This window comes from Bartonella sp. M0192, from assembly GCF_016102305.1.
GTDB classification, from domain to species: domain Bacteria; phylum Pseudomonadota; class Alphaproteobacteria; order Rhizobiales; family Rhizobiaceae; genus Bartonella; species Bartonella apihabitans.
The window spans coordinates 175515-290857 of sequence record NZ_JACFOU010000001.1; the positions used below are offsets into that span (position 1 = coordinate 175515).

The 115343-nt window shown below is 45.6% G+C and carries 106 protein-coding genes, 1 tRNA gene and 1 pseudogene (2 of these 108 cut by a window edge); 44 read left to right on the plus strand and 64 right to left on the minus strand.

Features of this window, described 5'->3' with window-relative positions; translation table 11 throughout:
• Nucleotides 1–643, minus strand: partial view of a tRNA (guanosine(37)-N1)-methyltransferase TrmD gene (trmD, locus tag H3S82_RS00820; RefSeq protein WP_077973171.1) — the 5' portion only. Its footprint begins 56 nt before the window's first position; the window shows 643 of its 699 coding nt (coding positions 1–643); the start codon lies at nt 641–643; its stop codon lies beyond the left edge, outside the window.
• On the minus strand, nt 640–1191 hold the full coding sequence (rimM, locus tag H3S82_RS00825; RefSeq protein WP_198233455.1) for a ribosome maturation factor RimM: 552 nt from the start codon (nt 1189–1191) through the stop codon (nt 640–642). The genes trmD and rimM overlap by 4 nt, the downstream gene beginning before the upstream one ends.
• Nucleotides 1192–1448: 257 nt before the next feature.
• On the opposite strand from rimM, the gene H3S82_RS00830 reads away from it, so the two are divergent.
• Nucleotides 1449–2279, plus strand: coding sequence for a SapC family protein (locus H3S82_RS00830; protein ID WP_198225616.1), 831 nt, complete (start codon nt 1449–1451; stop codon nt 2277–2279).
• 54 nt (nt 2280–2333) lie between these two features.
• Entirely contained in the window at nt 2334–3287 is a 954-nt protein-coding gene (locus H3S82_RS00835; protein WP_198237081.1) for a tyrosine recombinase XerC, read from the plus strand.
• Nucleotides 3288–3481: 194 nt separating this feature from the next.
• Here the strand turns inward: H3S82_RS00835 and H3S82_RS00840 are convergent, their stop codons facing one another.
• Nucleotides 3482–3763, minus strand: coding sequence for a BolA family transcriptional regulator (locus H3S82_RS00840; protein ID WP_077973179.1), 282 nt, complete (start codon nt 3761–3763; stop codon nt 3482–3484).
• 140 nt (nt 3764–3903) lie between these two features.
• On the opposite strand from H3S82_RS00840, the gene H3S82_RS00845 reads away from it, so the two are divergent.
• From H3S82_RS00845 to H3S82_RS00865, 5 genes are all read left to right on the plus strand, one after another.
• Nucleotides 3904–4521, plus strand: coding sequence for a J domain-containing protein (locus H3S82_RS00845; RefSeq protein WP_077973180.1), 618 nt, complete (start codon nt 3904–3906; stop codon nt 4519–4521).
• A 169-nt stretch (nt 4522–4690) separates the two neighbouring features.
• On the plus strand, nt 4691–5677 hold the full coding sequence (cobS, locus tag H3S82_RS00850) for a cobaltochelatase subunit CobS (RefSeq protein ID WP_077973181.1): 987 nt from the start codon (nt 4691–4693) through the stop codon (nt 5675–5677).
• A 98-nt stretch (nt 5678–5775) separates the two neighbouring features.
• Entirely contained in the window at nt 5776–7557 is a 1782-nt protein-coding gene (gene cobT / locus H3S82_RS00855; RefSeq protein ID WP_370541269.1) for a cobaltochelatase subunit CobT, read from the plus strand.
• Between the two features lie 433 nt (nt 7558–7990).
• Nucleotides 7991–9286, plus strand: coding sequence for an MFS transporter (locus H3S82_RS00860; RefSeq protein WP_078040202.1), 1296 nt, complete (start codon nt 7991–7993; stop codon nt 9284–9286).
• A gap of 207 nt (nt 9287–9493) precedes the next feature.
• Complete coding sequence (locus tag H3S82_RS00865; protein WP_198233451.1) at nt 9494–10258, plus strand: HpcH/HpaI aldolase/citrate lyase family protein; 765 nt, start codon at nt 9494–9496, stop codon at nt 10256–10258.
• On the opposite strand, the gene H3S82_RS00870 is transcribed toward H3S82_RS00865, so the two are convergent.
• Both H3S82_RS00870 and rpmB read right to left on the minus strand, forming a co-directional pair.
• On the minus strand, nt 10246–10896 hold the full coding sequence (locus H3S82_RS00870) for a queuosine precursor transporter (protein WP_078040203.1): 651 nt from the start codon (nt 10894–10896) through the stop codon (nt 10246–10248). The genes H3S82_RS00865 and H3S82_RS00870 overlap by 13 nt on opposite strands.
• Nucleotides 10897–10971: 75 nt before the next feature.
• Entirely contained in the window at nt 10972–11265 is a 294-nt protein-coding gene (gene rpmB / locus H3S82_RS00875) for a 50S ribosomal protein L28 (RefSeq protein ID WP_077973192.1), read from the minus strand.
• Between the two features lie 209 nt (nt 11266–11474).
• Between rpmB and H3S82_RS00880 the strand changes: the two genes are divergently transcribed.
• The 3 genes from H3S82_RS00880 (at nt 11475) to H3S82_RS00890 (ending at nt 14509) form a co-directional block, all read left to right on the plus strand.
• Nucleotides 11475–12245, plus strand: a complete 771-nt coding sequence (locus H3S82_RS00880) for an SURF1 family protein (protein ID WP_246785277.1) — start codon at nt 11475–11477, stop codon at nt 12243–12245.
• Nucleotides 12238–13125: a DMT family transporter gene (locus tag H3S82_RS00885; RefSeq protein WP_198233096.1), complete on the plus strand. Its 888-nt coding sequence runs from the start codon at nt 12238–12240 to the stop codon at nt 13123–13125. The genes H3S82_RS00880 and H3S82_RS00885 overlap by 8 nt, the downstream gene beginning before the upstream one ends.
• A gap of 505 nt (nt 13126–13630) precedes the next feature.
• The gene (locus H3S82_RS00890) at nt 13631–14509 is read left to right on the plus strand and encodes a DMT family transporter (protein WP_198233095.1); all 879 of its coding nucleotides are present in this window, start codon (nt 13631–13633) and stop codon (nt 14507–14509) included.
• A gap of 493 nt (nt 14510–15002) precedes the next feature.
• Here the strand turns inward: H3S82_RS00890 and H3S82_RS00895 are convergent, their stop codons facing one another.
• The 5 genes from H3S82_RS00895 to htpX all read right to left on the minus strand — a co-directional run bounded on the left by H3S82_RS00895 (nt 15003) and on the right by htpX (nt 22091).
• A complete protein-coding gene (locus H3S82_RS00895) occupies nt 15003–15146 on the minus strand; it encodes a DUF1127 domain-containing protein (RefSeq protein ID WP_077973196.1) in 144 nt (47 codons plus the stop codon).
• Between the two features lie 822 nt (nt 15147–15968).
• Nucleotides 15969–17585 (minus strand): bifunctional phosphoribosylaminoimidazolecarboxamide formyltransferase/IMP cyclohydrolase, encoded by a 1617-nt coding sequence (purH, locus tag H3S82_RS00900; protein WP_077973197.1) that lies wholly within the window; start codon nt 17583–17585, stop codon nt 15969–15971.
• A 155-nt stretch (nt 17586–17740) separates the two neighbouring features.
• Nucleotides 17741–19378 carry a heparinase II/III family protein gene (locus H3S82_RS00905; protein WP_198233101.1) on the minus strand — a complete coding sequence of 546 codons (1638 nt, stop codon included), beginning with the start codon at nt 19376–19378 and terminating at the stop codon, nt 17741–17743.
• A gap of 375 nt (nt 19379–19753) precedes the next feature.
• Nucleotides 19754–21124 carry an RsmB/NOP family class I SAM-dependent RNA methyltransferase gene (locus tag H3S82_RS00910; protein WP_210326721.1) on the minus strand — a complete coding sequence of 457 codons (1371 nt, stop codon included), beginning with the start codon at nt 21122–21124 and terminating at the stop codon, nt 19754–19756.
• A 10-nt stretch (nt 21125–21134) separates the two neighbouring features.
• Entirely contained in the window at nt 21135–22091 is a 957-nt protein-coding gene (gene htpX, locus H3S82_RS00915) for a zinc metalloprotease HtpX (protein WP_198233094.1), read from the minus strand.
• A gap of 83 nt (nt 22092–22174) precedes the next feature.
• Between htpX and H3S82_RS00920 the strand changes: the two genes are divergently transcribed.
• Nucleotides 22175–22387 (plus strand): DUF1674 domain-containing protein, encoded by a 213-nt coding sequence (locus tag H3S82_RS00920; RefSeq protein WP_077973200.1) that lies wholly within the window; start codon nt 22175–22177, stop codon nt 22385–22387.
• A 570-nt stretch (nt 22388–22957) separates the two neighbouring features.
• Here H3S82_RS00920 and rpsP read toward each other — a convergent pair.
• The 3 genes from rpsP to ffh form a co-directional block, all read right to left on the minus strand.
• Nucleotides 22958–23347: a 30S ribosomal protein S16 gene (rpsP, locus tag H3S82_RS00925; RefSeq protein WP_077973205.1), complete on the minus strand. Its 390-nt coding sequence runs from the start codon at nt 23345–23347 to the stop codon at nt 22958–22960.
• Between the two features lie 81 nt (nt 23348–23428).
• A complete protein-coding gene (locus tag H3S82_RS00930) occupies nt 23429–23734 on the minus strand; it encodes a chorismate mutase (protein WP_198225607.1) in 306 nt (101 codons plus the stop codon).
• Between the two features lie 23 nt (nt 23735–23757).
• Entirely contained in the window at nt 23758–25302 is a 1545-nt protein-coding gene (ffh, locus tag H3S82_RS00935) for a signal recognition particle protein (protein ID WP_077973207.1), read from the minus strand.
• Between the two features lie 334 nt (nt 25303–25636).
• Between ffh and H3S82_RS00940 the strand changes: the two genes are divergently transcribed.
• Entirely contained in the window at nt 25637–26455 is an 819-nt protein-coding gene (locus H3S82_RS00940; protein ID WP_198233093.1) for a lytic transglycosylase domain-containing protein, read from the plus strand.
• A gap of 168 nt (nt 26456–26623) precedes the next feature.
• Here H3S82_RS00940 and H3S82_RS00945 read toward each other — a convergent pair whose 3' ends face one another.
• The 3 genes from H3S82_RS00945 to H3S82_RS00955 form a co-directional block, all read right to left on the minus strand.
• Nucleotides 26624–27265 (minus strand): carbonic anhydrase, encoded by a 642-nt coding sequence (locus tag H3S82_RS00945; RefSeq protein ID WP_077973215.1) that lies wholly within the window; start codon nt 27263–27265, stop codon nt 26624–26626.
• A 51-nt stretch (nt 27266–27316) separates the two neighbouring features.
• Nucleotides 27317–28192 carry a pyridoxal kinase gene (gene pdxY, locus H3S82_RS00950; protein WP_198233092.1) on the minus strand — a complete coding sequence of 292 codons (876 nt, stop codon included), beginning with the start codon at nt 28190–28192 and terminating at the stop codon, nt 27317–27319.
• Nucleotides 28193–28542: 350 nt separating this feature from the next.
• Nucleotides 28543–29574 (minus strand): DUF2125 domain-containing protein, encoded by a 1032-nt coding sequence (locus H3S82_RS00955; protein ID WP_198237082.1) that lies wholly within the window; start codon nt 29572–29574, stop codon nt 28543–28545.
• A gap of 142 nt (nt 29575–29716) precedes the next feature.
• On the opposite strand from H3S82_RS00955, the gene H3S82_RS00960 reads away from it, so the two are divergent.
• Nucleotides 29717–30235, plus strand: coding sequence for a gamma-glutamylcyclotransferase (locus H3S82_RS00960; protein ID WP_078040212.1), 519 nt, complete (start codon nt 29717–29719; stop codon nt 30233–30235).
• Between the two features lie 48 nt (nt 30236–30283).
• On the opposite strand, the gene H3S82_RS00965 is transcribed toward H3S82_RS00960, so the two are convergent.
• From H3S82_RS00965 to H3S82_RS00985, 5 genes are all read right to left on the minus strand, one after another.
• A complete protein-coding gene (locus H3S82_RS00965) occupies nt 30284–31030 on the minus strand; it encodes a glutamine amidotransferase (RefSeq protein WP_198233090.1) in 747 nt (248 codons plus the stop codon).
• A 14-nt stretch (nt 31031–31044) separates the two neighbouring features.
• On the minus strand, nt 31045–31533 hold the full coding sequence (locus H3S82_RS00970) for a TerB family tellurite resistance protein (protein WP_077973225.1): 489 nt from the start codon (nt 31531–31533) through the stop codon (nt 31045–31047).
• 193 nt (nt 31534–31726) lie between these two features.
• Nucleotides 31727–33292 (minus strand): heme biosynthesis protein HemY, encoded by a 1566-nt coding sequence (locus tag H3S82_RS00975; RefSeq protein ID WP_198237083.1) that lies wholly within the window; start codon nt 33290–33292, stop codon nt 31727–31729.
• 16 nt (nt 33293–33308) lie between these two features.
• Nucleotides 33309–34802: a COG4223 family protein gene (locus tag H3S82_RS00980; RefSeq protein ID WP_198233087.1), complete on the minus strand. Its 1494-nt coding sequence runs from the start codon at nt 34800–34802 to the stop codon at nt 33309–33311.
• A gap of 91 nt (nt 34803–34893) precedes the next feature.
• Entirely contained in the window at nt 34894–35580 is a 687-nt protein-coding gene (locus H3S82_RS00985) for a uroporphyrinogen-III synthase (protein WP_198233086.1), read from the minus strand.
• A 249-nt stretch (nt 35581–35829) separates the two neighbouring features.
• Between H3S82_RS00985 and tsaD the strand changes: the two genes are divergently transcribed.
• The 7 genes from tsaD to H3S82_RS01020 all read left to right on the plus strand — a co-directional run bounded on the left by tsaD (nt 35830) and on the right by H3S82_RS01020 (nt 41499).
• Nucleotides 35830–36906, plus strand: coding sequence for a tRNA (adenosine(37)-N6)-threonylcarbamoyltransferase complex transferase subunit TsaD (tsaD, locus tag H3S82_RS00990; protein ID WP_198233085.1), 1077 nt, complete (start codon nt 35830–35832; stop codon nt 36904–36906).
• On the plus strand, nt 36903–37892 hold the full coding sequence (locus H3S82_RS00995) for an NAD(P)H-dependent glycerol-3-phosphate dehydrogenase (protein WP_255519353.1): 990 nt from the start codon (nt 36903–36905) through the stop codon (nt 37890–37892). Before tsaD ends, H3S82_RS00995 begins: the two co-directional genes overlap by 4 nt.
• Before the next feature lie 3 nt (nt 37893–37895).
• Entirely contained in the window at nt 37896–38186 is a 291-nt protein-coding gene (locus tag H3S82_RS01000) for a YciI-like protein (RefSeq protein ID WP_198233084.1), read from the plus strand.
• 1 nt (nt 38187) lies between these two features.
• Nucleotides 38188–38613, plus strand: a complete 426-nt coding sequence (locus H3S82_RS01005; RefSeq protein ID WP_077973236.1) for an EVE domain-containing protein — start codon at nt 38188–38190, stop codon at nt 38611–38613.
• A 52-nt stretch (nt 38614–38665) separates the two neighbouring features.
• Nucleotides 38666–39334, plus strand: coding sequence for a methyltransferase (locus H3S82_RS01010; RefSeq protein WP_078040220.1), 669 nt, complete (start codon nt 38666–38668; stop codon nt 39332–39334).
• Nucleotides 39335–40076: 742 nt separating this feature from the next.
• A complete protein-coding gene (locus H3S82_RS01015; RefSeq protein WP_198233083.1) occupies nt 40077–41270 on the plus strand; it encodes a murein L,D-transpeptidase family protein in 1194 nt (397 codons plus the stop codon).
• Entirely contained in the window at nt 41263–41499 is a 237-nt protein-coding gene (locus H3S82_RS01020; RefSeq protein WP_369459076.1) for a sulfurtransferase TusA family protein, read from the plus strand. Before H3S82_RS01015 ends, H3S82_RS01020 begins: the two co-directional genes overlap by 8 nt.
• A 482-nt stretch (nt 41500–41981) precedes the next feature.
• Here the strand turns inward: H3S82_RS01020 and H3S82_RS01025 are convergent, their stop codons facing one another.
• Nucleotides 41982–43076, minus strand: coding sequence for a GTP-binding protein (locus H3S82_RS01025; protein WP_246785219.1), 1095 nt, complete (start codon nt 43074–43076; stop codon nt 41982–41984).
• Complete coding sequence (locus tag H3S82_RS01030; protein WP_198233081.1) at nt 43073–44158, minus strand: D-alanyl-D-alanine carboxypeptidase family protein; 1086 nt, start codon at nt 44156–44158, stop codon at nt 43073–43075. The genes H3S82_RS01025 and H3S82_RS01030 overlap by 4 nt, the downstream gene beginning before the upstream one ends.
• A 345-nt stretch (nt 44159–44503) precedes the next feature.
• Here H3S82_RS01030 and H3S82_RS01035 point away from each other — a divergent pair, with 345 nt between their 5' ends.
• A complete protein-coding gene (locus H3S82_RS01035) occupies nt 44504–44953 on the plus strand; it encodes a universal stress protein (protein ID WP_077973253.1) in 450 nt (149 codons plus the stop codon).
• A gap of 98 nt (nt 44954–45051) precedes the next feature.
• On the opposite strand, the gene H3S82_RS01040 is transcribed toward H3S82_RS01035, so the two are convergent.
• The 7 genes from H3S82_RS01040 to H3S82_RS01070 all read right to left on the minus strand — a co-directional run bounded on the left by H3S82_RS01040 (nt 45052) and on the right by H3S82_RS01070 (nt 51705).
• Nucleotides 45052–45603: a biotin transporter BioY gene (locus tag H3S82_RS01040; protein ID WP_198225590.1), complete on the minus strand. Its 552-nt coding sequence runs from the start codon at nt 45601–45603 to the stop codon at nt 45052–45054.
• Between the two features lie 12 nt (nt 45604–45615).
• Nucleotides 45616–46236 (minus strand): energy-coupling factor transporter transmembrane protein EcfT, encoded by a 621-nt coding sequence (locus tag H3S82_RS01045; protein WP_198233080.1) that lies wholly within the window; start codon nt 46234–46236, stop codon nt 45616–45618.
• Nucleotides 46233–46907: an energy-coupling factor ABC transporter ATP-binding protein gene (locus H3S82_RS01050; RefSeq protein WP_198233079.1), complete on the minus strand. Its 675-nt coding sequence runs from the start codon at nt 46905–46907 to the stop codon at nt 46233–46235. Before H3S82_RS01050 ends, H3S82_RS01045 begins: the two co-directional genes overlap by 4 nt.
• Nucleotides 46908–46977: 70 nt before the next feature.
• On the minus strand, nt 46978–47784 hold the full coding sequence (locus tag H3S82_RS01055; protein ID WP_198233078.1) for a 1-acyl-sn-glycerol-3-phosphate acyltransferase: 807 nt from the start codon (nt 47782–47784) through the stop codon (nt 46978–46980).
• Nucleotides 47785–47907: 123 nt separating this feature from the next.
• Nucleotides 47908–49203, minus strand: coding sequence for a cytochrome c (locus tag H3S82_RS01060; RefSeq protein WP_198233077.1), 1296 nt, complete (start codon nt 49201–49203; stop codon nt 47908–47910).
• A gap of 12 nt (nt 49204–49215) precedes the next feature.
• The gene (locus H3S82_RS01065) at nt 49216–50985 is read right to left on the minus strand and encodes a GMC family oxidoreductase (protein ID WP_198237085.1); all 1770 of its coding nucleotides are present in this window, start codon (nt 50983–50985) and stop codon (nt 49216–49218) included.
• Nucleotides 50986–50988: 3 nt separating this feature from the next.
• Nucleotides 50989–51705: a gluconate 2-dehydrogenase subunit 3 family protein gene (locus H3S82_RS01070; RefSeq protein ID WP_077973268.1), complete on the minus strand. Its 717-nt coding sequence runs from the start codon at nt 51703–51705 to the stop codon at nt 50989–50991.
• Nucleotides 51706–51905: 200 nt separating this feature from the next.
• Between H3S82_RS01070 and H3S82_RS01075 the strand changes: the two genes are divergently transcribed.
• On the plus strand, nt 51906–52322 hold the full coding sequence (locus tag H3S82_RS01075) for a hypothetical protein (protein ID WP_198233074.1): 417 nt from the start codon (nt 51906–51908) through the stop codon (nt 52320–52322).
• Nucleotides 52306–53151: a bifunctional hydroxymethylpyrimidine kinase/phosphomethylpyrimidine kinase gene (gene thiD, locus H3S82_RS01080; protein WP_210326720.1), complete on the plus strand. Its 846-nt coding sequence runs from the start codon at nt 52306–52308 to the stop codon at nt 53149–53151. The genes H3S82_RS01075 and thiD overlap by 17 nt, the downstream gene beginning before the upstream one ends.
• Before the next feature lie 4 nt (nt 53152–53155).
• On the opposite strand, the gene H3S82_RS01085 is transcribed toward thiD, so the two are convergent.
• Nucleotides 53156–54217 carry a GlxA family transcriptional regulator gene (locus H3S82_RS01085; RefSeq protein ID WP_198233073.1) on the minus strand — a complete coding sequence of 354 codons (1062 nt, stop codon included), beginning with the start codon at nt 54215–54217 and terminating at the stop codon, nt 53156–53158.
• Between the two features lie 60 nt (nt 54218–54277).
• Between H3S82_RS01085 and H3S82_RS01090 the strand changes: the two genes are divergently transcribed.
• The gene (locus H3S82_RS01090) at nt 54278–54955 is read left to right on the plus strand and encodes a DJ-1/PfpI family protein (protein ID WP_198233072.1); all 678 of its coding nucleotides are present in this window, start codon (nt 54278–54280) and stop codon (nt 54953–54955) included.
• Nucleotides 54956–55104: 149 nt separating this feature from the next.
• Here H3S82_RS01090 and H3S82_RS01095 read toward each other — a convergent pair whose 3' ends face one another.
• The 8 genes from H3S82_RS01095 to H3S82_RS01130 all read right to left on the minus strand — a co-directional run bounded on the left by H3S82_RS01095 (nt 55105) and on the right by H3S82_RS01130 (nt 67748).
• On the minus strand, nt 55105–56607 hold the full coding sequence (locus H3S82_RS01095) for a DASS family sodium-coupled anion symporter (protein ID WP_077973278.1): 1503 nt from the start codon (nt 56605–56607) through the stop codon (nt 55105–55107).
• Between the two features lie 460 nt (nt 56608–57067).
• Nucleotides 57068–60202: a type I restriction endonuclease subunit R gene (locus H3S82_RS01100; protein ID WP_198237086.1), complete on the minus strand. Its 3135-nt coding sequence runs from the start codon at nt 60200–60202 to the stop codon at nt 57068–57070.
• Nucleotides 60192–61343, minus strand: a complete 1152-nt coding sequence (locus H3S82_RS01105; RefSeq protein WP_198233491.1) for an anticodon nuclease — start codon at nt 61341–61343, stop codon at nt 60192–60194. The genes H3S82_RS01100 and H3S82_RS01105 overlap by 11 nt, the downstream gene beginning before the upstream one ends.
• A gap of 1 nt (nt 61344) precedes the next feature.
• A complete protein-coding gene (locus H3S82_RS01110; RefSeq protein ID WP_198233490.1) occupies nt 61345–62472 on the minus strand; it encodes a restriction endonuclease subunit S in 1128 nt (375 codons plus the stop codon).
• A complete protein-coding gene (locus tag H3S82_RS01115) occupies nt 62469–64013 on the minus strand; it encodes a type I restriction-modification system subunit M (RefSeq protein WP_198233489.1) in 1545 nt (514 codons plus the stop codon). The genes H3S82_RS01110 and H3S82_RS01115 overlap by 4 nt, the downstream gene beginning before the upstream one ends.
• Nucleotides 64014–64086: 73 nt before the next feature.
• Nucleotides 64087–66168, minus strand: coding sequence for a DUF262 and DUF1524 domain-containing protein (locus H3S82_RS01120; RefSeq protein WP_198233488.1), 2082 nt, complete (start codon nt 66166–66168; stop codon nt 64087–64089).
• Between the two features lie 369 nt (nt 66169–66537).
• Entirely contained in the window at nt 66538–67242 is a 705-nt protein-coding gene (locus H3S82_RS01125; RefSeq protein WP_198233487.1) for an acetolactate decarboxylase, read from the minus strand.
• Nucleotides 67243–67673: 431 nt separating this feature from the next.
• Nucleotides 67674–67748 (minus strand) — tRNA-Gly (locus H3S82_RS01130).
• Between the two features lie 181 nt (nt 67749–67929).
• On the opposite strand from H3S82_RS01130, the gene H3S82_RS01135 reads away from it, so the two are divergent.
• The 4 genes from H3S82_RS01135 to holA are packed head-to-tail and all read left to right on the plus strand — an operon-like array spanning nt 67930 to nt 71671.
• Nucleotides 67930–68889 (plus strand): ABC transporter substrate-binding protein, encoded by a 960-nt coding sequence (locus H3S82_RS01135; protein WP_198233486.1) that lies wholly within the window; start codon nt 67930–67932, stop codon nt 68887–68889.
• Between the two features lie 59 nt (nt 68890–68948).
• A complete protein-coding gene (locus H3S82_RS01140; protein WP_198225577.1) occupies nt 68949–69845 on the plus strand; it encodes an ABC transporter permease in 897 nt (298 codons plus the stop codon).
• On the plus strand, nt 69838–70632 hold the full coding sequence (locus tag H3S82_RS01145; protein WP_075869455.1) for an ABC transporter ATP-binding protein: 795 nt from the start codon (nt 69838–69840) through the stop codon (nt 70630–70632). Before H3S82_RS01140 ends, H3S82_RS01145 begins: the two co-directional genes overlap by 8 nt.
• A gap of 1 nt (nt 70633) precedes the next feature.
• A complete protein-coding gene (holA, locus tag H3S82_RS01150) occupies nt 70634–71671 on the plus strand; it encodes a DNA polymerase III subunit delta (protein ID WP_198233485.1) in 1038 nt (345 codons plus the stop codon).
• Between the two features lie 22 nt (nt 71672–71693).
• Here holA and H3S82_RS01155 read toward each other — a convergent pair whose 3' ends face one another.
• Entirely contained in the window at nt 71694–72542 is an 849-nt protein-coding gene (locus H3S82_RS01155; RefSeq protein ID WP_198237087.1) for an aminotransferase class IV, read from the minus strand.
• 236 nt (nt 72543–72778) lie between these two features.
• On the opposite strand from H3S82_RS01155, the gene H3S82_RS01160 reads away from it, so the two are divergent.
• The 5 genes from H3S82_RS01160 to modC all read left to right on the plus strand — a co-directional run bounded on the left by H3S82_RS01160 (nt 72779) and on the right by modC (nt 77176).
• A complete protein-coding gene (locus tag H3S82_RS01160; RefSeq protein WP_198233545.1) occupies nt 72779–73723 on the plus strand; it encodes a glyoxylate/hydroxypyruvate reductase A in 945 nt (314 codons plus the stop codon).
• 122 nt (nt 73724–73845) lie between these two features.
• Complete coding sequence (locus tag H3S82_RS01165; protein ID WP_198233544.1) at nt 73846–74637, plus strand: TOBE domain-containing protein; 792 nt, start codon at nt 73846–73848, stop codon at nt 74635–74637.
• Nucleotides 74638–74646: 9 nt separating this feature from the next.
• Nucleotides 74647–75396, plus strand: coding sequence for a molybdate ABC transporter substrate-binding protein (gene modA / locus H3S82_RS01170; protein WP_198233543.1), 750 nt, complete (start codon nt 74647–74649; stop codon nt 75394–75396).
• 5 nt (nt 75397–75401) lie between these two features.
• On the plus strand, nt 75402–76088 hold the full coding sequence (modB, locus tag H3S82_RS01175; RefSeq protein ID WP_077973323.1) for a molybdate ABC transporter permease subunit: 687 nt from the start codon (nt 75402–75404) through the stop codon (nt 76086–76088).
• Nucleotides 76085–77176 carry a molybdenum ABC transporter ATP-binding protein gene (gene modC / locus H3S82_RS01180; protein ID WP_198233281.1) on the plus strand — a complete coding sequence of 364 codons (1092 nt, stop codon included), beginning with the start codon at nt 76085–76087 and terminating at the stop codon, nt 77174–77176. Before modB ends, modC begins: the two co-directional genes overlap by 4 nt.
• Here modC and H3S82_RS01185 read toward each other — a convergent pair.
• The 3 genes from H3S82_RS01185 to H3S82_RS01195 are packed head-to-tail and all read right to left on the minus strand — an operon-like array spanning nt 77139 to nt 79944.
• Entirely contained in the window at nt 77139–78134 is a 996-nt protein-coding gene (locus H3S82_RS01185; RefSeq protein ID WP_198233280.1) for a phosphotransferase enzyme family protein, read from the minus strand. The two genes, modC and H3S82_RS01185, sit on opposite strands and share 38 nt — an antisense overlap.
• Nucleotides 78131–78763, minus strand: coding sequence for a methionine biosynthesis protein MetW (gene metW, locus H3S82_RS01190; RefSeq protein ID WP_078040249.1), 633 nt, complete (start codon nt 78761–78763; stop codon nt 78131–78133). The genes H3S82_RS01185 and metW overlap by 4 nt, the downstream gene beginning before the upstream one ends.
• A complete protein-coding gene (locus tag H3S82_RS01195) occupies nt 78760–79944 on the minus strand; it encodes a homoserine O-acetyltransferase (protein WP_198233279.1) in 1185 nt (394 codons plus the stop codon). The genes metW and H3S82_RS01195 overlap by 4 nt, the downstream gene beginning before the upstream one ends.
• Before the next feature lie 133 nt (nt 79945–80077).
• Here H3S82_RS01195 and hisC point away from each other — a divergent pair, with 133 nt between their 5' ends.
• Together hisC and H3S82_RS01205 are read left to right on the plus strand one after the other, a co-directional pair.
• Nucleotides 80078–81184 carry a histidinol-phosphate transaminase gene (hisC, locus tag H3S82_RS01200; RefSeq protein WP_198233278.1) on the plus strand — a complete coding sequence of 369 codons (1107 nt, stop codon included), beginning with the start codon at nt 80078–80080 and terminating at the stop codon, nt 81182–81184.
• A gap of 4 nt (nt 81185–81188) precedes the next feature.
• On the plus strand, nt 81189–82133 hold the full coding sequence (locus H3S82_RS01205) for a prephenate/arogenate dehydrogenase family protein (RefSeq protein WP_198225567.1): 945 nt from the start codon (nt 81189–81191) through the stop codon (nt 82131–82133).
• A gap of 286 nt (nt 82134–82419) precedes the next feature.
• Here the strand turns inward: H3S82_RS01205 and mnhG are convergent, their stop codons facing one another.
• From mnhG to H3S82_RS01240, 7 genes are all read right to left on the minus strand, one after another.
• A complete protein-coding gene (gene mnhG, locus H3S82_RS01210; RefSeq protein WP_198225566.1) occupies nt 82420–82836 on the minus strand; it encodes a monovalent cation/H(+) antiporter subunit G in 417 nt (138 codons plus the stop codon).
• Nucleotides 82833–83114 (minus strand): K+/H+ antiporter subunit F, encoded by a 282-nt coding sequence (locus H3S82_RS01215; RefSeq protein ID WP_198233277.1) that lies wholly within the window; start codon nt 83112–83114, stop codon nt 82833–82835. Before H3S82_RS01215 ends, mnhG begins: the two co-directional genes overlap by 4 nt.
• On the minus strand, nt 83111–83602 hold the full coding sequence (locus tag H3S82_RS01220; RefSeq protein ID WP_198233276.1) for a Na+/H+ antiporter subunit E: 492 nt from the start codon (nt 83600–83602) through the stop codon (nt 83111–83113). Before H3S82_RS01220 ends, H3S82_RS01215 begins: the two co-directional genes overlap by 4 nt.
• A complete protein-coding gene (locus H3S82_RS01225; protein WP_198233275.1) occupies nt 83599–85278 on the minus strand; it encodes a monovalent cation/H+ antiporter subunit D in 1680 nt (559 codons plus the stop codon). The genes H3S82_RS01220 and H3S82_RS01225 overlap by 4 nt, the downstream gene beginning before the upstream one ends.
• Nucleotides 85275–85616, minus strand: a complete 342-nt coding sequence (locus H3S82_RS01230; RefSeq protein ID WP_075869471.1) for a Na+/H+ antiporter subunit C — start codon at nt 85614–85616, stop codon at nt 85275–85277. Before H3S82_RS01230 ends, H3S82_RS01225 begins: the two co-directional genes overlap by 4 nt.
• Entirely contained in the window at nt 85616–88537 is a 2922-nt protein-coding gene (locus H3S82_RS01235) for a monovalent cation/H+ antiporter subunit A (RefSeq protein WP_198237088.1), read from the minus strand. Before H3S82_RS01235 ends, H3S82_RS01230 begins: the two co-directional genes overlap by 1 nt.
• A 216-nt stretch (nt 88538–88753) precedes the next feature.
• On the minus strand, nt 88754–89212 hold the full coding sequence (locus H3S82_RS01240) for a BA14K family protein (RefSeq protein WP_198233273.1): 459 nt from the start codon (nt 89210–89212) through the stop codon (nt 88754–88756).
• A gap of 177 nt (nt 89213–89389) precedes the next feature.
• Between H3S82_RS01240 and H3S82_RS01245 the strand changes: the two genes are divergently transcribed.
• Genes H3S82_RS01245 through H3S82_RS01255 form a run of 3 tightly spaced genes read left to right on the plus strand, consistent with a single transcriptional unit; the run spans nt 89390 to nt 92948 of the window.
• Complete coding sequence (locus H3S82_RS01245; protein WP_198233272.1) at nt 89390–90487, plus strand: carboxynorspermidine decarboxylase; 1098 nt, start codon at nt 89390–89392, stop codon at nt 90485–90487.
• 57 nt (nt 90488–90544) lie between these two features.
• Complete coding sequence (locus H3S82_RS01250) at nt 90545–91783, plus strand: saccharopine dehydrogenase family protein (protein WP_198233271.1); 1239 nt, start codon at nt 90545–90547, stop codon at nt 91781–91783.
• A 37-nt stretch (nt 91784–91820) separates the two neighbouring features.
• Entirely contained in the window at nt 91821–92948 is a 1128-nt protein-coding gene (locus tag H3S82_RS01255) for a TraB/GumN family protein (protein WP_198233270.1), read from the plus strand.
• Nucleotides 92949–93330: 382 nt separating this feature from the next.
• Here H3S82_RS01255 and lpdA read toward each other — a convergent pair whose 3' ends face one another.
• The 10 genes from lpdA to H3S82_RS01305 all read right to left on the minus strand — a co-directional run bounded on the left by lpdA (nt 93331) and on the right by H3S82_RS01305 (nt 105466).
• Nucleotides 93331–94737, minus strand: coding sequence for a dihydrolipoyl dehydrogenase (gene lpdA / locus H3S82_RS01260; RefSeq protein WP_078040258.1), 1407 nt, complete (start codon nt 94735–94737; stop codon nt 93331–93333).
• 46 nt (nt 94738–94783) lie between these two features.
• Complete coding sequence (locus H3S82_RS01265; RefSeq protein ID WP_077973354.1) at nt 94784–95422, minus strand: LysE family transporter; 639 nt, start codon at nt 95420–95422, stop codon at nt 94784–94786.
• A 3-nt stretch (nt 95423–95425) separates the two neighbouring features.
• Nucleotides 95426–95821, minus strand: coding sequence for an MAPEG family protein (locus tag H3S82_RS01270; protein ID WP_198233269.1), 396 nt, complete (start codon nt 95819–95821; stop codon nt 95426–95428).
• 16 nt (nt 95822–95837) lie between these two features.
• Complete coding sequence (gene odhB, locus H3S82_RS01275; RefSeq protein WP_198233268.1) at nt 95838–97055, minus strand: 2-oxoglutarate dehydrogenase complex dihydrolipoyllysine-residue succinyltransferase; 1218 nt, start codon at nt 97053–97055, stop codon at nt 95838–95840.
• 33 nt (nt 97056–97088) lie between these two features.
• A complete protein-coding gene (locus H3S82_RS01280) occupies nt 97089–100085 on the minus strand; it encodes a 2-oxoglutarate dehydrogenase E1 component (RefSeq protein WP_198233267.1) in 2997 nt (998 codons plus the stop codon).
• A gap of 131 nt (nt 100086–100216) precedes the next feature.
• The gene (gene sucD, locus H3S82_RS01285; RefSeq protein WP_077973359.1) at nt 100217–101119 is read right to left on the minus strand and encodes a succinate--CoA ligase subunit alpha; all 903 of its coding nucleotides are present in this window, start codon (nt 101117–101119) and stop codon (nt 100217–100219) included.
• 4 nt (nt 101120–101123) lie between these two features.
• Nucleotides 101124–102320: an ADP-forming succinate--CoA ligase subunit beta gene (gene sucC, locus H3S82_RS01290; RefSeq protein WP_198225553.1), complete on the minus strand. Its 1197-nt coding sequence runs from the start codon at nt 102318–102320 to the stop codon at nt 101124–101126.
• A gap of 92 nt (nt 102321–102412) precedes the next feature.
• Complete coding sequence (gene mdh / locus H3S82_RS01295) at nt 102413–103375, minus strand: malate dehydrogenase (RefSeq protein WP_077973362.1); 963 nt, start codon at nt 103373–103375, stop codon at nt 102413–102415.
• A gap of 337 nt (nt 103376–103712) precedes the next feature.
• Nucleotides 103713–104855: a cell division protein ZapE gene (zapE, locus tag H3S82_RS01300; RefSeq protein WP_198233266.1), complete on the minus strand. Its 1143-nt coding sequence runs from the start codon at nt 104853–104855 to the stop codon at nt 103713–103715.
• Nucleotides 104856–104923: 68 nt separating this feature from the next.
• Complete coding sequence (locus tag H3S82_RS01305; protein WP_198233265.1) at nt 104924–105466, minus strand: AprI/Inh family metalloprotease inhibitor; 543 nt, start codon at nt 105464–105466, stop codon at nt 104924–104926.
• Between the two features lie 486 nt (nt 105467–105952).
• Between H3S82_RS01305 and dapF the strand changes: the two genes are divergently transcribed.
• The 6 genes and pseudogenes from dapF (at nt 105953) to H3S82_RS01335 (ending at nt 111389) form a co-directional block, all read left to right on the plus strand.
• Nucleotides 105953–106798, plus strand: a complete 846-nt coding sequence (dapF, locus tag H3S82_RS01310) for a diaminopimelate epimerase (RefSeq protein WP_198233264.1) — start codon at nt 105953–105955, stop codon at nt 106796–106798.
• Nucleotides 106798–108081 (plus strand): tRNA (N(6)-L-threonylcarbamoyladenosine(37)-C(2))-methylthiotransferase MtaB, encoded by a 1284-nt coding sequence (gene mtaB, locus H3S82_RS01315; RefSeq protein WP_198233263.1) that lies wholly within the window; start codon nt 106798–106800, stop codon nt 108079–108081. The genes dapF and mtaB overlap by 1 nt, the downstream gene beginning before the upstream one ends.
• 435 nt (nt 108082–108516) lie before the next feature.
• Nucleotides 108517–109437: pseudogene (gene ftsY, locus H3S82_RS01320) on the plus strand (signal recognition particle-docking protein FtsY); the annotation flags it as partial.
• A complete protein-coding gene (locus H3S82_RS01325) occupies nt 109434–110108 on the plus strand; it encodes a septation protein A (RefSeq protein ID WP_075869488.1) in 675 nt (224 codons plus the stop codon). The pseudogene ftsY and the gene H3S82_RS01325, both read left to right, overlap by 4 nt.
• Before the next feature lie 33 nt (nt 110109–110141).
• A complete protein-coding gene (gloB, locus tag H3S82_RS01330) occupies nt 110142–110903 on the plus strand; it encodes a hydroxyacylglutathione hydrolase (RefSeq protein ID WP_198233261.1) in 762 nt (253 codons plus the stop codon).
• Entirely contained in the window at nt 110904–111389 is a 486-nt protein-coding gene (locus H3S82_RS01335; protein WP_198233260.1) for a hypothetical protein, read from the plus strand.
• Nucleotides 111390–111860: 471 nt separating this feature from the next.
• Here the strand turns inward: H3S82_RS01335 and H3S82_RS01340 are convergent, their stop codons facing one another.
• The 4 genes in view from H3S82_RS01340 to mnmG are tightly spaced (at most 32 nt apart) and all read right to left on the minus strand, a layout consistent with a single transcriptional unit that may run on beyond the window.
• Nucleotides 111861–112736 (minus strand): ParB/RepB/Spo0J family partition protein, encoded by an 876-nt coding sequence (locus H3S82_RS01340; RefSeq protein WP_198237089.1) that lies wholly within the window; start codon nt 112734–112736, stop codon nt 111861–111863.
• A gap of 32 nt (nt 112737–112768) precedes the next feature.
• A complete protein-coding gene (locus H3S82_RS01345) occupies nt 112769–113563 on the minus strand; it encodes a ParA family protein (RefSeq protein ID WP_077973379.1) in 795 nt (264 codons plus the stop codon).
• 5 nt (nt 113564–113568) lie between these two features.
• Nucleotides 113569–114216 carry a 16S rRNA (guanine(527)-N(7))-methyltransferase RsmG gene (rsmG, locus tag H3S82_RS01350; protein ID WP_198233412.1) on the minus strand — a complete coding sequence of 216 codons (648 nt, stop codon included), beginning with the start codon at nt 114214–114216 and terminating at the stop codon, nt 113569–113571.
• On the minus strand, nt 114216–115343 hold the 3' portion of the coding sequence (mnmG, locus tag H3S82_RS01355) for a tRNA uridine-5-carboxymethylaminomethyl(34) synthesis enzyme MnmG (RefSeq protein WP_198233413.1). It continues 744 nt past the right edge of the window; the window shows 1128 of its 1872 coding nt (coding positions 745–1872); its start codon lies off the right edge, out of view — the gene reads right to left on this strand; it ends in the stop codon at nt 114216–114218. The genes rsmG and mnmG overlap by 1 nt, the downstream gene beginning before the upstream one ends.

The window sequence follows — 115343 nt, forward strand, 5'->3', positions numbered from 1 at the left end:
TGGTTATTTCTTCCGACCGGTTTTTGCGCCATTTTTCAATTTCCTGATGGTTTCCCGAGGTCAAAACTTCGGGAATTGATCTGCCTTCAAATATTTGTGGCCTTGTATATTGCGGATATTCAAGAAGTCCGGCCTCAAAACTTTCCTGTTCGCCCGATTGATTGTTCCCCATCACACCGGGCAAAAGCCGCACAATCGAATCAAGTATAATGAGGGCTGCCCCCTCGCCACCGGAAAGAACATAATCACCGATCGAAACCTCGATAAGATTTCTGGCTTCGATCACCCTTTCGTCCACACCTTCGAAACGCCCGCAGACGAGCGTTACGCCGCCGCCATCTTTCAATTCATGAGCCATTTTCTGGTTGAAACTGCGCCCGCGCGGGCTCATCAACAAACGGGGATAATGATTGTCAACACTGTCAATGGCTTTTGCGAGCACATCGGGCTTCATGACCATTCCGGCACCACCGCCGGAGGGTGTGTCATCCACACTATGATGACGATCAGATGCGAAATCTCTTATCTGGACTTTATCAAGCGACCAGATGCCGTTTTCCAATGCACGCCCCGCCATTGAATGCCCGAGGAACCCCGGAAACATTTCCGGATAAAGAGTAAGTACTTGAGCCTTGAAACTCATTGTTCCTCCTCGTGACCCGAATCCAGATCATCGTCAACAAGACCTGCTGCAACCCGATCAATGGAGATATATCCCTCACCGATATCGATTTCAGGGACGGCAGCTTTTGAAAAGGGAATGAGCTTGAGCCCCTCGCCTTCAATCTTCAATTCAAGAATATCACCACCACCGAAATCAAAGACGGCGTTGACCTTGCCGATCACTTGACCATTTTCGTCTCTGACACGCAAACCGATAAGATCGGTCTGATAAAACTCGTCTTCTTCGAGATCATCCGGCAATTGTTGGCGATCGACATAAAGCGCTATTCCATTGAGTGCCTCGGCGTGACTGCGATCATCAATACCTGAAAAATGCGCAATGACAGCGTTGCCCGTTTTTCTGATATGGTCAATCTTGAAAGATCGGCCATTTTCGTCGAATAGCTTACCATAAGACGAAATTCCGAGAGGATCGGCGGTAAATACTACAAGTTTTACATCGCCTTTAATACCGTGGGCTGCCGCGATGGTTGCAAGGCGCACAAAATTATCTTTGCTTTTTCCCATATGGTTCTACTTTTGCTCCAATTTGCGGCTTTCGGCTCTTAAAAATCGGCTTTTGTTAAAAATTTACTTCAAGCTTGAGACTTTTTTAATAATACCCGCTCAAAATTCAAGCCGTTCGCTTTAATATGGTTCATTTACTATATTCAATAGGGATCGAGAGAAAACCGTTCTATCCCGATTGAAAAGCAACAATGGCGGCTTTGGGGTCAAAACATTGCAAAACGTAGCCATTTTAAAAACACTTCAGGAGAGTTTCTATGCCAACAGTTATGCTTTTTTATAAAAACATCGTCCCCATTTCACGCGAAACACACAAAAAACTGAAATTCAGTGCTCCGAAAAATCTCGACTTTGCAGCAAATACCCACTGGGTTCCATTGGCAGGTGAAGAATTCTATCAGGCCGCTTTGAACTACCCGATTTTGTTTATGGGGGCCGAAGATAAAGAAGGTAAAATTACCTATACTGCCGTTGCCATGCTCGGTTTGGCAAATGATGAAAACGATTATCTTGACAAGGATAAAAAGTGGCGCCCCGACACATATATTCCGGCGTTCGTCCGCCGTTATCCATTTGTGTTGGCAGGTGCACCTGACCAGAAAGAATTGACTGTCTGTTTCGATTCCGAATCAGGCATGTTCAACGAAGTTGAAGGAATTGATCTCTTTAACAGCGATGGCAGTGTTTCACCTTTTATGGAAGATCGTATCAATTTCCTGAACGCTTTCAAAAACAGCATGGAACAGACAAACAAATTTCTGGAAACGATTGCCAAAATGGGCCTGTTCAAAAAACAGTCGATCGACATACGCTCGCAAAGCGGACAGACGGCAAGGCTCGAAAATTTCTGGATTATCGACACCGAGAAATTCAACAAGCTTTCCGGCGACCAACTGGCAAAACTCCACAAACAAGGCTTTCTTGGCTGGATCTTTGCCCAATTAATGTCGATGAACAACTTGCCTGGCTTAATGAATCTCCACATTGCCCATATGAAAAATGCAATAGCTGCACCGAAAGCGGCCATATCCGATAAAACCGGCGAAGCCACTAAAAAAAATAAACCTGTCTCGACAAAAATCAATTAAGGTCGCTCGAACAGAGAAACCCGATGTTAAACTCTGTCATGGTAAATTGATGCCATGACAGAGATCTCCACCTCCGATCTTCCATTATTGGAAGCAACGCCAAAGCTTTTGTCCGCGCGCAAAGACTGGCTCGAGCAGCTTGAAAAAACGCGCCGTGTTGCTAAACTCACCGTTGAAGCTTATGAACGGGACAGCCGACAATTTCTAAGTTTTCTTTGTGAGCATCTTGGACATCCTCCCGACATTTCCGATCTTTCCGAACTTCGCGTTGCCGATATAAGATCATTTCTTGCCTATCGGCGCAATGAAGGCGTTGGCTCGCGTTCACTCGGGCGCGGTCTTGCCGGTATACGCTCGTTTTTCAACTTTTTAACACGTGCCGGACTTGCCGATGTGCCGGCAGCGCGTGTTGTGCGCACACCGAAACAACCGAAATCTTTGCCAAAACCGCTCAATATCGCTGATGCATTGCATATTGTTGACAAGAAAACCCAGCTTGATGACGAACCTTGGGTTGCTTCCAGAAACGCTGCCATTCTCACTCTCTGTTATGGATGTGGCCTGAGAATATCGGAAGCTTTATCACTAACGCCTGCAGATTTCGGCGACAAAAACACCACCAGCATTTATGTAACCGGCAAAGGAGGAAAAACCCGTCTCGTTCCGGTTATTCCGGCTGTCCATGAGGCAATAGATGATTATCTTTCCTGTTGCCCATTCATTCTACCACCCGATCAACCTTTATTCCGTGGTGTGCGTGGTGGAAAATTGCAAAGGGCAATTGTCGAACGCGCTGTTCAACAATTGCGCTCAAGCCTCGGCCTTCCCGATAGTGTTACACCGCATGCCCTCAGGCATTCTTTTGCAACACATTTATTGTCGCGCGGGGGAGATCTTCGCACTATTCAGGAATTGCTCGGTCACGCAAGTCTTTCGACCACACAAATCTACACCGGTGTTGATACCGACCGCCTCATGGAAGTTTATAAAAAAGCCCATCCACGTTGAGGATTGCCTCTAGATTAAAAACATACTTGCAGAATTACCGTTGATAAACGGTCATTGACTTTAACATTTAAAATTGTGGAATATTTGAAATCCGGAATTTTGTTCAACAATCGGCCTGAAGCACAAGATTGATCCGGTATGATTTAAAAGGCTTTATTGTTTTGTAAAATGAAACCGGATGATCTTACATCCGGTTACTCGGCCTTGGCTTCAATCGCCAAAGCATGGATACCGCTTTCAAGTTCATGCTTGAGAACATGATTGATTGCACGATGGATATCCACCCGTTTCATACCTTTAAAAGCCTTTGCAGTAATTTTGACCCGAAAATGCGTTTCGCCTTTACCATCGAAGCTACGGCCATCATCGTGTTGGTGACCGGCGTGAAGATGACTTTCATCGATAATTTCAATAACAGATGGAGAAAAGGCAGCTTGAAGCTTTTTCTTGATAGTTTCTGCAACTGTGCTGGACATTTTCTTCTTTTAACCCCATATGTGAGCGGTAAGTTTCACCCGATTCTTGATATTCAGGAAATCGGCAACTCACATGTGGGAACAAAAATCCCGAAAGTCAATTCTTGCCAAACATGTATATTGTGTTTTAAGTCGGAAACATGACGACCACATCGAAATTATTTGACTCAATCCGCATCAGTTCCAACAGAAAAAAGAAGGTGGAACCTCAGGTTCCCCAATGTCAATGGGAAGGATGCACAAAACCCGGCACTCATCGGGCTCCAGCAGGGCGCGATCATGAGGGAGAATATCTTCATTTCTGCCTCGAACATGTGCGCGAATATAACAAGAATTTCAATTATTTCACCGGTTTGAAAGATGAAGAAATCGCGAAATTCCAGAAAGATGCACTGACCGGCCATCGCCCGACCTGGAAATCGGGTGTCAATGCCGCTGCTGCCAAGCCTGCAGCCGATTTTTCGAGAATCCGTTCCGGTTCAGCCGCTTATCAGAACCGGGTAAACGATCCGCTTCATATGTTCAATCAACAAAGCCGGGCAACCAACGCACCACGAAAATTGAAAACACTGGAAGCGCGGGCTTTCATGACATTGGGCCTTGACGCCAATGCAACCAGCCGTGACATAAAGGCGAAATACAAGGCTCTGGTAAAACTTCATCACCCTGATGCAAATGGGGGTGACCGGTCTTCCGAAGATCGCTTGCGCGAAGTATTACAGGCATATAACCTGCTGAAAAATGCCGGCTTTTGCTAACGTCAAATTGAAGACCAAAAGGCAATTCTTTTCAATGGAACATTGAAATTCTTGTCTGACTGTCTGATAACAGATCGAGAGCTTGTAGCTCTTCAATTTAAAACACATTATAGCTATAAGGTGTGTTCATATTTAATTCGGACAGCGGTTTTATCCGTATGGAGGCATGATGACAAAGGACGATCTGGGTATTGATAATGTGCCGGATATAACGGTTTCGGCACGCGAACTTTTCGGTATTGATACCGATATGCAGGTTCCAGCGTTCAGCGAAACAGATCCTAATGTGCCCGAGCTTGATCCGGATTATCTATTCGATCGGGAAACAACTTTAGCCATCCTTGCCGGTTTTGCCTTCAATCGTCGTGTGATGGTTTCAGGCTATCACGGTACCGGTAAATCTACCCATATCGAGCAGATTGCCGCGCGTTTGAACTGGCCTTGTATCCGCGTCAATCTTGATAGCCACGTCAGTCGTATCGACCTTGTCGGAAAGGATGCGATTGTTATCAAAAACGGTATGCAGGTGACAGAATTTCAGGATGGTATTCTGCCATGGGCCTATCAAAGAAATGTTGCACTGGTTTTTGATGAATATGATGCCGGTCGTCCTGATGTTATGTTTGTTATCCAGCGTGTATTGGAATCGTCCGGACGTTTGACCTTGCTTGATCAGAGTCGCGTTATTTCACCGCATCCTGCTTTTCGTCTGTTTGCTACAGCAAACACAATCGGTCTGGGTGACACAACCGGCCTTTACCATGGCACACAGCAAATCAACCAGGCGCAAATGGACCGCTGGTCGATTGTGACAACTTTGAACTATTTGCCGCATGACAATGAAGTCAATATTGTTCTGGCAAAGGCAAAATCCTTCCGCACCAAAGAAGGCCGCGAGACGGTTTCACAAATGGTTCATGTTGCCGATATGACGAGACAAGCCTTCATCAATGGCGATCTTTCGACAGTCATGAGCCCGCGTACCGTGATTACCTGGGCTGAAAACACCGAAATTTTCAAGGATCTGGGATTTGCATTCCGCCTTACATTTTTAAACAAGTGCGACGAATTGGAACGCCCGATCGTTGCCGAATTCTATCAGCGGGCTTTTGGCAAGGAATTGCCTGAATCCCTTGCCAACTCGGTTTTGTCATAAGGAAAGCAGCTTTGGCAGCACAATCAGGAGACAATACACGCGAACGTCCTTCGGGACTAATTGACAGTGAGCCGTTCAAACGGGCGACAACTGTATGCATGCGTGCAGTCTCGGGTGATCATGAGCTGGATGTGGTCTTCGGTGAAGACCGCCCCTCAATAGTGGGAGGACATGCAAGACTTCCCGAAATACCGCGCCACCCGACATATAATGATTTTGCTGTTACCCGTGGACTTGCCGATTCCATGGCTTTGCGTCAGGCCTGGCATGATAGTGAAATCCATTCCAATCTTGCTCCGCAAGTGCCCGAAGCACGTGCCGTCTATGATGCGGTCGAACAGGCCCGTGTTGAAGCAATCGGCACACTTGCCATGGAAGGCATGGCAGAAAACCTTGATGCGATGCTTGCCGATAAATACAAGCGGGCAAATTATCAGGCTATCACCACAAAGGAAGAAGCTCCCCTTGAAGAAGCCTTGGCACTAATGGTGCGCGAGAAGATTACCGGCCGTAAACCACCTGAAGAAGCTGGTCCCGTCGTTGATTTATGGCGTGACTGGATTGAGGAAAAAGCCGGAACAGACCTCGATCATCTGGCAAAAAATGTCAATGATCAGGACAAATTTGCCCGCATCGTGCGTAATATGTTGGCATCCATGCAACTTGCTGACAGTCTTGAAGATAACGAGACTGATAGCGAGGGTGAGAACGAGGATGAAAACAACGAGCCTCAGGAAAACGAGGACGGCGATTCGAAAGAACAAGAAGGCTCCGATAAAACCGAAAGCGAGCCATCTGATGATGTTGATGAAAATGCCGAAGACGGAGACATGGAAGCATCCGATTCGGCCGATGATGATGGCAGCGATTCCGAAGAGATAGACACCGAACAGACCCCTGGTCAAACCAAACGCCCGCAACCGCCATTTTCCGATATGGACGAGCTTGGCGATTACAAAGTCTATACGCGCGAATTTGACGAGGAAGTCGAAGCATCCGAACTTTGTGACATTGAAGAACTCACAAAATTACGTGCGTTTCTTGATAAGCAGCTAACCAATTTGCAAGGTGCTGTCGGCAAGCTCGCCAACCGCTTGCAACGGCGCTTGATGGCGCAACAGAACAGGTCATGGAATTTCGACCTTGAAGAAGGCTATCTCGATTCGGCACGGCTGCCGCGTGTCGTTATCGACCCGACACAACCGCTTTCTTTCAAACAGGAGCGCGATACCGATTTTCGCGATACCGTTGTTTCGCTGGTCATCGATAATTCCGGCTCCATGAGAGGGCGCCCCATTACTGTTGCTGCAACCTGTGTTGATATTCTGGCAAGAACACTTGAACGCTGCGGCGTGAAGGTTGAAATTCTGGGCTTTACGACAAAAGCATGGAAAGGTGGCCAATCCCGCGAAAAATGGCTCGCCAACGGGAAGCCTGCCAATCCGGGTCGCCTGAACGATCTCCGCCACATTATTTATAAAAGTGCCGACACACCTTGGCGGCGCGCGAAGCGCAATCTCGGCCTGATGATGCGCGAAGGGCTGCTTAAAGAAAATATCGATGGCGAAGCTTTGATATGGGCGCACCAACGGTTACTTGGCCGGCGCGAATACCGGCGCATTCTGATGATGATTTCCGACGGCGCTCCGGTTGATGATTCCACACTTTCCGTCAATCCGGGTAATTATCTGGAAAAGCATTTGCGCGCTGTTATTGAAGAAATAGAGGCTCACTCGCCGGTCGAATTGATTGCAATCGGTATCGGTCATGATGTCACCCGCTATTATCAGCGTGCTGTGACAATTGTCGATGCGGAAGAACTTGCCGGCGCCATGACAGAACAACTTGCAAGCCTGTTTGACGAAGAAAAATCCCGTTAGTTCTGCATGTGCTTTTGCGGTCAAACAGGTTGATCGCACCTCAATCCGGATAAGTTGAATAACAATCAAATCATTACCGGAACAAATAGCCTTTTGTCAAAAAATCCTGCTCATGAAGTGATCTTCGCTATCCCGAATTTCATTCTATATTGCGATATATTTCTTTATAGAAAGACGTTCGTCAAAAGGCTGTCAAAACCGGTTTTCCGGCACAAATTTCGCCACCGCTCAAAAAGCCTCAACAGATAGATTTTTTACAATATAAAAACCTGTTATCTGCCCCGCTCCCGTTAAATAATTTTATTGATTTTTATATCAGATATATCAATAATCGACCAATTTCTAACTTGAATATCTGTCTTTCATTTATCAATCAATCCGTTTTTATCGGGGAAGTTTTTCGAGGGGAAGAAGAACGGGGAGGAGAACAACCATGACGGAATTACGCGCCACACCTAAAGTCCGCAGAAGACAAAATACAACGCTTCTAATGCTGGTTCTGATCGGAACCATCAACTATATCGACCGTTCGACGCTTTCAATAGGTAACACATTGATCCGTCAGGACCTTGGCTTATCCCTGACCCAAATGGGATGGCTGCTTTCCGCGTTTTTATGGGCTTATGCAATTTCACAATTACCTTGTGGACTTCTCGTCGATAGATTCGGAGCGCGCCGCGTATTAGGAATAGGCTTATTTATCTGGTCACTTGCCCAGGCATTGTGTGGTATGGTTTTCAACTTCTTCCAATTCATCATTGCCAGAGTATGTCTGGGCATGGGTGAATCACCAATGTTTGTTTCAAATGCACGCGCTGTACGTGACTGGTTCCCTCTCAGTCAGCGGGGAAAACCGACAGGTATCTATAATTGTGTTTCAACATTGGGACCGACTGTGGCACCGCCTCTATTAACAGCATTGATGTTGAATTTCGGCTGGCGTTGGATGTTCATCATCATGGGTATTGTCGGTATTATTGTTTCAATAATCTGGTTCATCATTTATCGGGATCCTCACCACACGGATCTCATAGAAGAAGAAAGAAACTACCTTGTAGCGGGCGAAGAAAATGAACCTGAAAGCACCACCGATTTTGCCGAATGGATAGGTCTATTCCGCTTTCGTGTAACATGGGGACTGATGTTGGGGTATTTCGGCACCATCTACCTCATGTGGCTATTTATGACATGGCTTCCGAGTTATCTCGAAATGGAACGCGGCATGAGCTTGCAAAAAACCGGTTGGGTCGCGGCCATTCCCTATGCTTTCGGCATAATCGGCAGCATTGGAACAGGTTATATTGTTGATTGGGCTTCCTCGAAAGGCATAACTCCGGTTGAAGCCCGCCGGTATATTGTATCATTCAGTCTTGTCATAATGTCGGTTTTCACCTTTTTATGTGCATTAACAGCGAGCAATGTTTTAGCCGTTATTTTTATTTGCATTGTTATGTTCGGTGTGGGTTCGGCTACAGCAATGGCTTGGGCTATGGTCTCTGTTTTGGCAGCCCGAAGTGTTACCGGTTCGCTGGGCGGCATAATGAGTGCCTTCGGTTATGTGGGGGGTGCACTGGCACCTACTGTGACCGGTTATATTGCACAATTTACAGGAAGTTTTATTCCGGCGCTTTTGGTTGGTTCATGCATCGGCATTCTGTCAGCCATGATCTACCTTTTCTTCCTGCCAAAAACCGCTTTGACGGAGGAAGATATCGGGCGCAAACACTGACCGGTTGATCAGATAATGCCAATTTTTCTTTTCTTTGGTTCGGAATTATTTGGTTTTGAACGATTTCGCTTATTTGAAATCGAATCTCATACAGAAATATTATTTTTCGGAAAATTGACCGGGATATTCTATTTATGAAACAATTCTACTCGTATATCACAGTAGTACAAACAGAAGCGATAGCTGATCGATGGGGAGGATAATAAGATGACAAAAAGCATTAAAACGATTGTTAAAGAAAAGGGTCATGTTTTTTCGGCATGGAGTAATTTTACCGATCCTGTTGCAATATCCGCATTGGCCGAAACAGATTTTGATGCAATCGTTTTTGATATGCAGCATGGCGCACATGATGAAACAAGCATCATTACAGCTATCGATCGCGCAAAATCCCGTGATAAAACGACAATTGTGCGCATTCCCGTCAATCGTTTCGATACAGCGAGCCGTGCCTTGGACTTCGGCGCCGATGCAATTATTGCACCAATGATAAACTCTGCCGAACAAGCGCGTAAATTGATCGAATTTGTAAAATACCCACCCCTTGGTCAACGTTCGTTCGGAGCGTTACGACCAAATACCAGTTTTGGTGCTGTTGGCAGTGGCAATTATTTCAGCGGCTGTAATCAACATGTCACAATTTTCGCCATGATCGAAACGCGTGAGGCTTTCGCAAATCTCGACGAGATCTTGACCGTTCAGGGATTGGATGGTGTTTTCGTTGGTCCTTTTGATTTTTCGGTCGGCTGGAGTGGAGGAAAAGAGGCTAACCCTTCAAGTCCTGAAATAATAGAGCCATTGACAACGATCGCAGAAAAAGCCCGTGATGCGCATCTAATTGCCGGAGTTTATTGCCCGAACAGCACATTTGCCAAACGTTATCAGTCACTCGGTTACCAGTTCATGACATTGAGTAATGACAAAGCAATGATTGGCGAAGCCGCCCGAACCATTCTTGGTCAAATGGCTTGATCGCCTTTTTCATGAACTTTTCCATGATAGATATCCGGCATGAAGATTGCCAGAATGGCACCATATGGCAAAAGCATAAACACGCCCATAAAAAGTTTCACGCAAAAATCGCCGCATGACAATGAAAGCCAGACCGGTATCTCAAGCCCCATCAGGTTTGTCATAGTCGGGATCGAGCTATCGCTGTAACCGGTCAATTTATCGATAAACGAAAAATGGCTGGAAAAAGCGACCGCGAAGAACCACACGGTATCAAGTGCCGAGCCGGTAATTGCAGCCGCAAGCGGCGCAATCCACCAGGTTTTGCGCCGCAATGGATTGAACACCAGAATATCCAGCAATTGTGCAAAAAGAAAAGCCGTTCCCGAGGCAATTGCCAATCGAGGGCTTGCAAGAATCCACGAAACAGCAAGACCGGCAATAAAACCGGCATAAACAATACGTCTTGCAGCATGGGGGCCGTAACGACGATTCGTCAGATCGTTGATGAGAAAAGCAAATGGATAGGTAAACGCGCCATAGGTCAGAAGGTGTTCTAATCCGAACCAGTGAAACGGATATTGCACCAGAACATTGGATGCCGTCACCGCGAGGCACATTGCAAAAACTGCAAAAATAAGATGCTGGGTCTGTTTCATTTTTTTACCCTGGGTGATGGAACCAGAAAAAAGGGCCGAAAATCGGCCCTCAAGACGAATCGTTTATTGAAAAAATTAAGCTGCTGTTTCAGCGAGCTTCTTTTCAATCTGACGCTTCAACAAGCGGGCCCGTTGCGACAATTCCTTGTCACCGGACTTCAAAAGAAAAGCATCAAGACCACCGCGATGTTCAACCGAACGTAAAGCATTTGCTGAAATGCGCAAACGATAACTTTGTTCGAGAGCATCCGAGATCAATGTAACATTGCAGAGATTTGGCAAAAAACGGCGACGCGATTTGTTATTTGCGTGGCTGACATTATTGCCATATTGGACTGTTTTTCCAGTCAATTCGCAGGCGCGGGACATAGGTTTCACCTTTAAATTCTAATAGAAGCAACCGACAAGCATGTTAAATTTCCAATGAACACGCGCATAGATTGGCTTCCCAAAAATTGGTAAGTTGCGTTTCTATAGGGGGCTTGGATGAAAAGGTCAAGGGTTTTCATGTGATAGACGAAAGTTAAAACGTAAGAAATCTGTTTTTTTATTCGGGATATGCTAAAAGCAATACCATGATGAGTGATATAAAAACCGATACTCCCCGTTCCCATGGCCGTTCCCCTATATTTCTGGGCATTTTCGGCTTCCTGTGTCTATTCTTTTTTTGTGCCTTTTCAGCATTGGGCGTCTGGCAGGTCGAGAGACTCGGCTGGAAAGAAAATCTGATTAAAAATGCCAATGAACGCATCCACCTTGCGCCAATTGCTGCACCAGCAAAAAGTGAATGGGGAAAGGTAACATATGATAATGACGAATACCGCCCTGTCACACTCACCGGCCGTTTTTTGAATGATAAAGAAGTTCTGGTAACTGCTGTCGCCGATGAAGACACCGGTTATTGGGTGCTGACCCCCATGGAAACAGAAGACGGGGCAATTACTTTCATCAATCGGGGATTTGTCCCCATGGATAAGCGCGATCAACGATCGCGTAAAGCCGGCATAATTGACGGGGAAACAACTGTAACGGGTCTTTTACGCATGAGTGAAGGTGGCGGTTTTTTCCCGCGCAAAAATAATCCGGATAGTAATTTGTGGTATACGAGGCAATTGCCCGCTATGGCAAAGAAAGTCCGGCTTGATGAAGTTGCCCCATATTTCATCGATGCCGACAGAACACCCAATAAAGGCGGTTTACCAATTGGTGGTTTAACTGTAGTCAGCTTTCCGAATAATCACTTGAGCTATGCTATTACTTGGTTTACTTTGGCCGCCGGTGTATTTGCAGCATCAATATTTTTAATTATTTCTGAAAAGCGGCGGCGGCGCGGTATCGTTTATGAATAAAGCAACAGGAATCGGTTTTCTGGCAATCCTCATGTGGTCGCTTCTTGCGACCTTGACCGCTTTTTCCGGAAAAGTTCCGTCTCTCCTGTTGACATCCATGACATTTCTCATCGGCACAATACCGGGGGTGGTGATCTGGATCAAACATCCTCAAACATTGAAAGATTTAAAACAACCCCTCGTCGTCTGGGTGGTGGGCATCGGTGGCCTGTTCGGCTACCACTTCCTTTATTTCACAGCGTTGAGAAATGCGCCGCCTGTTGATGCAGCATTGATCAATTATTTATGGCCTTTGCTGATTGTGCTCGGTTCTGCACTCATGCCGGGTGAAAAATTGCGCTGGTTCCATGTTCTCGGTGCTTTATTGGGCTTTTCCGGAATGGTGCTGGTCATCGCCGGAAAAGGCGGATTTGTTATTGATGAAAAAAACATCTATGGCTATCTCGTTGCATTGGGAAGTGCTTTTGCATGGGCGGCCTATTCACTTCTTTCACGTCGATTGGCAAAAGTTCCAACAACAGTCGTGGCAGCCTTTTGCCTTGTAACATCTATTTTGGCATTTCTTTGCCACTTCATTTTTTCAGAACCCTTCATTTTGCCGGAGACCGGCACACAATGGCTATCCGTTCTGTTATTAGGTCTCTTTCCTGTCGGACTGGCTTTTTACTGTTGGGATTTTGGTGTCAAAAGGGGCAATATCCAGCTTTTAGGCGTTGCAAGTTATAGTGCACCTTTGCTTTCCACGCTTATCATGGTGGCAACGGGGCTTGGAGAGCCGTCATGGCGTTTGTTGGCGGCATGTCTACTCATCACCGGCGGTGCTGTCCTTGCTTCGAAAAATCTGATTTTCAAATCGAAACTGCAACCGGTTTCCGAATAGAAGAAAACGATCTTCATCAATCATCATCATTCCTTTTTTGGGGAGATCATTTCACTATTATCGAAATCAAATTTTATAGTTCTCGAAAAAATTCCTGCATACGATAAATAATCGAACTATCCTGTAAAAATCGTTTTCTAATAATATCTTACAAATTTACATACACAAAATTATAAACATCATTTTTAACGCCATAAAAACCGGTTTTAGCTTTGCTATTTTATTTTAAAATTTCTAAATATATTTCTTGAAGTAACTGTTTTTCGCCCCTTTTCTTTTTTTGATCTTTTATCATATTGATATTTTTGAATTGGAACACAGCCACTTCGCGAAATTACCGGAACGAAGCTGATAAACGGGTGCTAATAATTTTATGTGCTCAATTGTTTTCTGGTCATCGTTTTCGGGTATTCGAATTCAGTGAGGCGAATTTGATCAAGCGAATGCGGTGGTGCGAACACGAACAAGCAGATAACACAGGTAAAAGCGAACGGAAGGAATAAACATGGTTTATGGAGTTTTCCTTTCATTTGCATCTTATGCCGCATATGCGATCAGTGATGCTTGTGTCAAATTTATTGATGGTGCACTTCCCCCTTATGAAACGGCTTTTTTCGGAGCTTTAATAAGCATTATTGTCATTCCGTTTTTGAAAAACCGTGACAATAAATGGATAGACATTATTCGTTCACAAAACTGGCCAATGTGGTTTTTACGCACAATATCGGGCGCATTTGGCGTTATTGGCAGTGTGACGGCCTTTACACATTTATCAATGGCAGAGGCATTTACACTCATATTTTTACAGCCTTTGTTTGTCAGTATTCTTTCCATGATATTTTTAAAAGAAGCCATCGGGTGGCGGCGTTGGTCTGCCATCATTATCGGCTTTATCGGTGTACTTGTCGTTTTGCGACCAGGTTTTCGCGAGCTCAATATCGGCCATGTGGGAGCTGTTTTTGCCGGTTTGAGCGGTGCTATTTCCATTATTATTGTCCGCCATATGGGAGGACGTGAAAAACGCATCACACTCTATTCCAGCGGAATTATCGGTTCGATTGTTATCTGTGGTTTATTGAGTTTACCAGGCTATATCGAACCGCATAACTTCGAATGGCTTTATCTTGCCGGTTATGGATTATTTGCAGCTCTTGGCGCGCTTTTCCTCATGTCTGCGGCTCGTCGCGTTCCCGCCATTGCAATTGCTACCCCGCAATATAGCCAGATGATCTGGGCGATCTTATTCGGCTACTTCATTTTCAACGATCATCTCGATCTTCCTATGATCATTGGCATTATCCTGATCATGGCTTCGAGTCTGTTAACTTTCATGCGTGAAAAACATCACAGTACTCAAACCACACCACAAAAAGCCACGCCATAAAATACTTAAATCCATAAAATCAGTTCCTTTCCCCTGTCCGACTGAATTTTCATCGATCGAAAAAGAACCCTTGAAAAAATAAAAAAGCCTAATGTGAAGAAAACTTCGCTGGCAAGCCCGAGAAGAAATCTCGCAAGTTTTCAGCGTGCTATAAAGCAAGCAATCGCCGCAATCAACGAACCGGTACCGAGGCACGTCTTTTAATATAGAGATGCATTAAGACCTGATTGCTGCATTGTTCTAAAAGACAGAAATAGAGCTTTGAAATAAAACGCCTTGTTTGCGGGGGGTGGGCAGCAGAGATTACAAAAGAAAAGCCCCAAAGGAAGAAAATAAAAAACGCTTGGCTTAAGGGAGCAGGCAGCAGACGTTACAAAGGGAGGAAATAAAAAACGCCTGCTGCGGGAGGGAGCAGCAGACGTTACAAAGGGAAAGCCTCAAGGGAAGGAAAGGCTTTCCACACAGAGCCCGAGGGGGAAGGCTCTGTGAGCTTTTAGCGTGCTGTACGGCGAGCAATCGCCGCAATCTCTGAACGGGTAATGCCTAGATCGTTTAGCTCATGAGCAGAAAGACGGCTCAATTCATTATAAGTTGTACGATAACGGCGCCATTTATTAAAACTACGAAGAAGATTCATGACACTCACCTGATTTATATTATTATGTTTGAATTTGTTGAGGCGTATATAAGCCTGACTTTATTGATTGAGGAGTGACAAGATTGCATAGCTGCTGTGCAACGTTTAAGCAATTTGCGTATTTTTTAGTCACAATTCATTAAGAATTGTCCGCCTTTTGCCTCATTCCATGACATTTCGCCTTATTTACGAAATAAATCTTCGTTTTTTGCCATAATTCCTGTCAAAAATTTCATGAGAATTGTTTTAAATTAAACCAAATTACAAATTTGAAAGAACGAAATTCTAGTTACCTGTGCAAAATAACTTGTAAGTTAACGATATTTTCTACAAAAGTTCATAAATCATGGTTAATTTTTCGTTTAGAGTAATTCCTATCACGAACTTGAAATATATTGTCGGCATAAGCAAATAATTTTTTGACGAGCGCTATTGTTTATTCGCGCGATCGTTTGCGATCTCGAAACTGTCTTGGCCAAGAAACCCCTGATCTGTTTCAATCAATCGCGGCATATCGATTGCAATTGTGAAACAAGAATTTGCTGTGTAACACGCCTCATAGACATAATGTTGTTTGAGAAAAGTGGACAGTTTTGTAGAAATCTCCGGTAAATCTATCAAAACATCGCTTAGCCGGTTTTAAAAATATTTTCGCTGAAATAATCGCTATTTTTCTCCGATGCCTCCGTTTTGAAGCTTGATCAACGTGGCCTCTGATCACTTCCGGAAAGTATCGGAAACAATGATAGCTTTAAAAAAGCTGCCGGAACTCATCCGGCAGCTTTTGATTAAAATTGCACTTTTTATTTTTTAACCACTTATTCAGTGACGGAAATGCCGCATGCCGGTAAAGACCATAGCGATGTTGTTTTCGTCAGCTGCTGCAATCACCTCGTCGTCGCGGATAGAACCGCCGGGCTGGATGACCGCTGTTGCACCCGCTTCAACCGCCGACAATAATCCATCAGCAAACGGGAAGAAAGCGTCGGAGGCAACAACCGAACCTTTGGTCAAAGGCTCGCTTATCCCTGCAATTTTAGCTGCATCAAGCGCTTTATGCGCAGCGATACGGGCTGAATCCACACGGCTCATCTGACCGGCACCAATGCCGACTGTTGCATTATCCTTCACATAGACAATGGCATTTGATTTGACGTGTTTGGCAACCTGAAACGCAAATTTGAGATCGCGCATTTCCGCTTCGGTCGGTTGGCGTTTTGTGACTACCTTCAATTCGAGATCGTCAATTACACCATTGTCGCGCGTCTGAACCAACATGCCACCAGATACGGTTCTCATTGTCAAACCGGGAGCGCGCGGGTCAGGCAGACCACCGGTAATCAGAAGACGCAGATTCTTCTTCTTGGCAATAATTTCGCGGGCTGTTTCTGTAGCGTCCGGTGCGATAATAACTTCGGTGAAAATTTTGGTAATTTCGGTAGCGCAATCTTCGTCAAGCGGACGGTTAAGCGCGATAATACCACCAAAAGCCGAAACAGAATCACAAGCCAAGGCTTTGAGATAGGCTTCTTTCAACGTTTTGCCTTTGGCAACCCCGCAAGGATTGGCATGTTTGATGATAGCGACTGCAGCAGTCTTTTCCGGATCGAATTCGGCCACCGTTTCAAAGGCTGCGTCCGTATCATTGATATTATTATAGGAAAGCTGTTTTCCCTGTAAAACCTGCGCGGTTGATACACCAAAGCGCTTTTCACCGGTCAGATAAAAACCCGCCTTTTGATGCGGATTTTCACCATAGCGCATGATTGTTTCGAGCTCGCCGCCAATTGCACGCCATTTCGGCGTATCAATTTCAAGCTTCTCGGCAAACCAGTTCGATATTGCTGCATCATATGACGCTGTACGGGCAAAAGCACGGGCAGCCAACATACGGCGGAAAGAAAGCTTCAGACTGCCTTCATTTTTATCAAGCTCGGCCAATACCAGATTATAGTCATCCGAATCTGTCACAACTGTAACATAGGCATGGTTTTTTGCAGCCGCACGAATCATTGCCGGTCCGCCAATGTCGATATTTTCGACAATGGTTTCATTATCGGCACCGGAAAGTCTTGTTTCCTCGAACGGATAAAGATTGACAGCAACAAGATCAATGCCGACAATTCCGTGCTTTTTCATTGCGGCCTGATGTTCGGGATCATCACGGATTGCAAGTATGCCTCCATGAATTGCCGGATGCAGAGTTTTGACCCGACCATCCATGATTTCCGGAAAACCGGTAACTTCGGAGACATCTTTGACAGGCAAACCGGCTTCAGCCAAAGCCTTTGCAGTACCGCCTGTCGAAATAAGCTCGACGCCATATTCATGAAGTCGCGTCGCAAAGTCGATAAGACCGGTTTTATCCGATACGGAAATAAGAGCCCGACGCACCCGAAGCAAATCGGGCGCGGGAATGTGTTTCGATGTCACAGTCATAGTATTGTTCCTGAAATTTACGCAGAAGAAATAACCTTAACTGCCATAGCACAGGAAGTTGGAAAAAACACGCTGTGAATAGAAAAGTGAACGGTTTTGACTTGAAACTTTTAGATAAGCTCTTTTCGAACTATCTTCATTTTCAGGTCAAATACTTAGCTTGCACCGGTAATACGTGTAAAACGCCAACGGACTTTTTCGGTGAGAACCGGCCGAAAATTCAAGACAATCTGCCGTGTCCTTTTGGGGCCGCTTGCATCTGCAAAGTCGATTGAATCTTCAAGCTGGATATCGGCATCGGGAGAAATAAAATTCCACACGTCTCCCTTCAAAACTTCCAGACGTAAGCTGTTCCCATCATGGCTCACCTCGACATGCGGGTGAAGATGGAAACGCACCGCTACATTATCACGACCATCGCTCTTGATAGATTTACCGGCAGGAGCATAGAAGGAATCGTAACCGTCAATAATATTGCCATTGGATGTAAGCAGCAATCCACGTTCGTGAATCATATTGAATGATCCGACGTAACCGTTATGACTTGCGACAAAACCGATACGATCCGGTTCTTCAACCCGCTTTATATTGACAATTGTCGGGCCGCTTATGAGGGCTGCGCGGTCATTGCCTTTCCGCTTATAGAATTTACCGGAAGAGGTATCATTCAATGTTGCAGTCGAATGGGCTGCGGTTGCCCGCGCCATCAAAGCATAATCGGCCGGTCCATAAGGGTCGATTCCTGCATTGATAATAAACCGGTCGGCACCGGATGACATTTCGAATGAAAGACAGCCTGCGGCCGCCTGATAGGAAACCTGACGCGGCGGTATGGTTCCGGTATCGGCAATGATGGTTGTGTTATTGGCATAAAGTCTTTGATAGCCGGAATAGGGAGCATGTGAAAAAGGCATACCGGCTGTCTCGTCGAGTTTTAAAACAACTGCCAACCGTTCCGGCAACACCGGTCCGACACCGTTAAAATGGGCAAGCGTCTGATCCTGATGAACAAAAAACCGCAAAGCCGGTAACATGCGTTCAACCGAATCAACCAATATTCTCGGTGCAGTCTCTTTGCTATGGGCATAAAGGTGACGCAATGCGATAAGATCGGTCAAAAGCGAAAGCAATGTTGCAGGATTGCGTGAAATATGCCCGCCATCCGGCAATATTTGTCGGGTCAAAGAGCGGGTAAGCTGTGCCTGTGCTGCCTTCTTCATGGAAGGAGAAACCGGCAAACAAATGGACGCAAAGCATAACGCCGTTGCCGCCTGAAGACGGTTTTCATCCTCGTCCATATTGCGGATAGCCGTTCTTAGAAACCGTGCATGAAAACCCAATGCACGCATGAAACGACGTTCGAAATTTTCATTTGCTCCATCAAGCAACATTCGTGCATGGCAAAGCCAGGAAATCAGTCTTCGTGCCGCAACATCGGGATACCAGGCAGGCCCTTTGACATGTTTTCCGGATTGTTCAAGCCAGTCATTGAGCAAAGAACGGGCATGGGCATTGGCAAGAGGGGTGCGTGCCGCATCAAGATGCCGGAGCCAACTGAAATCGTTAAGTGCTGCTTCCCAGGCCGGCGTTGGCGGTTCTATTGCAAAAGGCGAGATTGACCCTGTTTGCACAATTCGTCCGGCAAGTGCGAACCGGCCATGATAGAATTCATGCGCCATTTCCGGATCGGCCAAATGAAGATCAACCGGTTCGGCCAGAATGCGCTGCGGACGAAAGCCGGAAAAACGCCAACGGAACAACGGCCCCACACACACACGCCGCAACACACGCATCGCAGCATAAAGCGCCGGCGATGTTTTATATTGCTGATCAACTGTAGTGGACACGATCGGAACTCCAAGAAAACAAACTTGAGTGTATTTTCTTTGATTAAGGTGAATGATTGGTTAATTTTGGTAAAAAACTCGCAATAGACCATCGCGATCAAATGAAATTATTATCATCTATTTTTGGAAAAAAGCTGAAATATTTTGCCGGTTTTCAAGCGTTCAGGATTGAAATATCGGCGTTAATAATTCCGGATTCTGCCCATCAGCAATTTAAAATTCACAAAACAAATTTTCAAAAAATTGAAGGTGTCATAGCCCCATTTCTCTTTTGTCAGAATATACCGGAGAAGCCGAAAAAATAGCGAGGTTGCGAAAAGCTTAAGCAATACGTTTGAATCTCGCAGCAAAAAAGCCGTCCATACCCGATAATAATGGCGTTTGTCCTTCAAGATCGGCAGGAGTTGTCCGCAAAACTCCGTTTGATAAAAGCTCTTTTCTTCCCTCCACTTCCTCGTCACGAATTGGCACGAGCTTGATGTCATTGCGGCTTGAAAGGATGTTATTGACCAGCTCTTCACCTTCCTGTCTTGCAATCGAACAATTTGCAAAGACAATCAAACCGCCAATTTTGACAAGCGAAATGGAAGCGACAAGAAGTTCAAGCTGTAATTTCGCAAGTTTTTCAACGTCACGAATATCTTTTGTCCATAAAATATCAGGGTGTCTTCTGATTGTTCCGGTCGACGAACAGGGCGCATCAAGTAAAACAGCATCGAAAAGCTCTTGCGGTTTGAAATCTTTGAGGTTGCCTGCCCATGTCGCAACCTTCAAATTAAGCCGTTCCATATTGCGTTGTAAACGTTTCAAGCGGTTTTCAGAAAGATCGATTGCTGTCACATGGGCGCCCTGAATGGCAAGTTCTGCCGTTTTTCCGCCGGGTGCCGCACATAAATCTGCAACAGCTTTATCTTTAATATTGCCGAGCAAACGGGCGGGAAGAGAGGCGGCGACATCTTGCACCCACCAGTCCCCTTGCTGATAGCCTTCAAGATCGCTTACCGCCCCATCGACATGTTCAAGCCGGACTGTGCCGTTAAAGAGAACATGCCCGCCGAGTTTTTCGGCCCAAATTTCTGGGGTGCTTTTGACGGTAATATCAATTGCTGGTTCATTTGCCTGTGCGGCCAATATTTTTGCCGCCTTTTCGCGACCATAGTTTTCAACAAGCATTTCCGAAAACCATGCCGGAATATTTTCCGTGGCCGGGCTTTGCGCCCGTTCCTTATCGGCATTGCGGGCAAGTTTTCGCAAAATCGCATTGACAAGGCCGGAAAAGCGTTGATTGCGCGGGTCGCTTTTAGCGGCCGTGACTGCAAGATCAATTGCCGCATGGTCGGGAACGTCAAGATAGAGCACTTGTGCTGCCGCAACATGGAGAAGATGCCTTAAGGACAGGGCATTTTGCGGCAAAGGCCGATCAAGATAAGACTTAAAGATTCTTTCAATATCGGCACGATGGCGAAGTGCTGCCCCCAAAATGGCGCGCACCAGCATACGATCGCGCATTTCAAGTGCCAAATATTGGGGATGCCCGTGCTCATTATCAGTGAGGCCATCAAGCGAAGTCTTTTTGTCAACCACTGCCGAAAGAAGGCGGGCTGCGGCCTGTCTTGCCGGAAGTCCCGGAACAGGCACTGCGGATTTTTTTTCTGACAAACCGGATTGATCTATTTTACGTTTAGTTGCCAATATCGACTCGTTATGACCATGGACCTTTCGGCGTGTTATTGCGCATCCATGACGGACGTTCAACAGTGCGGCGCATATTTTCCCATGGCGAACCGCTTGTTGTCGTAATATTCATTTCTTCGGCCTGTTTGCGCAAGGCTGCAATACGATTTTCTGTCGAGGGATGGGTCGAAAAAAGATTATCCGCCCCGCTGCCATTCAGGGGATTGATGATAAACAAATGTGCCGTTGCCGGATTATGCTCTGCTTCCTCATTGGGGATAGTTTCAACACCTCGGGCAATTTTGTTCAAAGCCGAAGCAAGCCATAGCGGATTTCCGCATATTTGCCCACCGCGTTTGTCGGCCGCATATTCACGTGTTCTGCTGATCGCCATTTGCACAAGCATTGCAGCAAAAGGCGCCACGAACATCGCAATAATTGTACCGATAATACCCGATGAATTGGAGTTGCCATTGGAATCGCGGCTACTGCTGCCGAAAAACAACGCGAAATTACCAAGCATCGAAATGGCACCGGCAATCGAAGCGGTAATCGTCATTGTCAGCGTATCATGGTTTTGCACATGTGACAGCTCGTGCGCCATGACTCCGGCCAGTTCTTCCGGACTAAGAGCGTTCAACAGACCGGCTGTGGCGGCAACAGAAGCATGTTCGGGGTTGCGCCCTGTTGCAAAAGCATTGGGCTGGGCATCATCAATCACAAAGACTTTCGGTTGGGGAAGACCGGCTTTTTTGGCAAGGTCACTGACAATCCGGTAATATTGGGGGGCGCTCCGCTCATCAACCTGATGCGCGCCATACATACTCAAAACCATTTTATCCGAATTCCAATAGGAAAACAGATTCATTCCGGCTGAAACGAGAAATGCGATCACTGCGCCATTACTGCCGCCAATCAGGTAACCGACGCCCATTAACAGTGCCGTCATGAAAGCAAGAAGCATGGCGGTACGCATAAAATTCATTGTCAACAACTCCGATATAACGCATATTTGTCCTTATATGATGGTGAATATTTCCGTTTTCTTCAATGGAAGACCTATGAAAAATGACTGACAAACAACAAGAACAAAATATAGAGAATAAAAATTCCGTAAAAAAAGAACTTCCGCCTGCTGCACAAAGAGCACTGAAAGAAGCTGAAGAGCGGCGTAAAAAAGCCAAAAAAACCGATGCGCCGAAGGAAATTGGTGGCCGTGGTGGCAACGATCCTTCACGCTATGGCGACTGGGAAATAAAGGGGCGGGCTATCGACTTCTGATTTTTGAAAGCTCGTTCAAATAAACCTCGCTTTATTGAACGACTAAGCCTGTTTCAATCGACATTGATTTGCTTTGCGCGATATTGCTTAACAAGACTACTCTTTTAATATGTGTCAAAATAATTTGTTACACCAATTTTCAAAACCGGCTTTTACAAGCTGTTGCTTCGCGTTTCGCCAATTTTTATTTCAAGCTTGAGTTCATCAGAAAAACATTTTCCCGTAATGATGTTCCTGTTATTATTTCCATTCTGTAATGGACAATATAGAAAGCTTTCCCGCCTTTCCGGTTTGATCGGATAGGCTCTGGCACTTTTTAAAAAGCTTTTCTCGTTGCATGCCACAGATAGTTGATCGTAAACCGGTCGTCTGCCGGATGAAAACCATTGCTGCACTGAATTTCAGCTACAAAGTTATACCCCGAGATAAAAATGAAAAATGCGGGAAAATCAATCTATTCGACATTTAAGTGTCACACAAAAATTCCAACAAAAAACGGGCATCAAGTGCCCGTTTATTTGACTTTTTTAAAAACTTGTCGGAAGTCCCGAAAGCTTCAATTTTAAAAGCTTATTCTGTCGGCTGGGCTGCTTCTTCAGCAGGAGCAGCAGCGGCAGCTTTGGCTTCTTCTTCAGCCTGTTTGGCAGCAGCAATACGTTCCTGGGCTTTTTTGCCGGGCTGCGCTTTATTCGGATTGTTGCGGGGCTTGCGTTTGAAAAGACCGGCAGCATCAAGGAAACGTGCAACGCGATCTGTCGGCAAAGCGCCATGTCCGAGCCAATATTGAATGCGCTCGTTATCCATCTTTACGCGATCATTCTCGTCGGCAAGCATCGGATTCCAGAAACCGACACGTTCGATAAACCGGCCATCGCGCGGGCTGCGGATATCGGCGATAACGATATGATAGTAAGGACGCTTTTTTGAACCTGCGCGTGACAGACGAATTTTCAACGACATGTTTTATCTCCTATTGTCGGTTTTGGCTTTTTACCAATCGGGTTGCCGCCGGCCTTTTCGTGTTCCGGCAGAATTGTTTCCTTATTTCGAATTCAGTTTCAAAGCTGTCGCTTCGTGGTGACGAATGACTTCCTTGACGATAAAATTTAAAAATTTTTCCGCAAAATCGGGATCAAGATGGCTTTCTTCAGCAAGCTTGCGCAGACGAGCTACCTGACGTTTTTCGCGTGATGGATCGGCGGGCGGAAGGCCATATTTTGCCTTTAATACTCCCACAGCTTTGGTGCAGCGAAACCGTTCGGCAAGGATATGCACAAGTGCGGCATCAAAATTGTCGATTGATTCGCGAAGTTGCAAAAGCTCTTCAGGAATTTTCGTATCACTCATAATCTTCAACGTTTCTTCGTTTTTCAATGCTTCTTCGGCAGACCGGGAAGCCCCGGAAATTTGGTTCCACTTGAAGGTAATCCGGGTAGAGTCCCGCCACCAAGACCGGGAAGCTTGTTTCCAAGACCGGCACTTTCAGCCTGTTTTTGAATTTTTTCCAATTGCTTGGGATCCATTGACGAAAGGTCGGGAAGTCCGCCGCCCAAGCCGCCAAATCCCAATTTGGCGCCAATGCCGCCCATCATCTTCTGCATCAGACCGCCTTTGCCTTTGCCGCCCATCATTTTCATCATGTCGGCCATCTGGCGATGCATTTTAAGAAGTTTGTTGATGTCGGCCGCATTGGTACCCGAACCTTTGGCAATGCGTTGCTTGCGGCTATGTTTCAAAAGATCGGGATTGGCACGTTCTTCTTTGGTCATGGAAGAAATAATGGCCAATTGGCGGTTAAAAAGATTGTCGTCAAGACCGGCAGCAGCAATCTGGTCTTTCATTTTTCCGATGCCCGGCATCATGCCGAGAATGCCGCCCATGCCGCCCAATTTTTTCATTTGCTTGAGCTGTTCGGCCAAATCGCTCAGGTCGAATTTGCCCTTCTGCATTTTTTTGGCAAGTGCGGCGGCTTTTTCCTGATCAATCGTTTCGGCAGCTTTTTCAACCAGCGAAACAATGTCGCCCATGCCCAGAATACGATCGGCAATGCGGCGCGGATGGAATTCTTCCAGCGCTTCCATTTTTTCGCCGGTTGCAATGGCCTTGATCGGCTTGCCGGTTACAGCGCGCATTGAAAGGGCAGCACCACCGCGCCCGTCACCATCCATACGTGTCAATATGATACCGGTAATGCCCACACGCTCGTCAAATGAACGGGCAAGGTTGACAGCATCCTGACCGGTCAGACTATCGGCAACAAGCAATATTTCATGTGGTGCGGATTTGGCCTTGATGTCGGCCATTTCGACCATAAGCGGCTCATCAATATGGGTGCGACCAGCAGTATCGAGAATAACAACATCCTGACCGCCAAGTTTTGCAGCCTGAACAGCACGGGCTGCTATTTCAACCGGTGTCTGGCCGGCGATGATCGGCAATGTCGGCACATGAATCTGTTCGCCGAGCTGGCGCAATTGTTCCTGAGCTGCCGGACGACGTGTATCAAGAGAAGCCATCAGAACTTTTTTGTTCTGCTTTTCAGTGAGACGTTTGGCAATTTTTGCCGAAGTTGTGGTTTTACCTGAACCTTGCAGGCCGACCATCATGATAACAACCGGTGAGGGTGCATTGAGATCAATAGAAATGCCTTCTGTGCCAAGCATTTCCACCAACTCGTCATGAACGAGTTTGACAACCATTTGCCCCGGTTTGATTGATTTGAGCAAATTGGCACCAACCGCTTTTTCACGGACACGGTCGGTAAAGGAGCGCACAACATCAAGTGCAACATCGGCTTCGATCAGCGCACGACGAACCTCACGCAGAGCGGTTGCAACATCCTGCTCCGACAAGCTTCCCCGCCCTGTCAGATTGTTCAGAATAGTGCCCAGACGTTCCTGTAAGGAATCAAACATTGTCTACCTCTTTAATAAGCCAACAAACCCGAACCAAACGAAACACCCACCCGAGGGCGCATCGCGCTGTCGGATGTTGACCTCCGGGATCTCTTTATACCGTTACGGGTCCCGGTCGGTGGCTCCAAGTCTGATAAGCTTGTCGCAGATTTAAAGCGTCTTAAAACAGCAAAAAGAACCTTTTGTCAAGGTTGAAGCGTCAAGGCCAAAGCATATTCTGTAACTATAATATATAATAATGTGTAATCCCACTTGGTTTCGGGGGCAACTTGTTATAAGCGATAAACAACATTTTACCCGCAAAAGGTCAGGTTTTTGAGAAGGAACAGCTCGAATGTTTTGTAAAAGCGCGATAAAGGCCGGTTTTATCGGCTTGGCATTTGCCGCAACCACAGGAGTTGCCCTTGCAGCTCCAAAATGCGGAAGTACTTCGGCCGGTTTTGAAAACTGGGTAGAGGCAACCAAGCAGGAAGCAGCAGCAAACGGAATTGGCAAACGTGGCATAGCCGCTTTGAACAATGTGCATTATGCCCAAGCAACCATCAATGCAGACCGTGGTCAGAAGAGTTTCAAATTGAGCCTTGACCAATTCATGAAAAAACGCGGCTCCTCAACCATTGTTGCCCGTGGCAGAGTGATGAAAAAGCAGAATGCGGCACTGTTTGACCGGCTCGAGAAAAAATATGGTGTTGCATCCGGTCCGGTGATTGCCATTTGGGGAATGGAAACAAGTTTCGGTTCCTATATGGGAAAACAACATACCTTATCGGCCGTTGCAACCCTTGCTTATGATTGTCGTCGTAGCGCATTTTTTACCGACCAACTTTATGCCGCTTTAAAGCTGATTGACCGCGGAGATTTTGACCCGAATTCTATTGGTGCCATGCATGGCGAAATCGGGCAAACCCAATTCTTGCCGAAAAACGTTCTGCTTTATGGCGCCGATGGTGATGGGAACGGTCATATCGACATGATCAATTCTAAGGCCGACGCGCTTGCTTCAACATTCAATTTTTTGCGCGCCCATGGTTGGCAACCGGGACAGGGTTATCAACCCGGAGAGCCCAATTTTGCCGCCATTCAAGGGTGGAATGATGCAAGCGTTTACCAACAGTCGATTGCCATTATGGGCAAACAGATAGATGGTAATTGATAAAACAACCGGCCGTGAAATTGCGGTTGGAATTTTCCGTGCCTATAACCGGTAAAAGTTATGGCCCGTTATTGCTTCAATATTTTAAAAAAACCGAAAAAGCCTGTTTGATTGACGGGCTTTTTTCTATGAAATTTTTTGTTGGACGATAAACACTATGTCGACGGATTAATCGTCAGCCCGAATAAAGTCGCCGGTACGGCGGTCCATAATCCATAATTCGCCTGTCGCAATATCGAACCACGCTCCATGGAGAGCAAGCTTTCCTTGATCTTCTCGCCGTTTTATCCATGGGAAGGTACGCAAATTATTTATGGAATAGCGGATGGAAATGCGCTCCAATGCTGTTTGACGTTCACTTGACGTCATCAATGTATTGGTTGCAACAGCTTCGGCAGCCGGCGTCAAAAGCCCCATCCACTTACCGATAAAATCGACAGAAGAAAGCGGCTTGCCATCAAGATCAAGTGCACTCCTGATTCCTCCGCAACGGGCATGACCGAGTACAACAATGTTTTTGACTTTTAATGACTGGACAGCAAACTCCAACGCTGCCGATGTTGCATGATATTCTTTATCGGGATGAAATGGCGGAACAAGATTGGCCACATTGCGCATAACAAATATTTCACCGGGATCGGTATCGAAAATTGTCTCGGGCGCAGCGCGTGAATCGCAGCAGGCTATAACCATTGTCTCAGGTTTTTGGCCTTCATAAGCCAATTGCTTATAGCGCTCGCGTTCCTGAACAAGCCGCGTGTTCATGAACACATGATAGCCTTTTAAAAGCTTTTCGGGAAAATCTAACATAAAATGATCACTTGACAATTACTTGGGCAGCTTTCGCGTATTCCACGCTTTTTATTTGTTTTTTGCCACTTCCGCCATATCTTTGAGATAACGCAGCGTAACGCGCTCTTCGAGCGTGCCAAGACGATGAAGCCCGCTTTCAAGCATCAGTTCATAACCATTGTGCCTGGTTGTTTCCATGAGCATAGTGTAAACAGAAGCGGTAGCAAAGCGAAGGGCTTCTTCTTCATTTTCCCCATCAAGAATACGGGCAAGAAAAAGTGCAGCCGTCAGATCACCCAAGCCGTTGACCGGATCTTTCACCAAAGGGTGTTCGGCAAGCAGAATGGATTTATCTGTTACAAGCAGATTGCCGGTAGCATTTTTTAAAAGTGGCCATGCAGAAGTGACAAGAGTTGTTTTGCAACCCGTTTTTCGTGCGGCTTCAATAATCTCGTGATTGGTCTCAAGTTTTTTCGATACAATCCACTCGAGTTCCGAGCGATTGGGTTTCAAAATATCGGCAAGCGGCAACAGTTGTTCGACTGTTTCTTTGGCAATGTCTTCCCCGACATAAAGCCCGCCTTCGTCCCCCAGAACAGGATCGCAAAAATAGATTAGATTCGGGTTTTTCTGCTTGAGCGTTTTGATGAGATCGGCGGTAATTTTGATTTGTTCGGCACTTCCGAAATAACCGGTCATAACGGCTGCAATCTCTCCCACCCACTTCGAGCGGATAATATCATCAGCCCACGCCTTGAAATCCGCAACCGGAACAATGAGACGATGGGATGGCCCATGGCGTGGTTGCCATGTCATACTGACGGTCAGCATATCCCATACAGCATATCCCATTTGTTCAAGAGCATTGACACTCACGCGCGTTCCAACCGAACCGCGAATAACGTGGCTTGAAATAACAAGAACAGATTTTCCAGAATTGCTCATCAACAATGCCTTTTTCATAAAACAAGTTATTATTTAAAACCTGTTGCCCCTCCTCACAAGTGCGAAAGTGATGATTGATGCCAACAATATTCTGCCCGATAGAACCGGAGTGAAATCCTTGGGCAAGTTAAAGACACGTCTTAAATAGCATTAGTCGAGTGTCGTCGGATTTATTCGTTTCTTTTTCACAAACTATTGTTTTTTAATTGAAAAAATAATTTCAAATAAAATTTTCAAGCTCATTTTAAAACGAATAATTCCGGTTTAAAGCGCGAAAGCTGTGAAGAAAACTCGTCTTCAATGATAACGAATTTTTGCGGCTTAAATGCACCTGTCAAAAATCTTAAAATTCAAATCGGATTGACGTGACCGATTTTGAAAAAGCCTAATCGGACTTCTCCGTTTTTCACTGATAGTTGCAGCACGGGATCTCCTTTGTCGTTTTTTGGCATGGCGCTTAACGCAAAAAAGATTGTTTTGAGATTGTCGGCCTGAGAAGGAAATGCATTGCGTGCTGTTTGTAACAGCTTGTTCTGGTCAATGATCGTGATATCCAGTTTTGCATTGAGATAACCGTCATCGTTAAACGAAAATGGTCCTGCAACGGTCATCGCCCCACCTGATGCAAATTGCACGGTCGACGGCTTCAAATTGCCTTTATGTCCGCGCAACCGTTCGACAAGATTATTTGCCCTTTCATCCGCCTCGAAAAGTGAAAAAGCCTCCTCGAGTAACCATTTGATATCCCCGCTCATTTCCGGCATTGGTGTATTTTCATGCGGAATTTTCAATGGCAGATTAAGTTCTTCGAAAGTCAGTCGTCCATCGAGATTACTGTTCAGTCCATGGGCGTCAAGTCGCAAGAATTTCGCGGTCGCTTTGTTAAACATGCCACGGGGGTCGACACCGAGTTCGATATTTTCCGTTCGCAAACTCAAGGCATCGGGAATAGTCCGGCTGATATCCGTTTCGAGCTTCATATCGCTCCACTTGGCGCCAATTGGGACAAAACCCGGCAATTCGAGAGAAACGGGCGCAGCGAGTGATAGTTCAAGCCAGTGTGGTGCATAAATGGGCGCACCGGCGATTATTTTTTCACTCGAAAACGCAAAGCCTTTCATCAATTGTTGTAAATTGACCTTATCACAGGAAACACCAATTCTGAGCGGATAGCCTATTTTATGCATGTTTTCACATGAAGCGACGAACCCGTTTTCATTATAGGCTGACAATTGCTCGAAGACGCGTCTTTCGACTTTTTGCGCCAGATAATACCAGATGACCGAATAAAGGATAATGATCAGAACAACTATAAAAATGCTCCATTTGAGACATTTATGATTGACTGATTTGGACTGGGACACAAAGTCGGATGAGGTCATCTTTCGGTTTTCTCGCATTTTCCACAAAGACCGGTGCACTGATCATAGAGAATAAAGCTTTATATCTCCATAGACATTTATGCTTTTTTTAGTGCATATATCAAATCCATGGAAAAGTGCATGAAATGAGGATGAGCGACAAATGCACGACTTTTGGGTATTCGGCTATGGCTCGTTGATGTGGAATCCCGGCTTTCACTATGATTTTATGTCGCCCGCCCGACTTTACGGCTATCATCGTTCTTTATGTATCTATTCCAACCACTATCGTGGAACCGTCGAAAATCCTGGCCTTGTTCTGGGGTTAGACCGCGGTGGGTGTTGTGACGGGCTGGCATTTCATGTTCCGGTAGAAGACACAAAAAAAACCTACGATTACCTGATTGAACGTGAACAGGTAAACAGTGTCTATATCGAAAAACTGAAACCTATCCACCTGAAAGATGGACGCATCGTCAACGGACTATTTTTTGTTGCCGATCAATCACACGAACAATATGCTAAAAAAATGGATCAGGAAAATATGGCGATGATTATCCGTCAAAGTCATGGGCTTGCCGGCTCCAACATTGATTACGTGGTCAATACTGCAGCAAGTTTAAGAAAAATGGGCATTCCCGACAAGTCTTTGGAAAAGCTTGCAAAACTTCTTCAGGACTGATCGCTTCCAATAATCAACAACCTTTAAAACTGCATCGGATATTACCGGTCAGGACTGGAGGGTTTTTTGCGGCTTGCCAAACATTTTGACAAGTGCCTGTTCAATCCAGCGGCGCAACGCCGGATCATAGACAAAACGTCCTTCGAGTTGCGATTTTGCACATTGGGCACCTTTCAACTCTAACCGTTCGGCACCATGCACCACCCAACGCTGCATCATTGCACGTGTCAATTCGGAATGGAATTGCAAACCCCACGCATTGTCACCATAACGGAAGGCTTGAGTAGGATAGGTGTTCCCCTTGGCCAGAAGTTCCGCACCTTGCGGCAAATCGTAAATGCCTTCGCTATGGAAATGATAAACCATTTTCGGCCAATCCATAACACGCTTGCCAGATCCGGTCGCTTCGATCGGATACCAGCCGATTTCGACTTCACCATCGCTACGTGGTTTGACCACCCCACCAAGATTTCTGGCCAGCAATTGCGCTCCAAGACAAATTCCGAGAAATGGTTTATTTTCTTTAAGCGCAACCGATATCCAGTCCATCTCGCGATTGATAAAGGGTTCATTGTCATTAGCGCTCATCGGGCCACCGAAAATGATTGCACCCGCATAATCTTTCAATGTTGTCGGAAGACAATCCCCCAATACCGGCCGATAAATGCTGAGTTCAAACCCGTTTTTTTGCAAGATTTGGCCGATGCGTCCGGTACTTGAAGAGGCCTGATGCAAGACAACCGCTATTTTTTGCTTTTTCTCTTCCGTGGAAGATTTTTCGTCCGCCAATGACATTTTATTTCAACGACCTATTTATTTAATGGCGGGCTTTTCGGCATTTCCAAAACCTGTTTTCTCTGTGCCGCCATTTTTTTCAATTCCAAACGATTCTTACGATCAACACCGATCATTTCGGCTATTCGCCAGATCAGCGTATCTTCCAATTCGTAAATATAACCATCGGCATAAGCAATTTCCCACAATAATCCAATAAAGTTGATACATTCTTCTTTTGTAAGATGGCGTTTTAATGTCGAGGTAAATTTGAAAATATCAAGACTGTCACGATTGGCCGCTTTGCCAGCTTCAATCAGAGCTTTTACCTCCGGTCCGGCAAGTTCGAATTCGTGGGAGACAATGTCATAGAGGACTTTTTTCTCGACACCCTGTTCCTGACCATCAGCATCAACAATGTGAAAAGCCAAGGCGATCGCCGCCACGCGAGGATCATCTTCGCCAAACTCGGGACCGGTTTGTCCGAGTGATTGTAAAAAGTCTGCAAATTTCTGTAATATCAATCTCTGTCCTCGCCATTCAGATTAAATTAGACGTTCGAAATCACAGACTATCCTGAACACATATTAAGTGTTTGACCCGTCTTTTCATCAAGCTTTAAAAAGCCTACCCCTATAGTCCTGATAAACCCTTTAACGACCAATTATTCGCAATAAATTTGCAAACTATTGCCCAATTTCCAATGTTTTTTAAACATTATTTTTTGCGTACGCCCGGATCATCAACATTAATCCTTGTGACATCGACAGGAATATCCGGTTTTGACGGGTCAACGGCATCAACAACAACAACCGGTTTGGTATGAAAGATTTGTGTTGCTTTGCTATTGTCTTCTCGGTCTTTTATCATTGTTGAAGTGCTGTCGGTTTTCGTTGTGTTGCCATGATCTGTACCGGCAGTTTTTTTGCTTTTTACCGGCATTTGTTCGATCGTAGCGGGAATGACTTCATCAGGACTTAAAGTCAATCCGGGAGTGCGTGAGGGAGCCTGCCAATGCACAGCATCCAATTTGCCGCTGATCGGCGAGACCGGTTGCCATTTGTTAAAAGTTTTGCCATCTGCCATCCAAACCGGATCACGATCGGCACGCACCGCCAGCGACAACCATTGACGAACCCGCCCCTGATCACCGCTTTGCGCTTCTTCAATATCGGCAAGCAAAAGATAGGCACTCTCGCGGGGTGCAATCTTCACCGCTTTTTCTGCCTGTTCGCGCGCAAGCTGAAGTTCGCCTGCATCGAAAGCCGAGCGCGCAACAATGAAGCATGATTCAAAGCTTTGCGGATTTTTTTGCGCAAGAACTTTTGCTTTTTTCAAGCGGTCGACGGCACGCTCTTCGCCATTCAAATAAAGGCTTGCGAGATCGGCATGGGGTGACTTTTTCCATAAATTTTCAATGAGCCTGTCAGCTTTACCGGTTTCGTGCTGACGATAGAGAATATCGGCTGCCACAAGTGTCGCAGGCACAAAAGACGGGTCGAGCTTTTGGGCTTTCAGTGCGGTTTTGCGCGCGTCATCAGGGTAATATTCGAACATATCTCTCGCCTGACCTGTCAAAAGAACCACCCGCTTATGTGTGAGTTTCTTGTTGGACCGTTCGGCGCGTGGCAAAGATTTAACTTCCCGATCAAAAAGCTCGAGCGCCTTGTCCCATGAGCCTTCGGCGCATAACCGGTCAAGCATTGCCTGATTGGCCCAATTTACAGATGGCGCTATCAAACTTGCTTTTTCAGCATATTGACCGGCGGCTTCATACGCACCCGATCTCATCGCTTCACGATAAAGCCCGTGGAGCCCCGCCAATTGTGTTTTCGGAGATTTGCTCATCTCTTCATAAACGCGAAGTGCATTGGGAACATCATTTTCAATAAGCAATGTTTTTGCTTCGAGAAATTTGGCGAGAGGTTCATTTTCGCTATCAAGATAACGGGCAACACGTTTATTCATCCGTTTGGCCGTATCGACATCGCCGGAGAGAACTGCCAAAAGTCCGCTTGACAATGCATCACGACCTTTTTTCTGCCGTTGTTCCTCGAAGTGACGGGAAAGTTTGCGCGGCGCTGAAAAAACCGATTTCAGGACAAAGAGCAAAAGCAAAACGACGACAACAAGAAGAACAAAAGCAATCACTGCTGTCAAAACAGAAACAGTGACCCGGCTTGAGCCGAAGTCCATAACCAGATCGCCGGGATTATTGGCAAGCCAGGCAAAACCGGCTCCAAGAATTGCTATCACAAGAACGTAAAAGAGGACGCGAACCATTTTTCTTCATACTCCTCTAATTCAAGTCTTGTGGCGTGGACGGAAACATAAGGCTGTTCAATATCTCCGATAAAACCGCATCGGCATCACGCCTTATTTTCAACTTCGAGATAAAACCGGATGAAACATCCTTGGCACTTTGTGGCAGGTTTTGCCATTCGCTCAAAGCACGTTCATTGTCCCCTTTCTTGATTGCTACTTCCATTCTCGCAGCAATTGCGCCGGCGCTATTTCCCTCGACATTGCCGACAGGGCGGGAGGTGACGAGACCTTTTGCGCCAGCCCATAATTTTTCACCAAAACCTGCATCATCTGCCGGTTGATTGTCTGTTTTCGAAATCTGGTCGGCAACCCGCGCGAAATCGTCTGAAAGCTCGGCCTGATTGGGGACACCTTTGTCGGCATATTGCTTGAGATCATCTAGGACTGTCAAATCGGGAGCAATATTTTGAAGGAGGCCAAGTTCGTTTGCAAAGGAACCACCGCGATCAATAGCATTTTTAAGCGCATTCGCCGCCGTTATTGCAGCAACATCCTTGCCCTGAACGGGCGTTTTGAGCGCAGTTTCTATCTCTTCTACCTGCTTCTTCAATTGATCTATATTTTGAGCATTTCCTTGAGCGAGATCGAGAGCCTTAACCGATTTTTCCGAAATCGCGGGAAGAGTTTGCAACCGGTTTTGAATGTCGGTAAATTTGTTTGTCAGAATTTCGGCTGCCTGCGGATTGGCGTTATCGCTGACGGAAGAATTGACAACATTGTTCAATGTTTCAACATTATCAATCACACCGGACAATTGCTCGCCCATAGAATTTGTTTTACTGTCAAGCTCGCTGACATGAGCCACAACGTTATCAAGGGCCTGCCGATCGGCAGAAGAAAGCTCTGCTGTTACAGTGGCGCCATCCACCGCATTCTGTTTGAGGCTCGCAATTGCCTTTTCAAGATTTGCTAATTTGCTTTGCGTGGAACGATCCTGTTCTGAAAAACCTGGCAACAAACCGCTCCATTGCAAGCCTGCTCCGATGATAAGAGCGATGACACCTCCGGCAACACCCGAAACAAAGTGGCTGAGGCTGCTCCCCCCTTTTGTTCCACTCACGCTTTCTTGTGCGGACAATGGTGAGCCATTATTATTCTTTCCACCTTTATGGGAGGTCTGGTCACTTGCCATTTTTACCCCACTTTTTTCTCTATCAGCTGCCTCTGCAGTTTTCGCATCCGCAGGCTTTAATCCTGCGTCTTCACCGGCAGATTTTTTGTTTTCGGTCTTAACCTCGGGCGAGATTTTAGCACTGGAGGTTTTGTCACTCTGCCCTCGCGCTTCTGTCACGGAACTTTTCTGATTAGTGCCAATAACCACAGGTTCGGCTTCCGGAATACCGGTCTTTTCTGCGCCAAGTGTCTTTTCTGCGTGAAGAGTCTTTTCTGCATGAAGATCGACCAATGGGGGCTTACGGGCTTTCCCTGAATGTTGAGATTTCGCCTTTGGTTTTTGAGGCTCTGCCATAGCTCCTCGCTTTCCTTGTTTAATCCGTGACCAGAATACCGGCGTGAAATGAAAGAATGGTTTATATCATTCGAAAAGGGTAAAAACAGTTTTAAGCCAATATTGCCTTCACCCCATCCAACATCGCATCTTCATTCGGTTCATATGCTATAACTATTGCATTCAAAAATGTTTTTGGAACAGCATTTGCTATGCGCGTCGAAAGACATAAAAATACTGTTGAGTGTTTAATATAGCTGCTAATTTGCGCAAGACCAGCGGCAGCCATAGCTGAATAGAGCATAACGATATCGATTTTTTGCGGAATCTTCAGTTTTTGTTCGTCGTCAAGCTTTATCGGTATTGTATCATATAGTTCAATCGTCTCGAAATATTTGTATTTCTGGTGCAATTGTTCTTCAAGATCGGGCCGACGCACATGACCGGCAAGATAAAGAATGCGATCGCCTGATGCTCTTTCTATTTTGTGTGCAAGTGTTTTCGCATTGGGTGCGGCAAAGACGATATCGGAAAAACCGGCTTTTTTTGCTGCCTCTGCTGTATGTTTTCCAACGACATAGAGCGGTTTCTCGCGCAATTTTTCAATAAGGTCTAAATTTCCATATAAAAATGCCGATTCACTTGTTGCAATAACTGCATCACAGGAAAAATCCTGCCGGAGAACCGGTAATTGAACGGTTTTCGACAAAGACAAAATATACGGAGATAACTTCAAATGACGCAAATGCTCCGCGGTTCGCGTTGCTCCGGGTTCAGGGCGCGTCACCAGAATGACCATAAAGGAAAACTCCCTCTCTTTAAAACGAACGGTGGAATTCAAGCTTTATCGCTTTTCTTCAAGACTTCACAGATTCTATTTGATAGAACTGGCTATTTGGTAAAACCGGTTTTAAAGTTGTGCTTTCAATAATAGCGAAAAAAGATAAAACTGACAATAAAAGGCCTTGCCAACAATGAGGGTAAAGCCCCTTGGCGACAGATCGAACCTTGCCTGAAATGGCTTATGGAAAGGAACTTGAGGCACAAAATGCGTGTTTTGGGAATTGAAACGAGTTGTGATGAAACGGCTGCCGCTATCGTCGAACGCGACGAGGGTGATAAAGCCCATATCGTAAGCAATATCGTTTGGAGCCAGATTGAAGACCACGTTCCTTATGGTGGTGTTGTTCCTGAAATTGCCGCACGCGCCCATGTTGAAATTCTGGACGGGCTCGTCAAACGCGCCCTTGAAGAATCAAAACTGGAACTCGAGGATATTGATGCCATTGCCGCAACAGGTGGCCCCGGACTGATCGGCGGATTGATTGTCGGTTTGATGACGGCAAAAGCACTGGCGCTTGCCGCAAACAAGCCATTTATCGCCATCAATCATCTGGAAGGCCATGCGCTGACGGCAAAACTCACCAATAATCTTGACTATCCCTATCTTCTGCTTCTTGTTTCAGGCGGTCACACACAGGTTATTCTGGTCAACGGATTGGGAGATTACAAACGCCTTGGCACAACAATTGACGATGCATTGGGGGAAGCTTTCGATAAAACGGCAAAGCTTCTTGGCCTTCCCTATCCCGGCGGGCCGATTATCGAAAAACTGGCCGCTCAAGGCGATAATCAAAGAATTGAACTGCCAAGACCATTGAAAGGTGAAAAACGGCTCGATTTCTCGTTTTCCGGCCTTAAAACCGCAGTACGACAAGCCGCTATGGAAATGGCACCTTTAAGCGACAAGGATATTGCCGATATTGCCGCCTCTTTCGAACTTGCCGTGACCGATACATTGAGCGACCGCGTCGAACGTTCGCTTGCTGTTTTCAAAAACGAATATCCTGATAAAGAGGCTTCTCTTGTTGTTGCGGGTGGTGTTGCATCAAACAAAGCCATTCGCAATTCATTGCAGAAATTGTGCAACGCACATGGATTCAGATTCATCGCACCGCCAATCGGACTTTGCACCGACAATGCCGCCATGATTGCTTATGCCGGACTTCAACATTTTATTCATGGTGACCGTTCATCCTTCGATATTGCGCCGCGTTCGCGCTGGCCACTTGATGAACAGTCATCACCATTGATCGGTGCCGGACGACGGGGAGCCAAAGCTTGAACAAAACGGGTAAAAAAATTGCTGTCATGGGAAGCGGTGCGTGGGGGACAGCGCTTGCCGTTCTTTCTCATAATCTCGGGCATGATGTCGCACTTTACGGGCGCAATCGTGAAACCGTCGAACAAATCAATAACAATCATATCAACCCGTATTATCTGCCGGATGTGGTTTTACCGTCGGGACTTTTAGCCACAACCGATGCAGCTTATGCACTCGGCGGTGCCGATTTTGTTCTTGCTGTCATTCCGGCTCAGGTTTTTGCATCCGCATTGAACAGTTTTGCCCGCTTTATTCCTGAAAAAGCCCCGATTATTCTTTGTGCAAAAGGCATAGAGCAGAAAACCGGACGCTTCATGTCCGACATTGTTTCGGATATTTTACCAAATCATCATATGGCAACACTTTCCGGCCCGAGTTTTGCCGAAGATGTTGCCCGTGGCCTGCCAACAGCCGTAACAATTGCCGCAAAAAACATCGACCTATCCAAAGAAATTGCCAATCTGTTTTCGGGACCGGTTTTTCGTTGTTATGCGAGTGATGATATTGTCGGCGTAGAAATTGGCGGCTCGTTAAAAAATGTTCTTGCTATTGCCGCCGGTGCTGCAGCAGGACGTGGCCTTGGTGCCAGTGCACAAGCCGCTCTTGTAACACGTGGTTTTGCTGAATTGCGCCGCATTGGAAAAGCCATGGGTGCGAGAGCCGAAACCATGACCGGCCTTTCCGTTTTGGGAGATCTTATCCTTACCTGTTCATCAGCAAAATCGCGCAATTTCACTTATGGTTTTGCACTGGGCCAAGAAAAATCGACCGATGGTTTGAAATTGGCGGAAGGTGTTGCCACCGCCCCCGGTGCTGCCGACCTTTGCCACAAAAAAAATATCGTTGCACCGGTTATTGATGCCGTTGCCGATTTGCTTGACAGACGTATCACCATTGACGAAGCTGTCACTGCGCTTATTACCCGCCCTTTGAAATCGGAGGATTAGACAATGCTCTATGCCATTATCTGCAATGATAAAAAAGACCATTTGCATATTCGTCTCGACATACGCCCGAAACATCTCGACTATCTGAAAAGCCTTGGCAAAACCCTTAAATTTGCAGGCCCCTTTCTTGATGATAACGACAAGCCCAACGGCACTTTGATCGTTGTGGAAGCAAAATCACTCGAAGAAGCCAAGGGCTATGCTCAAAACGACCCTTATGCAAAAGCCGGACTCTTCAGTGATATGAAAATCCGTCGGTGGCGCTGGGGTGTCAATAATCCCGAGGAAGTCTGAAATGGCTTATTGGTTATTCAAATCCGAGCCATTCAAATGGTCGTGGGACATGCAAAAAAACAAAGGTGCCGAAGGCGAACAGTGGGACGGTGTGCGCAATTATCAGGCTCGCAACAATATGCGGGCTATGAAAATTGGTGACAAGGGTTTCTTTTACCACTCCAATGAAGGACTGGAAATCGTTGGAATCGTTGAAGTTTGCAAAACTGCGCATCACGATTCGACAACCGATGACCCGCGTTGGGAATGTGTCGATATCCGCGCTGTTTGCGATATGCCGAAACCTGTTACTTTGAAAGCCGTCAAAGCCAATCCGAAGCTTGCCAATATGTCTTTGGTGACCTCCATGCGCCTTTCGGTACAGCCTGTGCGCGAAGATGAATGGCAAGAAGTCTGCCGGATGGGTGGACTTTCACCGGCTCCCTGAAAATTTTGGCAGGGGTTGATAATTTCGACAAAATATTTAATTCGCGACTGCGATGAATAAAAAAACATTCATTCTCGAAAACACCTCTCCGCTTGCCTGTCTCAACATCCCGTCGATAAAACTTTATCAGGCCGATGAAGTCCACAAACTCTGGCACATGACCGAAGCCGAGATGGGCAAAATAGATCTTCCTCCACCCTTCTGGGCTTTTCCATGGGCAGGTGGCGAGGCATTGGCGCTCTATATTCTGGAAAACCCTGAAATAGTGAGGGGCAAAAAAGTGCTCGATTTTGCTTCCGGCTCGGGACTGGTTGGCATTGCTGCAAAACAGGCGGGCGCTTTATCGGTTCTTTCCAATGATATTGATGCTTTTGCATGTGAAGCAATTCGGCTTAATGCCCGCCTCAACAATGTGTCCGTGACGATCGAGAATGACAATCTTGTCAATAAAGGCGGGGCGTTACAAAACGCTTTCGATGTTATCCTTGCCGGTGATGTCTTTTATGACAAAATAATGAGTGAAACTGTCATTGACTGGTTTCAACATTTCGACCCGTCAAAAACTGTTATACTTGTCGGTGATCCTGCACGCGCTTATCTTCCGGTAAAATTGCTGGAAAGAAAAGCAACGTTCAAGCTTCGTGTTTCCAAAGCAATCGAAGATAATGACTGCAAGCAAGTAACAATCTGGCAAATAACAAAGTGCCAATCCGGCAAATAATCATTCGGGCAATCATTACCGGTTTTTGGTCGGTTCTTGGCAGGTTTTTGCGCTATTTTTTGCGAATTTCGCTCAAAAAACCGGTTCTATAATAAATTTTTTGAATTTATTTAATGCTGCATTTACCGCTTACCCCTTAGAACCCGTCCACCTAATCACTATATTATAGGTGCTATCCGTCATAATTTTGATTTCATCCTTTTTGATAATGACCTGTCGGGGAGAACAAGAGGGATGGGCAAATGAACTTAGGACGGAAATGAAGAGGTATGAACAGATATGTGGTTGATGCGCATTATCCGGGCTGTTCTTTCGCTCGCTATTACATTGGGCGTTATTATTGTTGTGATGAACAATGCTAACAGCCAAAGCTTGAATGCACTATCGCCGGTTTGTCCTGTGGTTCTTCAAAGTTCCTGTCTTTAAAATATTATAACAGGCCAGAGACAGGAAACGCGAGACGACATCAGTTTGCTTTTTGGTGCCCAATCAGAAGAACAATCGCCGGAAATAAAATAACACGCATTCAAGGGCTGATATCATCATCCGGACTTATGAATAACGGCAAAGACCCTGCTTTCGTTCGATATAAGAAAACCCGAGATTTTTAGGGGAAGTTTAATTTTTTTAATATTATGATATGGTAAATGGGATTGGTCCGAGTTCAATTTTTCTCAAAATGAAATTCGGCCAAGTGAACAATTGGGATTTGGTGAGTGCCTGCTCATCCGGAGCTTAGTGAATGAAAATTGGAACCGCACTTCTTGCTTCTTTTTTCCTTACAGCAACTTTTTTAAGTGGTTGCCAGCAATCATCAAATTTGCCGCAAATCGGCAAAGCAACACAGGAATTGCCCAAAAAATTGCAAGACAAGATGGCCGCCAAGAATATGGAAAAATATTCGCCTATTCTTGTTAGAGTTTTCAAGGAAGAAAGTGTCGTCGAGATTTGGAAGCAGACACGCACCGGAAAATATGACCTCATTTCCACTTATAATATATGCAAATGGTCAGGAAAACTTGGACCGAAATATATGGAAGGTGACAGGCAGGCACCGGAAGGTTTTTACACAATTCGTCCAAGCCAGATGAATCCGAATTCGAACTATTATCTCGCTTTCAATATCGGCTTTCCCAATGCCTATGATCAGGTAAACGGCCGCACCGGTCAGCATTTGATGGTTCATGGAGCATGTTCTTCATCCGGCTGCTATTCTATGAGCGACGAAAACATTGCGCAGATCTATGCTTTCGGGCGGGATTCTTTCAAAGGTGGTCAGCGCGAATTCCAGCTTGAAGCCTTTCCGTTCCGTATGACTGCCGAAAATATGGCTCGTTATCGCAATGACCCGAACTATAAATTCTGGACAATGCTTAAAGAAGGCTATGATATTTTTGAAGTAACAAAACGCCCGCCGAAGGTAGACGTTTGTGAAAAACGCTATGTCTTCAACCGCAATACCGACGGGAAAGCTTTGACACCGGCTGGCATGTGCCCTGCTGCGGCGCCCGATTCATCGTTGCAAACAGCTTTTGCCTCATATCAAAAGAAATATGATGATGCCTTTTCATCTGCCCGTGAAAAGAAAATGAAAGCACCGGCACCGACAATTCAAGGTGTGGAAGAGGCTTCTCTTGTTGCCGATTGGAGCCGCAAACGTGCTGCTGGCGTTCAGGTTTCCCGCGAGCCGCCGTCATTGACACCGGCATCGAAAGAAACACCTGATGCGCCGGATATAGTAAAAGAAAATGCGGTTGCATCAAAAGCTGCCAACCCGGCCGAGAAAACGGCAAGCACCGTTATCCCCACTCCGAAGCCCGAAGCCGCCGGTCAATCGCTTGCCGAAGAAGAGGCGCAAAATTCCGGAGCACCGGTCACACCGGCAGCCAATGAGCCACAGGAAAAGAAAACTCTCTGGAAATTATTTGGTGGCTGAAAAAAGTTTTATCTATGACTTGCGCGGGCTCAAATGCCCGCTCGTTCTTTTAAAGACAAGAAAAAAGCAATCCACATTACCGGATGATATGACGCTCGTTATATTGAGCGATGATCCTTTGGCACCTCTGGATATTGCCAATTATTGCCGCCAGAATAATTACGGCTTTGAAAAAAGCATCAAAAACGGCATTCATCACCTTATTATCATACCACACGGAAAATCCTGAAAACCGGTACCTCTTCAAAAGAGAAAAAGAGTAATTTCTTTGCCCGCTTCTTGAAGGCGAGCCATTCTGCTCATTCCGATAGCCTCACGACAGTCCGGCTTTATCCCGTGGCAGGTAATTTTTCTTTTGTGCTACGCCCTGAAATTCCGTTTATCCGCAAATGACGCTACGCGCTTTTATCGGAATTGCGGACAGCGTCTATTTGATTTTCCTGCTTTTTACCTCGCGTCAAACCTTTCCGGCACGGGCAATGTTTCGTTTGCTTGGAGAGCTTCCGGTCAAAAATTGGTAACGCCTATAACAACATCAACCACGCTATTTTCCATTATCAGTTTTTAAAAAGGGGTAACCATTCGACATCGCGTTTCATGGCGCCGCATTTCGTGACGCCCCATTTTCATGAAAAAAAATTAAAACATAGACTGGCCAAAACCGGAGGGCCAGTTGAATGGGATCAGAAATCTTTGGCGAAAAACGCCAGACTAGAATTTAAACCCCGGTATTGCGAGCGGATTATCTGTCATTGCGGCGCGATCAGCCTTATCAAGCACAGGTTTTCCCAAAAAAGCGTCGAACATTTCACGCACTGTCGTTTCATCTATCCCGTCGGTAATCATAACAAGCCGTGTTTCATGACGGCCTTCCGGCCATTTGGACAGGCGAACCGGAGGATGGAATAAGGTCTGGACACCGTGAATGACAACCGGACGTGACGGATCTTCCTCAAGTTCGACAATGCCTTTCATGCGCAGCATTTTCGCCCCGTGATTGGCGCGCAAAAGATCTATAAAAGCTTCCAGCGCAAAATAGGGAATGGGTTTGTCATGCGTGAGAGAAAAAGCATGAATCGTATCGGAATGGCGATTGACATCATGATGGTGATGATGATGCTCGTGGTCTTCTTCTTTACCAAGCCAGTTTTTGATATCCGGCGCTTTCTTGCTCAAATCGAAAACGCCGATATTGACGAGCGCCGATGGTGGGCAATGGGCAGCATCGGAATAGAGAATTTCAGCTGTGGGACTAAGTTTGCCGAGCTCGCTCATCAATGGTTCGAGAGATTTTTTATCTTTTATAAGATCGGTTTTGGTGAGAACAATCCGATCGGCAAATGCAACCTGATTGCGTGCTTCTTTATGTCGTGCCAGAGTTTCCAGACCATTGACCGCATCGACAGTGGTAATAACCCCGTCTATGACAAATGCCTGAACCATTGCCGGATGGCCTAACAAAGCTTGCAGAATGGGTGCCGGATCGGCAAGACCGGTTGTTTCAATAACCACATGCTTCAAACGTTTGATAAGACCTGTTTGAAGCCGGTCGACGAGACTTGCGAGACTATCGACAAGCTGGCCGCGCATCGTACAGCAAAGGCAGCCATTGGATAATTCGATAACGCCGTCATCGGCTTGTTCAACGAGAAGGTTATCAATTCCTACCTCGCCAAATTCATTGACAATAACGGCTGTATCGGTAAGCAGCGGGTCTTTGAGAACGCGGTTAAGCAATGTGGTTTTTCCCGACCCCAGAAAACCGGTAAAAATTGTAACAGCGATACGGTTCATCGAATTCGTCATTGCGCATCCATTGATTGGGGACGAGGGGTGGGAACCGGAATTTTCCATGCCGGTATTTCACCCGGTTTTGCAGGCGCCGGTGCCGAAATCAGCCGCACTTGCAACGGCGTTACATTAAGCGGTTGAGCCGAAATATAAGGTGAGTCAAAAATGACTTTTCCTTTTTCATCGCGATGTTGCATACGTGCTTTCCATGCGTCGTCATTGCATATTCTGTCTTTGATATCGCTCACCTGTGTGAGTTTCGTTCCATAAGGCTGCAAAGTTGCAAGTGTCTTTTGTGACGAGCCTTGATTGGCAAAACCGTCATTCAAAAGTTTGGCGGCGAGCGCTTCACGTTGATCAATCCGATCGGCACCAAGAACAACGGCTATGATAGTGCGTTTGTTGCGGGTCGCCGATGCAACAAGATTAAATCCGGATGCGCAGATGAAACCGGTTTTCATGCCATCGGCGCCGGAAAAACGACCAATCAGATTATTCGAATTTTGTTCAACTTTGCGTCCGCCCCCGAAATCGATCGCAGGAATAGAAAAATAATGGGCATATTGCGGAAACTCCCGACGGATCTGTACCGCCAGAACGGCAAGGTCACGGGCTGTTGAATAATTGTCCGGATTGGGAAGGCCATTGGCATTGGCAAAATGTGTTCCGAACATACCAAGACGCTGGGCTTCTGCATTCATACGAACAACAAAAGCTTGTTCCGAGCCACCCACCGTTTCGGCAATTGCCGTTGCAAGATCATTGGTGGATTTTACCAGAGTGATCGACAAGGCTGTGTCGAGATCAAGAACGGAACCGGGCTTATATCCCGAATGGCTGGGCGGAAGTTTTGCAGCCGCGGCACTTACAGTTACCCTTGTTTCGGGCGTAACGTCACCATTATGAAGAGCACGGAAAGTGACATAGGCTGTCATCATCTTTGTGAGTGAAGCAGGATACCATCGGTCGAATGCATCATTTTGAGCAAGGATACGGCCGGTTGCAACATCAACGGATATATAAGGGTTGGCCTTAACAGACGTCAGGCTTATAAAAAACATTACAAAAAGGGTGGATATACCCAATATCTTATGCATATCAAATGATCCAAATCGGACTTGTCTTTTTGTTTGCGGTTCCTTCAGAACCTGTCTCTTACCAATCGAGTGATAAAGCTTCCTCACTTTATAGCTTAAAAAATTCAAAATCGCATAAAAATATAACCGATAACATATAAGTTGATACGAAAAACCCTAACCGAATTGGAATTAAAAAACGATTTGCCTGTGAAAAAATGTTTTTTTGCCGATCATGATGCATGCTCTATAGAAATATAGTATATATTGGTTAAACTACAGCTCCAAGAATATTGAAGCGGAGTGGGTTAGTTCTTATCTGGGTATCAGGGCATAAGTCCGAATTGAAGAGGGAAGGAAACAGATATGTATGAACGTATTCTTGTAGCAACGGATGGTTCAGAACTTGCTGACCGTGGCGTTGATGCAGCCGTCGAGCTTGCTAAAAAAACCGGTGGCGAGCTTTTCGTTGTAACTGTCACAAGTTTAATGCCATCTTACGGCATTGTTGTTGGCGCCGAATGGGCTTCAAGCCCGGGAGCCTTTGACGAATTCCGTAAAGAAATGGAAGACGGTGCCCGCAAAATTCTTGAGGGAGCACTCAACAAAGCAGAAAAGCAAGGGGTTAAAGCCAAAGGCGTTCATGCAGAAAATCAACTTGCTGCTGCCGGCATTGTCGACGCGGCAAATGAACATAACGCCGATCTTATTATTATTGCCTCGCATGGGCGTCGCGGTGTTAACCGGCTCATTCTTGGCAGTCAGGCTTCGGAAGTTCTGGCAATGAGTGAACGTCCGGTCATGGTGATCAAATAATTATTTCATTCAACGTGCTATTAAAAGCGGACTTTACGTCCGCTTTTTTTATGAAACATATATTTTCCTATTAATTTTTTCCCGATGAATTTTGTTTTTTAACGATTTCCGTCCATCACATCCGGCAAAGCTCTGCGTAGACGGCTCGCAATCAAATACGCGAGAACAATTTTTACCATATCTCCGGGAATAAAAATAAGATCCCCTAAAAAAGCTTTGGAAAAATCAATTCCGCCAATAAATACGAGACCGATAATGCCGAAGAGGTGATTAATACAAAAAACGCCGACCATCATGATCAGTATTTCTTTTGCGGGTGTCAGGCTGTTGCGAAAGAGCGAATAGAAATAGCCGATAAAGCCTGCTGTAAAAGGAAAACTGATGAGATACCCGCTTGTGGGCGCAAAAAATACCGATATGCCGCCACGCCCGCCGGATAAAAGCGGGAGCCCCGCTGCAACCAGTATCAGAAACAGAAGACAGGCGGCAAAACCCCTTTTTGCGCCCAGAATTGCACCGGACAGGATAATTCCTAAAAGTTGGGCTGTTATAGGTACCGGTATGACAGGCACCGGAATGGCCGGAAATAATCCCAAAACAGCTATAAAAGCCGCCAAAAGTGCCACTGCTACAATATCACGAACAGACATTTTCTCCCCCGCTCAATTTTTCCCGTTTTTATTGTTCACATCTTCATCAAAACAACGTGCCTCGATTGCGGCTGCAACATCGGCCTGAACTTTAAGACTTCTTATCAGAACCGGCATAATGACTGCAAATACACTTTTTTCCAACCCCCGCGCTTTTTGTGCCTCGCGCACTTCTTGAGAAATATCGGAAAACACTGCAATAAATCGTAAAGTCAGCGAAAGCCCTAGCGATATTTTTGCCGGATTAACGCCGAAAACCCGCATAAATGAAAACAGTTTTTCAAAACAGGCCATCATTTTGGAAAACGGCGTCGTCAAGGTTACCAGTGTTGCAAGCAGAAGAAGACTTGATAGCCTTATGACAATAAGCGCGGCACTTTCAAAATTCACCGAAAAATATTGGACGATGAATAGAGCAACAAGAAGCCACGAAATTTTCTTAAGTTCTAAAACGGGTTTGAAAAATGGAAATCCGGCAAGAACAAAAAGAAACCAGACGACAATGAGAGAAACAATCGCCAATGGAAGCGACGCAAAATAAAAAAGCCCGATGCTCACGAAAAAAACAATAAAAAGCTTCAACCCTGCCGGAAGCCGATGAACAAATGTCGTCCCATAGCTCGGATCGGTCATGCCATCTTCTCCACATAATAGCTGATCGATTTTTCCGGTATGTCGTCAAAGACGACTTTACCATGATCGATGACAATAGCCCGATCGAAGTTTTCGAGCATTTCAAGATCGTGAGAGACGACAATGACCTGTTGGGAAAGTCCGAAAATTGTTTCTGTCATTTTACGCTTGTTGGAAAGGTCAAGCTGCGTAGTGGGTTCATCAAAAACGATGACTTCCGGCTCCATGACAATAACACCGCAAAGTGCAACCAATTGCCTTTGGCCACCACTCAAACTTTGCACAGACTGTAACCGCGCAGCTCGAAGGCTGAAGCGGTCAAGCACATAGTCGATCCGTCGCGCGATTTCGGCTTTTTCAACCCCGATATTTTTCAAACCGAAAGCAAGGTCTTCTTCAACAACCGGCATGACAATCTGGTTATCGGGATTTTGAAAGACAAACCCCACTTTGCGACGGATTTCTTTGCCATATTTGCGACTATCAAGCGAATCCACCAGCACTTCACCCGATGTCGGCAATCGCAAACCGTTGAGCAATCGCACAAAAGTACTTTTGCCTGAACCATTGGCTCCGATAATAGCAATCCGTTTCTCGGAAAGTTTCAAATTCAAATTATCGAGTATCTTATGGCCGCCCGCCTCGACACAAACATTTCTAAGCTCAATCATTGCAAATGAATTCCCGATTATAAAGGATTTTTCCCTACTGATTGGACCGGAACAACCGGAGATACGAAGCCTAGTTACGGGTTGGCCCTGTCCAGTCAATGCCCAACTCTTTCAGTCTTTTGACTGCTGTCGGTGGCATAGCCGGAGGATTCGGATCAAGCGCGGCTTTCACGAGCAGTTCGTCACAAGCACTTTCGGTATCTTTTATCAAACGTGGTAAAAATTCGCGTTTATTAAGGTTCGCTTCAATAGGTGGCAATACACGGACACGGATTTTTCCCGGATAACGGCGGAAATTGCCGCGTGGCCAATAAAGTCCGGCATTGTGGGCAATGGGCACAACCGGCAAACCGAGTTCATTATAAATGGCAACAATGCCAGGTTTATAAGCGGGTTCTGCTCCCGGTTGACGGCGCGTACCTTCCGGAAAAATCAGAATCTGGCGACCTTCTGCCGCTTTTTCTTTGGCTCCTGTCAGAACCGCCTTCATGGCTTTCAAAGGTGAACCGCGATCAATAGGAATAATGCCGGTTTTCAACATATACCAGCCGAAGATCGGTATCCACGTCAATTCGCGCTTCATAATAAGCGAGGGGTCATCAAGAAAAGGAACAAGACCGAACGTTTCCCATGCCGATTGATGTTTGGGCGCAATGATATAGGCACCCTTTGGCAGGTTCTCGAGCCCTTCGATTTCAAAATCCGTTCCGGCAATATGTTTTTGCAGAAATAAATTTACCCGCGCCCATGTTTTGGGAACAATCCATGCTTTTTTGCGCGGGAGGAAAAAATAGAACGGCGCATACAAAATCATCTGGACAAAAGTTGTCACATAGAATGCTGCCGTAAACAGGATTGACCGGATTGCAAGAACCATAATGTTTCCATTTCAAGCTATTCAAATCAATCTTGCTTATAGAGCAAAATCTTTCAAGAAAACACCTCAATAAAAAACGGCCCGTAGGCCGTTTTCAAATTTGTTTGCAATTTTCACACTTTATTATTTCGTGCGAACCTTGGCGACATCTGCCGCAGTGACTGCCGGAGCATCATTGGTCCAGCTCGAACGCAAGAAATTGGCAAGTGCTGCAACTTCGTCGTCATTCATGCGCCAGCCAAAGCCCGGCATTGCAAGATCGGCAGGACGTTTTTCGGTTGATGGCATACGCGAACCGTTAACGATCACGCGTAGCAACCCGCTTGCATCCTTCGCATTGACGATTTTTGCACCGTCAAGTTCAGGGAACACGCCTTTCGCACCTTTGCCGTTTACAAAGTGACAAGCATTGCAATTGTCCATGTAAAGGCGGGCACCAAGTGCCATATCCGGTTTTGCTTCAGTCAACATATCTGTTGTCTTTTTCGGATCGCGTACCTGTTTTGGTGCGTCACCTTGAAGAGCAATATGTTTGAGATATGCAACAATTGAATCAAGATCGTCTTCGGTTGCAAATTGCATTGATTCTTCGACAACGAGCTTCATCGGACCGACAACAGCGGAATGGCTGTTACGACCTGTCTGCAAATAGGTCTTCAAATCATCTGCAGTCCAATTTGTAACGGACGAATTCGGGCTGCGCAAATTCGGCCCATAGAAGCCGTCAATTGTTTCACCGGTCAGGAATTTGTTGCTATCGCTATTCGTACCCGATTGGCGGAACATGAAATCACGCGGCGTATGGCAAGCGCCACAGTGGCCCAAGCTTTCAATAAGATAGGCACCGCGATCAAGTTTCGCATCGTTGAAACGTGGTTCGAAACCACCTTTGCCGGAAATGGCAAAAATGTTCCAAAGACGGATTCCCCAACGCTGGTTGAACGGAAATGACAGATTGGTTTCCTTGACCTTGGCACTAACCGGTTTTACGCCATGCATGAAATAATCATAAAGCGCAACAATGTCGGGTTCGCTGATCTTGCGATAGTTTTCGTAAGGCATTGCCGGATAAAGAAGCTCGCCATTCTTACCGATACCATCACGCAAAGCATCACGGAATTGGTCAAGCGTCATATTCTTTATACCGTTTTCATCCGGTGTGATGTTGGATGAATAGATAATGCCGAACGGGCTCTTGACTTCGCGACCACCCGCATAAGGTTGACCACCGGGTGCGGTATGGCAGGCTGCACAATCGGCCATTCTGGCGAGATATTCACCCCGTCCCTGTTCCGGTTTGAAGTCCGGAGAAAGAGCTTCTGTCGGGCCGGTTCGTTTGATTGGCACAAACATGATTGCCAGAATGACAATGATTGCAAGGATTACCAATCCAATAATAATTTGTACTAAACGTTTCATCGGATGTTTCTCCTATGCCAAAGGCCGCGGGTTTTTGAGATAATCGGACTTGATATTTTCAAGCATCCAATAGGTCAAAGCGCCGAGCGTTCCTGTAGGATTATGCTGGATGTTCTGCGGGAATGCATTGGCACCCGGAATAAACAGATTGTGGTAATCCCAGTGTTGGAGATAACGATTCAATGCCGAACGTTTGGGGTCTGTACCCATAATCGCACCACCCACAGTGTGGGTTGTTTGATAAATGCGGGTATCATATTGCTGGCCTTCTTTCATCGCCGGATTCTGACGATATTTATCAGGACCGATTGCCTCGGCAATCTTGTTGATCTTGTCTGTGATGAATTGCGACATTTTGATTTCATTATTGTGCCAGTTGAACGTCATACGCATCAACGGACGGCCGAATTTATCTTTATAAGTCGGGTCAAGATCAAGATAGGCATCACGATAGGACATAACCGAACCGTGCTGGCCGATCGACATGGCATGTCCATACCAATCGCCAACAGCCTTTTTCCATTCCGCACCCCATGCCGGTGTGCCACCTGGCAACGGCATATTGCGAATTGGTTGGCCGTTGGTCTGGCCTGACGAAATACGGCTGCCACCGATAAAGCCTTCTTTGGCCATATCAATCTGGTTGAAGCTGTAATCATCAAGATAAGAACCGTTACAACCGGTACCGACAAATGGATTGAACACTTTGTCTTTGAAGAACAATGTGCCACCGCCAATAGCAGTCTGGTAGGCATAGTTACGGCCGATAACACCTTCACCGGTAATCGGGTCATAGGGTTGACCGAGACCGGAAAGCAACAACAGGTGAACATTGTTGATCATGAAACCGCCAAGAATAACGAGATCTGCCGGCTGGAAGAATTCTTCATTCTTTTCATTGACATAAGTAACACCGGTTACAGTCTTGCCATCTGCAGATTTTTCAATACGCAAGACTTCCGACTTAACCCGATATTCAAAATTCTTATAACGTTTCAAGGCAGCCAGAACACTGACTTGCGGTGAAGCTTTCGAATAATTGAGGCAGCCATAACGTTCGCAGAAACCGCAATAGTTACAAGGCCCCATCTGCATACCGTAAGGGTTTGTATAAGCCTCGGAAGCAATAGCCGACGGGCACGGAAACGGATGAAGCCCGATTTTCTTTGCACCTGCTGCAAAGAGCCGCCCATTATAAGTATAAGGCAAAGCCGGCATAGGATAGGGGTTCTTGCGCGGGCCTTCGAATGGATCGCCACCTTCCTGAATTTTACCGTTCAGATTGCCGGCAGTACCCGAAACACCTACGACCTTTTCAAACATATCGAAATGTTTTTCCAGTTCGTCATAGGTAACGCCCCAGTCCTGAATGGTCATATCTTCCGGAATGATATTGCCGAAAGTTTCTTCGATATAGGAACGGGCTCTGAGCTCTTCCGGCTGTGCACGCCATGTCATGCCGTTCCAGTGGATACCGGCTCCGCCAACGCCGATGCCGGGAAGAAAAGAACCCAATTGGCGATAGGGAAGAGCGACCTGATCAAGGCCTCTACGAATCGTTAACGTATGATCGCGCGGGCGAACAGCGGTACCGAGACGAACACCGTATTTCAATTCGTCAGCAGGCTTCGGATAAGCAAAACTCGGAACGGTGTCGCGGTCTTCACCACGTTCGAGTGCAACAATTTCCAAACCTTCTTTTGCAAGTTCGATGCCACTGATTGCGCCGGTCCATCCGAGGCCGATGATGACAACGTCTTTCTTCTTCATTGTTTGTGTCATGATTTAAGCCCTTTGACCTGAGAGTGAAACGGGCCCGAGTTTATAAGGAACATTGTCCTTTTCGACCCATTCAAGGAAGCTTGCACGTGCACCGGGGAACCCGATGTAGACCCATGCAGCCATGTCATAATTGCCACCATATTGGGGATCTGCGAAATAACCTTCCTTGGTGTTTTGCAAAAGGAACGAGAAGAAATCGCCAGAACGCAATTCAGCAATTTCGACTTCATCCTTTTCGATACGCTTCAAAGCTTCATCCTGTTTTTCAGCGGGAAGCTCGGCAAAAATCGCACCATATTGGGCTTTGCACCATTCATTGATCTTCGGAATAGCAATGCGATAGGCTTCGGCAGGTGAAGGTTCTGCCTGATAACCTGTGTAACGCGGTGCATCACGATTGAAAGGTGCCTGTCTATACCAGTGGTCCCCTTGCCCCCAGGGATCAGCCATTTGCTTGTCAATGAAAACCGGAACACGTGCTTCCAAAGCACCGGGTCCTTTTCCGTCTGAAGGGATGATTCGGGCAGTAGCGGCCATCACAAAAGCCCACTCTTCAGCGTTAAAGAAAGACCGCTGATAGTTTTGTAAAGGAACCGGCCCTTGTGGCTGTGCCATAACGTGACGGGCCGATAATGCGGCGGCTGCACATGCTGCTGCCCCAATAAGAAGGCCCCGCCGCGTAATGGACAGGTTGGTTGCGTTCAAATTTTTTCGTGTCATAAATACCTCCACGAGCGAAATACTGTGCCCTCGTTACACGAATTATGGCAAGATTTAAGCAACAAGACCGTGAGCTCCGAAAAAGTGATAAACCTTCAGTTGATTGTCACATTTTTAAACGTTGATATCTTTATCCATTTTCTATTTTTTTGTTTTCGTTTATGCTTCGTTAAAAGTTTGAAAAAGGGGGAGAGATTCTCGTGAAACAGAATCACTTGATAGTTTTCGTGCTCGCCCCTTTATGGATAGCAGGCTCGCTCGTCTTTTCTTCTGCCAGAACCCCGTCCTTCGAACCTGAAGGTCGCTATTGCGGTTTCGTCTATAATGCCGGTTATATTGTCCGTTCTGAGGTCGTGCTCGGCAAAACGGAAGACGGTCGCCTGATCGGTACCATGACTTATCGTGATGGTGATGATGTCACCAAGGGGACCGTCGAAGAACTTGTAAAAAAGCAGGGCCGTGAACGATCGGTCGAATGGAAAGATAAATATGGTTCCGGACTTGCTATCTGGAAATTTGATGAAAAATTTGATGAATTTGAAGGCCTTTGGGGAACAGGTATGAACATTCCCCGATATACTTGGACAGGAAAACGCTGCAATGACGTCACCAGTTAAGAAAAACGGAACTGTGATTCCCCGCATTCTTTCAATTGCCGGAACCGACCCTTCCGGAGGTGCGGGAATGCATGCCGATATCAAAACCTTTTCGGCAATGAAAACCTACGCCATGAGTGTTGTCACAGCCGTTGTCGCACAAAATACGCAAGGTGTTCGGGCATTCAAAGCCATGGATGCCGATTTCGTCGCTGACCAGATTGATGCTGTTTTCGAGGACATCAAAGTCGATGCGGTGAAAATTGGCATGGTGGCCAATGCCGCAATTGCCGAAGTTATTGCCGATAAGCTTATCCATTATGGCGCAAGCAATATTGTTCTTGATCCGGTCATGGTGGCCAAAAGCGGCGATTTATTGCTTGAAAACGATGCCATAGAAATTATTCGTAATGTACTTGTACCAATGGCTGCCATTATCACTCCCAATCTGCCGGAAGCAGCGGTCCTTCTTAAAACAAAACCGGAATGGTCACTTGAAGAAATGCGAAAATGCGCACCCGATATTCTTGAACTCAAATGTCGTTCTGTGCTGCTAAAAGGCGGGCATCTCAAAACCCCGACAAGCCCTGATATTTTTTGTGATCGGCACGGTGTTATCGAACTTGAAGCGCCACGCATTGCAACGAAAAATGATCATGGCACAGGGTGCACAATTTCGGCAGCCATTGCCGCTTTATTACCGACAACGCCACTTGTTGATTCAGTGCGTTTCGCCAAACGTTATCTGACCGGTGCACTTGCCGCTTCAAATAAACTCGAAGTCGGACACGGGCATGGGCCTGTTCACCATTTTTATGAATTATGGCAAGACGGGATGACCGGCGATTAAATTGTCATTCGTCCGGAAGTCTTGAAAACCGGTCGCGATAATTTTGCGGTGAAACATGAAAGTGACGTTGAAAAACCCGTCTTAAAGTTTCTTCGCAGCCAAAACCACATTGGCGGGCTGTCTTTTTTATCGACCAGTTCTGTTCAAGATATTGTCGTGCAGCCTCAAGCCGGAAAAGCTCAATGGCTTTGGCCGGCGATGATCCGGTATTACGCGTATAAAGGCGGGAAAAATTCCGTTCGCTCATACCGCATTTTTCGGCAAGAATTGCAACTGACAAGGGACGGGAGAGATTTTTCATAACCCATTGATTGAGGAGATTGAATCGTTCATCTTCGCAATAAAAATCGAGAAGTTCGCTGAACTGGCTTTGCCCACCCGGACGACGAAGATAGACAACCAATTGACGGGCAACGGATTTTGCCAGATCGAACCCCAAATCTTCTTCCACCATTGCCAAAGCCATATCTATACCGGAGGTGATTCCGGCAGATGTCCAGATTTTACCGTTGCGAATAAAAATTGCTTCGTTTGTCCATAAAACATCCGGATAATCCTTCCGGAATTCGTCTATCCTGCTCCAATGCGTTGCTGCTTTTTTCCCGTCAAGCAGCCCGAGCTTTGCCAATGCCAGAGAGCCGCTACAGACCGATGCTGTGCGCCGCGTTTTCCGGTTCATCATATCAAGCCACTCAAGGAACTTCGTGTTTGCGGCAAAGCGGTTGATGCCGCGACCACCGCTTATAATAAGCGTATCAAAGTGATCGGGTGCCAAGGACAAAGGTTTAACCGCCAATTGTAGCCCGCTTGTCGTTCTGATTTTGTCATTTTCGGCGATTGTCAAAAGTTGGTAAGGCTTCACGTCACTTTCATAAAGGTCATTGGCACTGGCATAAAGGTCATTGGCACTGGAAAAAACCTGCATTGGGCCAGTAATGTCAAGCAGTTGCGCATCGTCAAAGCAGACAATAGCAATCGTTTTTGGCGCAATGGTTTCCGGTGCAATGGCTGCCGAAAAATCAATCGAACATCTCTTACTTGGCTTAAATTGTGGGGTCTTTGTCATGACTGCCAATCTAGCGTGCTCTATGGTTTTTAAAAACATATTTTTAACAAGGGATGATCAATGACCATAAAAGCCGGATTTTTTATTTTTGATGAAATGCAACTTTTGGATTTTGCTGCACCCTACGATGAATTTTGTTCAACTCCTGAAATAGAGGTTTCTCTCATTGGAGAAACCTTGAAGCCGATTACAACGACGAGCGGTTTATCCTTTCAACCAGATCATGATATCAGCACAATCCTTCCGCTTGATGTTCTGTGCATTCCCGGAGGAGATGGCGTCAATCAATTTATCAATAATGAACCGGTACTCGAGTTTTTCCGTAAAGAAGCAAAAGAAACCCGCTTTGTCACATCGGTTTGCACCGGTTCGCTTATACTGGGTGCAAGCGGCCTTCTCAAAGGTCGCAAAGCCACAACCCACTGGAGCGCCATGGAATTTCTACCGCTTTTCGGAGCAATTCCTGTTGAGGAACGTGTGGTTGTTGATGGTCATATTATAACCGCCGGCGGGATTACTGCAGGTATGGATTTCGGCTTGGTCATTATCGCAAAACTTCTAGGCCAGGAAACGGCCGAAAAAACGCAATTGCTCATGCAATATGATCCCGAACCGCCGTTTGATTGTGGAACACCTGAGAAAGCCCCGAAGGCACTGGTGGAGCAACTTCAACAACAAAATAGTACTGACGAACGGAGAGAACTTATCCGTGAATGGCAGGAAAAACACGGGTTCTGACAAGCCGTTGCGCGTCTTGATTGTCAAAACGATAAAATGAATTTTTTTTAAAAAAATGCCGGTATAAACCGGCATTTCTAGCATAATTGAATCTCCGCTGTTTTTTAACGGATCGGAGGAAACCACCGATAAACGATGGTTTCAGAGGCTTACCAATAGCCCAATATTTTCCACCAGATACCGCCAATAATTGCGAAGACCAGAAGATTGACGACACTCATCACAAAACCCACGCCCCACCAGCGGCCAAGAGTGACGTAACCCGAACCGAAAATAATCGGTGATGTACCGGTGGCATAGTGGGTCAAGCACATCATGATTGCCGAGGCGGCAGCCATCAGCAACATGAACAGATTAATATAATCACCGGGAATGAGGTTAACACCAACCATCAGGAAGGCCAGCATCATTGCACTGATGTGAGCTGTCGTACTTGCAAATACATAGTGGGTGTACATGAATGTCAGGATCAATACAGCCATCGCTGCAGGCCAGCTCATGCCGCTTGATTCAATAGCAAAGCGCAGACCGTCAGAGAACCAGGCAATAACACCAAGTTTGTTAAGCTGTCCGGCAAGCATAACCAGCGCTCCGAACCAGATGAGTGTATCCCAAGCACTTTTTTCCTTGAGCACATCATCCCAGGTTAGTGTTCCGCATAACAACAGGATGACCAGACCAACGAATGCAACTGCCGTCGGATCAACCGAAAAAGACGGGCCGAACAATGCTGCCGGAAGACCTGCCCACAACAAAAGCATAATGACGAATGTGAGCAGCATAATAATTTCCGGCGCTTTGATCTTACCCAGTTTCTGCAACTCATCATGGGCAAAAGTGACAGCATTCGGAGTAATTTTCAGTTCTGGCGGAGAAATCAGATAAATGACAAACGGCATAAGCAACATGGCAACAATGCCCGGTACCAACATGCACAGTGCCCAGGTACTCCACGAAAGGGTAAAGCCTTGATGGGTTGCTTCGGCAATATAATTGACAACCAGCGGATTCGGAGCTGTCGCTGTAATAAACATTGCCGAGCTGATCGGATTTGCATGATAATTGACAAGTGCGAGATAAGTACCGACTTTGCCTTGCGTTCCCTTCTGGGGAACAGAATCATAGGCAAGGGCAATCGACCGCATGATCGGGTGAATAATACCACCGCAGCGTGCTGTGTTGCTTGGGGTAAAAGGAGCAAGTAATAATTCGCAAAGTGCGAGTCCGTATCCGATACCGATGGTTCGTTTACCGAGAAGACGAATGAAATAATAGCCAATCCGTGCACCCAAACCTGTTTTAATCAGGCCGCGCGAAACAATGACCGAAATAACAATCAGCCAGATTAGCGCATTGTCCATTGAGCCCAGCGCATCGGCAACAGCTTTCGGAGAGGTTGGTGATGTCACCTTGGACAACATGACCACGGCAATCGTAATCATCGACATAACACCAAGAGGCATAACTTTAAGAATGATGCCAAGAATAGCTGCCACAAAAATGGCTACAAAATGCCAAGCTTCTGCAGTCAAACCGGCAGGCTTCGGCGACATATATAAAGCCCAGTAAATGAGCACACAAATAATACCGGGAATAATACGAAAAGGTACATATTCCGATAGTTTCTGGTTTAATTTGCTTAGGGATTGCATCAATATAATCCTTTATGAAGGCTTCTCCAGTAAGGGTTTTATATAGAAGATTTCAGTTTATAGACCAGTCAAAAGAAGCCTTGGTCTCATGAAACATCCACATCTTAATATCACTTTGAATGAAACTGGCAATAATATGATTTCTCTTGCCACATTATCCAGATTTGATACGTACGGTTTATCATTCATATGCTGAAAAGAGAATCCTGGGGACGACCATCCGGCGAATAAAATCCACGATATTGCTTCCGCTATGCGAACTAATGCAGATTTATTTTGCGATTAATCTATCGGCTTATTATGCGGTGGCCGTGATTTATCCATTTTTCATTTCTGAAGCGATTGATTTGCATAATTTTTTAAAAAATCCGGCTCTTACGAAAATTCGTTTGTTTGAAAAGGTGACTGCGAACCAACCAGACTTCTGCTGATCCCATGTCCTTAATTGAATATACAGTTTTCATATTTTTCCGCCAATGCCTTTGAACTTTTCGACAAAAGCAGAAATTTTATCAAACACTGTTTTCTTTTTTGACGCATATTGCGGATTAAGAGGACTCATTCTTGGAAGAGCCTCACTCAAGTCAGTGCCGTTCTCATTGGCAAATTCGTGTTTTAACGACGTCGCCAAATAACGTTTTGCGGCATCCTCACGCAATTTTTCGGAAGCAATCAGTTCTTCGGCTTCGCGGGCCTGTTCTTTTTGTGCAAATTGATAGAACTCGTCGATAATGCTTGATTTATCAGGAATTTTATCGAAATCTACGTGATTGATGAAATCGACAATCAGGCTTTCTTTGGCTCTGCTTCCCACGCTTGAGCGGATCAACCTGCGTCCCTCTTCGATAATCGTCGCCTTATCCTTGTTTTTTCTGGTCTCTTCAAAAATAAGTTCGAGAATATAATCAAGGTTGATTTCTTGCGATTTTAACAAATCGACTTCAAAGACGACGTCTTCCCAGATATCGCGCGGATCTTCCGGCTTTTTACCATCTCTTTCTCGACGAAGCCAATCGCGAATATCGTTGTAGGTTGATCGATAATCTTGCAAGAGACGAATGTCCGGAACGTCAATCTCTTGCAGTTCTTTCAATTTTTCATCGTCAATCTGATATTTTGTTTGTAAAGCAGCAACTTCTTCAGGGTTTTCAATGTCTATTTTTTGAAGTTCATTAAGACAGGTAAACTCGTCGTAATTCCGCAATATATTTTCAATGCGTAAATATTCGCCAAAGAGTTTGACAAAATCTTTTTTGTCTTTTTCCGTATGAATTGCAGTCGGGTCGGAAAACCGGCTCTTGAGTTCGTTAACAATCTCGATGTAGCCACGGTGCCGTTCGCCTGTAAGCTCGTCCGTATAGCCCCTGATATAATCCTCGAAAGTCCGCTCAAGAGCGATATCTTCAATGTCGTCATGATTTTTTTGACCAAAAAGCTTCAAAGCGTCGATTGTCGGCTGTTCAAGATCACGAAAGGTTATAATATTGCCGAATGTTTTGGTTGCATTATAAATGCGATTTGTGCGCGAATAGGCCTGAATGAGCCCATGATAGCGAAGATTTTTATCAACAAACAAAGTATTCAATTGTGGTGCATCAAAGCCTGTCAAAAACATGCCGACAACAATCAGAAGATCAACTTCCTGTTTTTTTACCCTTAAAGAAAGATCACGATAATAATTCTGGAAGCCTTCACTATCGACGCTGAACTTGCATTTAAATTCTTCGTTATAATCATTGATTGCTGCTGTTAGAAATTCTTTATCCGACTGTTGAAGCTGTGAGGGATCAAAGCTCTCGTCGGCAATATCGCCTTCAGCATCGGTAACTTTTTCGCAAAGTGCATCTTGTTCGCCATTGGCTGCAAAAGAAAAAATCGTTGCAATTTTTAAACTATGTTCGCGGTCTTTTTGCAAGGCTTTCAGGCAGTTATAGTAAGCTTTGGCAGCTTCTACGCTTGAAACCGCAAACATAGCATTAAAACCTTTGCCATTTAGTACATTGCGGTGTGTTTTGATAGAAAAATTGTCGAGAATATAACGTGAAATTTCTTTAATCCGATTGGGGTGTAGCAATGCATCGCTGGTTTCTGCAGCCGAGAGCTTTTCAATGTCCTGTTCACTTTCCACTTTGTTGAAAAGCGGGCGCACATTATTATAATCAACCTTGAATTTTAAAACCTTTTCATCACGAATAGCGTCGGTGATAACGTAGCTGTGCAATAACTTGCCGAAAACGCTTTCGGTCGTTTGGGCGCTTAAGGCATTTTCTTTAAAAATCGGGGTTCCTGTAAAACCGAACTGATAAAACTGTTTGAACTTCTTGTTAATGTTCTTTTGTGCTTCACCGAATTGCGAACGATGCGCTTCGTCGAAAATGAAAACGACCTGCTTGTTATAGATTGACAAATCGTCTTCACTTTTTATCAGATTGTTAAGTTTCTGAATGGTCGTAACGATGATTTTATTATCATTATTCTCGACATTATACTTCAATCCAGCCGTGTTGTTGGATCCAATAACGCTATCGCGCGAAAAACGCCGATATTCTTTCATCGTTTGATAATCAAGGTCCTTGCGGTCGACCACAAAGAGAACCTTGTCAATAAAATCGAGCTCGGTTGCCATAAGCGCTGTTTTAAAACTGGTCAGCGTTTTTCCTGAACCTGTTGTATGCCAGATATAACCGCCGCCTTCTGTGCTGTGCCACTTTTTAGCGTTATGGGCGGATTTGAGTTTCCATAAAATACGTTCTGTTGCGGCGATCTGATAAGGTCGCATAATCAACAGCGTATTTTCCACGTCAAAAATCGAATAATTTATAAGAATATTGAGCAACGTGTTCCTGGAAAGAAATGTAGCAGTAAAATCTTTCAAATCGGATATAATTGTATTGTCCGAACGCGCCCAATTCATTGTGAAATCGAAGCTATTTTTGTCGCGTTTGGTAGTATTGGCAAAATAACGTGTGTCAGTACCATTAGAAATAACAAATATCTGCAAAAATTTGAAAAGCGAATTATCTTTATTGAAGCTTTCTTTCGTATAACGATGAATCTGGTTGAATGCTTCACGTATGGCAACGCCACGTTTTTTAAGTTCCACTTGAACCAATGGCAAGCCGTTGACCAGAATGGTTACATCATAGCGGTTGGCAAACGTACCTTCTTGTTCAAACTGGTTGATAACCTGAAGCTGATTGCGAAAAATGTTCTTTTTATCAATGAGATAAATATTTTTTATTTCACCACTATCGAAAATAAAATCATAAATATGGTTGTTCTGAATTTTGCGGGTTTTATCAATAATCGTATCGCTTGGGCGATCAAGATATTCGGTTAAAAACCTCTGCCATTCACTATCTGAAAACTTCACGGAGTTCAGTTTTTGCAATTGCTCGCGCAGATTTAGAAGTAATGCTTCATGTGAGGTGAGCTTAGGCAAATATTCATAGCCTTGATAAGACAGATCTTTTATAAGCTCATTTTCAAGATCGGCTTCCGTCTGGTAGGTAGCACCTGTTTGATCTAAGTTGTCGTAGCGATCAAGAACAATAAAATTATTTGTTTCGGCAATCGGTTGTATCTTAATGCTCATTTTGATTTTTCTCTTCAAAGAATTTAAAATTATGAATAAGATGCTTAACTAAAACGCCAACCGCTTCTATATCGTCTGCTGATAGATCTCCAGGTTCCTCTTCAGTCAATTTTGAATGACTATTAAAATTCATTATTCTGGTATAATGTGACACTTTGTTTTGAGGTAATATTTTCCCCCAACTCTCATATCCCAAAAACATAGCAGTTTTTTCATATAAATTCCTAAGTAACATGAAATGATATTTTTTAATATTTCTATTTTCTATTGCTCTAACAAGAATATCTTTTAAATAAAGATGATAGCTCAATGCATTATTAGCATCTCCTTTTTTTTCAGCAAGCTCATAAGTACCATCCTCAAGCCGCGTTAAAAAATAACTTTTCTTCTCTTTAATTTCGTTATAAAGAATATTATAAAATAACGTGTTGTGCGTCGTAATTATAACATTTAATCCAATCCTAGCACACTCGCGAATAGCCTTACCCAACTCTATAGCTAATTCTATCAAATGATTTTGATCTAAGGAACTAACTGGATCGTCGATAAAAATATATTTTAACGCATCAAATCTGTCAGTCGTTTTCTCGTCATTGTCAGACGCCGTTTTTTCTTTAATGGCAATTTGCATATAATTAAAAAAAATGCTCCAGATAAAACAACTTTCTTCCCCCTTCGAAATTTTTATATTGCGTTCTGTATCATTACCTCCTGTCATAAAATCGAACGTTATCCAGTCTTTCGTATCTCTTTCATTAATATGGAAGTTAACATTTATTCCTTTGTTTGTAATTTTTTGAAAATAAGAAACAATTTCTTTCTCTTCTCCCAGTTCATTTATAATAAATTGGAGGAATGAGTTATTTTGGACTACTAATTTATGGGTTGATTCCTTTTCCCAGTAGAAAATATCTTCAAAATCTGAATTGTAGTTTAATATTGGAATTTTGTTTTCTGTGCGCTCAGTTTTTTGAGGAACAAGCTTTTCAAATTCATGTGAAAGCCTTGTCTTCCCTGTTCCATTAAATGCATAAATTAAATGAACCTTAAGATTTTTTTTATGTCTATCACACCTTTCCTTTAACCCCTCTGCAATATTTTTCAGTGTACCTTTTGCACAAAAAAAATCTTTTTCACCCACTTCAAATCTCCAAATCGGGTTTAGGAAAATTCAACAACTGGTCCCGATAATATTCATATTGTTTATTTCGCAATTCAATTTCTCTTGGTAATCCTTCAGAAATCGAAGTTGTTAAAGTCGAAAAAGAATCTAATTTCCGCACAATTTCCTTTTGAACTGATAAGGAAGGAATAGGAATTGGAATTTTGTTTAAAATAGCTTGCGTAAGACTCGGCCTACTTGAACCCGTATCCAGTTTTTCAATATTCAAATTTTTTATAAAATAATAAAAAAATTTTGGAAGGATTATTTTTTCATTTATTACTGTGTAATAAATTGTATCTACGTTCCAAAATGGTTCTTCTAAATAAAAAACATTATTCAATGAACCTTTTCTCGGTATCAAGACAGACAGTTTATCGTACGAAAAAGTATCTACATAGCCTATAATGCCGCCTGTACCAAATACCGGAACACGTCCATAATTTAAGTTTTTCCAATCTTTTCCATTTTTTAATGTCGCGACTTCTTTTAATACCGTCCATTCAACTTCATGATCAGAAAAAGTAAGTAATTTATTGAGATAATAGTTGTATTGTTTTTTTCGTTCATTAAGCTCTGCGGTGAGCTCTGCGGTGAGCTCTGCGGTATGAGCCGTAAACGCATCCAATATCCTAACAATTTCCTTCTGAACCGATAGTGGAGGTAGAGGAACTGGAAATTTATCTGTATCCTGAATTGAAATCTGTGGCATCTGCATTTTATTGCCAAGATGTTGAAAGTATGCTTCTTTCGTTTTCATATAATAATAGATATATTTTATACATATATCGTTATCTTCTGAATGATAAGACCAAAGCTCGTTTTTATGAGAAAAAGGCTTATCGTAATAATCAAACCCAATAATTCCTCGCGATTTTACAATTATGGAAGGATGTTTATTGATATCTTTTGCTGGTATATCATTGAAATTAACTAGAGCGTATGTTTTTCCTCCTCCAAATATTTTTAAAGGCCCATAAGATTTGTGAAGTTCCTTCATTTTTCCTGCGGTCATTGATGTACCCGTTGTCCGTTTTAACCGTTCTCCGAGCCGTATCCACTTGACCTCTGCGCCTTTGAGCAGCTTTTCTATAATTGTTTGGCTCATGCTTCTATCTCCGCAACAATTAGGTCAATTTCAGCACGAAGTTTGTCGATTTTTTCGACCGTCTCCTTGATTTCAGCATTGAGTTTTTGAATGTCGATTTTTTCGCTTTTGTCTTCCTGTTCCACATAGGAGCTTACAGAAAGGTTATAATTGTTTTCCTTGATCGCTTCATAAGAAACCATCTTCATTTTATAATCGACATCTTGCTTATCGGCGAAAAGCTTCAAGATTTCAGCGATATTTTCTTCTGTTAGAATATTATTATTGGTTTCTTTTTTGAAAATGCCACCGGCATCAATAAAGGCCGTTTCAGTATGCCGTTTGTTTTTTGCCAGAATTAGAATATTGACGGCAATGCTTGTGCCAAAAAACAGATTGGGTGCCAAAGCAATAACAGTATCGACATAGTTGTTATCAATCAGATATTGGCGAATTTTTTGTTCGGCCCCGCCACGGTAAAAAATACCGGGAAAGCAGACAATTGCCGCGCGTCCTTTGGAAGAAAGATAGCTTAAAGCATGAAGAACAAAAGCAAAATCTGCCTTCGACTTCGGTGGTAATACGCCGGCAGGAGCAAAACGCTCATCATTGATAAGGGTTGGGTCATCACTGCCAATCCAGTGAACTGAATAGGGGGGATTGGAAACAATCGCATCAAACGGTTTGTCATTATTATGTTTCGGATCCAATAATGTGTTGCCTAACGCAATATCGAATTTGTCATAATTGACATTGTGCAAAAACATATTCATACGGGCGAGGTTATAGGTGGTATGGTTGATTTCCTGACCGAAAAATCCTTCTTCAATAATGTGTTTGTCAAATTGCTTCTTTGCCTGTAGCAACAAAGATCCTGAGCCTGCTGCCGGGTCATATATTTTATTGACATGGTCCTGACCATATAAGGCAAGTTGGGCAATAAGCTTCGACACGCTTTGCGGCGTAAAAAACTCGCCACCGGATTTACCGGCATTGGCAGCGTAATTGGAAATCAGATATTCATAAGCATCGCCAAACAGATCAATGTGATTATCCTGAAAATCTCCAAGATCAAATTCCGCAACACCCTTTAGCACCTTGGCCAAAGTTTTGTTTTTATCCTGAACAGAATTTCCCAATCTGTTGCTGGTTGTATCAAAATCGGCAAAGAGCCCTTTAATATCCGGTTCGGAGGGATGTCCATTGGCCGAATTTTCAATAGCGTCGAATATTTTTTTAAGGTCAATATTGAGCTCGTCATTCTGGTCGGCTGTTGCAACGACATTTTCAAACAATTGACTGGGAGCGATAAAATAACCTTTTTCCTTTATCGCAGAATTACGCGTTTCGTCGGGAATGTCTTCATCTGCCATTTTTGCATAATTAAAAGTTTCATCGCCATTTTGAATATAGTCGCAAAAATTCTCACTCATAAAACGATAAAACAATGTGCCCAGCACATATTGCTTGAAATCCCAGCCATCGACCGAACCGCGCACATCATTGGCGATTTGCCAGATTTGGCGATGCAATGCTTGACGCTGTTGTTGGCTCTCGGACATTTCACAACTTCCCTTAAAAACTATTTCACTTTATCTAGCGCAAAGCAAACGGGGTTAACAAGCCGGTTCAAATTCAACTATCATCGCCCAATTGCTTTTCAAGCGCCTGACGGGCAAGGCCAACCATATAAGGAAGCTGATCCAGCGATCCGAATTTGGCTTCGACAAACCCGGTTCCAAAATGACCAATCTGTGAAATATCACGACAAAGACCACGCGGGTCATCAAGCTCGTTTAGCTCGATATTGAGGTTCAAAATTAACTGTTTTGATCGCGGCGAAACATCAACAAAATTCGTTTCCGCTTTATAGGCGATATAGTGCTTCAAGAATTCCTCTCGCACATTGTCGTCAAGGTTAAGTATCTCTTTGCGGAAGGCCTCGAACAATTCCCGTGTAATGCCATTTTGTAAAAACGGATGATCGGCAATTGTATATGATTTCAAAACCGGTTTTTCCGGCTTGAAACGTTCAAGCGATTCTTCAGATATATCCGGTGCACGCCAGATATTGACCGCCTGATCGGCAAGGTTTTTTGCCCGCGCTATGATTGTTTTTTCTGTCCATTCTGGAAGTTCACCTAGCCCTTTATTGAGATGAAGCGGGCTTTCAGCAAATCCGCCTCGCATAGTGCGTTTGTCTTCAAATGACCGGTTACCATATTCGGAATTATATCCGGTTAGTGTCAAATTACCGGCCGTGTGCAACCATGTTTCATGAATGCGTTGCCAATCTTCCCCAAGCATTTTTTGCCAATCCTTCGGCAATGGCGTTGATTGCGGCATAATATGTTCAATTGTGTAATCATTAACGGCAACCCGCTCTTTACGACCAAAGTTTTCAAACCGGCGCAACCAGTAAGACCGACTACGAAAATGATAAAGATCGCGGTGCTGGAAATTTTCTTTAAACTCTTCATTCGTCGGAAAACGTCTATAAGACGTCATCAGGCTGAAGGCCGCTTTCACACTTTCGAGATAATCACTTTTATCAATATCACGATAAAGCGTTGCAAAGGTTTTATTCAGCGAATTGGTCGGAATCGAACAAATCGCCCTTCGGAACACATAGGCTTCCACCAGCCGGACAATTTCGAGAAAATCATTTTTTTCAAGGGTGCCATTGGCATAATCGGCATAAACCGGCAGCAAAAAAGGATATGCGACGTCAACTTTAAGTTCGCTCAAATCAAAAAAAGCTTGTGCCAGCTCTTTATCATTTTCCCCTTCAAGAGCCATTGCGCAATAATAACGGGCAAAGCGCAACATATCATCAACGATGTTCTCGATTGGTTTAATATCGTCAGTGCGTGCAAACAGCTTGAATCCGGCATAAACTTCATCCAGCCGTGGAATTGAACTGGTTTTGACTGTAAGATAATGCCGCATAAAACTGTTGAATTCTGTGTCATAGGCCTCTTGCCCGAAAAGTTTTTCCATCGGTTGCCAATAGGCACGATAAAGTCGAGTCTGTTGATCAGGCTCCAACCCCATAAGAAAGAAATTTCGGATAAGGTCTGCCTGTGTCAGTTGTAAGCCTGTCGAATTCATACTTTCAAAAATGAGCTGCGGATTATCTTGCCCTCTGGCAAGGGCCACATAAACAATAAGAAGTTTTGCAATTCCCCGGCAGAGGAGCTTTAATTCTTGTTCATCGAGCCTGGCAAGTTGAGTTTGGAAATAATGGTAGCTTGCCAAAATACGTTCCGACTCTGCTGCCGGCAAAGGCGTGTTATTAACAAGTGCCAACAATGTATCGCGGTCGGTTTCGGTTAAAAGAAGACGGTTATGCCGATCTCCATCCTCATATTCATTGACAAGGTAATAATTGAATATTTTACGAGCCGAAAAGCCATCATAAGGTTCGGTTGTTCCAACGGTTTTTGCAAGAGCCAATAAAAGCAATGTCAAAGTGGTTATTCTTTGTTGACCGTCAATCACAAGTAATGGCGCATTATGAGCATCAGTATTGGCGATATAGACAACTGTTCCAAGAAAATGGCCTGCATTGTCATTTGCTTTACCGGCGCGCATAATGTCACGCCACAATTGTTCGCATTGTGTTGATGTCCAAGAATATTTGCGTTGATAAATCGGAATAATAAATTGGCGGGCATCTTCCAAAAATTTGAGAAGATTAACGTTGCCAGCATCCATTTTCTGTTCTCCCCGGTAGCCATTGCGGCTTAAACGAAATAGAACCTATTGTCTAGATTTGTGCAGCATTTGATGGAAATAAAGAAAATTCAACGCTTATCCCGTGCCATTGCAAATGTGAAACCATGAAAGTGAAACCAACGACAAATAAAGAGGTCGATGATAATCGGTAGCTGCTTCAAATATTCATGAAAATCGGCATGTCGTGACTGGAGACATAGAAAAACAGGAGATTATTTTGAATAGAAGGGACGATCCCTGATAAAAATCCGGGTAAGTAGATATCTTCCTACTTCCCCACCCTCTATCAAAAAATCTGGAGGAATTTAAGGTTCTCCGACCATTCTGACAAAACGAAGAGCACAAGCCTCAGTTTTCAAACTGCTTGATGATTTTATCCATATCGGCAACTTTCAAATCATGATCAAGATAGGCCTTTTTATCGGATAATTCGATATCCAAACCGTATTTAGTTTCGTATGACAAAGTACCTTTTTCAATCGAAAAATCGATCACATGACCACCCGTTGTCCGGTTTTTGTCAACGAGATGAACATGAAAGCCGGCAACCGAAACATTCTGAAAAAATTCCGGCGTCCAAAACCCGATAAGCTCCCCTTCAATGTCTTTGATATCTTCAACAATTTGGTGTTCAGCCACTTCCATTGCGTTTTTAAAACGCTGATCAAGCTCCCTCGGTCTTCTCACCTTCAAATGGTCGAATTTGCCTTCCAATTTTATCGCAAGAAACACATTATCGAATTTCAAATGTTTCGAGAGTTCCTCATATAGTGTCGCTTTCGAAACGTGTGAAATCGCAAAACTCGCCTCGGGGGCAAATGTTGTAATTTGCGCGAATGGCATTCTTTCTGTGTCATCCATTATTCGTAATGGTCTGTTACCTTTGGCATCCCAAAAATGACAACAATCAATAATAGCTTCTCCGGTCAAACCTTCCGAACATCCCAAACCGAAATTTCCATGTTTTTTAATTTCCGATATCGGAAATAAACCATCAAAAACTCCCATCATAAGAGCATTAACGCCTGAAAATTGGGTTATCTTTTTTGTCATTACGTATTTTCCTATTTAATGACAGCATAGCACAGGACAATTTTCGCCTTTTGAAACGAACTATGTTGTAGATAGCCATAACTTCTAAAAGTTCAATAATAGGTTGTGTCAACAATGACAAATATTGAGGAAATGAAAACGGGTGTTTTCCAAAAGAAATCTTGCTTTTCCTGATCGCATTTAATTAACACATTAAATTTATCTACTTCGCATTCACAAACCCGACTTTCAATTCGGCCTAGCGGAACGCAAAATACATGTAAGAATATTCTATAATTTGAAAAACGAATGCGTGGCATGAAAATATAAAGAAACAAAGAGAACAAAAATAGGCGGGGCTCGCGGCACAATGGCTCGGCAATCGACACCGTTCCAGCAAGCCTAGGCCTAGCCAACTTATAAAACTTTCGCATTTATAATTGGGGAGAAATTGGAGCGGGCGATGGGATTCGAACCCACGACCCCAACCTTGGCAAGGTTGTGCTCTACCCCTGAGCTACACCCGCTCACAAACCGGAAGTGCTTCGCTTCGGTCGTGCCTATATGACCCAACCTTGCGACGATTGCAACATAAAAAATAAAATTCTTTCAATATTCGTTTTTCATGCTTTAAAAATCGTTGAAAATGTTGATTTCCGGCCAAGGCTCCAATAAAGCTTTTAAGAGGTTTTAGAGGGAGAAGTGATTATGCGACGTTTGGTTCTGGCAGCCGCAGCAATTTTGGCATTGGGAAATTTTTCATTTGCAGCCGATAAAGTGAAAGTCGATATTACGCAGATTGTTGCCCATCCGGCTTTGGATGCCGTGCGCAAAGGGGTCGAAGATGTCCTTGCAAAAGAGGGCTACAAGAATGGCGAGAATCTCGTTCTCAACTTCCAGTCGGCGCAGGGAAACATTTCCACAGCAACACAGATTGCACGCCAATTTGTCGGCGACAAGCCGGATGTGATTGTTTCCATTGCAACGCCTTCGGCACAAACCATGCTTGCAGCGACCAAAAACATACCGATTGTTTTTTCGGCTGTTTCAGACCCGGTTGAAGCAAAGCTTGTACCGGATATGAAGAAACCCGGTGGAAATATTACCGGAGTATCCGACCGCTCGCCGGTTGAAGAACATATAAAACTCTTGAAAGAAATCAAACCCGATCTGAAAAAACTCGGCTACCTTTATAATGCTGCCGAGGCCAATTCGGTTTCGACCTTGAATGTTTTGAAAAAGCTCGCAGAAAAAGAAGGAATCGAGATTATCCCTTCGGCTGCACCGAAATCATCCGACGTGCAGGCAGCAACCCGTGCCCTTATTGGCAAGGTGGATATGATTTATGTACCGACAGACAATACAATTATCTCTGTGCTTGAAGGTGCAACGAAAGTAGCAGCCGAATCAAAAACACCGCTTTTTACGGCTGATCCGAGTTCGATCGGCCATGGTGCCTTTGCAGCCCAGGGAATCGATTATTATGATTCGGGGCTTGAGACCGGTAAACTCGTTGTCCGTATTTTAAAAGGTGAAAAGCCCGGTGACATTGATGTTGTCACTCCGGAAGGGAAGAATGTGGCGATTGACCTTCAAGCTGCAGAAAAAATGGGGGTTGTGATTCCCCAACCGGTCCTTGATAGGGCTGCAAAAATTATCAACAAATAAGGTATCCTGACGGTGGAATTTTTCGATACTGACATAATTGCAAGCGGGGCAATTGCCTCATGAGTATGTTTGCCTTTACCGGTGCTGTCGAGCTCGGGCTTGTTTATGCATTTGTCGCTATTGGAGTCTATTTATCATTCAGGATTCTTGATTTTCCGGATTTAACGGTGGACGGTTCGTTTCTATTAGGTTCGACCGTCTGCGGTGTCATGATTCTATGCGGTTTCAATCCATGGTTTGGCATGTTTTCGGCTTTGATTGCAGGAATGATTGCTGGACTTGTTACCGCACTTTTGAATTTGAAGTTCGGTATTCTGAACCTCCTTGCATCCATTTTGACAATGTCGGCGCTCTACACCATCAATCTTCGCATTATGGGAATAATGGGGGTATCGAATGTCAATCTCGGTTTGGCAGATACCGCACTCACACCGTTTTATAATCTGTTCGGATTGCCGGATATGATTATCCGCCCGCTTTTTGTCGGTATTCTCGTCATCATTGTTGCTTTTCTCGTCTGGCGTTTTCTGGAAAGTGAAATCGGCCTTGCCATGCGGGCAACCGGAACGAATCAGCGTATGGCGAAAGCTCAGGGAATCAAAACCGCGCTTCTCATTTATGCCGGTATGGGGTTATCCAATGCTCTGGTTGCTCTTGGCGGGTCGCTTTATATCCAGACCGCTATTGCCACCGATATAACGGGAGGTGCAGGAACCATTGTCTTCGGGCTTGCTGCCGTTATTATCGGCGAGACATTGTTTAGAACCCGAAATATTTTACTGATTATCATAAGCTGCATTGTCGGTTCTGTGCTTTATCGTGTTGCTGTGCAATTTGCATTTGAAGGCAGTAACCTTGGTATTGATACATCGACAGACTTGCAGCTTATTACCGCTTTGATTGTGGTATTGACTCTTGTTTTGCCGCATTATCTGGGGGCAAAAAAGCATGATTGAACTGCAACATATCGGCGTAACATTCAAAGCCGGAACGCCCTTGGAAAAACAGGCGCTGATTGACCTTAACCTTAAAATAGAGCGTGGCAGCTTTGTAACGATTATCGGCTCGAATGGTGCCGGCAAATCGACCATGCTTGGCGTTCTTGCCGGAGATATTTTGCCCAATGAAGGCAAAGTCATTATCAACAATATTGATGTTTCGAGAAAATCCACAGCCGAACGGGCTGGCATGATCGCACGGGTTTTTCAGGACCCGCTAGCAGGAAGTTGCGGGTCACTCACTATTGAAGAAAATCTTGCCCTTGCCGCCCGTCGTGGAAAAAGGCGTGGGTTGCGATCGGCTTTGACAAAAGAAAATCGCGAAATATTCCGCGCCCGCATTGCCGCTCTCGGTCTTGGACTTGAAGACCGTATCCAGAACCGGATGGACAGTCTTTCCGGCGGGCAGCGGCAGGCTCTGGCGCTAATTATGGCCACGCTGTCGGATGCCGATGTTTTGCTGCTTGACGAACATACGGCCGCACTTGATCCGGGAATGGCCGAATTTGTCATGAAGCTTACAGAAAAGGTCATCAAGGAAAACAATCTGACCACTTTGATGGTTACCCACTCTATGCGGCAGGCACTTGATTATGGTGATCGTACCTTTATGCTGCACGGTGGAAAGGTGATACTTGATGTGCACGAAGAAGAACGCAAAGGTCTTGATGTGAGCGACCTTGTCGGCATGTTCCAGAAGGTCAGAGGTGAAGCGCTCGACGATGACAAGCTGCTGATGGATTAACATGGCGCAGAAAAAAGCACATGAGGTCGACGGTTTCCTTTCACGTTTACAAGCGCAATACCCCATTGTTCTGATTTACGGTCCCGATAAAGGGCTTGTTTCCGAACGGGCGTCGAAATTTGCCAAGCTCACCGGTGTCAAACTTGATGACCCGTTTTCCAATATCAGGCTTGAAGCGGCCGATCTTGAACGTGACCCCACGCGCCTTCTTGACGAAGCCCATACGGTTTCGCTGTTTGGCGGAAAACGGCTCATCTCGGTAAAAAACGCCGGCAATGGACGAAATCTCACCGAAGTTGTCAAAAAACTTGCAAAAACCGGCCTTGAAAATGTTTATCTGATGATAGAGGCCGGAGATCTTAAAAAAGGTGCGAGCTTGCGATCGGCTGTGGAAACGGCAGCATCAGCCATGGCACTTCCCTGTTATGCCGATGATGCACGCTCGCTTGAAGGACTGATTGATCAGGTGCTCTGTGAATATCACCTTGCCATTTCGCTTGAAGCAAGAAAATGGCTCCGAGAGAGTCTGGGGGGCGACCGGCTTATCTCGCGCAGTGAATTGGACAAGCTTTGCCTTTATGCAATGGACAAGAGCGAGATTACGCTTGATGATGTAAAAGCTGCCGTGAGTGATGTAAGCGGCCTCACTTACGATGAAATTATCGATGCTGTACTCATTGGTGATCTTGTCGGCTTTAACAACCGTTTCGACCGTCAGGTTGCAACCGGTAACGCACTGTTTTTGATATTAAGCGCAGCCGAGAGACAATTCCAACAATTGCAAATTTTACGCCAACAAGTGGAAATCGAGGGGAAAACGCCCTCTTCCGCTATTGCTTCGGCACGTCCGCCTATTTTCTTTCGCCGACAAAAGGTTATGGAACAGGCACTCACCCGCTGGACATTGAAGCGGATTGCGGAAGCGATGGAGCGGTTACAAAAAGCTGTTCTTGAAAGCAGAGAAAATACAGCTCTTGCCGAACCGATTATCCGGCAGGCACTTCTGGCACTTGCTGTTCAATCCAAGCGCCAGAACTAGATTCCCATTTTAAACTGTGATCTTAACTGCGTTTGACGTGTTCGATATAAAGTTCGCGTAAGCGCAATGTTACTTTTCCGGGCTTTCCCTCGCCAATTTTACGCCCGTCAACGCTCAAAACAGGAGCTGCAAAATTGGTTGTCGATGTAATCAGCGCTTCACTGGCGGCATAGGTTTCTTCCAATGTAAAGAGCCGTTCTTCGACATTAATACCGTTTTTGCGGGCAAGCTCAAGAATCGTACCGCGGGTAATACCGGGCAAAATGGAGTGATCCAACTGACGGGTTATGAGTGTTCCCTGACCATCGACAATGAAGAAATTGGAAGAGGTTGCTTCAGTCAAATAGCCATCCTCGACATAGACTGCATCGTCAACGCCCTCGGCATGGGCATGAGTCTTGGTCAGAGACGAATAAAGAAGCTGCGTCGTCTTGATGTCGCGGCGGCACCAGCGTCCTTCTTTCACCGATATCATTTTCAACTGCGGCATTTTTTGAAGATTTTTGACAATGCCTGTCTGGGTGAACATGAAAAGGCAAGGCTTCAATTCGCTATTGTCGTAAACAAAATTACGATCCCCCGCACCGCGTGAAACCTGAAGATAGACAGTGCCGTTATCAAGACCGTTTCGCTTGATAAGCTCGCGATGAATATCGAGAAATTCATCTCTATCCACGTTGAATTCTATCTCCAGCGCTTTCAGAGAATTTTTCAGCCTTTTGATATGTCCGTCAAAGTCGAGAAATTTTCCGTCAAGAAAAGAGGTGACTTCATAAACGGAATCGGCAAACATGACAGACCTGTCAAAAATTGAAATCCGGGCATTTGTTTCATCAAACCAATCGCCGTTGACATAAACGGTGCGTGTCATCTTATTTTAACCTCTTCAACATCATTCACCAGCGGAAAAGATTTATCATGCCGGAAAGAATCCGGATATTCCGGTTTTAGAAAACGGGAGCCTTCCAATTTTCCGGATGATCATTTTCCGCGTTTTAAAATCACTATGGAATTTTGGCTGAACTTAAGGCAGATTTGACCGGGCAGCAATAGCCGAGATGTCGCGGCCAATCATTTCGTGCCGCTTTTTCATAAGGAAAATATCCAATGGCAGAACCGATTGCTTTTGTCAGCCGTAGCGCACCAACCGAAAGGGATGACTGGTTAAAAATCCTTTCCGAAAATTTGGGCGATGAAAAGATTGTAGATTTCAAAAATTTGAAACCGGAAGATTATGGCGCAATCGAGCTTGCCATTGTTGCAAACCCTGATCCCGACCAATTGAAAAAACTCACAAATCTGAAGTGGATACAAAGCCTATGGGCAGGTGTCGAACGGATGGTGAAGGAGTTACCCGAAAATGCGCCACCGATTGTCCGGCTCGTTGATCCCGCTTTGACCGAAGCCATGGCCGAAGCTGTTCTTGCATGGACACTTTATTTAACCCGCGATATGCCACGCTATCATCGCCAGCAACAGGAACGGCTCTGGCAAGCACATAGCTATAAGCCTGCATCACAATGGAAAATCGGCCTTCTTGGTTTAGGTCAATTGGGAAGAGCTGCGGCCAAATTGCTGACACTTACCGGATTTCAGGTAAATGGTTGGTCAAAAAGCCAAAAGACACTCGATAATGTCACATGTTCGAGCGGAAAAGCCGGTTTTATGCGACTGATTGAAACAAGCGATATTGTCGTTCTCCTTATACCGCTCACCAATGAAACAACGGGGCTTCTTGGACAAAATGAATTTGCCCATATGAAAAAGGGAGCAAACCTTATCAATTTTTCCAGAGGGCCTGTTATTGATACAGATGCTCTTGTTAACGCTCTTAATAAACGTCAGCTCAATCATGCGGTTCTTGACGTTTTCGATCAAGAACCCTTGCCGCCCGATTCGCCCTTATGGCTGAATGAAAATATAACCGTGCTTCCCCATATTTCGGCGCCTACAAACAAAGAAAGTGCCGCAAAAATTGTGGCGAAAAATATAGCAAATTGGCGAAAAACCGGAAAATTGCCGCCCACAGTCAACCGGATGCGCGGCTATTAAAATAATATCTAGACAAAGCTCCGGAAAAACCACCAAAAACCGGCTTTAGAAAAATTGGTTCAGAAACCTTGCTTTCGTCATAATCGTTATATAGGTAAACTATATAACAGAATGGTATATCTATGTCGGTCAAAGCAACCTTATCTTTCACAGAAGATCATATCGGCTCGGTCGGGCGCGAGCGCATCAAGCTTCTTGAGGCTGTCGGCCGCGAAGGTTCGATTTCTGCGGCTGCCCGTTCTGTCGGGCTTAGCTACAAGGCTGCATGGGATGGCATTAGCGCCATGCAAAACCTCGTTGCAAAACCGCTCTTGAAAAAGAACATCGGCGGAAAAAATGGCGGTGGTGCTACCCTGACGCCTGAAGCGTTAAAGCTCATCGAAACTTTTCACCATCTTGAAACCGGTCTTGCCACAATGATGAAGCAGGCCTCCGACAATCTGTCGGAAATAGGTTTGAGTTCGACAGGGCTTTTACAAGGTTTCATGATGAGAACCTCGGCACGCAATGTTTTATCGGGTCACATTTTATCGATCGAAAGTGCAGTACCTGCCGCATTTGTAACCATCGGCATTTCTGATAAAATCGCTATCAAAGCCGAAATTACCGAAAAAAGTGTCGAGCGGCTTGGACTTGTCAAAGGGCGTGAGGTTGCAGCTCTTGTCAAAGCACCCTTTGTGAAAGTGGTTCCTTTAGAAGACAAGGACAATTTTTCTGAACAAAATCGTATTCCGGGAATTTTACAATCAATCACTGTCGGCAAAAAAAGCGTCGAGCTTAACGTTGAAATTGGTGAAGACAAAACACTCATCTCAACTATGAGACCGGACGACCCCGCACTTAAAGGACTTATGGCCAATCAACCTGTTCTTGCGCTTATCAAGGCTGAAAACATCATTATTGCAACATGTTAGGAAAAGACAATGAAATCCAAACTCGCTTTATCGGTCGGTCTGTTGCTGGCAAGTGTAACCTTTGCCCATGCCGGTGAAACCGTTGTTGCGGTGGCCGCCAATTTTACCGAACCCGTCAAGGAAATTGCCGAACAGTTCAAAGAAAAGACCGGACACACGGCAACACTTTCATTTGGTGCCACCGGTAATTTCTATACACAAATAAAGAATGGTGCTCCTTTCGAGGTATTTCTTGCAGCCGATACCGAAAGGCCAACCAAGGCCGTTGAAGAAGGCTATGGTGTCAAAGGAACAGAGTTTACCTATGCAATCGGCACATTGGTGCTATGGAGCGCAAAAGATGACCTTGTAAAGGGTCCTGAAACTTTGACAGATAGCAAAATTACCCATATTTCCTTCTGTAATCCCGATGCTGCCCCTTATGGCAAGGCGGCTGTCGAAACCATGGATGCGCTCAAAGTTCACGATAAAATCAAGGACAAACTTGTCGAAGGGCAAAACATTTCGCAAGCCTATCAGTTTGTCAAAACCGGAAATGCCGAAATCGGTTTTGTTGCTCTATCCCAAATTATCAATGAAAAAGGCGGCTCGAAATGGGTTGTTCCACAAACCGACTATAACCCCATCCGTCAGGATGCCGTGCTTTTGAAAACCGGTGAAAATAACGAAGCGGCAAAGGCTTTTGTGAGCTTCCTTAAAGGTCCGGAAGCAGCAACCATTATCAAAAAATATGGCTATGCCCTGCCGGAAACAAAGTAGAAAGCATGATGCTACTTTCCAATGAGACATGGACCGCGATCAAGCTTACGGCCGAATTGGCGACGGTAACCACGTTTTTTCTGATGGCTATCGGAACGCCGATTGCTTTGTGGCTGTCGCGATCCAAAACTTATGGAAAAGAAATCGTCGCATCCATTATCTCCATACCTTTGGTTTTGCCACCAACAGTTCTGGGCTTTTATCTTCTGGTATTTCTGGGGCCTAATGGACCAGGTGGCTTTATTGCACCATGGTTCGGCATGGATAAATTTGCCTTCACTTTTGAAGGGCTGGTCATCGGCTCGGTCATTTATTCCATGCCTTTTGTTGTTCAGCCCATTCGCAATTCATTCGAGGCTATGGGAAAGAGACCGATGGAAGTTGCGGCAACGTTGCGTGCTTCGCCATGGAAAGCATTCTGGAAAGTCGCCCTTCCGATTGCGAGCCCCGGTTTTATGACTGCCGCAGTTTTGGGGTTTGCCCATACTGTTGGCGAATTCGGTGTTGTGCAGATGATTGGTGGAAACCTGCCGGGTAAGACGGCCGTGATCTCGACCACCATTATGAGCTATGTCGAAGCCGGTCAGATGCATGAAGCCAATGTTCTATCAATCATTATGGTTATCTTTTCATTCTGCATCATTCTTACTGTTTCACTCTTGCAAAAATTTATGCAGGCACGAACATTATGAATGAAACTATTTCTGTCGATCTTAAAGGGACACTGGGCAATTTTTCGCTCGATTGCACGTTTCATGCACCGCTTCGCGGTGTCATTGCGCTTTACGGCCCTTCCGGATGCGGGAAAACTTCAGTCTTGCGCGGCATTGCCGGACTTAACCGGTTTTCAGGAAAAGTCGAGATCGGCAATGAATGCTGGCAAAACGAAACCGGTTTCGTTCCTGTTTATAAACGTCCCCTCGGTTATGTTTTTCAGGAAGCTAGTTTGTTTCCGCATTTGTCTGTCAGAAAGAACCTTACCTTTGCTATGGCGAAAGACGAAAACAATCTCTCGCCGACATTCGACGAAGTGGTGGAATTTTTGAATATTGCCCACCTTATCGATCGTGCGCCGCACAATCTCTCCGGTGGTGAGCGTCAACGTGTGGCGATTGGCCGTGCTCTCCTGTCGCATCCCAAAATTCTCCTTATGGATGAACCACTATCGGCACTCGACAAACGATCGAGAGATGAAATCCTTCCCTTTCTGATTGGTCTGCGTGACCGTCTTTCAATGCCGATCATTTATATCACCCACGATATTTACGAAGTCGAACGGTTGGCTGACACATTGGTGTTGATGGATAGCGGCAAAGTTATTGCCTCCGGCAGTTTGAGAGAAATCGAAGCAAATCCTGATCTGCCGCTTGCAAATACTCGCGAAGCCGCTGTCAATCTTGACGGTTACGTCAAATCCTATAACGAACATACCGGCCTTGTCGAAGTGGATGTACCGGGCGGCACGTTCGTTGCCCCGTCTGCACCTTTGGTAGGGGGCAAAAAAATGCGCATTCGCATTGCTGCCAATGATGTGAGCCTTGCTGTCGAAAAACCGCTAAAAAGCTCGATCCTCAATGTGATGCCGGCACGCATTCTGACAATGCGGGAACAGGGGTATTTTGAAGTTCTGGTCAAACTGGAATTGGGTGATAATGGAAAGGGAGCGCATTTTCTTGCACGCCTCACACGCCATTCATGGCAAATATTGGGGCTTAAAGAAGGAATGAATGTTTATGCCCAGATTAAAGGCGTTGCCCTGATCGACCAGCAAGAGGGCTAACTTTTTCAAGATAGGCCTTCGCGAGTTCAACCGTGCCTTTCAAAAAAGTTTTGCGAAGCTTTTTAGCTGTTGGCGTTTGATTGTGCGTTTCAAGCCATGCTGTCAATTGCAAACGGCGCATCATGACGAGATGGACAATCATATCTGCCATTTCCCGATTTACCGGCATCACTTCTCCATAACCTTCAAGCCATGCACTGATATAGCTTGGCACAAATGGGCTATCTTCAATAAAACTCAGAGAGTTGGCAAGATCCAATCCGAACCATGAAAAGCCGCAATCATCAAAATCGATCGCCGCAAGGTTTTCGCCATCAATCAACAGATTTGCAAGCCGCAAATCGCCATGGATAAGACCGTAATGGGCTTTATCTTTTGGGAAAGTTGAAGAAAAAAATTCAAGCGTTCTATCGCAGTTTTCAAGAATTTCACGATCGGCAGGTTGAAGATTTTCGGCCTTTCGCCAATCTCCCCAGACAGCATTTTCGCCGATCATTGTTTCATAAGTCCAATGTTTACGAATGAAGCTTTCCGGCCTTACCCAATTTATGGATTGCCGATGCAATTTGGCGGAAATTTTGCCAAGTTCAAAAAACCGGCGCACAAGCGCCTTATCAGCTTGAGGTTCTTGTCCCTGTATAAACGAAAAACAGGCAAGCCTGAAAATGCCCGCTTCGACAAACAATTGACCGGAACGGGAAGTGAAAAGATGTGGAACCGTTACAATGCCGGATTGCTCGATTGCCTGAAGCCAAAGGAGTTCGGATAAAATTTCATCATTTTGATGATAGGAAGGCCGATAAACTCGTATAATTCTTGTCTCGTCCCCGAAAGTCACCCGAAAAGTCGCATTTTCCGATATGGTGAGAAGGTCGATGCGGGCGCTCTCGGGAATATCCCAACAAGCAAGATGATCCCTTACCAAAGTCGGAAGATCGGTTTCGGCTTTATTGATCATCGATGTAACAGAAACACTGCCTGTTGCCCGAACAAATTCCAGGCTCCCAACGGCAATTTGCCTTTGACGGGTTTTCCCTGCCGATTCAACACCACCGCTTCTTCGATTTTTGCCCCTATTTCATTGACCAGATCGATAAAATCCTCAATCGTGCAAAAATGGATATTCGGCGTATCATACCAGCTATAGGGAAGCTCTTTGGTAACCGGCATACGGCCGAGAAAAAGCAGATGTGCGCGGGCGCGCCAATAACCGAAATTGGGAATGGAGACAACGGCCCTCTCGCCAATGCGTAAAAGTTGTTCGAGCACGACCTTCGGATTGTGCGTTGCCTGTAATGTTTGCGAGAGAATAACATAATCGAAACACGAATCCGGATAATAGACGAGATCGCTATCGGCATCTCCCTGAATGACCGAGAGCCCTTTAAGCAAACATTGGTCAACACCCTGTTGCGATAATTCGACACCGCGCCCATCGACATTGCGCCGCGTTTGCAACAGATAAAGCAAACTGCCATCGCCACACCCGACATCAAGAACACGGGCGCCCGGCCTGATAAAATTGGCGATCACTTCAAAATCGGTACGGGATTTTAGTGCCGACAATAATTCTTCATCCTCGTTCATGCCGTCAATCCCCTCTGTTCTGCTGCCGCTGTCAGGAAACTGTGAATGGCAGAAAACATCACCGGTTCATCAAGCAAAAAAGCGTCATGGCCTTTGTCGGTTTTGATTTCAACAAAAGAAACCCGTGCCCCTGCAGCGTTGAGTGCGTGCACAAAAGTACGACATTGTGCGGTGGTAAACAGCCAGTCACTGGAAAACGAAGCGACAAAAAACCGCCCGCGCGACCCCTTGAAAGCGTCTGCCAGTTGGCCACCATATTCGGCTTGAAGATCGAAATAATCCATCGCACGCGTCAAATAAAGATAGCTATTGGCATCAAAGCGCTCGACAAATGTCATCCCCTGATGACGCAAATAGCTTTCTATCTGGAAATCGGCATCAAAACCGAACGTTATCTGGTCTCTATTTTGTAAATTCCGCCCGAATTTGCGATGAAGTGCCGCTTCCGAAAGATAGGTGACATGGGCTGTCATTCTGGCAACAGCCAAGCCTTTTGTCGGGCGTTTTCCTGCTTCGAGATAACGCCCGCCCAACCAGTTGGGATCAGCCATAACGGCTTGTCTGCCAATTTCATCAAAAGCGATATTTTGTGCCGAATGGCGCGCACCGGTCGCAAGAATAACAGATGAAAATACTTTTTCCTTATAGGCTGCAGCCCATTGCAATGCCTGCATTCCGCCCATGGAACCACCAACCACACAAAACAATGTTTTGATTCCCAGTTTTTCAACAAGCATTGCCTGTGCGCGCACCATATCTCCTATCGTGATAACAGGAAAATCGAGTGCATAGGGCTTTCCCGTTTTCGGATTTTTCGATGCCGGACCGGTTGAACCGAGGCACCCTCCTAACACATTGGAACAGATCACATAATAGCGTTCGGTATCAATAATTTTACCGGGTCCCACCAATATATCCCACCAACCGGGCTTTCCGGTTACCGGATGGGTGTTGGCAACATGTTGGTCGCCAGTCAAAGCATGGCAGATCAAAATGGCGTTGCTTTTGTTTTCATTCAATGTGCCATAGTCCTGATAGGCAATCTGGAAAGGCGACAAAACAACGCCGCTATCTAGCTGTAGCGGCTCGTCTTGTCCGAACAGCGCTACTTTACTGTCAGGAAAATCAGCTTGGGAATTTTTCGCGCCGGAAGATTTTCCGGACGATTTTATTTGTGTCATGTCGGTTGCACCGTCTTGAAAGAAAAAGAATAGCTAGTCGCCTCCTCTGACAAATGTCAAGATTTTCTCTCGACTTCGGATGAAAGCAAGGGTATTTCGTAAAATATTAAACTACCAGACCGGATAAATATCGATGAAAAAAGATGTTCTTGTTGACCGTCCACAGCCTAGGAAAGGTATTCTGGATATTGCAGCTTACGTTCCCGGATCAAGCGAGACCAAAAATACAGGGAAAGTTTTCAAACTTTCTTCGAACGAGTCGCCGCTTGGCCCCTGTCCTGCAGCGATTGACGCCTATCGGCAGGCCGCAGCACATCTTGAACTCTATCCGGATGGTTCGGCCACACCGCTTCTTGAAGCCATTTCGGAAGTGACAGGACTTGCAAGAAGCAATCTGATGGCGGGAAACGGTTCTGATGATTTGTTAGGACTTTTATCCAATACCTATCTTACAGCCGGTGATGAAGGAATCATGACCGAACACGGCTTTAGCGTTTACGAGATACAAATCAGAGGGACCGGCGCAAAACCTGTTATTGTGAAAGAAAAAGACTGCCGCATCGATATTGATGCCATTCTTGCCGCAGTAACGGAAAGAACAAAAATCGTATTTATCGCCAATCCCGGTAATCCGACGGGTACCTATCTGACAGCAACCGAGGTCAAAAGGCTTCATGCAGGGCTCCCTAAAAATGTGCTTTTAGTCCTTGACGGTGCCTATGCCGAATTTGTCACCGAGGATGATTACGATACCGGCGTCGAACTCGTTTCGGCGAACGAAAATGTTGTCATGACACGCACATTTTCAAAAATTTACGGACTTGCCGGTTTGCGTGTGGGATGGATGTATGCGCCTCTTCATGTCATTGATGCGGTTAACCGTATTCGTGGAGCTTTCAATGTCAGTGTACCGGCACAGGCTGCTGCAAGTGTTGCTTTTCGCGACCGTGCCTATCTCAAGAATGCAATAGCCTATAATTCAAAATGGCGTTTATGGCTCACACATGAAATCGAAACGTTGGGGCTCAAGGTTACGCCTTCTGTCACCAATTTTTTGCTTATCCATTTTCCGGCAGACAAAGAAAAATCGGCCGCTCAGGCTGATGATTATCTGAAAGCCAACGGGTATATTTTGCGCCGCGTTACCGGATACGGATTTCCGAACGCGTTGCGCCTTTCCATTGGATCCGAAGAAGCAAATCGCGGCGTTGTCGCCACATTGAAAAATTTTTTGAAGTAGAAAAATGTCTGAAGTCAAATTTAAAAAAATCGCCCTTATCGGTATCGGCCTTATCGGTTCGTCCCTTGCCCGTGTCATCCGTGAAAAAAAATTGGCCGATCATATTGCCATTTCCACCCGTACAGGCACAACGCTTGAACGGGCACGCGAACTTAAACTGGGTGACAGCTATACCACCGACAATGGCAAAGCGGTTGAAGATGCCGATCTCGTTATTGTTTCGGTGCCGGTCGGTTCATCCGGTCAGGTTGCAAAGGAAATTGCACCACATCTAAAACCCGGTGCCATTGTTACCGATGTCGGTTCGACCAAGGCTTCGGTTATCCGCCAGATGAAACCGGAATTGCCCGATAACGTCATCTTTATCCCTGGTCACCCGATTGCCGGTACCGAATTTTCCGGTCCTGACGCCGGTTTTGCTGATCTTTTCATCAATCGTTGGTGCATTTTGACCCCGCTTCCCGGAACAGATGAAAAAGCAATCGCGAAATTGACCCAATTCTGGGAAGCCTGTGGTGCAAAAGTTGACAGAATGGATCCCGAACACCACGATCTGGTTCTGGCAATCACATCGCATTTGCCACATCTTATTGCCTATAACATTGTCGGCACTGCAAGCGACCTTGAAAAAGTCACTAATTCCGAAGTCATTGCCTATTCGGCTTCCGGTTTTCGCGATTTCACCCGCCTTGCCTCTTCCGACCCGACAATGTGGCGCGACATTTGCCTGAACAATAAAGACGCTATCATTGAAATGCTCGGACGGTTCAGTGAAGACCTCGCGTCGCTCCAACGTGCAATCCGCTGGGGGGATGGACAGGCTCTGTTTGACCTTTTCACGCGCACACGTGCCGTAAGACGCGGCATTATTGATGCGGGGCAGGAAGTTGATGCACCGGATTTCGGTCGTCAGGTTGCTCGCAAACACCCCGAAGATCTGAAAAAATAACCGGACTTCACAAAGAAGCGTGTTTGCCAAAATTAAACGCGCTTCTTTTAACTATCTCTTATAACCGGATTTGTCTGAGACGATCGGTTCATGTCCGTGTAGCTCAACAGGCTTTCAAAACAAAAAGCAACAAGCGATAAGCAATGATTGCCCATATTTGACGAAGAAAATAGGGCGCCTTCTTGTTAATCCGGATTTCTTTTATGCCAGCGTCGGCTCGGTTATATCGGCTTGATCAATGTGCCGTTTCGCCTCTACAGTCGTTGAGCCATTTCACCATTTGTCATTACTTGAAATCATCAAGGCTTGGCGTTTTTTCAAGAAGCTCTTGCGGCGTCGGCAAAGAATCGTCAATCTTTTGATAGCGCATTTTCTCCGGCAATTCGGTTGAATTGGAAGATTGATCGCGCTGCATGGCTGCCCGCGATAACAACATGAGTGTGACAGGTGTTGTTACAATAATAAATATTGCGAGCAATATAGAATGGGAAATGAGTTTGTGGCCGCTCACCGTTGAATAGATAATCGAGGCAATGATAATGCCACTGACACCCCAGCTTGTTCCGAGCGTTGGCATATGTAAACGGTCATAAAAGCTTTTTGCACGATTAAGACCGATGGCGCCGATCAGTGTCAGTCCCGAGCCTAAAAGCAGGAAAAACACAATGACGATAGAAAGCCAAAGAGGAAAGTCTTCAATCATTCGATTACTTCCCCGCGCATGAGAAATTTGGCCAAAGCCGAACTTGAAACAAAGCCCAAAAGGCCAATCACCAATGCGGAATCGTAATAGATTGTTGTGCCGGAACGCATGCCGAAAGTGACAAACAACATCAGTGTTGCTGTATAGAGTGCATCAAGACCTAAAATTCTGTCCTGTGCGCGTGGTCCACGGATCAGGCGAATAAACGACAAGATCATCGCAAGTCCCAGAAACAATTGCGCAATATTGATGCCCCAATAAAGAATAACAATACTCATTGGAATATCTCCAGAAGCAGACTTTCATAACGATTTTTAATGAAATCTCTCCAATAATTTTCATTATCCATATCAAGATCAAGAATATGGACAAGAAGACTGCTATCCTTGCTATGATAAGCAATCCAGGCAGTTCCGGGTGTTGCAGTCATAATACAGGATAAAACAGCAAGTCCCGTATGGTTTTTAAGTTCAAGCGGAACGGTGATGAAGCCGGATTGTTTCTGTTTTGCCCCGCCGAAAAGCACATAGAGGGCAACCTCATAATTCGACTTTACAATATCGATCGTAACACGAAAAAACAGCCTTATAACCGCGCCCCAATTATGGATATGTACCTTCTGCGGTTTTAATAACCGCATTAAAAACCCGCCTGCAAGTCCAACGACAATGCCGATGATCCCCTGCCCCAAGGTAAAGCCGTTCAAAATCATCCACATGAGAAGAAGCGACAAGGTCAACAATGGATAGGGGATTATGCGTTTCATTTTCCACCCCTTTCAACATCAACCTTATCAATAAGTCCTGCTGTTATTTCTTGTGACGGGTTGGGGCTTACGGCTACGTTTGCCTGCGGCAAAACACTGTCGATATAATTTTGCGGATGATGCAATTCTTCTGCGGCTTTTCCCAGATAGCCTGCTACCGGACCGGCAGCGATGGTCAATAGAAGACACAAGCCGAGCAAACCTGCAACGGGAGCAAATTCTATCACTTGCACGCGTGGCACTTTCCCTTCAATCGACGCCCAGAAAGTGCGGATGCCGGTTCTCGTCATGGCGATAAGTGCGGCAAAACCGGAAAAGATGAGAAGAGCGACAAAAGTCCAATCCCTCGCGCTTGGTTGATAACCATCGCCATTTAGTCCATCCGGATTGAAAATACCGGTAATCATCATGAATTTTGCGACAAACCCCGAAAATGGCGGCATACCGATAATGAGAATCGCTGTTATTCCGAAACATGCTCCAAGAATTGCAAGCGTTGCCGGAATATAAGTGCCGACCTCATCCTCTTCATCTTCCTCGTCCTCGCCATAAACTTCCATTGTTACCGCAAGAACATTGGCGGCGGTATCCTGACTACGTTCGACGAGTTCGACGAGCAGGAAAAATGCCGCAAGCGACAAAGTGGAGGAAACAATATAAAAAAGTGCGCCAGCGGTGAGCGAAGCATTGCCGGTTCCGATAGCGGCAAGCAGCGTTCCCGATGACACCAGAACGCTATAGGAGGCAAGCCGTCCCAGAGCCTGACTTGCGAGCACTCCGATAAAACCGAATATCAAAGTTGCGAGCCCGCCATAAAACAATATGTCATTACCAAAACCGGTTAACGTTCCACCATTTGTTCCAAAGACCAGTAATGTAAGCCGCAAAATAACGTAAATTCCGACCTTGCTCAAAATAGCAAATGTTGCACCGACTGGTGCAGCAGCAGAACTATAAGTCGGTGTCAGCCAGAAGTTGAGTGGCCACATGCCGGCTTTGACCAGAAAAGCAATTCCGAGAATTGCCGCGCCGGACTCGAAAATAATACGATCGGCCGATTTGAGAGTTTGGAGCTTCAACGCAAGATCGGCCATATTCAATGTTCCGCAAACACCGTAAATGAGAGCTGCGCCTATCAGAAAAAACGAGGAAGCAATAAGATTGATCACCACATAGTGCATACCAGCACGCACCCTCGCCAGCCCGCTACCGTGGAGGGCAAGCCCATAGGATGCTGTCAACATAACTTCAAAGAACACAAAGAGATTGAACAGATCTCCGGTCAGGAAAGCACCGTTTACACCGGCAATCATGAATTGCATGAGAGAATGGAAGTGTGGACCGGCTTTATGCCAATGGGCAGCCGAAAACACCAATGAAGCAGCCGCAAGAATGCTTGCCAGAAAAACCATGACCGCACTTAACCGGTCGAGCACCAGAACAATTCCGAAAGGCGCTTGCCAATTTCCAAGGCTATAAACCTCCGCATGTGGCGAAACATCGACAGCCCGTTCGATCAATCCGATAGAAACAAGAATGAGAAGTCCTATCGACGAAAGGCTTATCCATAATTTGAGTTTGCGGCGTCTTTCATCATAAAAAAGCAGAAGTGCCGCAGTCGCAATGGGCAGAAGAATAGGCAGAATAACGAGATGGTAGAGAAAATTTTCGGTCATTTATTTTCCCTTCCATCGACATGGTCCGAACCGGTTAGCCCTCGTGAAACCAGCAAAATAACAAGAAATAATGCGGTTGTCGCAAAACCGATCACAATGGCTGTAAGAACCAGCGCTTGCGGTATCGGATCGGCATAATTTGCCGGATTGACAGGATTGGAGGGGTCAACAATCGGTGCTGCATTCGAGCGGGGACGCGCCATTGAAAAAATAAACAGATTGACCGCATAGGAAATAAGCGAAAGGCCCAAAATAACCTGATAGGTTCTGGGCCGCAAAAGGAGCCAGATTCCTGAACCGGCAAGCACACCGATACCGAGAGAAAGAACAATTTCCATCAGCGTCCCTCCTCTTTTTTAGCAGTTCTTTTACCAACGCGATAATGCCGGATTGATTGGTGCGCTATCGCAATGAGCATCAGCACAGTTGCGCCGACAACAAGTGAAAAAACACCGAGGTCGAACGCCATAGCACTGGCTGTCGGCATTTTTCCGATAAAAGGAACCTTCGTATATTGAAAATAGGAGGTAAGAAACGGATAGCCGAAGACCCATGAACCGATACCGGTTACCAATGCCAGAAGAATACCGAAACCGATCCAGCGCAGCGGTAAAACTGTCAGATGACTTTCCACCCACCGCGTTCCCGATGCCACATATTGCAGAATAAATCCGATAGCCATAGTGACACCGCCGGCAAAACCGCCGCCCGGCAAATCATGCCCGCGCATGAATAAATAGACGGCAAAGGCCATAATAACAGGAAAGAGCCAATGCATGATAATGCGCGGAATAACAAGATAGTCGGAAACTGTGTCACCAACCTCCCGATCGGGCCTTGCTTCGTCAAAAGCCGACTGGACCTGTTGTTGTGTCGGTGCCTCGATACTTTCAACTGCCGGACGGAAACGCCGCAGCAGGGCAAAAACGGTGAGCGCTACAATACCGAGCACGGTTATCTCGCCCATCGTGTCAAAGCCACGGAAATCCACGAGAAGCACATTGACGACATTGCGCCCACCGGCATCGGAATAGGAATGGGTGAGGAAAAAATCTGAAATTGTTGCGCCTTGCGGACGGGTCATCACACAATAGGAAAGCCATGCCAAACCGCCCCCGCCTGCAATCGCAATGAGCAAATCGCGACCTCTTCTCAACCATGGCGTAAAACCGTCCGGCATAGGGTCAGGTGCTTGCAAGCGTTTGGGCAGCCACCTGAGCCCCAAAAGCAGAAGAACTGTGGTAACAACTTCCACAACCAATTGTGTCAATGCAAGATCGGGTGCTGAAAGCCACAAGAATGTGGCACAGGTCATAAGCCCCGTTACACCTAAAAGTATCAACGAAGCGAAGCGGTGGAATTTTGCCTGCCATGCAACCAATATTGCGCACACACCACCGATCAGCCAGATAATTAAAAATGGTAGATCAAGCGGAAAAAGCGGCAATGCACCCGCATCAATCCATTGATTGCCGGCAACCAACAACAAGAGTGCAACGATGGGCGCAAGGATAATCCAGCGTGCTTCCACTTGCAGACGACGGGTAGAAAGAAAAGCCTCGGCCGAACGCGCCCATTTCCATGATATTGTTACCAATACGCGTTCAAAAATACGCTGCCCTTTCAAATGTCTGAAAAATGGCGGCCCACCTTCACATGATTTCAGATATTTGCGCGTAAGAATATAAAGTATAAGCCCGCCTATCAAAGCAATGAGGCTCATGACAAGCGGCGTATTGAATCCATGCCAGAGAGCAAGATCATAATGCGGTGTTTCAGCCCCCAATACAGAATGGACGGCTGTTCCCAAAACGCCACCAATTGCAAATTTCGGAAATATGCCGATGAGAAGGCATAAAAACACCAACAGCTCGATGGGAAAACGCATGAAATGCGGTGGTTCATGCGGCGTTTTTGGCAAATCATGCGGTTTTCCGCCAAAAAATACTCCGTGGATAAAACGCACCGAATAGGTAACACTCAACAATCCCGCGAGCGTAGCAAGATAAGGTGTACTCTTGTCGAGCCATGATTCCATGTGAACTTCAACTGCTTCGGCAAAAAACATTTCCTTCGATATGAAGCCGTTGAGAAGCGGCACACCTGCCATGGCAGCACTTGCAACCAGCGCCAACGTTCCGGTAAACGGCATATAGCGGAAAAGCCCCGACAATTTGCGCATATCGCGGGTTCCCGTTTCGTGGTCGATAATGCCCGCTGCCATAAACAATGATGCCTTGAAAATGGCATGGTTGACGATATGAAAGATTGCTGCAACGCAAGCAAGCGGGCTTGCAAGACTTAAGAGCGTGGTTATCAACCCCAGATGACTGATTGTCGAATAGGCAAGCAGACCTTTAAGGTCCTGTTGGAACATGGCAAAATAGGCACCGATCAAAAGCGTGATCAAGCCGCAAAGCCCGATAATCCAGAACCATTCTTCTGTTCCCGACAATACCGGCCAGAACCGCACCATAAGAAACACACCGGCTTTGACCATTGTTGCCGAATGAAGATAGGCAGAAACCGGTGTTGGTGCGGCCATTGCATTAGGGAGCCAGAAATGGAACGGAAATTGTGCGCTTTTTGTCAATGCTCCGAGAAGCACACAGACAAGTGCCGGAATATAGAGCGGACTTCTCTTGATGAGTGAACCCGAATTCAACACCACATCCAAATCATAACTGCCGACAATATGGCCGATAATCAACATGCCGACAAGAAGCGCAAAGCCACCGAACCCTGTCACCGTCAGGGCCATGCGCGCGCCGTCACGTGCACTTGCATTATGGTACCAGTAGCCGATCAAAAGAAACGAGAAAATACTGGTGAGTTCCCAGAAGATAACGAGGAGAACAATGTTGCCTGACAACACCATTCCGAGCATCGAGCCCATAAAGGCAAGCAGGAATGAAAAAAAACGTGGAACCGGATCCGCCGGATTCATATAATAACGGGCATAGACAACAACGAGCAGGCCGATACCCGTTATCAGAAGTGCAAACAACCAGGAAAAACCATCTATCCGCAAGGTGAAATTCAATCCCCATTGCGGCAACCATGAAATATCAAGTCTTATAACATTGTCGGCTGAAATGGCCGGATAAAGCATAATGGTGCAAAACAGCGCCATAAGCGCAATCGCACCGACAAACCATGCCTCATTATTTTTTGCTGTGGAACGAAAAAAACCGATAATGGCACTACCAACAAAGGGAAGTATTACCAGCAATATCAAGATTGCTTCCCGTGTTGTCATTATCTATACACCATCCTGTTTTTCGGGGCCTTGTTTCTATATAGGTCACCGGAAATGAATCGGTTTTACCTCAATCCCATATTGGATTTTTTCAAGCATATAACGCAAGCCTTTTCAAAAGTTTAATGGAGAAAATTTTGCCGTTTTTTCCAAATTTTCCTCATTTCACCTGAATGGGGCGTTTATGAAGTCCGATTGTCATCAATCGGACGATGTTCATTTCGGACTATAATAACGCGATACACATTGTTTTCGCGGACCGTCAAAAGGCTGGTAGCTGTTATCGGAACTTGTATAGGACTTATATTTTGACGAACAAAAATCGACATGGTTTTTGATAAGCCATGGCTTGTCGTCGTCTTTTTTGGCTTTTTGTGACGCTTTTTTAGGTTTCACATTGGTGCTATCGGCATGTGCTCCCGGTTGAAATGCTGCTTCCGGATACCACCAGCCATCAGTATGTTTTTTATAACCGGTACGGTGATGACGATAGCCTTTGAACCCGTTCAATTCGCCACGGCTCGTGCTTGTAATGGCAGAGGATTCTGTTGTTTTTGCGTTTTGCGCAATCACGAGATTTTCATCAAGATCGGCAGCAAGTGACGAAAAAGTCGCAACCAAACCGATCACTGGCAGTCCGACAAACAAGTAAAAAGGTTTATTGAATTTACGCATTAAGAATCCTTCCCGGAACGAGACAAGAAAATTATAGCAGACATCAAATCGAGAAAACTGCACTCTTTTTTGCTATAGTTAATGAAGAACATATTTGCGCTTATAGAAATGTGTTTCTATATGTGGTCGAGGCTTTAAGAGCCATCGGAAAAAAACCGGATATTGCAGGATTTAAAAATGCTTCAAACGCCCTATTACCTTGTCGACAAATCGAAGTTGCTGCACAATATGGAAAAAATTGCACGTCTTCGTGAACTGTCGGGCGCCAAATCGCTTTTGGCATTGAAATGTTTTGCAACATGGGGCGTTTTCGATTTTATGGCGCGCTATATGGATGGCACCACATCGTCATCGCTTTATGAACTGCGTTTGGGAAAAGAAAAATTCGGCAAAGAAACCCATGCCTATTCGGTTGCCTGGGCCGATTACGAAATTGATGAGGCGATCACTTATGCCGATACAATCATATTCAATTCCATCAACCAGCTTCACCGATTTGAAAAAAAATCCGAAAATATCGAGAGAGGGTTGCGATTAAATCCCGGGGTCAGTTGTTCCGGCTTCGACCTTGCCGACCCTGCCCGCCCTTTCAGCCGTCTTGGCGAAACAAGTTACGAAAAAATCGAAGCGGTCTTGCCGCTCTTGAACGGTTTTATGATTCATTATAACTGCGAGAATGGCGACTTCGCTTTGTTTGACCGGATGCTTTCCGATATAGAACAAAAATTCGGCCAACTTTTTCACCATGTAGAATGGGTGAGCCTTGGCGGCGGTATCTATTTTACCGGTAAAGATTATCCGCTTGAAGCTTTTGCCGACAGGCTCAAGCGTTTTTCCGATAAATATGGTGTTACGGTTTATCTTGAACCGGGAGAAGCTTCTATTACCAATAGCGCAACACTTGAAGTTACAGTTCTTGACACAATGCATAATGGCAAAGATCTTGCGATTGTTGACAGTTCCATCGAAGCCCATATGCTTGATCTTCTCGTTTATCGGGAAAAAGCAAAAATTTCGCCAAATCAGGGGGCGCATGAAATTATGATTTGCGGCAAATCATGCCTTGCCGGCGATATTTTTGGAACCTTCCGTTTTCCTGAAAAGTTGAAAATAGGCGACCATTTATCGATAGAAGATGCCGCCGGTTATACAATGGTGAAAAAAAATTGGTTTAATGGTCTTAATATGCCCGCTATTGCGATAAAAGAATTGGATGGAACCATTCGTGTTCAACGCGAATTCGGGTATAAAGACTATTGTGAAAGCCTTTCTTGAAAAAGGCTCCAAATTTAACAAAGATTTTGAAAGCAGAATTTAGGAGACAAACCGGGAATGAAAAAGAATATCCTGATTATTGGCGCAGGTGGGGTAGCTCAGGTGGTTGCTCATAAATGCGCCCAACATAACGATATTCTCGGTGATCTTCATATCGCATCACGAACATTGCAAAAATGCGAATCGATCATTGCATCCGTCAAAGAGAAAAAATCCATGAAGGTGAAGGGTGTGTTCGAAACGCACCACCTCGATGCGATGGATGTAAAATCGACGGCAGATCTTATTCGCAAAACAAAAAGCCGGATTGTTATCAATGTCGGCTCGGCTTTTCTCAATATGTCGGTTCTTTCGGCCTGTATCGAGACCGGTGCAGCCTATATTGATACCGCCATTCACGAGGACCCGCTAAAAATATGCGAGACACCACCCTGGTATGGCAATTATGAATGGCCGCGCCGCGAAGAATGTGAAGCACATAAAGTAACGGCCATTCTCGGAGCAGGATTTGACCCCGGTGTGGTCAATGCTTATGCGGCGCTTGCCCATCAGGACTATTTCGACAAAATTAGCGACATTGATATTATTGATATTAATGCCGGTAGTCACGGGCGCTGGTTTGCCACCAATTTCGATCCGGAAATCAATTTTCGCGAATTTACCGGTCAGGTCTGGTCGTGGCAGGACAGCAAATGGGTTTCAAACAAAATGTTTGAAATCGGCCACGAATGGGATTTGCCTGTTGTCGGCAGGCGCAACACCTATATGACCGGTCATGACGAAATCCATTCTTTGTCAAAGAATCTTGATGTACCGAATATCCGCTTCTGGATGGGTTTTGGTGAACGTTATATCACCGTGTTCAATGTGTTGAAAAATCTTGGACTTTTATCCGAACAGCCCATAAAAACTGCTGAAGGTCTGGAAGTTGTGCCGCTTAAAGTGGTCAAAGCTGTTTTGCCGGACCCGTCTTCGCTCGCACCGGATTATACCGGCAAGACCTGTATTGGCGACCTTATCAAAGGTGAAAAAGACGGTAAACACCGTGAACTGTTCATCTATAATATTGCCGACCACAAAGAAGCCTATCTTGAAACATGTTCACAAGCTATTTCCTACACGGCCGGTGTTCCGGCCGTGGCAGCGGCTATCTTGGTGGCACTTGGCGATTGGGATGTAAAAACCATGGCCAATGTGGAAGAATTGCCACCGGAACCATTTCTGAAGAAGCTTGATGAAATGGGGCTGCCCACCCGAATTCGCGAAGGAAAAGAAGATAAAAAACTCGATTTATAGCTTTAATGACTGACAAGTGCCAGCAAACCGGAAGGTTATGATGCAAAAGAAAAGCCGAATATATTTCAAAACAATCTCGAGATTATCGAGACATTTCGCTTTTCTTTTGGCTTTGTTTGCCGGCACTTTTTGCTTTTCTTCACCGGCATTGAGTGAAGACGAGACAGCACCACAACCAAAACTGTTTGAAAAATTTTTACCGAAGGCACTGCTCGAACAAAAAAATCAGGCAGAGCCGGCCGTCTGTTCGGGTGAGGATTTAACTAAAAAATTTTCAAAAGAAGAAAACCGGAAATTCTTGGAACGTTCCGGAAAAATAAAAAATGGCAATGCGCGATTCTGGAGGGTTGAAAAAAAAGGAACCGAACCATCCTATCTTTTCGGTACAATGCACGTGACCGATCCGGAAATCGTCAATCTCGCTCCTAGAGTCAAAACAGCACTTGAAAATGCAGATCGTGTCGCCCTCGAATTGAGTGAAGCAGCAGACGATAACGGTAAAGCAATGACAACAAAGCTTCTTGCCTCTCCTGATTTTCTGACTGCCAAGAAAGGTGAACGTTTCAAGGATGGACTTTCGCGGCAGGAATTCAATAAACTCAAAGCTACATTTGAAAACCACAACTTACCTTTTGATCTTATCTCCAACAACAAACCATGGTTCGTCTGGATGACATTGAGCCTACCAGCCTGCGAGGCGCGTCGGGAGGCTCATGGATACCATGCACTTGATGTAGAAATCGGGCAAAACGCCAAAAAACTCGGAAAACCGGTTATTGGTCTTGAAACATTTGATGAACAACTCTCTGCAATTGAAAAACTGCCTTTAAGTTTTCAGGCAAGATCAATTGAAGACTACCTCGAAAACCCCAAATTTTACGTCAATATGTTTTATACCGAAACACAACTTTATAAACAAAGTCGCATTGGAGAAATTCTGGTTCTTGATACTATGTTTAAAACAACGATCAGCAAAAAAGATCAGGAAATTTTCAAAGATATTTTAATGACTAAACGCAATCTACGCATGTCTGAACGCGCACTTCCTTTGATTGAACAAGGAAACAGCTTTATAGCGGTTGGTGCAGCGCATATGGTTGGCGATAGCGGGCTTGTCGAACAATTACGCAAACATGGCTATAAAGTCAGCCCCATCAAATTCTGACAATTTTAAAAGCAACAAGACGGCCGAAGGTTTTCTTTTGCTGCCAATATTGAAGGCTCATTAAGGCGGGAAATTACGACCTCATGCGGCCCGATTGCGACCGGTACCGGATAAACGCGTTTCTCTTTTTCAGTCCGGTCATTTTCTATTAAATCAATAATGATTTCTTTAAATGGGAAAGCTTGAAGAGAATCTCTATCACGGCTTTCGTCGATACGAATATTATCGTCGTGTTTTCCTTAATTAAAAACGGGAAGCACTGAATAGAAGCCACTCCTATTCCAAGCTGACACCGGAATTCCGGAGTGACCTTATCAATCCGGTTTGATTTAAATAAAAAGGCCGCCCGAAGGCAGCCTTTTTGAATGATATGTCAATTCACTTACATATTGATCGGTTTTGAAAAAGCGGCCAATGCAGCTTCTTTTACAGCTTCCGACATTGTCGGGTGAGCATGGCAAGTCCGTGCCAGATCTTCCGATGAGCCGCCAAATTCCATCAAGACAGCAATTTCGTGAATCATTTCACCGGCACCGAAGCCAAGGATATGGCCGCCCAGAACCTTGTCGGTCTTGGCACAAGCAAGGATTTTTACAAATCCGTCAGTCTTCAACATAGCGCGGGCACGACCATTGGCAGAGAAGGGGAACTTGCCAACACGATATTCGATACCGGCAGCTTTGAGTTCTTCTTCGGTTTTACCGACAGAAGCGACTTCCGGCTCTGTATAAACGACACTCGGAATAACGTCATAATTGACATGGCCTTTCTGGCCGGCAAGAATTTCGGCGAGAGCAACACCTTCGTCTTCCGCTTTATGGGCAAGCATCGGACCTTTGACAACATCGCCAATAGCGTAAATTCCGGCAATATTCGTTTGCCAATGTGAATCGATATTCACCCGACCACGTTCATCCAGTACTACACCGGCCTCTTTGAGACCGAGCCCTTCCGTGTAAGGACGACGACCGGTAGCAACGAGAACAATATCAGCTTCGAGAGTTTCAGCCGAACCACCTTTGACAGGTTCAAAAGTAACTTTTGCACCGGATGCGGTTTTTTCAACGCCGGTTACTTTTGCACCAAGTTTATATTCAATGCCCTGTTTTTCCATGAGTTTCTGGAACTGTTTGGAAACTTCTCCATCCATCGGCCCCAGAACCTTGTCGAGAAATTCGACGACTGTGACTTTTGCACCAAGCCGGCTCCAAACCGAACCTAGCTCGGAACCGATCACACCGGCGCCGACCACAACCATGTGATGAGGTACTTTGGAAAGTGACAAAGCACCGGTTGAGGAAACGATAACTTTTTCGTCAATATCGATCTTGAGACCGGGAATACCGGCAACGTCGGAACCTGTTGCGATAATGATATTTTTGGTTTCAAGAGTCTGTTTCGAGCCATCTTTGGCAGCAACTTCGACTTTGCCTGCACCAAGAATTTTTGCCGTGCCGTAAACGGTGTCAATCTTGTTTTTCTTCATCAAAAACGCGACACCGCTTGTGTTACCATCAACAGTTTTCTGCTTGTGGGCCATCATGCCGGCAAGGTCGAGTTTGGGTTTGGAAACCGAAACACCCAAAGCCTCGAAACCGTGTTGGGCTTCGGCAAAAATTTCGGAAGCATAGAGCAAAGCTTTGGAAGGAATACAACCGACATTAAGACATGTACCACCCAATGTATCGCGCTTTTCCACGATTGCTGTTTTTAGCCCGAGTTGCGCTGCCTTGATTGCCGCAACATATCCACCGGGACCTGCTCCAATTACCACAACATCATAAGACATTCTTTTTCCTTTCGTTACGGCCGCTGAGACCTGAAAATTCTAAAACTTAAGAGGCTTTCTGAAACATAAGCCTGATACTGAATGCGATGAAAACGGCTCCGCAAAGGCGATCAATCCATTTGGCAGCGCGTTGATATAATGAGCGAATGGCAGGGGTTGTCATAAAAATGCCAACCAGAACGAACCATCCAATAAGAAGTGCCGACATCGACAGGCCATAGCAAAACTTGACTGCCATAGGCGTTATCGGTGCGACAAATGTCGAGAAAATAGAAAGAAAGAAAAACACCGCTTTGGGATTAAGAGCATTGACGGTAAATCCGGCAAAAAATGCTTTTTTCAAACTCTGCCGTGTTTTTTTACTTTTCATATTTTCGTTTTTTTCACCCGCAATACCACGCGAGGTAATGCTTTTAATGCCGATATAGAGAAGATAGAGAACACCGAGCCACTTAACGACATTAAACAGAATAAGGGATTTCGAGATGAGCAACCCAAGTCCCAGAATTGTGTAACTCACGTGAAAGAGCAAAGCCGCGCCGATGCCGAAAGCGGTTGCAAAAGCGGCCTCACGCCCATGAACCAGAGATTGGCGCAAAATCAATGCGAAATCGGCTCCCGGCGTTATTGCCGCAATTGCGAATACTGCCATCAATGTTGACCATTCGACAAAATAAGGAGCCATCAATTATCTCCAGAAAGCAGCAAAAAGCATGATGACCAATCCGAAAATGGAAACCAGCCAGACAATGCTGCGAATATAGGGGATACCCAAGAGGTAAAGCGGAATATAGATAATCCTTGCTACGACCCATATGGAGCCACCGGCCACGGTTAACATGATGTTATTGGGTGCAAAATCACCAAGCAACATCAATGCCAGAAATGCCGGGTAAGTTTCGCGGAAATTGGCACTCGCTCGCATTGCCCGACCGGCATAAACAGATTTTGGCGCCTCACCGCCATCTCTTGGTCCGGCGTTCCAGCTTCGTCCCAATTCACGTGTTGCGAGATAAGCCTGCAAAAAAATATGCACCAACAACAATATGACGCTTATGGCCAATAATGCTGCTGGTGCATTCATTTACGACTATCCTATTTTAAAGATCGATAACGAGACGTTCCGGATCTTCAAGGCATTCTTTAACACGAACGAGGAATGTAACAGCTTCCTGACCATCAACGATACGGTGGTCATAAGAGAGAGCCAGATACATCATCGGACGGGCAACAACTTCGCCATTGACAACGACAGCACGCTCCTTGATGGCGTGCATACCCAGAATGCCCGATTGAGGAGCATTGAGGATAGGTGTCGACATCAATGAACCATAAACGCCACCATTGGTGATGGTGAATGTGCCACCCTGCATATCGGCAACAGCAAGCTTGCCATCACGTGCGAGACGTCCAAGACGACCGATTTCTTTTTCGATTCCTGCAATTGAAAGCTGGTCTGCGTCACGGACAACAGGAACAACAAGGCCTTTGGCTGTACCAACAGCAATACCGGCATTGACATAATTTTTGTAAATAATGTCGGTGCCGTCGATTTCGGCATTAACAGCAGGAACTTCTTTCAAAGCGTGGCAAACAGCCTTGGTGAAGAAGCCCATGAAGCCGAGCTTGACGCCATGCTTCTTCTCGAACATTTCCTTGTAGCGTTTACGCAAGTCCATAATAGCCGACATATCCACTTCGTTGAAAGTGGTGAGCATCGCCATGGTGTTTTGTGCGTCTTTCAAACGACGGGCAATGGTCTGGCGCAATTTTGTCATGCGGACGCGTTCTTCACGTGCAGCATCTTGCGGCTGGGATGCCGCGCGCGGTGCTGCAACCGGAGCTGCGGCCGAAATACCTTTTGCAAGAGCATCAAGAACATCGCCTTTGAGGACCTGTCCACGCTTGCCCGAACCATCAACCTGACCGGCTGACAAATTGTTTTCAGCCATTAGTTTAGCAGCAGAAGGAGCAGGCTGCATCGAGCCGGAAGTGGCTGCAGGTGCACTTGCTGCCGGTTGTGGTGCAGGAGCGCTCGGTGCCGGTGCAGGCTTTGGCTGCGGAGCAACATTGCCGGCAGCTCCCGCCTCGATCGAGCCAAGAAGCGCGCCAACTTCGACATTGTCACCTTCTTTGGCGGCAATTTCGGTCAATTTTCCTGCAACAGGCGAGGGAACCTCGACTGTTACTTTATCAGTTTCAAGTTCAACCAAGGGCTCGTCCATAGCGACAGCATCGCCAACTTTTTTGAACCATTTCCCAATGGTTGCTTCAGTAACGGACTCGCCCAGAGTAGGAACACGGATTTCATTAGCCATAATTTTTTTCCATACGTCAGAGTGATTTGAGAATTAAGCCAACGCGTCTTCAAGGAACGCGGCAAGCTGTTGAAGATGTTGCGACATAAGCCCGGTTGCAGGCGAAGCACTTGCAGGACGACCGGCATAACGGGCGCGAGGATATTTCGCACCGATATGAGCCAGTACCCATTCAAGATACGGTTCGATAAATGACCAGGCACCCATATTTTTCGGCTCTTCCTGACACCAGACGATTTCCGCCTGCAAGAAGCGGGAAAGAACAGTGATCAAGGCTTTTGCCGGGAACGGGTAAAGCTGTTCAACACGCAACAGATAGACATCATCGATTCCGCGTTTCTCGCGCTCTTCGTAAAGGTCATAATAGACCTTGCCGGAGCAGAGAACAACGCGACGGATCTTGTTGTCTTTCTGCAACTTGATTGCCTGATCCTTGAGCTGTTGGGCGTCATCAAGCAACAAGCGATGGAACGTTGTATCGGCTCCCATATCGCTCAACGAAGAAATGGCGCGTTTGTGACGCAACAAGGATTTCGGTGTCATCAAGATCAAGGGTTTACGGAAATCGCGTTTGATCTGACGGCGCAAAATGTGGAAGTAATTTGCCGGTGTCGTACAATTGGCAACTTGCATATTATCTTCTGCACATAGTTGCAGATAACGTTCAAGGCGGGCTGAAGAGTGCTCAGGACCCTGACCTTCAAATCCGTGTGGCAACAGGCAGACAAGGCCGCTCATACGCAACCATTTGCGTTCGCCCGAGGAAATGAACTGGTCGAAAAGAACCTGCGCACCATTGGCGAAGTCACCGAATTGGGCTTCCCACAAGTTCAAGCCGAGCGGTTGTGCCAGTGAATATCCATATTCAAATCCCAATACACCTTCTTCCGAAAGCATCGAGTTGACAGGTTCATAAATGGCCTGACCCTTTTTAAGATTATTCAACGGGATATAGCGGTTTTCGTTTTCCTGATCATAAAGAACAGAATGACGCTGGCTGAATGTACCACGTTCGACATCTTCACCGGAAAGACGAACCGGTGCACCTTCTATAACGAGTGAACCGAAAGCCAAAGCTTCACCGGTTGCCCAATCGATTCCTTCGCCTGTTGCAAACATTTTTGCACGGTTATCAAGGAAGCGCTTAATGGTCTTGTGAACATGGAAATCGGCCGGAATGTCAACCAGACGTTCACCAATTTCTTTCAGTGTCTTGATCGGCACGCCGGTTGCGCCACGACGTTGATCGTCGGCATTGTCGGCGGCTTTCAAGCCTGTCCATGTGCCATCAAGCCAATCGGCCTTGTTGGGTTTATAGGAAGTGGCGGCTTCAAACTCTTTTTCAAGCTTATCGTGCCACTCGCGCTTTTGCTGGTCGAGTTCTTCAGCCTTGATAAGGCCTTCTTTTTCCAGCTTCTCGCCATAAAGTTCCAAAGTGGTTTTATGACCACGAATGGCTTTATACATCAATGGCTGCGTGAAGGACGGTTCATCACCTTCATTGTGACCAAACCGGCGATAGCAGAACATGTCGATAACAACCGGCTTATGGAAAATCATGCGAAATTCTGTTGCAACTTTGGCAACATAAACAACCGCTTCCGGATCATCGCCATTAACGTGGAAAATCGGTGCGTCGATCATCTTGGCAATATCTGATGGATAAGGCGTTGAACGACCGAAACGCGGATTGGTGGTAAAGCCGATCTGGTTGTTGATGATGAAGTGGATCGAGCCGGCAACACGGAAACCTTTCAGCCCCGAAAGACCCAATGTTTCCTGAATAACACCTTGCCCTGCAAAAGCTGCATCACCATGGATAAGAACCGGCATAACTTTTGCCCGTTCACTGAGCGGAACAAGATCACTGCGGCTCGGACCGGCAAGCAAATCCTGTTTTGCACGGGTTTTACCGATAACAACAGGGTCAACAATTTCGAGGTGGGACGGGTTGGCGAGAAGTGACAAATGCACCTTGTTGCCATCGAACTCGCGATCGGAAGATGTACCCAGATGGTATTTCACATCGCCCGAACCTTCGACATCGTCAGGCTTATAAGAGCCACCCTTGAATTCATGGAAGATTGCGCGATGAGGCTTGGAGAGCACCTGCGAGAGAACGTTAAGACGCCCGCGGTGAGCCATGCCGAAAACGATTTCTTCAACACCGAGAGCACCACCGCGCTTGATGATCTGTTCAAGAGCCGGAATAAGCGATTCACCGCCATCAAGGCCGAAACGCTTTGTGCCCTTATATTTCGTATCGAGAAACTTTTCGAAACCCTCGGCTTCTACGAGCTTATGAACCATAGCCTTTTTACCTTCAGGCGTGAACGATACCCAATTGTTCGGGCCTTCGATACGCTCCTGAATCCAGCTTTTTTCTGCCGGATCGGAAATATGCATGAATTCGACACCGATTGTATTGCAATAGGTGTTTTTCAATATTTCCAACATTTGCGGGATTGTTGCATATTCAAGCCCGAGAACATTGTCGATAAATATTTTACGGTCATAATCGGCCGTTGTGAAACCATAGGTTTCAGGCGACAATTCGTTATAATCTTCCGGTGCTTCACGCAATTGTAACGGATCGAGTTTCGCATGAAGATGGCCGCGTATACGATAGGCGCGGATCATCATAATTGCGCGCACTGAATCGCGTGTAGCCTGAATAATATCGGCATCGCTTACAGCCGAACCGCCTTTTTTGGCTGCTTCTGCTGCTTTGCCTTTGAGCTTGTCGCCCATATGTTTTTCAACAGCCGACCAATCACCGTCCAGAGCCGATACCAGCTCGCCAACCGGTTTTACCGGCCAGTTGTCACGCTGCCAGGATGCGCCTTCAGCATTTTTCAGCACATCTTCCTTATTATCTTTTAAATTATCGAAAAATTCACGCCATTGCGGATCTACGCCAGCGGGATTTTTCTCATATTCGGCATAAAGCTGATCTATATAGTCAGCATTGCCACCATATAAAAACGAAGTTTGTTCAAAAAGATCGTTTGTCTGGTCCTGCCTTGCCATATATTCTGCCGGAACACCTGTTCCGTCTCCTTAATATCCGCGGGAACACCCTACGAATTGGTGTTGAAGAAGCATTCGCTTCTGTTAAAAAATCAAGCCACCCGAACCAGTCGCCCGGGTGGCTTTTACTATCAATCCTTGAGAACCTCGACGAGGGTCTTGCCGATTTGTGCAGGCGAGGGAGAAACACGAATACCGGCTGCTTCCATAGCAGCGATCTTGTCTTCTGCTCCACCTTTGCCACCGGAAATCACCGCACCGGCATGGCCCATTGTACGGCCCTTGGGCGCTGTACGACCGGCGATAAAACCGACAACCGGTTTTTTGCGCCCTTTCTTGGCTTCATCAATCAGGAATTGGGAAGCGTCTTCCTCGGCAGAACCGCCAATTTCACCGATCATAACGATCGACTTGGTTTCGTCGTCTGCAAGGAACATCTCGAGTACGTCGATAAATTCGGTACCCTTGACCGGATCGCCACCAATGCCAACAGCTGTTGTCTGACCCAAACCTTCGACCGTTGTCTGATAAACAGCTTCGTAAGTCAAAGTTCCCGAGCGCGATACAACACCGACCGAACCTTTCTTGAAGATCGATCCCGGCATAATGCCGATTTTGCATTCATCAGGTGTGAGTACACCGGGGCAGTTCGGGCCGATAAGGCGCGATTTCGATTTTCTCAATTTTGCCTTGACCTTGACCATATCGAGAACCGGAATACCTTCCGTGATACAGACAATAAGGCCAATTTCGGCATCAATTGCTTCCATGATTGCAGCCGCAGCACCTGCCGGCGGAACATAGATCACCGATGCGTCGGCACCGGTCTTGTCCTTACCTTCGGCAACAGTTGCGAAAATAGGCAGTTCTTCACCATTGGCGCCATGCCAGGTCTCGCCACCTTTTTTCGGGTTAACGCCACCCACCATTTTGGTTCCATGATAGGCAAGTGCCTGCTCGGTATGGAACGTGCCTGTTTTGCCGGTCAAACCCTGTACGAGAACTTTTGTATCCTTGTTGATAAGAATCGACATGACTTCAAGCTCCCTTCACGGCTGCGACAATTTTCTTGGCGGCATCGTCAAGATCATCCGCCGAGATGACATTCAGACCACTTTCATTAATAAGAGCTTTGCCCTTATCAACATTCGTGCCTTCAAGACGAATAACCAGAGGCACTTTCAAACCGACTTCCTTGACCGCAGCCAGAACACCTTCGGCGATAACATCGCAACGCATAATACCACCGAAAATATTCACCAATATGCCCTGAACGTGGGGGTCGGCTGTAATAATCTTGAAAGCGGCAGTTACGCGTTCCTTGGAAGCACCACCACCAACATCAAGAAAGTTTGCCGGCTCGCCACCATAAAGCTTGATGATATCCATCGTTGCCATAGCAAGGCCGGCACCGTTGACCATACAACCGATATTGCCATCAAGAGCGATATAGGCAAGATCGTGTTTGGAAGCTTCGATTTCCTTCGGATCTTCCTCTGAAGGATCCCGCAACTCGACAATGTCGGGGTGACGGAAAAGTGCATTATTGTCGAACGACACCTTCGAGTCGAGCAAGCGCAGATGACCGTTTTTCATGACGATCAGCGGGTTGATTTCAAGAAGGCTCATGTCTTTTTCGACAAAAGCTTTGTAAAGAATCGGGAAGAGTTTCAATCCGTCTTCACGAGCAACACCGTCAAGCTTCAGAGCATCGCAAAGTTTTGTGCTGTCTTCAGCGGTAACACCCTTATCCGGATCAATCGGAAGGGTGAGAATTTTTTCCGGTGTGTCATGAGCAACGGTTTCGATATCCATACCGCCTTCTGTCGAAACGACAAAGGCGATCTGTCCGACCGTACGGTCAACGAGGATCGACAGATAAAGTTCGCGTTCAATATCGGCACCATCTTCGATATAAAGACGATTTACCTGTTTTCCGGCCGGACCTGTCTGCTTGGTGACGAGTGTTTTGCCAAGCATTTCTTTGACATTGGCAACAACTTCTTCAACCGATTTTGCAAGACGGACCCCACCTTTAGCATCGGGACCAAGTTCTTTAAACTTACCCTTGCCGCGACCACCAGCGTGAATCTGGCTTTTAACGACATAAAGAGGTCCAGGCAATTTTTTTGCCCATTCCTCTGCCTGCTCTACAGAATAGACAGCAACACCGTTTGCAATCGGTGCGCCATATTCATGAAGCAGACGCTTGGCCTGATATTCATGGATATTCATTCATTTTTCCTTTTCTATTATGGGCCGAAAGTCCGGTCCCGGAAAATCGGTGTATCCGACTTAAGTGAATGAAAAAGTGGGGCCACCCCCACTTATTTCAAGTTTGGTGCTAGTTTTAAGCAAGCTTCACAAAGGCCATGAACAGCATGAACAGATTTATCGAAAGCTTCCTTTTCTTTCTTATCAAGTTCAATTTCGATAACGCGTTCAACACCACCAGCGCCCAAAACAACAGGAACACCGACATATGTGTCTTTAACGCCGTACTGGCCAGAAAGATGCGCAGCAACCGGTACAACACGCTTTTTATCTTTCAGATAAGCTTCTGCCATCGAAATGGCCGATGCTGCCGGAGCATAATAAGCCGAACCGGTTTTCAACAAACCAACGATTTCTGCACCGCCATCGCGGGTACGCTGAATAATTTTTTCGAGCTTTGCTTCGGTTGTCCAACCCATTTTGACAAGATCAGGTAAAGGAATACCGGCAACTGTCGAATAACGGGCAAGCGGCACCATCGAGTCACCGTGGCCACCCAGAACAAAAGCCGTCACATCATCAACCGAAACCTTGAATTCTTCGGCGAGGAAATAACGGAACCGTGCAGAGTCGAGAACGCCAGCCATGCCAACAACCTTATTAGCCGGCAAACCTGAAAATTTCTGCAAAGCCCAAACCATTGCATCAAGCGGATTGGTGATGCAGATAACAAATGCGTCGGGAGCGTATTTCTTAATTCCGGCGCCAACCTGTTCCATAACTTTGAGGTTGATCCCGAGAAGATCATCGCGGCTCATTCCGGGTTTACGGGGAACACCTGCGGTGACGATTATAACGTCGGCGCCCTCGATAGCCGCATAGCTATTGGCGCCGGTATATTTGGCGTCGAAACCTTCAACCGGTGAAGATTCGGCAATATCAAGACCTTTACCCTGCGGCACACCCTCGGCAATATCGAACAAGACAACGTCGCCAAGTTCTTTTAATCCGATCAAGTGTGCCAATGTGCCCCCAATCATCCCTGAACCGATGAGAGCTATTTTATTGCGTGCCATTCTGGTTTCTTCCCTAAAAATACTGTCGGAAAAATAAAGCAGATCTGCTCCTCGCCGACATGATCAAAACTCCCCTCATTTTTATCCGGCTTGAAAGCCCGAATAAAAAATCGGGTTTGTTAGTACTCCCGTATAGATTCGACCTGCGACAAAAGCACAGCCGTAAAACCTACACCTCTTACGTCGATAGGCTGAATCGCCGAAAATTACAATAGATTTATCTAAAGCTAATAAAATCAAACGGTTATATTGACTTCACTTTACGTAAACGTCAATTTTTCTTCACTTTTGTGCGTCAAATTGACACAATTTAAACGTGTTTACCGGTTTTTTGGCTTTACTGACCCTGTTTTTCGGTCCAATTGGCCAAATATTCCTGACTTTGCATTTCAAAAAGACGTGATGCAGTGCGTTCGAACTCGAATGTCTCGGTCGTCTGGTTCTTTCCCTGATAAAGTTTGTCAGGGGTTGCAGCCGCCGAAATAAACAATCTGATATGCCGATCGTAAAGCGTATCAATCAGTAGAATGAAACGTTTTGTCTCGTTGCGATGCTCGTCGTCCATAATCGGGACATTGTCGATGAAAAATGTATGATAGTGTTCTGACAAAGCGAGATAGTCGGACGCAGCCAACGGGATGTCACACAGATCAATATAGTCGAAACGGGCAGCATCATTCACAACGCGCGGTACATGGACCGGATGTCCTCGCACTTCGACAATTTCGGATTTTGCGGTTTTTCCCTGTTCGATCAATGCCCAAGCAGCATCCATCTTTTCCTGTGCCTTATGGCCCAAAGGAGTAATGTAGACAGGTTTGCGGTCAGCTTTTTCCAACCGGTAATCGGTATCGGCATCCAGATTGAAAACCTCGACATTTTCTTCGAGAATTTTGATAAAAGGCAAAAATAGCTGTCGATTGAGACCGTCTTTATAAAGATTATCAGGTGCAACATTGGAAGTGGCAATAAGCGTCACACCATCCTTGAATAAAGCGGTAAACAGTCTCGATAGCACCATTGCGTCGGCAATATCGGTAACCGTAAACTCGTCAAAACAAAGGACTTTGGCTTCTTTCGCAAGACTTGCCGCAACTGGAGGGATAGGGTCGTTCTGTTTGGTCTCGCCCCGTGTCAATGCCTGCCGGTGACGGTTAATCCGGTCATGGACATCTGCCATAAAATCATTGAAATGGGCGCGCCTTTTGTCACCGTCAGGGAGACACGAAAAAAACAGATCCATGAGCATGGTTTTCCCACGCCCGACCTCTCCATAGATATAAAGTCCACGGACACCGCTGTGGTTGTCTTTATTTTTACCGAAAAGCCAGCCTAGCGGCGAGCTTTTCTGTGATATCCGTTTTACCGACAATTCATCAAGAAGGCGGTCAAAATGGGAAATCAACGCAATTTGCGCTTCATCACGGCTAATTTCGCCGTTTTCAACCAGCGCATCATAGCGCTCACGCATTAATCCCATCAACAAGCCCCTTCTTGTATCAAAAAATGAAGAGGCCGGACATTAACGGCCTCTATCAAGAACTCTGCTTAACGACTCAGTATAACAGATTGACCGTTTACTGTATTGCCCTCGAACCGGCTTGGACCAGCTGAATAAAGCGTGGCAACCGAACTTCCAGCACCATCATAGAAATTCAGTTGCTTGCCGCTCACTGCCCATGAAGCAACTTTCGAGAAGGCTTCAGGACAATGCAACGGACCGGCACGATAGCCTTGACCATATTTTGTTTGCGGTGTTGCAATCTGGCAATTCAACCCGCCAACCGAGGCTTTCCATACGCCGGCAATTGCTCCCGGCGTTAAATCCGAAGCGTTTGCAGGTGGTTGAAGACTAGCTACATCGGTTTGCGACTGCGGGGCACTGCTACTTACGCTATTATTGGGCGCAGAGGGAAAATTATCCGGCGGTGGCAACTCTGATTGGCTGACCCCACCCGAACTTGCCGGACCCGGCATAACCACTTGCGGTGGCTCACCGCCGCCATTGTTGCCGAATCGTGAATTCGCACAACCGGCAAGCATTGTTGCCATAACTGTCAATACCAGAAGTGAATTCCTCGAGACTGTCATATTCCTACTTTCTTCATCGTTAGACTGCGCAGTAAAAATCCGTACAAACGGAAGGCACGATGGTTAAATTTTATTTAAAGACTATACATAGCAAAAAAGTGTCAGAAAAAAAGAAAAACCTCGGGAGTTCTTCATCATCCACAAAGAAACCGGACAATGAACGAGACTTTGTTACGACCAGAAAAAATAATATTATTAATGGATTTTTTATAACATATTGTTTTTATTAATATTTTTTAAAACCGATCTATTCCGCAATGCTGTTTACCTTAAATCGAGAAATTATCAGAAAGTGCAATAAAATATGACCGGAAACCGGCTTTGAACAACGGGAACCGCAATCATTTACAAAATCCGGACAATATTTTTAACATTTCCGGGTTTTATATATCTCTGGTCTATTCCGACTGTTTAAGCTACTTGTGCTGGAATTTTTTTAAAGTTTCAGTCATATTATCGCAATAAAGATCAGGTAGATGGCAAAATATGATCCCTTTTGAAAAAATGAATGGTCTCGGCAATGAAATAATTGTTGCCGATATGCGCGAGGCCAAAACCGATATAACACCAAAAGCTGCTATCGCTCTGGCAAAAAAAAGCGATACGGCGTTCGACCAGATAATGGCGGTCCACAAGCCGACAAAATCCGGTAGTGATTACCACATTGTCATATGGAACTCGGATGGATCCAAGGCTCAGGCCTGTGGAAACGGTACACGTTGCGTCGTTGAATGGCTCTATAAACAAAATCTGGGCGATAATTTCAAACTGGATACAGCTGCCGGTATAGTCAGAGCAAAGCGTCGTGAAAACGGTTTGGTGTCGGTCGATATGGGGATTCCGCATCTTGAGTGGCAAGAAATACCTGTGTCACATGCTATTGCCGACACCAATCATGCCGATATTGGTCGCGGGCCGCTTCGTGATGCCTCGCTGGTTTCCATGGGAAATCCGCACGCAATTTTCTTCGTTGGCGATGATATTCAGAAAATAGCACTTGATAAATATGGTCCCGAACTTGAACATGACCCGTTTTTTCCCGAACGTTGCAATATTTCGATTGCCCATGTCACATCGCCCACTTCTTTAACTTTGCGGACATGGGAAAGAGGAGCAGGCCTTACACGTGCTTGTGGTACGGCTTCCTGTGCAGCAACTGTTGCCGCATCAAGACGTTCGCTTACAAAACGGCATGTGACTGTAACTCTACCGGGTGGAAAACTCGACATTTTATGGGATAAAGACAACCATATCATCATGACGGGACCAACGGAATTCGAGTTTAGCGGTGAGTTCGATCCGGTTTCGGGTGAACATCAAAGGATTTCGTAATGGCAACTGAAATTGTCACCTTCGGCTGTCGGCTTAATGCATTTGAATCGGAGGTTATGCGCAAAGAAAGTGCTGCAGCCGGCCTTGATAAATTGGAAAACGGCGCTGTCATCTTCAACACATGTGCTGTCACGGCCGAAGCCGTCCGTCAGGCAAAACAGGCAATTCGCAAAGCAAGGCGCGAAAATCCACTTGCACGTATCATTGTGACAGGCTGTGCAGCCCAAACTCTGGGGCAGGATTTTGCCGATATGGATGAAGTTGATCTGGTTTTGGGAAATGAAGAAAAACTGCATGCCCATTCCTATCGTCAACTTCCGGATTTTGGTGTCAACAATTACGAAAAACTCAAAGTTAACGACATCATGGACGTGAAAGAAAACGCTCCCCATATGGTTGACTCGATCGAAGGTCATTCGCGGGCTTTCGTGCAAGTGCAAAACGGCTGCGACCATCGCTGCACATTCTGCATTATTCCTTATGGAAGGGGGCCGTCACGCTCCGTTCCAATGGGTGCGGTTGTCGAACAGATAAAACGCCTTAACGGAAACGGCTATCAGGAAGTTGTCCTTACCGGTGTTGATCTTACGAGCTATGGACCTGATCTTCCCGGAAAGGCAACGCTTGGAAAACTTGTCGGTTCGATTTTGAGAAACGTTCCCGATCTTGCGCGTTTGCGCCTCTCTTCAATAGACTCGGTAGAAGTCGATGATGAATTGATGGAATTACTGGCTTATGAACCACGGTTGATGCCACATTTGCACCTTTCACTTCAGGCTGGCGACAATATGATTTTGAAACGCATGAAGCGGCGCCATTTACGCGATCAATCTATCCGGTTTTGCAATGATTTACGCGACAAGCGTCCCGAAATGGTTTATGGCGCCGATCTTATTGCCGGTTTTCCGACAGAAACCGATGAGATGTTCCAAAACACATTGGCGCTTGTTGATGATTGTCAACTGACCCATCTTCATGTCTTTCCCTATAGCCCGCGGGAAGGCACACCGGCTGCCCGTATGCCACAGGTTGATCGCCACATTGTCAAACTGAGAGCGGAAAAACTGCGGCAAAAGGGGCAAAAAGCCTATAAGAAGCATCTCGAGCATTTACAAAACACCGAACACATGATTCTTGTCGAACATGATGGAATCGGCCGCACGGAAGATTTCACACTGACTAAAATCGACGGTGCAATTGCCGGAACCATCGTTAAAGGCCATATTGTCGGCCAGGATGGCGACAAGCTTATTGCCAAGCTCACCGAACGTAACGCTGCCTGACCGGGGATTTTTATGGCTAAAGGTTTATTTAAAAAAGTTTTTTCTTTTGGCTCGAACCCGAAAACGGATTCTGAACCCGAAGGGACAAAAGACACGGCAACGCCCGCTTTGTCACCTTTTGAAGCCTATAAGGCAGCTCAGGCAAAAGAACAAAACAAAACCGCTAGCACTGAAAAGCCTTTCGAAACGAAAGAAGAGCGGCCACACACTCCGTCGGAAAATCAAAAACCGGCTTTAACCGAAAAGAAAAAGGAAGAAAATCAACCGGCAAAAAAACCGACAGTTCCGGAAGCGGAATTTGTCGGTTCACAAACTGTAGAGACAGCGGAGACTCCAAGTAACCACGCGAGTGAAAAAACCATAACAATTACCGACAAGGTAACGAGGAACGAAAACAAGGTCATCAAACCGGATTTGCCGCTCCATGAACCAAAAAAAATGTCATGGTTTGAACGGTTGAAAACCGGTTTGGCCCGTTCATCGCGCCAACTTGGTGATTCGATCAGTTCCATTTTTACTAAGCGCAAGCTTGATGAAGCGACATTGCAAGATCTGGAAGATGTGCTCATTCAGGCCGATCTTGGTCTTGAAACCGCTATCCGCATTACGGATACCCTAGCATCAAGCCGCTATGGCAAGGATATATCAACCGACGAAGTACGCACGATCATGAGTGACGAGATCAAGAAAGTACTTGAACCGGTTGCCCGCCCGCTTGAACTCGACTTGAGTCACAAACCGCATGTCATATTGGTTGTCGGTGTGAACGGAACCGGAAAAACCACAACAATCGGAAAATTGGCGGCCAAACTTACCGCCGGCGGATTAAAGGTGATGCTGGCCGCTGGCGATACTTTTCGTGCTGCTGCTATCGAACAGCTCCATATTTGGGGAGACAGGGTCAATGCACCGGTTGTTTCGACAAAACTTGGTGCCGATGCAGCAAGCCTTGCCTATGATGCTTATGAAAAAGCCAAAGCTGCCGGAAGTGATGTTCTTATCATTGACACGGCAGGACGATTGCAGAATAAAACCGAACTTATGGACGAGCTTGCCAAAATTGTGCGTGTTTTAAGCAAGCATGATCCGGATGCCCCACACACTGTTTTGCAAACACTTGATGCTACAACCGGCCAGAATGCACTCAATCAAGTGGAAATATTCCGCAACATTGCCGGCGTAAATGGCCTTGTCATGACAAAGCTTGATGGAACAGCGCGCGGTGGTATTCTCGTTGCAATTGCAGCAAAATACAAATTGCCGGTATATTTTATCGGGGTAGGAGAGGGTATTGATGACCTCGAGCCCTTTGCAGCTTCGGATTTTGCCGAAGCAATAGCAGGAAAACACGAATGACCAATTCACTTTTTGAACCCGATCCCGAAGATACCAAAGCGGTAAAAGAGCTCCATATGTCACCGGCGCTCAAACTCATTCTGGAAATGGGGCCGTTGGTGGTGTTTTTCTTTGCCAATTACAAGGGCGAATGGCTTATCAAACATGTTGGTCTGTTTCAGGGATTTGAAAAACCGATTTTTCCTGCCACAGCAATTTTCATGGTTGCCATTGTTATTGCACTCGTGGCCTCCTGGATTATTGCACGAAAACTCCCGATTATGCCGCTTATCTCGGGCGTATTCGTATTGATTTTCGGAGCTTTAACGCTTTGGCTTCATAATGATACCTTCATCAAGATGAAGCCGACAATTATCAACACACTCTTCGGTCTTATCCTTTTCGGTGGTCTCGCTTTCAATAAATCGCTTCTCGGCTATGTACTTGATTCTGCCTTTCAACTTGATGATGAAGGTTGGAAAATTCTAACACGCCGCTGGGCATGGTTTTTTATTTTTCTTGCTGTGTTGAACGAATTGGTATGGCGTAATTTCAGCAATGATTTCTGGACGACATTCAAGGTCTTCGGTGTCATGCCGATCACCATTATCTTTATGATTGCACAAATGCCGATTGTCATGAAACATGCAACCTCGCCGATAGGTGTGAAACAGACAAAGCTCGACGAATAAGTCGAGAATTTTAAAACCGATGGGATTGAAACAATGGAAATTACACAGTTCATCTGCCGCAGTGATAATTTCGGAGTGCTGCTTCATGACGAGGCAAGCGGGCTAACTGCGGCGATTGATGCGCCGGACGCAAAGACAATCCGTGAAAAGCTTGACCAAAAAGGTTATAAGCTTGATGTTCTTTTCATTACCCATCATCACATGGACCACATCGAGGGAATTGCAGCCCTTAAAGCCGTTTATGGCACGAAAATCATTGGTCCGGAGCGAGAAGCCAACAAAATTGGTGGGCTTGATGAAGCGGTGAATGAAAAATCGGGCTGTAAATTCGCAAAATTCGATGTCAAAGTGCTTGAAACCCCCGGTCATACGCTTGGATCCGTCTGCTATTATTTTCCTGAAGACAAACTGGTTTTTACCGGTGATACATTGTTTTCTCTGGGCTGCGGAAGACTGTTTGAAGGATCAGCCGAGATGATGTTTTCGTCGCTTGAAAAGCTCAAAGCTCTTCCTGACGATACAAAGCTTTATTGTGGCCATGAATATACCAAAGAAAATGCGCGGTTTGCACGCTCGGTCGATCCTGACAATATCGCGCTTATCAATCGCGCTGCTGCTGTTGACCGGCTCATAGCAGTCGGGGAAACCTCGCTTCCGAGCTCGATCAAAGCCGAAAAAGCCGCAAATCCCTTTTTGCGCTGTAATGACCCAGATATACGCCGCACATTAAAAATGCAAAATGCTTCGGATGTCGCTGTTTTTGCCGAATTGAGAAAACGCAAGGATCATTTCTGAATGTTTATCAAGCGATTTGTCATTGCCCTTTGTTTGATTGTTTTTCCGATCGCCGCTTTTGGCGAAGATGCCTCAAAACAGGATAATAAGCAGAACGAGTTCTATCTTTCACCAACAGGCAATCCCAAAATTGTTGCCGAATATCCTCTGAATGAGGAGTTTCTGGTGAAAATGGAAAATGTACAAAAAGAACTGTCCGATGCATCCATCAAGCTTTCTCAATCCGAAACCGGTAATGACGCGAGCGTTGATGGTCTTGTCAAAACGATTTCCAAAAATGAACGCATAATGAACATTTTGAAAAAAAATACACTTGAACCGAAAGATTACGTCCTTGGTTATCTGGCCCTGCAAGCCTCTCTTGCAGCAGCTTCGTCTCTGGACGATCAGGATGCACTTTTTGATGATAGTGCAACAGTTTCAAAAGAGAATCTTGAATTCGGAAAACAATTTGCCGACCGTATCCGCAAGCTGCTTTATCAATAAATTCGTTTTAAAAACAACTAGTTAAGTAGTCTTCCGATAAAATACCATGTGCTTTGCGGCATCATCGGATAAAGAAAAGATGTGGTTAAGGTCTCGTCACACTTCGACGAGTAAACGGATCCGCCGAGCAAAATAGCGAAAGGCGGAGTCATCTTCCGCTATTTTCTCATGAATATTCGGTTTCAATCAAAACAACGTCCTTGGTGAAACTATAATAAAGTTTCTGACAAGACAAAGTCTTCAGAAAATATCTCGGAATACCTGTACTCAAGAAGAGAAATGCCTGGGTTGTTTAATAGAAAAGCCCGTTTTGCAAATATATTTTATGGAAAAACATTCCGTTTTTTACCGAAGAAGCGTTCTAACAATACAACGCAAAGTCTTTTATCGGATTCTGTTAGAGAACCCGAAGTAAAGCCGGTTTATTCATAAGTTCTGAAATTTTATTCAGTTCTGAAACTCTCGAAATTTCTAGTTTTGTAAACGCCGGCAAATATCGTCGAGCTGTTCCAGAGAAGAATAATGAATTTTTACATCCCCACCTTTTTTCCCGTGTTTGATGGCGACTTTCATACCGATAACATCGGCAAGAAGTTTTTCCAGTGACTTGGTATCGGCATCTTTTTCGGTTGGTGTGCGTCTTTTTGATTTCGCACTTGATTGTCCATTTGCCAGAGCTTCAGCCTGACGAACAGACAAACCATCACGAATAATTTTCTCCGCAAGAGCCAAAGGGTCTTCAACTGTTATCAGGCAACGGGCATGACCGGCCGACAATTGCCCCTCATTGATGAATTGCTGAACTTTAGCAGGTAATTTTAATAGTCGGAGTGTATTGGCAACGTGGCTGCGGCTTTTTCCAATCACCTGAGCGAGGTCAGCCTGCGTATAATCATGCTCGTCAATGAGTTGTTGGTAACCCATTCCTTCTTCCAGAGGATTAAGATCGCTTCTTTGAACATTTTCAATAATGGCAAGTTCCAAAGCGGTACGATCGTCAACATCGCGGATAATGACCGGTATTTCGGTGAGGTTAGCACGCTGTGCAGCACGCCAACGACGTTCCCCTGCAATCAATTCGAAGCGATTCGGATGGTCGGGTGAAGGACGAACGACGACCGGCTGCACAACTCCATGCTCACGAATAGACTGGGCAAGATCATCAAGCTCGGTTTCCGTAAAATTACGTCTGGGATTTTGCGGATTACGAGAAATAAATTCAATAGGCACCTGCCGTTCCGACGAGGTATTCGGAGCCGCGAGCGGCTTATCAAGACCAAGATCAATATCGCCAATAAGAGCAGCAAGACCACGTCCAAGCCGTTTTTTCGATTGATCGTCACTCATATCTATTTCCTCGTTTTTTCTAATTTTATTTCTTAAGCTGCACGTAATTGGCGTTCGCGTTGAATAACTTCCGAAGCAAGTTGCAAATAGGCCTGACTGCCGGCACATTTCAAATCGTAAAGAAGAGCCGGTTTACCGAATGACGGCGCTTCCGATACACGAACATTGCGCGGTATGACGGTTTGATAAACTTTGTCACCCATAAAGGATCGCACATCCTCTACAACCTGATTGGAAAGATTATTACGGCCATCATACATGGTAAGCACAATACCTTGTATTTCCAACGAAGGATTGAGGGAGCCACGAACCTGTTTTACTGTTTCCAACAGTTGACTTAGTCCTTCAAGAGCCAGAAACTCGCATTGCAAAGGTACGAGAACAGAATTGGCTGCCCCCATAGCATTGAGCGTCAAAAGATTGAGAGAAGGGGGGCAATCAATCAATATATATGAAAATTTCTCGGTTACTCTCGGATTTTTTCGTAAGGCATTTTGTAGCCTCTGAATACGGTCATTTGCCGGTGCAATTTCCATTTCTATTCCAAGAAGATCAAGGGTCGAGGGGACGACATAAAGATTGGGAACTTCCGTTTCCAATGCCGCGTCATTAACCGATGTGCCCGAAACAATAACATCATAGGAAGAAAGGAGACGTTGATCACGATCAATCCCGAGACCTGTGCTGGCATTTCCCTGAGGATCAATATCCATCACCAGAACAGTTTCTCCAATTGCCGCAAGTGCTGTAGCGAGGTTAATGGCTGTCGTTGTTTTACCAACTCCACCTTTCTGATTTGCAATGGCGATAATGCGTGTTTCGCTCATTTTTCTCACCCCTTACGTGGATTGATCTTGCTAATTTCAAGAATAACGGATTGACGATCAATTTTACTTTGATGAATTACTGAATTGAATGTCCAGTTTTGTTCGGCTTCGGTCATTTCTTTTTTATAATCACGCCCCTTCTGGAATAGGGCGGTTGCACCTTGTTCAAACCATGGAAGCGTTAGTTCAAAGAGCTTCCCGAGCGATGCCAAAGCGCGTGACGTGATAATTTCCGGTTTTTTAATATGAATGTAACTGGTTTCAATGCGACATGTATGAACTGTGGCAGGCAAATTGAATTCAGCACTGACACTTCTTAAAAATGCCGCCTTTTTGCTGTTACTTTCGACGAGATCAATGTGAAAACCGCTTTTTTCTTTCAAGAGAATCGCCGTTACAATTCCGGGAAAGCCACCACCCGAACCAATGTCGCACCAGTTTTTTGCATCTGGTTGAAGTGCGGCTATTTGTGCACTATCCAATATATGTCTGGTCCAGAGCTCTGGCAAAGTAGTATTCGCAATCAAATTGATATGCGATTGCCACTTTTTGACAGCTTCCTCGAAGGCCATCAAACTGGCCGCTGTTTCACGTGAAACAGAAGGCACGATTTCCTTCAACGTCAGATATTTTTCTTCAACCCATTCTGTCATCAGGCGCTTCTCCTGTTTTCGCGGTTCAAGCGCTGGATATGGGTAATGATGAGGGACAAAGCTGCCGGAGTCATTCCGTCAATTTTTTGAGCTTCTGCGATGGATTGCGGTGCGCGCTGACGAATTTTTCCTTTAAGTTCATTGGAAAGACCTGAAATCACGTCAATATCGAGTTCCGCCGGAATGCGCAGCCGTTCATCCCGTCGAAGATTGGCAATATCCTGAGCTTGTCGATCAAGATAAACTGCGTATTGAGCCTCTATTTCCAATGTTTCCGCCGTTTTTTTATCAATATCGCCAAGAATAGGCCAAACATCGCTTAAACGAGACAGTGACATTTCCGGATAAGCCAGCAAATCATAAGCACTACGGCGAATTCCATCATGTTTTATCTGCAACCCTTTTTCCGTAGCCTCGTTCGGCGTGATCGCTACCGATTGACAAAGGTCACGCGCTTTAGTCAATAAGTCTTGCTTATATTGAAAATGCTGATGACGCAACGAGCCTACAATACCCCATTCCAATCCCAACGGTGTCAACCGTTCATCCGCATTATCCGCCCTTAAAGACAAGCGAAACTCTGCACGCGAGGTAAACATCCGATATGGTTCACTGACACCGCGCGTAATCAAATCATCCACCATAACACCAATATAGGCAGTTGAACGGCTGATAGTGATTTGATCTTTGCCGGAAGCTTTGTTCGCGGCGTTCAGCCCTGCAAGTAAGCCTTGTGCGCCGGCTTCTTCATAACCGGTTGTTCCGTTTATCTGACCGGCGAGAAAGAGACCTGAAAGCGCTTTCAATTCCAATGTTGCATAAAGCTGGCGCGGGTCGACAAAATCATATTCGATTGCATAACCCGGTTGCAACACCTTGGCGTGTTCCAAGCCTTCGATGGTCTTGATAAAGTCGAGCTGGACCTCTTCCGGCAATGACGTTGATATACCGTTTGGATAGACCGTATCGTTATCCAGTCCTTCCGGTTCCAGAAATATCTGATGACCGTCACGCTCTCCGAATTTGACAATTTTGTCTTCAATCGAAGGACAATATCTCGGACCTATACCTTTAATAGCGCCGGAATACATTGCCGAACGATGAATATTATCTTTTATGATCTGATG

Coding starts and splice junctions, on each gene's coding strand:
- H3S82_RS00860 (WP_078040202.1), top strand. CDS start 7,991: ATGACGGAATTACGCGCCACACCTAAAGTCCGCAGAAGACAAAATACA.
- mtaB (WP_198233263.1), top strand. CDS start 106,798: ATGGCAACTGAAATTGTCACCTTCGGCTGTCGGCTTAATGCATTTGAA.
- H3S82_RS00955 (WP_198237082.1), bottom strand. CDS start 29,574: ATGACCTCATCCGACTTTGTGTCCCAGTCCAAATCAGTCAATCATAAA.
- H3S82_RS00865 (WP_198233451.1), top strand. CDS start 9,494: ATGACAAAAAGCATTAAAACGATTGTTAAAGAAAAGGGTCATGTTTTT.
- H3S82_RS01120 (WP_198233488.1), bottom strand. CDS start 66,168: ATGGATGCTGGCAACGTTAATCTTCTCAAATTTTTGGAAGATGCCCGC.
- H3S82_RS01155 (WP_198237087.1), bottom strand. CDS start 72,542: ATGACACGCACCGTTTATGTCAACGGCGATTGGTTTGATGAAACAAAT.
- H3S82_RS01345 (WP_077973379.1), bottom strand. CDS start 113,563: ATGAGCGAAACACGCATTATCGCCATTGCAAATCAGAAAGGTGGAGTT.
- H3S82_RS01085 (WP_198233073.1), bottom strand. CDS start 54,217: ATGACAAAGACCCCACAATTTAAGCCAAGTAAGAGATGTTCGATTGAT.
- H3S82_RS00895 (WP_077973196.1), bottom strand. CDS start 15,146: ATGAATCTTCTTCGTAGTTTTAATAAATGGCGCCGTTATCGTACAACT.
- H3S82_RS01265 (WP_077973354.1), bottom strand. CDS start 95,422: ATGGCTCCTTATTTTGTCGAATGGTCAACATTGATGGCAGTATTCGCA.
- H3S82_RS01305 (WP_198233265.1), bottom strand. CDS start 105,466: ATGACAGTCTCGAGGAATTCACTTCTGGTATTGACAGTTATGGCAACA.
- H3S82_RS01165 (WP_198233544.1), top strand. CDS start 73,846: ATGTCGGTCAAAGCAACCTTATCTTTCACAGAAGATCATATCGGCTCG.
- H3S82_RS00945 (WP_077973215.1), bottom strand. CDS start 27,265: ATGTTAGATTTTCCCGAAAAGCTTTTAAAAGGCTATCATGTGTTCATG.
- H3S82_RS01070 (WP_077973268.1), bottom strand. CDS start 51,705: ATGACACGAAAAAATTTGAACGCAACCAACCTGTCCATTACGCGGCGG.
- H3S82_RS01250 (WP_198233271.1), top strand. CDS start 90,545: ATGAAAAAGAATATCCTGATTATTGGCGCAGGTGGGGTAGCTCAGGTG.
- H3S82_RS01095 (WP_077973278.1), bottom strand. CDS start 56,607: ATGCAATCCCTAAGCAAATTAAACCAGAAACTATCGGAATATGTACCT.
- H3S82_RS01215 (WP_198233277.1), bottom strand. CDS start 83,114: ATGAGTATTGTTATTCTTTATTGGGGCATCAATATTGCGCAATTGTTT.
- H3S82_RS01145 (WP_075869455.1), top strand. CDS start 69,838: ATGATTGAACTGCAACATATCGGCGTAACATTCAAAGCCGGAACGCCC.
- H3S82_RS01005 (WP_077973236.1), top strand. CDS start 38,188: ATGGCTTATTGGTTATTCAAATCCGAGCCATTCAAATGGTCGTGGGAC.
- H3S82_RS00980 (WP_198233087.1), bottom strand. CDS start 34,802: ATGGCAGAGCCTCAAAAACCAAAGGCGAAATCTCAACATTCAGGGAAA.
- H3S82_RS01220 (WP_198233276.1), bottom strand. CDS start 83,602: ATGAAACGCATAATCCCCTATCCATTGTTGACCTTGTCGCTTCTTCTC.
- H3S82_RS01185 (WP_198233280.1), bottom strand. CDS start 78,134: ATGATCAATAAAGCCGAAACCGATCTTCCGACTTTGGTAAGGGATCAT.
- H3S82_RS00870 (WP_078040203.1), bottom strand. CDS start 10,896: ATGAAACAGACCCAGCATCTTATTTTTGCAGTTTTTGCAATGTGCCTC.
- H3S82_RS01030 (WP_198233081.1), bottom strand. CDS start 44,158: ATGCATAAGATATTGGGTATATCCACCCTTTTTGTAATGTTTTTTATA.
- mdh (WP_077973362.1), bottom strand. CDS start 103,375: ATGGCACGCAATAAAATAGCTCTCATCGGTTCAGGGATGATTGGGGGC.
- H3S82_RS01205 (WP_198225567.1), top strand. CDS start 81,189: ATGTCTGAAGTCAAATTTAAAAAAATCGCCCTTATCGGTATCGGCCTT.
- H3S82_RS01230 (WP_075869471.1), bottom strand. CDS start 85,616: ATGGAAATTGTTCTTTCTCTCGGTATCGGTGTGCTTGCCGGTTCAGGA.
- H3S82_RS01055 (WP_198233078.1), bottom strand. CDS start 47,784: ATGGTTCTTGCAATCCGGTCAATCCTGTTTACGGCAGCATTCTATGTG.
- zapE (WP_198233266.1), bottom strand. CDS start 104,855: ATGGGATTAATGCGTGAGCGCTATGATGCGCTGGTTGAAAACGGCGAA.
- H3S82_RS01245 (WP_198233272.1), top strand. CDS start 89,390: ATGCTTCAAACGCCCTATTACCTTGTCGACAAATCGAAGTTGCTGCAC.
- H3S82_RS00905 (WP_198233101.1), bottom strand. CDS start 19,378: ATGCGTGTGTTGCGGCGTGTGTGTGTGGGGCCGTTGTTCCGTTGGCGT.
- modB (WP_077973323.1), top strand. CDS start 75,402: ATGATGCTACTTTCCAATGAGACATGGACCGCGATCAAGCTTACGGCC.
- H3S82_RS00830 (WP_198225616.1), top strand. CDS start 1,449: ATGCCAACAGTTATGCTTTTTTATAAAAACATCGTCCCCATTTCACGC.
- H3S82_RS00960 (WP_078040212.1), top strand. CDS start 29,717: ATGCACGACTTTTGGGTATTCGGCTATGGCTCGTTGATGTGGAATCCC.
- H3S82_RS01135 (WP_198233486.1), top strand. CDS start 67,930: ATGCGACGTTTGGTTCTGGCAGCCGCAGCAATTTTGGCATTGGGAAAT.
- H3S82_RS01125 (WP_198233487.1), bottom strand. CDS start 67,242: ATGACAAAAAAGATAACCCAATTTTCAGGCGTTAATGCTCTTATGATG.
- cobT (WP_370541269.1), top strand. CDS start 5,776: ATGCGTGCAGTCTCGGGTGATCATGAGCTGGATGTGGTCTTCGGTGAA.
- dapF (WP_198233264.1), top strand. CDS start 105,953: ATGATCCCTTTTGAAAAAATGAATGGTCTCGGCAATGAAATAATTGTT.
- H3S82_RS01240 (WP_198233273.1), bottom strand. CDS start 89,212: ATGCGTAAATTCAATAAACCTTTTTACTTGTTTGTCGGACTGCCAGTG.
- H3S82_RS01280 (WP_198233267.1), bottom strand. CDS start 100,085: ATGGCAAGGCAGGACCAGACAAACGATCTTTTTGAACAAACTTCGTTT.
- H3S82_RS01225 (WP_198233275.1), bottom strand. CDS start 85,278: ATGACCGAAAATTTTCTCTACCATCTCGTTATTCTGCCTATTCTTCTG.
- holA (WP_198233485.1), top strand. CDS start 70,634: ATGGCGCAGAAAAAAGCACATGAGGTCGACGGTTTCCTTTCACGTTTA.
- modA (WP_198233543.1), top strand. CDS start 74,647: ATGAAATCCAAACTCGCTTTATCGGTCGGTCTGTTGCTGGCAAGTGTA.
- lpdA (WP_078040258.1), bottom strand. CDS start 94,737: ATGTCTTATGATGTTGTGGTAATTGGAGCAGGTCCCGGTGGATATGTT.
- H3S82_RS01140 (WP_198225577.1), top strand. CDS start 68,949: ATGAGTATGTTTGCCTTTACCGGTGCTGTCGAGCTCGGGCTTGTTTAT.
- pdxY (WP_198233092.1), bottom strand. CDS start 28,192: ATGAGCAATTCTGGAAAATCTGTTCTTGTTATTTCAAGCCACGTTATT.
- rimM (WP_198233455.1), bottom strand. CDS start 1,191: ATGGGAAAAAGCAAAGATAATTTTGTGCGCCTTGCAACCATCGCGGCA.
- H3S82_RS01115 (WP_198233489.1), bottom strand. CDS start 64,013: ATGTCCGAGAGCCAACAACAGCGTCAAGCATTGCATCGCCAAATCTGG.
- H3S82_RS01010 (WP_078040220.1), top strand. CDS start 38,666: ATGAATAAAAAAACATTCATTCTCGAAAACACCTCTCCGCTTGCCTGT.
- H3S82_RS01060 (WP_198233077.1), bottom strand. CDS start 49,203: ATGAAACGTTTAGTACAAATTATTATTGGATTGGTAATCCTTGCAATC.
- H3S82_RS01270 (WP_198233269.1), bottom strand. CDS start 95,821: ATGAATGCACCAGCAGCATTATTGGCCATAAGCGTCATATTGTTGTTG.
- rpmB (WP_077973192.1), bottom strand. CDS start 11,265: ATGTCCCGCGCCTGCGAATTGACTGGAAAAACAGTCCAATATGGCAAT.
- H3S82_RS01090 (WP_198233072.1), top strand. CDS start 54,278: ATGACCATAAAAGCCGGATTTTTTATTTTTGATGAAATGCAACTTTTG.
- gloB (WP_198233261.1), top strand. CDS start 110,142: ATGGAAATTACACAGTTCATCTGCCGCAGTGATAATTTCGGAGTGCTG.
- H3S82_RS01340 (WP_198237089.1), bottom strand. CDS start 112,736: ATGAGTGACGATCAATCGAAAAAACGGCTTGGACGTGGTCTTGCTGCT.
- sucC (WP_198225553.1), bottom strand. CDS start 102,320: ATGAATATCCATGAATATCAGGCCAAGCGTCTGCTTCATGAATATGGC.
- H3S82_RS01335 (WP_198233260.1), top strand. CDS start 110,904: ATGTTTATCAAGCGATTTGTCATTGCCCTTTGTTTGATTGTTTTTCCG.
- H3S82_RS01235 (WP_198237088.1), bottom strand. CDS start 88,537: ATGACAACACGGGAAGCAATCTTGATATTGCTGGTAATACTTCCCTTT.
- H3S82_RS01000 (WP_198233084.1), top strand. CDS start 37,896: ATGCTCTATGCCATTATCTGCAATGATAAAAAAGACCATTTGCATATT.
- metW (WP_078040249.1), bottom strand. CDS start 78,763: ATGAACGAGGATGAAGAATTATTGTCGGCACTAAAATCCCGTACCGAT.
- rsmG (WP_198233412.1), bottom strand. CDS start 114,216: ATGACAGAATGGGTTGAAGAAAAATATCTGACGTTGAAGGAAATCGTG.
- ffh (WP_077973207.1), bottom strand. CDS start 25,302: ATGTTTGATTCCTTACAGGAACGTCTGGGCACTATTCTGAACAATCTG.
- H3S82_RS01065 (WP_198237085.1), bottom strand. CDS start 50,985: ATGACACAAACAATGAAGAAGAAAGACGTTGTCATCATCGGCCTCGGA.
- H3S82_RS01255 (WP_198233270.1), top strand. CDS start 91,821: ATGATGCAAAAGAAAAGCCGAATATATTTCAAAACAATCTCGAGATTA.
- cobS (WP_077973181.1), top strand. CDS start 4,691: ATGACAAAGGACGATCTGGGTATTGATAATGTGCCGGATATAACGGTT.
- H3S82_RS01110 (WP_198233490.1), bottom strand. CDS start 62,472: ATGAGCCAAACAATTATAGAAAAGCTGCTCAAAGGCGCAGAGGTCAAG.
- H3S82_RS00940 (WP_198233093.1), top strand. CDS start 25,637: ATGTTTTGTAAAAGCGCGATAAAGGCCGGTTTTATCGGCTTGGCATTT.
- purH (WP_077973197.1), bottom strand. CDS start 17,585: ATGACTGTGACATCGAAACACATTCCCGCGCCCGATTTGCTTCGGGTG.
- H3S82_RS01035 (WP_077973253.1), top strand. CDS start 44,504: ATGTATGAACGTATTCTTGTAGCAACGGATGGTTCAGAACTTGCTGAC.
- H3S82_RS01325 (WP_075869488.1), top strand. CDS start 109,434: ATGACCAATTCACTTTTTGAACCCGATCCCGAAGATACCAAAGCGGTA.
- thiD (WP_210326720.1), top strand. CDS start 52,306: ATGACGTCACCAGTTAAGAAAAACGGAACTGTGATTCCCCGCATTCTT.
- H3S82_RS00920 (WP_077973200.1), top strand. CDS start 22,175: ATGACTGACAAACAACAAGAACAAAATATAGAGAATAAAAATTCCGTA.
- H3S82_RS01045 (WP_198233080.1), bottom strand. CDS start 46,236: ATGACCGATCCGAGCTATGGGACGACATTTGTTCATCGGCTTCCGGCA.
- H3S82_RS00845 (WP_077973180.1), top strand. CDS start 3,904: ATGACGACCACATCGAAATTATTTGACTCAATCCGCATCAGTTCCAAC.
- mnhG (WP_198225566.1), bottom strand. CDS start 82,836: ATGATTGAAGACTTTCCTCTTTGGCTTTCTATCGTCATTGTGTTTTTC.
- H3S82_RS01040 (WP_198225590.1), bottom strand. CDS start 45,603: ATGTCTGTTCGTGATATTGTAGCAGTGGCACTTTTGGCGGCTTTTATA.
- tsaD (WP_198233085.1), top strand. CDS start 35,830: ATGCGTGTTTTGGGAATTGAAACGAGTTGTGATGAAACGGCTGCCGCT.
- modC (WP_198233281.1), top strand. CDS start 76,085: ATGAATGAAACTATTTCTGTCGATCTTAAAGGGACACTGGGCAATTTT.
- sucD (WP_077973359.1), bottom strand. CDS start 101,119: ATGTCGATTCTTATCAACAAGGATACAAAAGTTCTCGTACAGGGTTTG.
- H3S82_RS01160 (WP_198233545.1), top strand. CDS start 72,779: ATGGCAGAACCGATTGCTTTTGTCAGCCGTAGCGCACCAACCGAAAGG.
- H3S82_RS01025 (WP_246785219.1), bottom strand. CDS start 43,076: ATGACGAATTCGATGAACCGTATCGCTGTTACAATTTTTACCGGTTTT.
- H3S82_RS00985 (WP_198233086.1), bottom strand. CDS start 35,580: ATGGTCATTCTGGTGACGCGCCCTGAACCCGGAGCAACGCGAACCGCG.
- H3S82_RS00930 (WP_198225607.1), bottom strand. CDS start 23,734: ATGAGTGATACGAAAATTCCTGAAGAGCTTTTGCAACTTCGCGAATCA.
- H3S82_RS00885 (WP_198233096.1), top strand. CDS start 12,238: ATGAATAAAGCAACAGGAATCGGTTTTCTGGCAATCCTCATGTGGTCG.
- H3S82_RS00890 (WP_198233095.1), top strand. CDS start 13,631: ATGGTTTATGGAGTTTTCCTTTCATTTGCATCTTATGCCGCATATGCG.
- H3S82_RS00965 (WP_198233090.1), bottom strand. CDS start 31,030: ATGTCATTGGCGGACGAAAAATCTTCCACGGAAGAGAAAAAGCAAAAA.
- H3S82_RS00840 (WP_077973179.1), bottom strand. CDS start 3,763: ATGTCCAGCACAGTTGCAGAAACTATCAAGAAAAAGCTTCAAGCTGCC.
- H3S82_RS01050 (WP_198233079.1), bottom strand. CDS start 46,907: ATGATTGAGCTTAGAAATGTTTGTGTCGAGGCGGGCGGCCATAAGATA.
- H3S82_RS01100 (WP_198237086.1), bottom strand. CDS start 60,202: ATGAGCATTAAGATACAACCGATTGCCGAAACAAATAATTTTATTGTT.
- H3S82_RS01015 (WP_198233083.1), top strand. CDS start 40,077: ATGAAAATTGGAACCGCACTTCTTGCTTCTTTTTTCCTTACAGCAACT.
- H3S82_RS01195 (WP_198233279.1), bottom strand. CDS start 79,944: ATGACACAAATAAAATCGTCCGGAAAATCTTCCGGCGCGAAAAATTCC.
- rpsP (WP_077973205.1), bottom strand. CDS start 23,347: ATGTCGTTGAAAATTCGTCTGTCACGCGCAGGTTCAAAAAAGCGTCCT.
- H3S82_RS00975 (WP_198237083.1), bottom strand. CDS start 33,292: ATGGTTCGCGTCCTCTTTTACGTTCTTGTGATAGCAATTCTTGGAGCC.
- H3S82_RS00880 (WP_246785277.1), top strand. CDS start 11,475: ATGAGTGATATAAAAACCGATACTCCCCGTTCCCATGGCCGTTCCCCT.
- htpX (WP_198233094.1), bottom strand. CDS start 22,091: ATGAATTTTATGCGTACCGCCATGCTTCTTGCTTTCATGACGGCACTG.
- odhB (WP_198233268.1), bottom strand. CDS start 97,055: ATGGCTAATGAAATCCGTGTTCCTACTCTGGGCGAGTCCGTTACTGAA.
- H3S82_RS00835 (WP_198237081.1), top strand. CDS start 2,334: ATGACAGAGATCTCCACCTCCGATCTTCCATTATTGGAAGCAACGCCA.
- hisC (WP_198233278.1), top strand. CDS start 80,078: ATGAAAAAAGATGTTCTTGTTGACCGTCCACAGCCTAGGAAAGGTATT.